A 111221-nucleotide genomic window follows, 5' to 3' on the forward strand; every position below is an offset into this window, starting at 1 on the left:
AGCTTTCGTCCTGGCAGAGGTCACCGCTCACCAGCAGCAGATCAGGGTGAAGGGTCAGGCCCTCCTCCAGGGCTTGATGCCAAAGCCGCAGAGCTGGCTTGCCGCGCACCAGCGCAGAAGCCCGGTTCACCAGATGGGGATCACTCAGCTGCAGCAGGCGCACAATGAAAGCCTGATCGGCACCATCATTGTCGCCTCCTCTCATTAGTGGTTACTGTTGAGAAGATCGACGGAAACCGATGTCAGCAGGATCGCCGTCGACGCGGGTGAAGGAGCCGTTGGAGCGTGGGCTTCACGAGGACGGTCGGCGTCTCACCCCACAGCGTCGGCGAGTGCTCAATCTGTTTGAGCGGATCGGTTCCGGCTCCCATCTCAGTGCGGAGGATGTGCATCAGCACTTGCTGGAAGCGGAAGCCAGAGTGTCCCTCGCCACGATTTACCGCACCCTCAGGCTTCTGGTGGAGATGGGATTTCTGCAGGAGCTGGAGCTCACGGAAGGTGGACGTCGCTTTGAGCTTTGCTCTGGTGACCATCGCGATCACCATCATCTGGTCTGCATCCGCTGCGGACGCACCGAGGAGTTTGAAAGCATCTCTGTGATTGAAGCTGGCCGCGAGGCAGCTCAAAGCCATGGCTTCGAGTTGATCGAATCGAGCCTCAATGTGCGTGCGATTTGCCCGGATTGTCGCTGACGGCCTTTCCATGGTTCAGGCAGGGCATCCAGTAGTCACCCATCCGATGGCTACCTGAACAGCCGAGTCTCAGGGCTTGCTGTTCGGCCTCTTCGCGGGTCGGATAGGCGAGCAGGGTGTCTGGTTCGCTGGCGGTGGCGGTTCCAGAAGGGCTGTGTTGATGCGAGGCGCCCTGATGGGCGTGATGGCTTCCTGTTCCGCCGCCCAGATGCACGAGGCCCATGCCCTGGGGCCCTGCGGTCCAGACCCCCATGGTGTTGACGCCTACCGCCAGAAGACCCATGCCCACCACCGCACAGTTGATGACTCCCATGGCCACGACACCGATGGAAACCACGCCCATGGGCACAACGCCAATGCAGATCACACCCATCGGCACGATGCCGATGGAGATGGTGCCGAGGGGGGCGACGCCGAAGGCAATCCGCTTCGGTTTACTGCCGCAATGGGCCGGAGCCTGATCTTGCATGCTCAAGTCTGGTGGTTGGTTCATGCTCTCAGCTCAGGGACCCGCCGCAACTGGAACCATGACCAGCGGTGCAGCCGAAGCAGTGATCCGCGACGTGAATCTCCATGCCGATCAGCTGATTGGTCTCATCCAATAAATCCTCCAGATGGCGGATCGGTCCCTTGATCGAAAGCCCGAGCTGCTGGTTGAAATCACAGTCGAAGAGTTCACCCGTCCAGTTGACGCTGATCAGTCCTCGGCACATCACGGCCTCGAGGTTCTCGCGGCGATGGGCGAGCTGAAGCGTCTTTTGGTAGGTCTCCAGCTCGCCGCGATGGGCGAGGTCGCGGGCGAATCGCTCGATCGGCATGTTGGTGATAGTGAGCAAGCGGTTGAAACGCAGGCCGTAGCTGTCTGAAAGGGCCCGCTGATAGTGCTCTTGCAGCTGCGCCTGGGGTGGTGGCAGCGCCGCTCCTGCCGGGTTGTAAACCAAATCCAAGGGCAAGGAGCCGTCAGGGTTCCCATAGCCGAGGGCATTCAGGCGCTGTAGAGCTTGGATGCTGCGCTCGAACACTCCGTCACCCCTCTGGCTGTCGACTCGCTCCGCCTCCGTACAAGGCAGCGAGGCCACAACATGCACGTTTTGAGCTGCCAGGAACTCCGCGAGATCCTCCTGACCATCCTCCTGAAGGATGGTCAGATTGCAGCGATCGATCACCGCAATTCCCAAGGATCGTGTCCGCTCCACCAGAGAGCGAAAGCGTGGATGGAGTTCGGGTGCCCCACCAGTGAGATCAAGAGTTTTGATTTGTAGCCGTTCCAGCAAGTTGGGGATGATCTCGATCAGATGATCCGCCATCATTTCGGTCCTCCAAGGACCGGCATTCACATGACAGTGGCTGCAGCTTTGGTTGCAGCGGTAGCCCAGGTTCACCTGCAACGTGTGCAGCTGGTTCCGATGCAGCGTGGGGAAGCTCGTGGTTCGGGTCGTCGAGGCCAGGGCGTGCAATCCAGTGGGGACCATTCTGGATTGTGAAGACTCCAGGGTGTGAATAACAGACAGACAGAGAGGCCCGACCATGGGGCCGAGCCTCAGGTTCAATGGCTGCTTTGGCAGTGGATCTTTGTGATCGCGAACCGAATAGATTGAACGTGCAGGCTCGATCGACTCTGCACAAAATGATTCAATTGTTGTGCGGAGTTGCTGGCGCAGGGCCCTGGGGCCATGACGTTTCAGCAATGAAATCTTTGCGACCCTGGGGCACCTGGCACGGCGCATAGGGAGATCACTAAACCCCTTTTTTGAAAAGGGCTTGACTGACCTTAAGACTTCAGAAATTCGAACGAGACTGTTGGAGCAGGGTCCGAAAACGTCAGCCAACTCCTTGTTGCTGGCGGGGTGGAGTGTCTTCCGACATGGAGCCTCCGAATCAGTGATCTAACTGTTGTTCAGGTTTTTAGGGGTTGCAAGCGCAGGTGGACCAATACGGTCAATTCTTGATGTTGCTTCAAGTCTCTTCATTGCCGTTACAGCGTGTGCTTGGCGTTTTGAAGCGCAGCCCCAGGCAGCTATGCCCCAGTTCATGGCGATGCCACAGCACCTGAACGGCGCGGGAGTCTCCGAAATGCCCCTGGGCATCTTCCAGGCTCAAGTGTCCCTGCTGGCTGGGCAGCGTGCCGATGTCTCCATCCAGGATCACGCAGGCGCCGTCCTCGCTCAGGGCGCTGAGCTCTCCCTGGATGCAATCCCAGCTGCGGGCCTGTGCACCGATCTCTAGACAGAGACAGGCATGCCTGGGGGTCAACAGGCGTTGAAGTGTGTCGGCCATTGCCCCACCTCTCGGCTGTCATCAGTCTCTGATCCGTGACAGCCACCGGAGCGTTTGTTTCGGTGAGGGTTTGGTGAATGTTGGCTGTCCATCCCTGCGATCCGGTCAGGATATGCCTCGAGATGTGGGCCATGCCGTGAGGGCCTTGCCACTGGTTGTGCTCGGTGCAATCTCCGGGTTGCTTGGCAGTGGATTCGCCCTGATCCGCCCTGATGTCCTTCTCCAGCCCCCTCAGGGTGAGATCGATCCGATTGCCTGGCTGGTTCCAGAGCAGCCCCCGCAGCCACCGCCCCTCGATCAGATCGCGAGCTATCAGCCTGATCAGGCGCTGCCGCTCGATCGAGCTGACGGCAGTGCTGTCACCGTGGGCTACAGCAGCATGATCCTTGATCCACGCTGGGTGGATCTTGAATTTTTCGGCGGCTGGCAGCGGGAGCTGGAGGCCAATGACGACGCTGCCGCCTTGCTGTTCTTCACGGGCCCCACCTTTGAGAAGGGGCACCCGAATGAGCCGCTTGGGATCGCCTTGCACGGTGACCTCAAGCTTCGCAATGGCCTCTGGCGCGCCGGAAACCGTGCCGCCGCCGCTGGCCGGGCCTACATGGCGGTTTCCGAATCAGGGGAGCTGGTGTTTGGCTACGGCGATCTCACCCCGGAACGCCAGGCGCGTTACCGCTGGTTCATCGGTGGCCTGCATGCCTTCGATCACACCGTCAGTCGTCCACCAGAGAGCTATCGCGGCGTGTACGGCGCCATGAAGCTCGCCGATGTGCGCATCGTCTACGGCTTGCGGGCCGATGGTCGGCTGGAGGTGATCGAAACCGCTGACGGCGTTCATTTCGATGATCTACGCCTACTGGTTAAGGCCCTGGGCTTCCAGGCGGCCTATCTGCCGGATCATGCCTCCAAGTCGCGCCTGATTGTTCCGGGTCGACGTCTCTGGAGCGAGGAGCAGGCGGTCTGGGTGAGCGGCGGGAAACCATCGATCACCGCTCTGCCCTTCATGTTGCGTGTCCTGCCTCGCTCCGGGCCTGCGTGAGTGCCTTGAACCAGGCCACATAAGCCTGCGGTCCATCGGGAATGCAGACATCCATGCGAAGGGGGTCTTCAGGATCACTGATTCCTTTTAGGGACCCATCAGCGAGGGATGGCCGGTCGACCTCGCCGCCGCTGCTGTCCACCAGGACCACCCGGTTGGCTTTGTCATAGCGGTCGCCGATCTCCTGGAGCAAGGTCAGAAAGCCCCTGTCGCTGCCGCCCCTCAGCCAACCGTTCCCGGAAGGACAGGGGGTTGAGGTGACCGTGTCTCCGACTCCCACCAGATGGGGCATTTGATCCGGGCTGATGCGCTCATGGCAGAGGCTCAACAGGGCTTCATGGTTGTGGGGGGCGGTGCGCACGTTGAAGTCATCGCCCAGGGGAGCGCTGCCGGTGCGGGCGGCGATGTGACGGTTAATCAGCACCAGCAGCCCCGCCTCTTTGATGGCTCCGCGCAGCATGAACTGGATGTCGGTGCTGCCCACATCGTTGGGTTCAGCCGGTTTCAATCGCTCTTGCCCCTGGGGATCTCGCCCCAGATTGGGGGCCACATGCAGGAAGAAGGAGTTACAGAGTCCCTGGTTGTCGGCTGCGGCCATCAGTGCATCCATCAGGGACGCGAGCATCGTCTGCAGCTCTCGCTGCCGGGTCACATCACCTGGAACTCTCGCGAACAGGCTGTTGAGGTTGATGGTCGGTGACACCTGAGTGTCGAGAATCGCCCGTTGGATCTCCTGCTTGAGCTCCCCAGCTGTCAGCTCCGGCATCAGTGCCGGCAGCCGCTCGGTCAGGAGCCTCTCCATGCGTTGCGGAACCTCCGCCAGAAACGCCATCTCTTCATCGCTGACCCCAGGGTGGCTGAGGCGGCCATAGCGGTCCTGTAGCTGCACACCTCCAGCTGCGAGGCCAGGGAGGTAGAGACCATCGCGCCCTGGCCGAACACGATCGCCGAGGGCCTGCTCCACCAGCCGGTTCACGCCACGACGTCCCTCATGTTCTCCATTGGTGAGCACAGCGAAACAGCCGTGCATCTGCGCCACACACTCCACGTAACCGCGATCCATCCTCCGGGTGAGTGGATCTTTCACGAGATCCATGCAGACGCCATCGAGGTCTTGCACGATCAGGAGGTCAGAGCTGGCGGCCAGCTCAGCGTTCAAGCAGTCAAGGCTGATTGATGTCATCGATTCAGCGCGCTCCCATGGCGATCTGATAAGCGGGGCGTTCGCGAACCCGCTCGATCATCGTCTGAATCACGGGGTATGGGCTCAGGTCAATGTCCGGGAAGAAGATCGGCAGATAAGCCAGGTAGGCCTGCACAGCACAGTCCGCTGCTCCCCAGCTCTGGCCCACCAGTGGATGGCCTGGGTCGAGTTGGCGGTTCAGCTCACCCATGAGGCGTGGGAACTCCCGCTCCCGGTTGCTGGGCACGAACAGGGCGATGGCCAGGGTTGCGTTAGCGAACAGCAGCCATTGGCTGGTGAGAGCCCGTTCTGCCGCGGAGTGAATGTCGCTGCTGTGCTGTTCTGCAAGATGCAGCAGGATCGCGCCGCTCTCAAACAGTTTCAGGGGCTGTCCATCTGGACCCTGGAGGCTGTCATCTTCCAGAGCAGGAAGCTTTCCGAACGGGTTGATCGTCAGAAAATCCGGCTGGCGGTGTTCTTGGGCCTGCAGGTCGAGCTCCACCAGGTTGTAGGGGATGCCCTTCTCCTCCATGTACCAGCGCGGCATGCTTGCTCTTGTCCTCTGTCCGCCATAAAGTGTGATGGTCATTGAGTTCTCAGGGATTCGTGAACAGCGCGTTTTCGGTTCGTCAAGCAAGCGTCAAGCGTTCGCTGGTGTGAATTCTGCCTAAAGGTTATGCCTGCTATTCACACTTCAATCCCAGTCGAGACAGGAATTAGCGTTTTTTGCTACGCCAAAGAGCGAGAAGGTTGGTTTGTACGTAAGTGGAACAAGTCTGAGCGTCGATACCGCATTAAGCGGATTGAAGGCGCAACAACACAGGAAGAAGCATTAGCAACGTTCTACAAAGCACTTGTTGCCTTCGAGCAAGCGCCACAACGCAATAACAGAAAGCGTTCTGAAGGAGCAACACTTGTTGAACTCGTCGAAGAATTTCGTATTTTTGAAGAGCAGCGTGTTTCTGCAGGATTAAAGGATTACAACGCATCTATTCGTCGTGTTCAGTCGATGAAGAAGATGCTTGAGTACTTTGAGGTGAAAGAAATCATCTACCCATCACAAATAGATGCAATAACTTTTGAGGATTATCCAGTCTTCAGAAAGTCAGCGATGAAGGCAACTCGTAAAACAGAGTTGAAGGATATTGGTGCATTCTGTCGTATGTTCCTAGTTCCTCGTGGTTATCTGACTAATGAGTTGGCAATGGGAAAAACCTTTCTACCTCGTATCAGAATTAACGATGATGAGTTAGATGCCAATCCTGCCATTACACCCAATGACTACAAGGTAATCAATACATACCTTCGTGGGGCATTCATTTCTGGTGCAACAACCTACAAAGGTGAGTACACAAGGAGGATGTTTTGTTGCTTCATCCATATCCTTAAGAACAGTGGTTGTCGTCCTTCTGAGTTGCTTGCAGTTCGTCGTAAGGACATTGAAATAACCAATCCACAACGCTTCAGTGAATCAAAGGAGAAATGGGAAGATGATTTCAAACTCAAACTCCATATCAGGAAATCAAAGACTGGTAAGAGACGTGATGTACTTTGTCGCAGTAATGCTGCATCTAACTTGCTTGAGTTTCTGAAGTTTCAAAAGAAGTGGATGAAGACTAATGGTTTCACATTCACTCCTAACGATGAGTCGTTGCTATTTGGAAAACCTGATGAACTCTTCGAGAAGACACTTGCCTATCGTCATCTTGATTCGTACTGGGAACAAGTGCGTATGGAACTCAAGGATAAACTAGAAGGTAATAGATTCAGTGAACGCAAATACACCATTTACTCATTGCGCTCAACCTTTATTGAAGACTGCATCACCGCTAATCTGGATGTTTATCTTGTCGCACGTTTGTGCGGTAACAGCGTTGATGTCATCCAGAAGTACTACGACAGACACGATGTTCTGAAACGTGCTGATGAAGTGCAGAAACTGCCAATTGGTAGAAAGAAACCTGCTAAACCAGAAACTGTGGATATAGATGCGCTCTAGAATCGCCTACATGGCGCTTGAAATATGCGACAGCATACTTACCCTATAAGCAATCCCAGAACCGCCTCCTTGCGCCTTCTGGATGTCTCTCACGCTCATTACGCATATGCCTACTAACAAGAACAAATTTAATACTTCTAAAAATACTAAAGATTGGTTTCCTTTTGCCAAGTATTTATTTATCACCGACAACCATCCGATACGACAATCTCAAGACAAATGCAGCAGTTCAATAGAAGCAATATTCAGTCAACAAGAACTAGAGCAAATCAATGGCATTACCAACTCGTTTCAATGTGACACAAGAGAAGCGATACGTATTGCCTTGTTTGAAGTCATTAAAGAAGCGCATACTGCATATGAAAAGACATACGAGAAAGCAAAATCTGGCAGTACTTACAAAGGACATGAAGGACGTAAAACTAAAAAGAGATTGACTCTGCCGTTAAGCGAGAAGCAAAATGCACTAGATACAGCGGCACAATTAAATATCTCAATCAAAGAGTTTCTTAGACTTGCTGTCATCTGGTTGGCAGATGGAATCAAAGAAGAGGCAATTACATCTCTTACTAACTCAAAGCGGATTGGTAAAGATGCTGTCGCCAAGCAATGGAGTAGGGAGAATAGGGATAAACCACCAAGTGAATCAGTCAAGAAACTGAAAGAATCGCAAAAAGATGCGGAAGCGTTATGGATGTATCAAGATGACTTGGAAAGAGTACATCAAAATCAAATATATCCAAGCACTGGCAATAATGCAGCTGATGAATTAGTACATCAAGAACTTGAGATCATGGACATAAAATGCAGTGCTGAAGGGGATTCTTGGTTTTTTGAGCATTTCGGTGATGGCAATGACGCTGATGGAATCGAAATACTTGTTCGAGACATGATGCGTAGTCTAGATGTTGACTACAAGACAGCAAGGTTGATGGTTCAAGATGAATTAGATGAGCAGGAAATGCTTATGAAAATGACTTCAAAGGAAAAACTTGAATTTCTAAAAAAGAGGAACGCCCCTAAGGCAGAAGATAAAGAAACTGCTGAAAGGCGCAGGCAAGCAATGTTGGAAGCAAGTCTTCGGTGGAAGGAGGAACATCCAACCACTTACTCCGACACTGATATTGATTATTGGAAGCGTGACTCCGAACAAACTAAGAGGATTAGGCAAGAGGAAGATTCAAAGGATGCTGAGGCATATAGGAATGATCCTTTGCTATGGGATGAAGAATCCGACAAGAGATGCTAACGACTGAAACTCGTTGCCATTACTAGATAATTAAGTTCACCCCCCTACCTGTTAAGGGATAACAAGCAAGTACATCCTTATGACTCAATTAGAACTGGCAAAAGAAACAGTCTGCTCTTCATTGATTAACTCTGTCGCTACGTGCGAAGAGATTATGCAGAAAACAGACGACACACAAGAACTACTCAAACTACGTAAGACACAAAAGAGTTACCTTTACAGACTTGAACTGCTGTGTCGGTAACACGAGTGAGCGTAGCGAGCGAGTGTTCCCAATAGACACAAACTTCTCCTAACTCATTCCTTACACATATACATAACGAACGAGCGAGGTGCGCAGCACCGAGTGAGTGAGTGTTCATACCTCTAATTATTAATACACATTCATGTCTAAAAATAAATACCAGCGTCGTAAAACGCTAAGCGAACCTACGTTCCCACTACCTAACAACATTGAACCTTTTCAAGGTGCAATCCAACAACCCACTAATCAATCAACAGACTTGGGTAGAGAGGATGCAAGACAACTAAGAGAAGCCAGTAATCCCAATACACGCTTCATCGACAAACCAAAGCCAACAACAAGCAAGCGTCAGCTGACTGATGCACTATCTCGCCAACAAGCTTTGATACGAGAGACACAACGTCAGGTGTTAGGTAGCAAAGCAGTTACACCATTGAAACCAGCGGGTAAATTCTTTGCTCCTACAGTTCCCTCAAATCCACTTGTCTTTAAAGGTGGAGCAGTACATTTTCAACCCACTGTCCGAGGAAGTATTATTACTACCTTTGCCGGTATTGCTTCAGAGCTGATTACTCAACCCGTTGCAGATGCAATTTCTAACTCCATCATTAATCCGCTGATTGGTAAGCTGACAGGTAAGGACATCCCACCTGTTGAGGAATTACGCCAGATCAATCAGTTTCGACAGGAGATTAGAGCGAAGGATGCAGAGCATAGTCGTCTTTATCAACAACGGCTTTCTGACGAGAGAATGTCTATTGAAGCTGGTGAAGCGCCAACTCCACCATCACTTCCTCTACCTACTCCAGAAAGCTCCAGAGAAGCTTCTAAGCCTTTCCCAAGGGTTTTGATGTCTCGTAGTGATTTGTCATCCTCTGACAACCATTTCAAAGTGGCTCCTAAACCACATTCAACATCTCCTAAAGATGACGAACGGAATCGTGAGTATCTAATACGTCGTGCTGCTCTTGGAGATAATCCAACTCAAGAAGAAATGGATGCAGTTAGAGACTATGGATTGGAACAGCATCGCAAGAACTTTCCTCGTCTCTATGCAGATCCTGCATAATCTGACGAGTTAGTTGACCTCAGTGAATTATTGATTAAGGTCATTATGCTTTCACTGTTCTTATGAATATTCAGATTCGTTCTCTTTGTCTTGCTGCGATTGCATGCACGGCATCATTTTCGCTTTTGCCTGCAAAAGCAGACTGGAACTTTTGGGCAGTAGACTATTCAGGTGATCCGACTATTGGCAATAGAATTTTTACGGTCGATTCAGAGACTGGATTGGCGACACTCCGAACAACGCGAGTATTCGCTAGTAATGGATGGCAGTCCCAGAATAGTTATGTAGACGAAAAGACGGGTGAACTTGTGATATACAATGCGGAAAATGGACTTGAAGCTTATGATCTGGCTACAAATTCTTGGTCCATTAAAGGTGCGGGTTGGACTGGCAACTACCAGAAGGTTTTTGAAAGACCACTAATTGTAGGCACGGATGAAGGAGGTTCCAGAATCGGTCTTGGTACAGCATCTATTATCGCCAACCCCAATGGAAAGGGAGTTTCTTCGGGTGATGGTCAAAAGCTGATAAGAGTTGAGCAGGATGGTGAGATTCATATTGGTGAAAATTCTCTTATCACCGTTGAGGAAAATGGAGTCCAAAAGCTTTATGCAAAAGATGCCAATGGCAATGCCATTCCGATCAACATTACTGAAGGGACAAAGCTTTTAATAGATGGTGTAGAAGTTACTCCTGGTGACAGTTCACAGGTAGAGGATAATCGTCAGAACATCTCCACCAACCAGAGGAACATCTCCACTAACCAGAGGAACATCTCCACTAACCAGAGGAACATCTCCACTAACCAGAGGAATATCGAAGCAAACCGTCAAAATATCAATGATCTTGGTTTTGGTGTCGCTGGTGCAACAGCACTTTCAACTGCGATGACAGCACTTCCGACTGTTGCAGATGACTCACCATTGTCTTGTGGAGTTGGAACTGGTGGATATAGCAGTCGTTATGCAATGAGTGTTGGTTGTGCTGTTAAGGCAAGTGAGCGACTTTCCTTTAATGCTGGCGGTTCTTATGTATTTGGTGGTGCTGCTGACTATGGGAATGGCTCTTTATCTAATGTGGCTGGTAGAGCAGGTTTTGTTTTCAAGTTAGGTGAGATCCAATCCTCATCTAAGGGAGATCTTCAAGCACGTGTTAAGGAATTGGAAAAAGCTAATCAAGCAATGCAAGAAGAGAACGCTGCAATCAAGGAGCAAAATGCTGCCATGCAATCTACTAATAAACAATTGATGGCTCGTCTCGAACGATTAGAAGCAATTGCCTCAGTCGTTTTCAATCAGAACTCTGTTGCGAGTAAATAATGATGCTCTTGGAGGCAATCCAACGCAAGAAGTAATGGATGCAGTTAGAGGCTATGGATTGGAGCTACACAGGCTCAACTTCCCTCACCTCTACAAAGCTTAAAAAATATCGCATAAATTTGTGAGTGCATTTACTATGCTTTGGTTGCTGATTTTTGCCCCCATACGGGTCTTCTAGGTTGGCAATCCTGTTTTTTGATAACAAGAAGTTGTTTTTCTTTGTTTTGGTTATGGATTGTTAGATGCTCTTGCTCTGAAATCTTTGACAAGCGCGCTGACAAGCAGAAAGCCTAGTCATAGTCTTCGTTCTCTGTGTTCAATAAAGACATAGATGTTTTGAAGACTGCTGGGTTTAGGTAATTGTTTGGGTGAATGGCAATCTGTTTCCGTTTGTCGTTCCTCAGTCAATAACGCTCACCAAAATGACTGACAAGCAAACTTGCTTGGACAAGCAAGAAACAAGCAGGGCTATCACCTCAAACCCATTGGTACTGCTATAATATTCATAACACCAGCGCGGCATCGAGGCGCGGGTGCGTTGACCGCCGTAAAGGGTGAGCGCCATGGAAACGCGTGTTTAGGGTGTCGGGGGATCATGGCCCCGAGGCCTCGCGCGCTGCCAGCAGCATGGATACGGCCCTGAAGAGCAACACCTTCTTTCCCCGCAGCCTCGATGCTGAGCCGATCAGGCGGCGCATCCTGGAGCTCGAGTCCGGCCGCGTCGGTTTCTACAGCGTGGGGCTGTATCCAGCCTCTCTCGCCTACAACTGCGCGATGCAGCAGGACGAGACCCCCAATCTCCTGCTGGCACCAAGGCCTGGCCGTGATCTGTTCGGGGCCTTCCCCCCAGCGGCCCTTGAGGGCATGGATCCCGCGCATGTCGACGCCGTCGAGCGCATGGCGAGCCATTTCAGCGAAGGTCAACGCCTGACCAACACCCTGGCCGACCTCCTTCAGCGCTGTGAACTGGTGGTGCTCAGCGCTAACAGCAACCATGTGGAGGAGGATCTGGCTGAAGCCTGTCGTCTGCGAGAGGAGCTGGGTCGGGAGCAGGTGGTGCTGGCCTGCCTAGCCGGCTCCTTCAGCCATGACCACATCGCCAATGAGTCCTATGTGCTTTGTGAGAAGGTTCCGAATCTCGCGTTCTTCTCTGGCTTTCATCGCCATGGGGCCCTGCGCAATCCCCTCGACAGCTTCACGGCGAACTTCTGCCATCCCAATGCACTCACGGCCCTTCTCGGTGCCCGCATGCTGGACCGGCTTTCACCCAATATTCAGGTCTCTCCAGGCGTCCACAACATCGAAGGCCAATACATCAAGGCGGCCAAGAACATGTCGTCGGTCTTCGCCGGTTTCGGTTACAGCTTTCACCAGGACAACCCCGGTGTTTTGCCGACGTTGCTGACCTTATTGCTCGATCAGTGCCTTGATCAGGCCGCCACCGTTTCGATAGCGCGCCGGGATCGCCAGCGGCTTTACAACCGTCAGCCCTTTCCTCTCACGGAACTCGGCTACGGCGTGCAACGGATCGAAGCGGCTCTGGTGCGCGGTGGTGATATGGAAAAGGTGCGCGATCACACCTTCGCCCAGCTCACGGCCATGGTGGCCGATGTGCGCGGCAGCATGATGCTTCCGGTCTCGGGAAAACCCACACGCAACTTTCAGGCCGGTCAGGTTCTGGCGGAAAGGATGCGCAGTGAACAGCGCTGTCCCGCCTCGATGGAAGAGCTGGAGGGGTGGTGCGAGCAGGCCGGTTTACGCAAGGGAGGGCTTGAGGGGCTCAAGGCTTTGCGTTTCTGGCCTCAGATCGCCCGCAAGTACGCCATTCCCGTGCATGACGCCTCGATGTTGAATTTGCTCTACATGGCGATCTACGGCAACAGCGCCACCAAGGAGGTGGCCTTCTCGGTGATGACCGACAGCCGCGAACTGTCGAACTACTGCCAGGAGTCCGTACGTCCAACCCATAGCCGTCGCTATGCGGAGGCCCTTCAGAACCTCGCGCAGCCCGAAGCCATGGATTTGATGGTGAATGCGGTGATTGCCGACAACGCCCGTCGCCTAATCCGCGACGACGCAGTTCTGGACGACCTGGAAGCCACTGGTGAACCCCCCGCCTACCTGAAGGCGATGAACGTGATCGAAAACGCTCTCTGATTGTTCAGCTGCTGGGCAGGAGCCGTTCAGTTGTCAGTCAGTTCCACCACCTCATCGGCGATGGGGCGATAGGCATCGGGGTCACAGCTCATCACGATGACTTGCAAGCCCCGCTCGACGGCCTCCCGCAGCATGGAGAGAACAGCCTGCAGGCGATTGGGGTCGCTGTTGGTGAAGGCGTCATCGAACAGCACCGGAAGGCAGCCGTCATGGCCATGACGCAACACATCGGCAATCGCCAACCGCATGGCGGCATTCAGCTGTTCTTTCATGCCGCCGCTGAGATCCTCAAAGGCAAAGGCAAGGCCGTCTCGCTCGAGCCCAAGGGCTTCGAGCCCCTGTTTCGGGTCGTAGCCAAGTTGAACGCCATCGGCTCCCCGCCTGCCCTCTGGAGGCTTCGTCTGTCTGAGCAGCGGGGTGAGGAAGTGGTTGATGCTCAGGCGTAAGGGTTCCGTGTAGCGGCTGGAGAGATCGCTTCGGGCCTGTTGGAACAAGCTCAGCAGGTGACGGTGGGCCTCCACGCGCTGGCGTTCCTGTTGCTCCCTAGCTGTGCACTGGTCGAGCCGGGTACGTGCTTCCTCCTCGGCGCCATAGGGATCCGCAAGGCTGAGGGCTTCGCAGCGCTCCTGAAGAGCACCTCGCTGGGCGCTCAGCTCCTGCAGGCGCTTGCGCAGCAGGCTGTCCTTGTACTCCAGTTCCTTTCCGTCTAAGCCTTCCTCTTGCTCGAGGGGGATGAGGCGCTTCCGCAGGGCCTGCTCTTGCTCACGCAGGGCTTCCAAGGCCGGATCCAGTGTCGCGAGTTCGCCACTCTGTTCCACCACTTCGGCGCGCTGCCGACGGCGTGCCTCGGATGCAGCATCCAGGCGCTCCCGGCGCAGCCGACGCTGTTGCAACTCCTGGTCGCTTCTTCGCAGTTCCTGTTCTTGCTGTCGGCTTTGCTCCCTTGCCAGTCGCAAACTGTCTTGCACCTTCCGGTAGGTGATTCGACATTGCTCCAATGCCTCGCGCAGTGCCGCTTGTGCGTGTGTTGGAGAGGTGGTGGATGCTGACGGCTCCTCCTCCTGCGATGCCATGGGTTCCTCGAGGGCTTCCAGACGGTCTCGCAGGGTGGCGATCGCCTCAGCTGGATCCTTCGCTCCTTGGCGTTGAAGCTGTTCCCCAAGGAACCGATACTCAGCCTCGAGTTTGGTGCGTCGACGCCATTGCTGCTCAGCCTCAGCCAGGCTGCTCACCCCCAGGGCTTCAAGCCTTTGTGCCTGTCGCCGTTCTAAGGCGGTCCGCTCCTCCACCAGGACCTTGAGATCGCTCCCTCCCCCGGGGATGACTTCCAGTTCCACCGCCTCGCCGACTTGGAGCGTGAAGGCTTCGCTCAACAGCCGCTCCTCTCCGGTTTCAAGGGGACTGCCATCGATGCGAATGCTCTCTTGCGCCCGCAGAAGTTTCACCCGGGTGGCCATCGTCTCCTGACGGATGCGGAGGTGTTCAAGTTGCTTCTCTTGCGCCTGCAGGGCCTTGAGTTGCTCTTCGCTCAGGCTGATGGTCTGCTTCAACTGCTCCTGCACGGCCTGGAGCTGGTTCTGGAGGGATGATCGCGTGCGTTGCTTGCTCTCCAACTCCTCCAATTGCGCCGTCAGGTCCTGCCGCTCCTCCCGGCGGCGCAACGACTGGCCACGTTGTTCAAGGCTCTGGCGTTGCAGCTCGAGCTTCTCGAGCTCCACTTGCGTCTGTTCGTGCTGTTGGTGTTTCTGCTTCAACGCTCTTTCCATGGGCTCCAGGCCTGCATCGAGCTGCTGGCGTTCCAGGGCTTGCTGTTGTTCCTCCGCATCGAATTGCATCAAGGCGGTGCGATTGCGTTCCAGCCGTTCCCGTTTCAAGGTCAGCGGTTCGATGGCCTGCTGCAGGGAGCGTCGCTGCTCGAGGCGCTCGCGGCTTCGCTGCAGAGCTGGGAGCTGTTCTCGTTCAATCGTCTTCATGTCTCCGACGATTCGATCCAGCTCCTCGCTGCTGTCTTCGAAGTTCTGTCGCTGACGCCGCGCCTCCTCCAGAGTGTTTCGCGCTGCGCTCAGGTCCTGCTGGCATTGCCAGAGCAGGCTGTTTTGGCGCACGCCTCGGGTGCTGAGGCTGCTTTGAACAAGAAGCTCCAGTTCGTCATGGATTCGTTGATCCAGCGGAGATTGCAGCGCTCCTTCTGCCCGTGCCTCCAGCTGTTCAATCAGGGCATCGAGCGCATAGTGCTCCGGGCCGCGGCCGAGCAGGTCTTGACCGGCGTCTCCCTGCATCACCCAGAGGTGGGCCCAGCGGCTCGGCAGGATCCGGTTGGCCTGGCGACTGCCGAGGATCTCCTCAACGCCGAGCAGCGTTGCCAGGGTCTCCTCTGCTTCGCTGCCCAACAGGGCTGGCTGACCATCGGCCCGCAGTCGCACGCTGCCACTGCTGCCACTGAAGCGTTTCTGAACAGTCCAGCTCTGACCTCTTGCCTCAAAGCCGACCTCCACTAAGGGATGGCCGGCGTGGAGACGAGAGCACAGGGTTTGTACCGCCGCTCCCGTCGCGCTAGCCCGCAGGAAAAGACCCCGGTGCATGGCGGTGACCAGGGAGCTCTTTCCACTCTCGTTGGCGCCGCTGATCAAGGTGAGACCTGGGGCAAAGCTGAGTTCCAGATGGCGATGACGGCGCACGCATTCCAGGCGGCAATGGGTCAAGCGCATGGGGCCTCCTTCTGAGCCCTTGGGTTCTCACCGCTCTCCCGTTCGCAGAGACGATGCAGTTCACACAGGGCTGTCTCCAGCAGCGTGACCTGCTCGGGATCGTTGCTTCGCTCCAGCTCCCCCAGTAACTGCAGCGCCACAGCACTGAGCAAGGGGCCGTCTCGGCGATCCGTCAGCTCACTCAACTCCTCTGCTTGCGGCCTTCGATGGATGCCTTCCCCGCGGAGACGAAGGTGCAGCAACGATGGCTCCAACTGCTCGAGGCGCTGCGCGAAGGCCTGATGGTCAGCGAGGCTCAGCTGACCATCGAGTTCGAGCCTGATCAGATCCTTGCCCACCCGGCGGCCCACTTGCTGATCCAGCCAGTGCTCCAGTCGCTCCAGGTCGGTGTTGGAGTTGAGCTGCATCTTGAGGCCATGCCATTGGATGCCGGCGGTTCCCAGAGTCGTGACCTGGGGCGGCCTCTGCCGCTTCAGGTCCACTTGCAAGATCTGTCCGCGTTGCTCAGCGCTCGAGCGTGAAAAGCGATCGGGTTCGGGGGTGCCGCTGTACCAGCAGCGCTCGCTCACCTGATGGAGAGCATGCCAATCGCCCAGGGCGATGTAGTCGACCTCCCGCTCAATCCCGGGCCCGAGCCGGAGACGGTTGCTCTCTGCCCTGCCGCCACCTCCGGCTTCAAGGTCGTCATCGCCACCGTTGAAGCCTTGCACTGAGCCATGGGCCAGAACCACACGACTGGAGTCCGAAGGAAGGCTGCTCCAGTCGAGGGCATCGAGCCATGCGGTGGGGCTTTCGCCTTCGTGCTGACGCAGCAGTGGACAGGGCAGGACCACCAGCTCCGGAAGCTTGATAGGGCGGCGCTCCAGCAGAAGCTGTAGCCCGGGGCAGCGTTGCTGCATCTCCCGTTGCACGTCAGTTCGGCGCCAAATGCCACCAGCTCCCCCATGGTCATGGTTGCCGGGAATCACCAGCACCGGGCAGGGGATGGAGGCCATCACCTCCAGCACCTCCATCACCGTGGCGGTGGGGACGGCAGCGGAATCGAAGAGATCTCCTGCCACCAGCAGTGCATCAGCGTTCTGCTTCTGGGCGTGCTCCGCGATCCGGCTGATCGCTTCGATCCGCGCCTGTTGCAATCGAATCCGCTTCTGTTGGTCTTCCACCCAGCGGAACGGCTTGCCGATCTGCCAGTCGGCTGTATGCAACAGACGGGGCAAGGCAAGCCGTGTGCGGACGTGGCCCCATGCTGCCTGAGGTTCTGACCACTCGCCCCTGGTGTGGCGATGGAATCGCGCCATTCTCCGGATTGAGACGCATGCGATCACCCATGGCTGAAGGGGCTCTTCATCACGAATCGTCCCTGCAGCAAATCGCCGGGCAGTTTCACCCACCTGAGCGGATCGCTGGGATTCAGTCGCTTGGCAGCGGCAATGTCAATGACACGTTTCTGGTTCGGCTGGATGGAGAGGGTGATCCTCCGGCTTTCGTGATGCAGCGCTTGAACACGACTGTGTTTGCCAGGCCGGAACTGGTGATGGGCAACTTGCTCACCCTGGGTCGTCATGTGCAGCGCCGTTTGGCGTCCCCACCACCCGAACTCGCAGGTCGGCGCTGGGAGGTGCCCCGCGTGCTCGCCGCCCGCGGGGAGGCGGGCCATTGGGTGGAACACGATGGCCAGTTCTGGCGATCGATCACCTACATCGGAGCTGCGACCACCACGGATGTGATCCGTGATGCCAGCCATGCCCGTGAGATCGGCTACGGCCTGGGGATGTTCCACCACCTGATTAGTGACCTACCAGCGGGGGAGCTGGCCGACACCCTCGAAGGGTTCCACGTTACGCCAGCGTACCTGTCTCGTTACGATGCCGTGCTGTCTTGCCGCTCGGTCGATGGAGCGTCCGAGCCCAGGTTGCAGCAGGCTCTCGAGCATGTGGAGCGCAGGCGTGTGGGGGTGGATGTGTTGGAGGCCGCCTGTGCTCGAGGCGAGCTTCAACGTCGTCCCATCCACGGTGATCCGAAGATCAACAACGTCATGATCGATGAGAGCAATGGCCAGGCCGTTGGCTTGATCGACCTCGATACGGTCAAGCCTGGCCTGATCCATTACGACATCGGTGACTGTCTGCGCTCCTGTTGCAATGCCGCCGGAGAGGAAACCCTCGACCTCGCCTCCGTGCACTTTGATCTCTCGCTGTGTCGTTCCATCCTCGATGGCTATCTCGCCATTGGTCGCTCTTTTTTGACGGATGCCGATCTGCGTTATCTCCCCGATTGCATCCGCCTGATTCCCTTCGAGCTGGGTCTCCGCTTCCTGACGGATCATCTCGAGGGCGACATTTATTTCCGTACGGAGCGGCCTGAGCACAACCTCGACCGCGCGCTTGTGCAGTTCGCCCTCACCGAGTCGATCGAAAGCCAGTGGGACGCGATCTCAGATCTGGTCCAGGCATCGATCAGCGCCTGTCCTGTCCGCTCCTGACATGGCCCGCCATTCCGTGATGGTGCGTCAGGTGTGCTCTTTGCATCCCTTTGCATCAGAACTGAGTCCGACCCTCTCCATCCGTGTCGAGTTTGTCTGGAGAGAGTCCGGCCAGCTTGAGCTCAGCTTTGGTCTTCGCCCGTTGCTGCCCAGTGGCGATCTGGAGGAGCTCTTGTTACCCCCGCTCCAACCGACCCCTCAACGTCTGGATGATCTCTGGCAGCACACTTGTTTTGAGGCCTTTCTCGGTTTACCCGGAAGCCCTTGCTACTGGGAGCTCAATGTCTCCCCCTCCGGCGACTGGAACCTTTATGCCTTTGACGCCTACCGGGTGCGACGGGAACCTGTTGATATGCCGTTGGCTGTCGAACAACCACCCTCGCTCATCCTCCAGCGCGGCCTCCGCGATCTTCGCGGCGATATCCAGCTTCCCCTGCACCCCTGGTGGCCTCCAGGAGTGCAGCCCGAGCTCGGTCTTGCCATGGTGGTGGAGGAACGGGATGGTCGCTTGAGCACCTGGGCCCTTCGCCATCCAGCGGAGCAGGCTGATTTCCACGACCGTCGCGCCTTTCTGTCGTTCTGATCGCTGCCTTCAACCGGATGGCCCGTGCCCGTTCACGTCGTTGGTGCTGGACCCTGCTGGCGGCGCTGCTGATACCGGCGGTCATCGTCAGTCAGCGCAGCGGAGGGGGGGAATCCCAGGCCTCAAGGGTCGCGCCTGCCTCCCTGCCGGTGCTTCCCACCCACCCCGCTCTTCCCCGCAGTGCGGACGGTCGCCACTATCCCTTGATCCCGCAGGATCCCAGCGCGCTGGCGACGTTGCTGGAGGCTCTTGAGGCTGCGATCCGGGCGCCGGCGACACCGGATTCAGCCCTGCCGCGACTCGCCCATCAGCAGCAGGTGATCTATCGGGTGCTCTCCCGCGATCCCGCAAGGGCTCGACAGGTCCGCCAAGCCCTGTCGCCCTCCTGGCATTGGTTGTTTGATCAGCACGTCGCGGCCCGCCGGGAATTTCTGGCCATGCATCGCGGGCCGGCTGGTTCGACGTTGCCCGCATGGCGCATCCAGGCACCGGCCCCGGCTGAGCGCCTGCTCGAGGCGTACCGCAGTGCTTCGGCCAAGACCGGGATTCCCTGGGAGGTTCTAGCGGCGGTGAATCTGGTCGAAACCGGTATGGGTCGGATCGATGGGGTGTCGGTCGCCAATGCCCAGGGACCTATGCAGTTTTTGCCCAGCACGTGGGCGGAGCCAGGCATCGGTCGTGGCGGCAACATTCGTGATCCCTGGGATGCGATCCATGCCGCTGCTCGCTACCTCGTGCGTCGGGGGGGACTCAGCGATATCCGCCGCGGGCTCTGGGGGTACAACAACAGCAATCACTACGGAGAGGCTGTTCTGCGCTACGCCGCGGTTTTGAAGGCTGATCCGGCTGCCTACCGGGGCCTGTACCACTGGGAGATTCACTACGCCTCGGCTGCAGGGGATCTCTGGTTGCCCGTGGGCTATGCCCAGGCAAAACCGATTCATGTTCGGGACTATTTGCGTCGCCAGCCCTTCAGCAGCCCACCAACTACGCTGCGACCAACTGAGAACAATCCTGCGCGTGGCCAAGGAACTGACGCATCGGGGCGATGAGCTCAAGTCGCTTGGCTGGTCTGCCGAGGACGTGGCCCGTTATGCCGAACTGTGGGAGTACCGCCAGCGCTGGGGGGCGATGAACCTCGAACGGGAGGACCGACTCTTCCTTCGCAAGGCAGAAGCTGCCCTCCCGGCCATCCTCAGCGGCAAGGCAGCTGCCCGCAAAGGGCTTCGTGACAAGGCCTATGTGCGTTGGCTTCAATTCCATCTCGATGCCATGCAGGCAGCAGAGGCAGCGTTCGGTTTGCCTGATGGTGCCCAGGGTGCCTGGCCGATGTTGCTCGAGGAGGAGCTGCGCCTACTCGACTACTACCAACCCGTTCTCGGCCTTCCCGACACCCTGAAAGCCAAGGGCTTCGATTCCGTTCGCGAGGAGCTGGCTGAGATGGCCACCGCTCTTGCCGCCTCATCAGGTGAGATGCGCCAGTACGACTTCATGGCCGCTCTTGAGGCCCTGAAGGCCAAGGAATCGACTCGCTTCCGACCTCTGCGTGACCTGGCAGGAGATCAGCCTTATCCCGTGCTCCACGCCGATGCGCTGGTCAGCTTCCGGGATCAGGTCCGTGCTCGACTCACGCCACTCCTGCGGGAGACCTTGCCGTCTTTGGCCAACAGCGAGAAACCTGAACCGCCTGCCGATTGGAGTCGGGACCCCGGTGCCGGAAGCTAGAACAGGGATTCATTGCTCGACTGGCCTTGGCTTCGCATCGCTTCGAGACCCTGCAGCTGCATGCCGGACAGGCTCCTGATCCGGCGACCAATGCCCGGGCGGTGCCGATTTACCAGACCAGCTCCTACGTGTTCAATGACGCTGAGCACGGTGCCAACCTGTTTGGACTGAAGGAGTTCGGAAACATCTACACCCGTCTGATGAATCCGACGACGGATGTGTTTGAGAAGCGGGTGGCTGCTCTCGAAGGAGGTGTAGCCGCCCTTGCCACAGCGTCTGGTCAGTCCGCTCAGTTCCTGGCGATCACCAACTGCATGCAGGCTGGTAACAATTTTGTCTCCACCTCGTTCCTCTACGGCGGCACCTACAACCAGTTCAAGGTGCAGTTCCCTCGCCTCGGCATTCAGGTCAAATTCGCGGAGGGTGACGACGTCGCCAGTTTTGCCGCCCAGATCGATGCCAACACCAAGGCGATCTATGTGGAGGCGATGGGGAATCCCCGCTTCAACATTCCTGATTTCGCCGGCTTGTCCGCCCTGGCAAAGGAGCGTGGCATTCCTCTGATTGTTGACAACACCCTGGGCGCCTGTGGTGCGTTGCTACGACCGATTGAACACGGTGCCGATGTGGTCGTGGAGAGCGCCACCAAGTGGATCGGTGGCCATGGCACCAGCCTCGGTGGTGTGATTGTGGATGCCGGCAGCTTTGACTGGGGCAACGGCCGTTTCCCGCTCATGAGTCAGCCCAGTGCCGCTTATCACGGACTTGTCCACTGGGATGCCTTCGGCTTCGGGAGCGAGATCTGCAAGATGCTGGGTGTTCCCGCTGACCGCAACATCGCCTTTGCCCTGCGGGCAAGGCTTGAAGGGTTGCGTGACTGGGGCCCGGCGGTGAGCCCCTTCAACAGCTTCTTGCTGTTACAAGGCCTCGAGACCTTGAGCCTGCGTGTCGAGCGTCATGCGGAGAATGCGATGGCCCTGGCGTCCTGGTTGCAGGACCATCCCAGGGTGGCATCCGTCAGCTATCCCGGACTGGTCGGCGATCCCTATCACGCCAGAGCGAAGCAGTACCTCACCGGCCGGGGGATGGGCTGCATGCTGATGTTCTCCCTGAAGGGTGGGTTTGATGATGCGGTTCGCTTCATCAATGGTCTTCAGCTCGCTAGCCATCTCGCCAATGTCGGTGATGCCAAAACCCTTGTCATTCATCCAGCTTCCACCACCCACCAGCAGCTTTCGGAGGAGGAGCAGGCCTCCGCAGGCGTGACCCCCACGATGGTTCGCGTTTCGGTGGGATTGGAGCACATCGATGACATCAAGGCCGATTTCGATCAGGCCCTGGCATTGCTTTCCTGATCTGCGACCTCAAGGCGTGACCCCATGGCACTGATTCTTCCGCGCAGCTATCACAAGATCGCCGCGGTCGAACGCAACGGCATTTCCTGGATCGAGCCCGAGCTTGCCGAGCGTCAGGACATCCGGCCCCTGAGGATCGGCATTCTCAACATCATGCCCCTGGGAAAGCAGTACGAATTCAACCTGCTCCATCCCCTCGGGCTATCCCCTCTGCAGATCGAACCGATCTGGATCCGACTCACCAGTCATTCCTATAAAACCTGGGACCATCACCACCTCGATCAGCTCTACGTGAGCTGGGAGGAGGCCACCGCTCAGGCGCCCCTCGATGGCCTGATCATCACCGGTGCTCCAGTGGAGCATCTTCCTTTCGAGCAGGTCACCTATTGGCCAGAACTTGTGGATCTGATCGAGGAAGCCCGTCGCAGTTGCGCCAGCACCCTTGGGCTTTGTTGGGCCGGATTTGCCTTGGCGTATCTGGCTGGAGTCGACAAGATGCCGTTTGAAAAGAAGCTGTTTGGGGTGTATCCCATGCGCAGCCTGGTGCCGGGCCATGCCCTGATGGGAACCCAGGATGATCGCTTCTTCTGCCCCCAGAGTCGCCATGCCGGACTGGCGGATTCGGCGATGGAGGCCGCTCAGCGTCAGGGAAGGCTGCGCTTGCTCGCCCATGGCGAAGACGTCGGCTACACCATCTTCGAGACCACCGATCAGCGTCAGCTGATGCACTTGGGGCATCCCGAATACAACACCTCCAGGATCCTGGGGGAGATGGAGAGAGACCGGGCTCGCGGTGATGTGCCGCCTCCCGAGAACTTTGATGCTGATCACCCCCAGACCCTCTGGCGCTCCCATCGCAATCTGCTGTTTCAGCAGTGGGTCTGGTTCTGTTATCAGCGCGTCAGTCTGGCGGGCTGATGGGCTGCGCTTTTTCGTTGTAGAACACCGTGCAGCGATAGCGATCGCTTTCGCGCACTTGGATGGTGGTGCATTGGGTGTCGGTCACAGTGCTGCCTTGCGGCACCTGTTGCTGAGCCCGTTCGGTGGCATCCTGGGCATCCCAGACCGACTCCGCGGTGATGCTTCCCGCCACGAGGGCTGAAGGGGCAAGAAGGAGAAGGAGCAGAACACCAGCGCTCTTGCCAATCACCTGGTTCATCACGGATGCGCTGGTCTCGATCGCACGCTCGCTGGAAGGGCCCCGATTGAGCTCCCGTTCGAGTGCTTCCACACGCTTTTCCCTGACGCAGTGGCGACATCCGCCTGTGGTTTGGAGATGTTTTTCAGGTGTGATGCAGATCTGCTGCACAGGGTGTTTGCGGCAGAGAATTTTGATCGGGCTTTTGTAGCTCCGGTAGTGAATACCCGAATAATCGAACCGGTCTCCGAAGCGCTGACGCGCCCGTTCAAGGAATTCCTCTTCGGAGATTCGTGCCGCCATTTCCGAAATTTATCGGCCATCGCGGGCTTTTTCTTGGCCAGCTTTATTGCTTGTTACTCAGATGCATCGCCTGCAACAGGCTCTCCAAGGAGCTTGGCTCTGAGCACCGGCAGCAGATTGGATGGCCGATCCCCCTCTCGGAAGACAACACTCTGCGCCTGTTCCTGTGAATCCAGAGGCTCGATCCACTGTTTCTGTCGCTCACGGACAGAGCAATCGGCCTCGGATGGGTCGCGACCAAGGGCCTGGCGCTGTTGGATCCGGGTCGACGCCGTGGCATCACTGCATTGGCAGTGCAGGATCACCGTGGCGCGGTCCATCCGTTTCGCCAAAAGGCGCATCCACTCCCTCTCCCTGCGTCGCAGGAAGGTGGCATCCACGATCACATCAAAACCACTGCTCAGTAGGGACTCCACTAGCTCTGGGAGCCTTTGCTCGAACAGCCATGCTGTGACCTCAGCGCTGTAGGGGTCAGGATCCGTGCGCCAGCCGACCTGCAAGGGCAGTCGCCCGAAGGCCCTGGCGCGTTCGAGATCCGAGCGAACCCGCAGGGCCGGCAGCGCTCCCACCAGGAAGCGGCTGAGGGTGGATTTGCCACTGCCGCTCAGCCCATGCATCAATACCAGCCCTCCCTTCGCTGGTTGTTCCATCTGGGCAGCCCGCTCGATGTAGTCGCTCACTCTTCCCATCAACGTTGCATTGGGTTGTTGGTCCTGGCGCACGGCAGTGACCTTCGCCCGCACCATGGCCCGGTAGGCGAAATACCAGCGCCAGAGGTCCATGGCTCTGTAGTCACCACTGCACTCCAGCCAGCGGTTGAGGAGGATGGCGCCGGCTCCCGATTGCTGCTGCACCTGGAGATCCATCACCAGAAAAGCGATCTCACTGATTGGGTCGATCCATCGCAGCCCTGGGTTGAAGTCAATGGCGTCAAAGACCTCGAGCTTGCCGTCGGCTCGGCGGTGGATATTGCCGCAATGCAGATCGCCATGGCACTCACGGATGGCTCCCGCTTCGAGCCGTTGTTGGAACCGTGGGGAGAGTCGTTTGCTCTCCTGCTCAGTCCAGGTGCGGTGCCTGGCGAGGGCGGCGTGGATCGGCCCCTTGGGTGTTCGTTGATCCAGCACCAGCAGATTGGTCTGGACTGGTTCGATCACTGCCGACGCTGTGCCGAGAGGGCCTGTCGAGACCGCACAGGCTGCCTGATGGTGGAACTGGGCGAGGCTGTCGGCCAGTTCCTCGAAGCAGCTGTCCGGTAATGGTTCGTTGAGGCAGTTGCTCAGCAGGGATCTGGAGGGGAATTGGTGCATGCGCACCGTCGCTTCCAGCAGGTCTTGTTGGTTCCGTCGTGCTTGGTCGGGGTCGCAGGCAAGGATCCGGGCCGACTCCGCTGGGCCGACCACGGAGTCCACGGCGGCGTAAAGATCTGGGGCTAGCCGCCGATTCAGGCGTAGCTCCTCTCGGCAGTAATGCAGGCGTTGCTCAAAGGTGGCGGCCTGCACAAAGCCGAGATCGATCGGCTTTTTGATTTTGTAGGCCCACATGCCAGTCAGCAGCACCCAGGAGATATGGGTCTCCACCAGCTGCACTGATTCCACCGGATGGGGGTAGGCCTCTGGACGCAATAGGGCCTTGATCAGAGGCGGCTGCCCATCTGGGGTTTGCGCATCGGTGGAGTCAGCCAGCATGGGGGCGTCCAGCGCCGATTCCATGATGCTCGAGCCTTGGCATCTGCACCGCCGTTGGATGGAGGCAGAGGCCTGCATGCACTGGATGGGTCGATTACAAGCGCAGTTGCTCTGGGAGCAGCCTGTGGTTCAGGTGTATGGGCGTCGCCATCCCGTGCCCCGGCTGACGGTGTTCCTGGCAGACCAGCAGGTCTCCTATCGCTACAGCGGAGTTCTCCATCGCGGTGGGGGCTGGCCCGATTGGTTTCAACCTTTGCTGGAGAAGGTCAATGCTGCCTGCGGCACTGTCTTTAACGGCTGTCTGCTCAATCTGTATCGCCATGGTGATGACCGCATGGGCTGGCACGCAGATGATGAGCCTGAGATCGATGGCACCCATCCGATCGCATCGCTCTCCTTCGGGGCATCCCGTACGTTTCAGTTTCGCCATCGCCTCTCCAAAGAGCGCCGTGACCTCGAACTTGCTGATGGCGATCTGCTGGTGATGGCCCCTGGCTGTCAGCAGCAGTGGTTGCATGCTGTGCCGGTGCGGCGGCGGGTGCAGGAGGTTCGGATCAATCTCACCTTCAGGGTGTTCCGAACCACTGCAGCAGCCACCACCAGAGAGGGACGCTGATCAGCGCCAGCAGAGTGCTGCGCAGCACCAGCAAGGCTGCGGTGTCGTGTTCACGCTGCACGGCCTCCGCCATCAGCAGCACGGAGATTGCCGTGGGGGCAGCTGCCTGCAACACCAGCGCATCCCGACTGCTGCTGGCCAAGGGCAACAGGCGTGTGACCAGAAGCATTAGCAGGGGATAGAACGCCAATTTGGCGATCAGCGAGGCGCCGAGACCTGCTCTGGAGGCAGTGGCCTCGCCCCTCGGTTCGATCGCTCCAAGGCGCATGCCCACGACGGCAAGGGCCAGCACAATCACCACCCTGGAGGGAAACCACAGCAGTGCAGCGATGTCCGCTCGCCAGGGGGTTAGCTGAACCATCAGAGCGCCCAGCAGCCCACGACTGGCAGGGCTTTCACTGATGTGGCGTAACAATGAGACCAGGGTTCCAGCCTGTCCCTGCCCCTGCCTCCTCGCCAGCCAGAGGGGACCCAGTCCCCACGCCAGCAAGGTGGCACCGAAGTCGTAGCCGATGCTCACTGGAAGGGCTTCCTCCGGAAGCAGGGCTAGGGCAACGGGAATCCCGAAATAGGCGGTGTTGCCGACGCAGCTGCCCAGTTGCAGGGTCGGTGTGCCAAGCCCCAGGGCCTGGCAGCGCTGCTGCTGCGTGATGGCGAGCATCAGCAGGATGCCGAAGACGGCGATCGCGGCGTATCCGAGCACAGCCCAGTTCAGTCCGCTGCGAAGCAGGAGTCCCATCAGACTGATCGGCACTCCGAAACGCACCAGTGGCAAGGCAAGGGGCCTTGTCCAGCTCGGGTGCCGACGACCGATCAGATAGCCGAGCCCCAGCGTGGGTACGAGTTCGGCGAAGAGGCGAAGCATCCGCGATCAGCCGAACAGGGGTGATTCGATCTTGACCCACGCCCCCTGTGACAGACTTCAGATTGTCTACAGGTTGACCGATGCGTGCTGCTGGCCCCGTCTGCTCGATCCCTCGCCACTGGGAGCGGTTGGCGCTCAGTCTCAGTGACCGACGGGATCAGTTGCTCGAGCGCTTGGCACAGCAAGTGGAGGCCCTTCCTGCTGACAATGAGAGTTGGCTGAGCACCGAACGGGAGCTGATGGCTGCTGAGAGCGCCCTGAGACGCTTGCAGGCCATTTAGTGCTGCATTTGGCTGAGGAAGCGGCGACTGCGTTCCTCGCGGGCATGGTTGAAAAAGGAGGACGCATCATTGAGTTCCACCACCCGCCCGCGGTCCATGAAGAGAACGCGGTCGGCCACTTCCCTGGCGAATCCGAGTTCGTGGGTGACCACCACCATGGTCATGCCCTCAGATGCCAGGGCTCGCATGGCATCCAGCACTTCCTTGACTCGCTCGGGATCCAGGGCGCTAGTGGGTTCATCGAATAGCATCACCTCCGGTTTCAGCGCCAGGGCACGGGCGATCGCCACCCGCTGCTGCTGACCGCCACTGAGCTGGGCAGGGAATTTGTCTGCCTGCTCCGCAATCCCCATCTGCGACAGCAGGCTTCTGGCCTGTTGTTCTGCTTCCGGCCTGGCAATTCCCTGAACCCGGATCGGTGCCAGGGTGATGTTGTCGAGGATCGTGAGATGGGGGAAGAGGTTGAATTGCTGAAACACCATGCCCACCCGCTTGCGGATCCTGCGGATCTGCCGCTCATCCCCCTCGGCATCCAGGGGGATTCCGAGCACGTTCAGAGTCCCCGAATCGATCGACTCGAGACCGTTGAAGGTGCGAATCAGGCTGCTCTTGCCGGATCCTGAAGGCCCCATCACCACGAGCACCTCGCTCAGCTTCACTTCCAGGGAGACGTGATCCAGAGCCAGGGGCCCGTTCCCATAGCGTTTGCAGAGGTCTCTGGCCTGGATGGCTGTGGTCATAGCTCTATCGACTGGTCTCAAGGCGGCTGGCGAGTAGGGCCATGGCGGTTCCGACCAGCCAGTACACCACGCCAAGCCAGAGGTAGACCTCGAGGTGACGACCAATGAAGTCGGGATTCGCGAGCAAACTGCGGCTGATCCCAAGGAGTTCCACCAATCCGAGTAAGGCCATGAGGCTGGTGTTCTGCAGCAGGCCGATGGCTTGGTTGGTCAGTGCCGGCAGCGAGATCCTCAGCGCCTGAGGGAGCACCACCCAGCGCAGGCTTTGGATCGTGGTGAGTCCAAGAGCGGCGGCGGCTTCTCGCTGGGTGCGGGGGATGGCCTGCAGGCCCCCGCGAATGTCTTCCGCCACGTAGGCGGCAGCAAAGAGTCCAAAAGCAACCACGGCCCGGAGCACGCGGTTGATCTCCAGATTCACCGGCAGAAACAGTGGGATCAGCAGTTGCCCAAAGAAGAGCACGGCGATCAGGGGGACGGCACGCATCAGGTCGACGTAGAGGCGACTGCTGTGATGCAGCACGGGCCAGGGGCTATTGCGTCCGAGCGCGAGCAGGATGCCTAGGGGCAGTGCCAGAAAGCCACTGGCTCCCGTCAGCAGCAGGGTCAGGGCCAGCCCTCCCCAAGCACGGGAGGGAACGGCGGGTAGGCCCATCCCCCCTCCGAGCAGGGTGATGCCGAAGGGAAGCATGGCCAGCCATAGCCAGGGGAGCAGCAGCCTGAATACACCCCTGCTCTGTGGGCTGCGTTTCACCGGCAGCACGAGCGTGCAGAGGGTCAGGAGCAGCAACAGCAGCAGCCATAGGATTGGTCTCCAGCGTTGGTCCGCTGGATAGGTGCCGCTGGCGAACAGAGGCAGGTTGCTGCTGACGACAGACCAATCCGCTGCTGCTAACACCCAAGCACCGGTGCTCCAGAGGATCCAGGCGATCAAGATCAGGATCGCCAGGGTGAGGAGCGCATCGAACGGATGGCGGCGCAGGTAGCGGATCAGGCGACCCGATCGCCCCATCAGGCTTGCTCGCTCGGTGGTGTGGGGGCTTGGAAGTGGTTCAGGGCCGAGAGGAACAGGCCAACGCCAAACAGGGTGCCGAGGGCCCAGAGGCTGTCAGAGGGCCACTCGAGCACAAGCAGCAGGCCAAGAATGGCTGTCACGACCCCGTCAAGCACAGTCAGCCCTGCCGCTGGCCCCGCTGTCGTGGCTCCGGCCGCCAATTCCATCACCCCTTCGACAAGAAGCAGCACGCCTACGAACAGCGTCAGGCTGATTTCACTATCGATCGGATCGATCAGGACCCAAAGGGCGGCGCCGCAGTACAGCAGCCCGGTGAGCACTCGGAACAGCCGAGCTTGGCCACCAGCTTCGCTCCCAAGCCGGAGGAATTGTCCAACCCCGGCGGCGAAAGCAATGCCGCCGAGCCCGATGGTGAGCAGCGTGCCGGAGGCGAAGGGCAGAAGCACGGCAGCAACCGCAGCGACGACCAGCAACACACCAGCGATGCGACGTTGGGACCCCATGACCGTCGAGGGAAGAACGCCGGAAGCTTAACGGTGGCGAAGCGGTTGCATCACAAGGCGATTGAGAAGTTGCATGCCGCCATTGATCAGAAGGTTGAGAAGCAGAAAGCTGAGCAAAAGGAGCAGGAACCCCTCGATTGCCCGTCCTGTCTGGGTGATGGACGTGTCACTCACGGCATAAAGATCGGCATAGCCAACGGCGATCGCCAGGGTGCTGTTCTTGGCCAAATTCAGATACTGGCTGCTTAGTCCTGGAAGGATGGCGGGCAGGGCCTGTGGCAGCACAATCCGTCTCAGGCCCATGCCTTCAGGCACGCCCAGACTGCGAAAAGCCTCCCATTGCCCACGGGGAACGGCATCGAGACCACCGCGCACCACTTCGGCGATGGATGCGCCGCTGAAGACGGCTAGCCCGACCAGTACCGCACAGAACTCCACACTGAGGGGGACTCCCAGCAGGCTGATTCCCTGGTTGGAGAGTCGAAACAGGAGTGGCAGAGGACTCATCGAGTCCGGATTGGAGGGGAGGGCAAGAAAAGCGACGAAATACCAGAACAGCAGCTGAAGAAGTAAGGGGATCTGCCGAATCAAGCCCACATACAGCGCTGCCAGACCCCTGAGCAGGTGGTTGGAGCTGCGCCTTGCCGTTCCAGCGCCCACGCCGATCAGGGTGGCAGCCACCAGACCTGCGCCAATCACCTTCAGGCTGTTCAGCCAGCCCATCAGTAGGGCCCAGGCATAACTGTCGGATGGGCTGAAGGGCAGGGGATGTTCGGCCAGAGCGAAGCCGGCTGGACGGGTGAGCCAGCTGAAGCTGAGCCCCAGGCCAGTGCGAATCAGGTTGACGGTGAGGTTGTTCACCAAAACGCCCAGCAGCGTGAGAGCTGCAAGCAGCACCACAGCCTGTAACCCCCAGTGGCGAGGCCGTTTCATTGGAAAGGGGGAGCGATCATCACGCCACCGTTTGCGGCAAGCCGATTGGGACCGCGGGGGATCGGTACCTGGCTGTTGTCTCCGAGATGGCGGCTGTAGATCTCGCCATAGTTGCCGGTGCGTTCGATCACCTTCACAACGAAATCATCGGGGAGTCCAAGTTTTTCGCCCAGGCCTCCGTCCACCCCGAGAAACCGACGTAGGCCGGTGAGCTCAGGTCTGCGTTTGGCCTCCTCGAGACGATTCAGCACATTCGCCTGGGTGAGGCCTAACTCTTCAGCTGTGATCAGCGCGTACACAACCCAGCGCATCGCATCGGCGAGCCGCTGGTCTCCGCCAACGGACGCTGGGGCCAGAGGCTCCTTGCTGAGCACATCGTCGAGGATGCGATGGCTTTGGGGATCGGCAAAGCCGGAGCGAGCAGCAGCGAGTTGGGATCGATCGGAGGTCATGGCGCTGCAGCGGTCCTGCAGGTATCCCGCCACGACTTGGTTCAGATCCTGGTATTTGATTGGCTTGTAGCTGAGTCCTCTTGCTTCGAAGGCGTCATTGAGGTTCTGTTCGGTTGTCGTACCCGAACCAACGCAGATCGCTTGGTTAGCGAGATCTTCGAGCCGATTGATGCCACTGCTCGCTTTCACCATCAGTCCTTGTCCATCGTGGAAAACCACCGGTGCAAAGCTCAGGCCATTACCTCCGGCAGCATCGCGGCTCAAGTTGAAGGTCGTGTTGCGTGAGAGCAGGTCGATTTCTCCGGTGCGCAGGGCCGTAAAGCGTTCGGGGGCGGTCAGAGGGCGAAACTCAACGCGTTGATCACCTGGTTCATTCGCTTCGCTAGGGATGAAGGCAGCGGCAAACGCGCGACATAGATCCACATCGAGGCCGGAATAGCTGCCATCGGCCTTCAGAAAGCTGAAGCCGGGGATCTTGCCGCTCACGCCGCAGCGCAGTGAGCCGCGCTGACGAATCAGATCGAGTCGGGAGGCCCCACCTTCGCCGAGGGTGGCACAGGCACTCACCGTCATCAACAAGGCGAGCAGGCCGATGCGCTTGCGAGTGGGCATGGCGCGTCAGGCTCAAGATCCGAAAAGTGTCTCAGATCGATTGGACTAGTGGTCAGCTCAGTCCAATCTCCCTAGCGTCAGAATTCGACCGCACACAACCGCGGATGGGGAATCGCCGTTGGTTGCTTGGTTTGTTCACAGCCGTACAGGTTGGCTCCTTCCCATTGCCGGTGCTGGCCTGGGACGAGGGTGCACGCGGCCTTTACAACAACAAGATGGCTCTCCTTCAGGTGCTGAAGGACGGAGCCGCGCAGCGTGCCGCCGACAGTGGTGACGTGGAAACCCTCTGTCTGTTGCTGAGCATCGGCAATGACGTGACCGAACGCTATCTCTCGCGCCAGCCCAAGGACGCCCAGATTCGTGATCGACTGAAGACGATGCGCAGAGACTTGGGACGCTGCCTCAGCTTGATGCAGCGATCCCGTTGAACGGATCCGGGCGCCACGATGGGTGCAGTTGAGAGACCGCCATGGATTCTGATCTCACCCTTCCGCTGTTGGGCGGTGGATTACTGATTTTGATGATCGTGGCGGGCACGGTTGTGGTGCTGCTCAGACCGTCGGATACCCCTGATCCCGACTGAAGCTTGGTTCAGCCGTGGGCGTTCTCCGCTTGGCTACCGATCCGTTCAAAGAGGTTGAGGCTCTCTTGATTGAGGCCTTCCACGCTCACCTCGGAACCTCCCTTCTCCAGCTTGCGGATGAGCTGATTGAGGGCGCTGACGCCCGTCTGATCCCAGATGTGTGCATCAGAGAGATCGATGCTGATCCTGGCGGGGTGGTCGTGAACATCGAAACCCTGCAGGAAATACACCTTGCTGACGAAGAAGAGCTGACCGCTCACCACGTAGCGCCGCTCCTCAGGGCTGATCTGCTCGGCTTCCACACGAATCACTTTCGCCACTTTGCGGCTGAACAGAATGGCGGCAAGAGCAACGCCGGCAATGACTCCCAGGGCGAGGTTATGGGGGGTGGTGAGCATGGTGACGGCGAAGGTCATCAGCATGACCGCGGTGTCGCTTTTGGGAATCCGCGGCAGCTGGCGGAGTCCGGCGATATCAGCGGTGCTCACAGCGATGCTGATCATCACCGCGACGAGGGCTGCCATCGGAATCTGTTCCAGCCAGGGGCGGCCCAGCAGGATCATGGCCATCAGGCTCACACCAGAAAACAGAGTCGAGAGTCGACCGCGCCCACCGTTTTCAATATTCATGACTGACTGGCCCACCAAGGCACAACCAGCCATCCCTCCGAAGAGTGAGGACACGATGTTGGCGATGCCTTGACCGCGCGCTTCTACGTTTTTGTTGGAGTTGGTGTCCGTGCGTTCGTCGAGGATGTCTTGAGTCAGGAAGGTTTCCATCAGACCCACCAGTGAGATCGCCAGCGCGGTCGGCAACACGAGTCCAAACGTTTCCATGCTGAAGGGGACGCGTCCATCCGCAAGTGCTCCGAACGGCTGCTGAAGGAAGGGAAGTCCCTCTGGCAACTTGCCGAGACTTTGCACGGTGGGGATGTTCAGCTTCAGGCCAACGCTGATGGCCGTGAGCGCCACGATGGCCACCAGCTGTGCCGGAATCACCTTGGTGAGACGGGGAAGTCCGTAGATGATGACGAGCCCCAGGACCACGAGTAACCAAATCAAGGGCAGTTGGCTTCCATGGGGAAGCAGGGAGCTGCTGTGCTCGACCAACTGGGTTTCGCCGTAGTGAAGACTGATCCCCAGCTGGGGTAGTTGGGCCTGAACGATCAGAAGGGCCAGGGCATTCACGAAACCGCTTAACACTCCCTGGGGCACGAAGCGCATCTGATCAGCGAGTCGCAGGTACCCCCAGAGGACCTGAAACACCCCTGTAAGCAGACCGGCCACCAGCAGGTAAGTCAGGCCAAGGCCCTCACCTCTGGCGTTGCCGCTGGCAACAAGCCCTGTCATCAACAGGGCTGTGGATCCTGTGGCTGAGGTGATCATCGCCGACCGCCCCCCCACGAGGGCGATCGTGATCGAGAGGCAGAAGGCACCGAAGAGGCCCACTTGGGGGTCCACACCTGCGATCCCTGAGAAGGCGATCGCCTCCGGGATCATCGCGAAGGCCACCACTAAGCCCGAGAGCAGTTCCGGACCCGGCTGACTGAACCACTGCCTCATGACGGGGTCGCATCTGGCGCTGACCGTATCTCACAACCGTGGCAGCAGGGTGAGGGGATCGACGTCTCTCTTGAGTTCACGCAGCTGGGGAAGCCAGTCTGCGAAGGCCGCTTCCAGTTCCCGTTCATGCCAGGGCAGATGGTCATGCAATTGGGCGAGATGGACCCCTGGGCAGAGAGGGAGGAGCTGGTCGCGAACGGCTTCAAGCCAGTGGAGACTCCTCTTGCGTGCCTCTGCATCACCAGGAGTCCAGGCGGCTGTGATCCAGGGTTTCCAGAGCGCTGTTCTGTGCACAAAGGAGCTGGCCTCTGGCCTGACCTGCGCGGTGCACCCTCCCAGTTGCTGACCGGCAAAGCTGCAGCGGTGATCCGGTCGGTTTCCCATGAGTGGGACCAGGGTTTGGATGAGCTCTTTGCTGGCGTCTCCCCAGGCAGGGCCTAATAGACCCAGAACCTCCTGATCCCTGGCGGTTGGGCGCTCCGCTGATTGGGCAAGCTGTCCCAAGGCCGGCAGGGCCGCAAGCCCTGCCAACTGGCTGGCTTGGAGCGTTTCTATTCCGCCGATCCTGTCGTTAAGCCATCCTTCCAGGCTCATGACAGCCGCTCGGTCTTGGCTTAAGGCCACCACCAGCACTTCAATCCTCTCCGCCCAGAACCAGTGCAGGGCAATGCCTTCGGGCCAGTGTTCAGCCTCCTGGATCAGGGTGATTAACTGCTGGGCGCTGACTACGCCTCTGCCGATCTGCAAGGGCTGCAGGGGGGTGGTCATCATCGAGATCGATGTGACGATCGCAAGGAAGGGGGCGGCTCCGAGCAGCGCTCGCCACTCCTTGGTCTGACCGTGTTTTGCTGCGCAGAGATCAAAGCGTTCGCCGCTCCCCCACACGCCGCTGATCGCTTGAATGCGATCGATGGCAAGACCTTGGCTGCGACTGAGAGGACTGATCCCCCCGGTGAGCCAATAGCCAGCACCGGGTAACCCCGATAGACCTGTGGGCAGTGAGCGCTTGTGAGCGTTCAGAACCGTTTGCACCTCGGCTGTGGTGAGACCGGTCTCCACTCGAACCGTGCCGCTGTTCTGATCCACGGCAATTCCTCTGAAATGCCTGCTGAGGTCAAGGGTCCAGTGGCCCGGAGCTGAGCAACGGCTTGAGGTTCCACCACTTCGCACCAACAACGGGCTTGGGCTCAAGCCCTGCTTTAGAAGGGTGGTGAGCTTCTCCGGTAAGGGCTGAAGAATGCGTTTGTTCGGCTCCTTGGTCATGACTAGCGATAGGGTCCGGACAGGTGTTTTGCCGTTGTGACCCCATCGTTATCCGAACTGAAAGCCCAGGGCTATGGGGTGCTGATTTGCGGCCATGGCAGTCGCAACCGCCTGGCGGTGGAGGAATTTGCCCAGCTTGCTGAAGGACTGAGACCCAGGCTGGCAGGCATTCCCGTCGAGCATGGCTATCTCGAATTCGCCAAACCGATCCTGCGCGATTCCCTTGATCGCTTGCGGGAGCAGGGTGTGCAACGGGTACTCGCCGTGCCGGCGATGCTCTTCGCTGCGGGCCATGCCAAGAACGACATTCCGTCGGTGCTGAACACCTACAGCGCTGAAACAGGCCTCCCGATCGATTACGGGCGAGAACTTGGGGTGGATCGGCTCATGATTGCAGCGGCTGGGGCCAGGATCCGTGAGGCCCTGGATCAGGCCAGCTCCCTGGCACTCTCCGACACCCTCTTGGTGGTGGTTGGCCGAGGCTCCTCCGATCCCGATGCCAACTCCAATGTGGCCAAGGTCACGCGCATGTTGGTGGAGGGTTTTGGCTTCGGCTGGGGTGAAACGGTCTACTCCGGCGTCACATTCCCCTTGGTGGAACCTGGTCTCCGACATGTGGTGCGACTCGGTTTCCGGCGGATCGTCGTCTTTCCTTATTTCCTGTTTTCAGGGGTGTTGGTGAGTCGCATTCGCCAGCACACGGATCTCGTGGCTGCGGACCATCCGGAGACGGAGTTCCTCTCCGCCTCTTATCTGGGGGACCATCCACTCGTGCTGGACACCTTCCTGGAGCGGGTCGCCGAGGTGCTCGGTGGCGAGGCTGTGATGAACTGCTCCCTGTGCAAATACCGCGCCCAGGTGCTTGGTTTTGAGGATGAGGTGGGGCTTGCTCAAGCGAGTCACCATCACCACGTGGAGGGGCTGACCGATGGCTGCGACCTCTGTGAGCGTGAGTGCACCGGTGCCTGTCAGCCCGACGGTGTGCCGCTTCCGCTGGGCATCTCAGCCAGCTCCCACGACCACAGCCATCAGCACGGCCATAGCCATGGGCATGAGACCAGCCATGACCACAGCCATGGCCATGACCACAGCCACGACCATGGTCATCACCCCTACCCCCACGCGGAGCACCCTCTTGGCCCCAAAACCCTGCGCTCCGGGGCAGCTAAATATGAAGCGAATGATGCGGAAACCTGAAGCAATCACCATCAAATGCGTCAGCTCAACCATCTCAGTCTCGAGTGGGTCCCGCGAGACTCTCGGGGATAAGGAGGGCTTATCTTTCCTCCTCGGGACTCCTTTTGGAGTCGTTTTCCACAGCTTTGATCCCGTTTTCCACTGATCCTCCTGGTTGTTCCCAGTCGCAACCTCGCCGTTGTGGGTTCTGGGTTTTGTGACCGGTGTTGCTTGACATTGCGTCGCCTCCGCCTAGGGCGGGGGCTTTTTGATTGGCAGGGCTCTAGGTGAACCCTGTTGCCGCAATGAGACTCGCTTGAGATTTGGCTGGGTTGTTAGGGAGTGTGATCTTTTGACTGGGTCCCCTGTTTTGTGGCTTCCTAGATGGGAAATCAAACCGACGCCAGAGGCGCTGCATGGATAGGAATCATCTGGAACGTTGTGTTGTGGAGGCAGGCGTTTCCGGAGAGGGCTCGGCCCCAGCGAGCTACGTCAGCATGGAGGCGGAAATTCCTGAAGTTCTCTACCGGGGGATGAAGGAGTTCATCGGAGCCCACCCCAATTGGGACCAATACAGGGTGATGAGCTCTGCTTTGGCTCATTTCCTCTTCCAGAACGGATGTGAGGACCGTGCTGTCGCAGAGCGGTACCTCGACGATCTGTTCAGTCGTTCCCAGGCCTGACGGCTGCGAGGCAGGCCCGTCTGGTAATCGCCAACATGGTCAGCGTTGGGCTCTGCCAGGCGGAGCTCGTCCAGCAGGCGCCATCCACCACCAGCACATTTGGGCATCGCCAGAGGCGGTTCCAGCGATCCACGACACCCCCCTCTTCTGTGGCGGCCATCGCTGCGCCTCCGACTTCGTGGATGTAGTACCCGGGTGGTGCAGCTCCGGCTCCAAGGGCCGCGGACCGGCGCAGCAGAGGCTCAATCAGTGGAGCCTTCACCAGGTCGGTGAGGGGCAGCATGCGTCCACCGGCAGCGCTGATCGCTTCTCCCATGCTGTGGTGCATGTGTTCAACCATGGCTTGTTCGTTCGCTCGCCAGTGGCAGTCGATCGTCACGGTTGGGGAACCCCAGCGGTCCGGGGGACCAGTGAGTGTGACTTGATTTCTTGGATCCGGTAGGACCTCTCCGTGGCCGATCAGGAAGCCCAGACGATGCCCTGGAATCCGCTTGAGCAGCGCTGGAGGATCGAATCGATTGATGGCACCCCAGAGTCCATAGCCTCTGAGCACCCTTTGGCCACCTCTCTGGGCTAACTCCTGTCCGAAGGGAATGAAAAAGCTGCCCGCGCCTGAAAGGGCCTCTGGGCTTCCCGACTTGCCCGGTCCACAGCTCGGCATGGCGAAGAATCGACAGGTGGAGACGTGGTCCATGAGGCGCTGGCCCAGCCGGCCAGATGGATCCACAAAACCATCGCTGCTCTGTTGCTCTTCCGACTGCAGCAGCAGACGAACGGTCTGAATCGTTGAGGCGCAGAGCACGATCAGCTTGGCTTCCAGCCTGAGGCGGGTGCCATCGCTCCGATTCACGCAGATCACTGCTTCGGCTCGGTCGCGACTGCGGTTGAGTTCGAGCCGTTCCACTCGCTCCCCGCAGAGCAGTTCGACCCGTCCGCTGGCTAGTGCCTCCTTGAGGCTGCTGCCAGGGCTGCTGGATCGAGGCCAGGCCCCATCCCGCTTGCGGTTATGGGGGCCGAAGCCGCGCGATGGCATCCACGGATAGCCAAGCTCTTTCTGCACGCAGGAGGCGAACTGCTGCTCCTCAGCGGTGGAGGGCAGGGGTTCGGTTGCCCAGCCATCGGGGACTTGGCTCAGGCCATTGCGGGCCCCGTGAACGCCCAGTCGTCGCTCGAGCTCGGTGTAGTGCTCGTCGAGATCCTCGTGCTGGATCGGCCAGTCGAGCCCCGCGCCATCCCGTTGGCTGGCCTTGAAATCAGCATTGGAGAGCCTCAGCGTGATCCCCCCCCACGTCAGGCTCCGCCCTCCTATCTGGTCACCTCGGGTCCAAAGAAACGGCCGATCGGGTGGATGGCTGTAAGGGTTTTCCTGTTCGTCGATGAATAGATCAGGGTTGTGTTTCCAGTAGCCCGGATGCTGGCTCTGGCGACGATGTCGACCGCTGCTCAGCCCGGCCAATCGGCGCAGCATGTTCTGTGGTTCTGCTCCCAGCGCCTGCTTGGCATCCAGTGAGGGCCCCGCCTCGATCACGAGAACTCGTAGGCCTGCTTCCGCAAGGGTGAGGGCCGCAACGCCGCCGGTGGCTCCAGAGCCAACCACGATTGCCTCCCAAGGGCGAAGCTCCACCTCAGATCTGGTTAATCCTTGCCTAGTTCTACTCTCCTGCCAAGGAATGCTCCTTTTGGCTGTCAATCCTTACAAGCGGAGTGTTGCGCTTCAGCAAGAGCGAAACCGTTGCTGACCAATAAAAAAGGGGCCCTGTTGGCCCCAGTGACCATCAATGTTCTTGATGGTTTTAATGATGTGGTGGCGGGGGGGAGATTTGAACTCCCGACCTTCGGGTTATGAGCCCGACGAGCTACCAGACTGCTCTACCCCGCGTCGACTTGTTCATCATACAACTTGGTGTTGAAGGACACTGGTACAGCAGGATCTCTTCAGCCTTCTTGAAAGCGCAGGGAACCCTCAACCTCGAGCTGAACCCCTGGGCTAATGATCAGGACCTGCTCCTCGAGCTCTTGAAGCCCCGTTGGTGTCAGCCAGTCCAGCTGCCTGAGCAAATGCAGTGCCACAGCCTGTTTGGCGCGACGGCTGCCGTCTTCAACCTTGATCGCCACTCCAAGCCCCTCACCAATCCGGCTAAGGCATTGAACGCCTTCTGCCCCTCCTTTGCTCAGCACCTGGCTGTGGGACCGGCGCATTAATTCGGTATCAAACCGACCTTCGCCTGCCACGAGGTCAGGATGGGCCAACATCGCCCTGGAAATCTGTTCGAGCTCCGTTCGGGTGGAGGCGCCGAGGTGGGCATAGAGCAAGGCCATCTGGGCTAGTTGCAGGCGCAGTGTTGGCGCTCCACAGTCGTCTCGTGCTGCCACCATCTCCGCCGAGGGCAGGCCCAGCAGTTCAGCCACCCGCCGATGGATCTCCACCTGGATCGGGTGGTCACCCTGGAGATAGCTCTCCGTTGGCCAGCCCATCTTCCGGCAGGTGGCGAGGAAGGCAGCGTGTTTACCGGAACAGTTGTGCTCTAGAGGGCTGCTTGCACCCTCCGGCACTGGACATTGCAGCTGGCTTGCATCCAGTTCCGCATTCCAAAGCAGTCGGAAGGCCTCCCGGGCATGGGTGGGAGTGCCGGCATGGGACGCGCAGCTGATCGCCAGACCCCGCTCCCCGCAGTTGAATTGTTCGGCTGCACCGCTGCTGAGCAGTGGCATGGCCTGAAAGGGTTTGAGCGCTGAACGAATAAAGGTCTCGTAATCAGCGCGACCTGCCCGCATCAGAATGCGGCCGCGATGGTCGCAGACCACAGCATGAACCCGATGGATCGACTCGAGGCTGCCGCCCCGTTTGAGGCGCACCTCAAGCGGGGATGGGCCACTGCTGGAGAGGCCGCCACTGCCAAATGCTGCGGGTAAGGCCATGGCCGACGGCACGGAATGCTTCAGAGAGCCTGGCAGAGACTGGCTCCAAAGAGCAGAAGCCCTGTGATCCAGGCCATGGAGCGGGCCAGGCGTCCGAGGATCGGTCGGACTTCGTGTCTGGCCATCAAGAGGTCACGCTCTCTCCAGGCCAGCGGCTTCTCCCAGACCTGACCGTCATACCAGCCAGACTCCTCATATTCGACCTGCTCAGCGAGCAAGCGTTTGTGCACGTAGCTCCAGCCAAGCCACTGGCGCATGAGCAGCAGCATTGGAAGCACGAGGGCAGCCACGCTGCCGGCGGCAATCAACCGTGGCAGATCATTCCTGAGCGTCCAGCTCCCACTGGCGACAAGGAGGGTGAATGGAACGCAGAGGAACCAGCTGATCAGCAGAGCACGGCCAAGTCCACGAGTTTCTTCGGTTGGCCAGGTGAAGAACCAAGACCTGGCGAGTTGCTGAAACTCCTCTTGGGGACGTTGTTCTGGAGGAACTGGACAGGCGCTGGTGCTGGCCATCGTTGGATTTCGGTAGGCCTGGATCGAAGGTCGAGGATCAGCTGCCCTGATCCGACCCAGACGCTACGAAGCTTCGCCGTTCGCCGTGACCCCAGAAGGCTTCGAGGTCGTAATAGCCCCGCTCTCCGGGTTGGAGGATGTGCACGATCAGCTCGCCGTAGTCGAGCAAGGCCCAGCGCCCCTCATTGATCCCCTCCTTGCGGAGGGGGAGGCGACCGGCCTCAAGCTCAAGGCGGTCTTCGACAGAACGAGCGATTGCTCGCACTTGCACATCGCTCTGCCCACCAGCGATCACCAGCCAGTCGGCCAAGCTCGAGACTTCATCCACCCGAATCATCTCGATGTCGGTGGCTTTGCGGTCATCACAGGCATCCGCCGCAAGTTCCGCCAGCTGGTGACTGTCTAAAGCCGCCACTGCGGAATTGGCTTCATCCATAAACGTTCTCGCTGCTAACAGATTGACGTGAACCCTGTTGCTGGGCCATTTCAGCCCTTGCCTTCCCTGCACTCTTGCGCAGAGCCTCAAGCCGATCTTCGTAGAAACTGCGCTTCTTCTTCTTGCGGGTCTGCTCGATCAGATCTTTCAGAGCTCCACCCAGGCTTTTGTAAGCATTTGGAACGCTGTATCCAAAACGGCAAGCAAGATCGATCGCCCGCTCGTCAGCGGCGATCGCATCGCGCAGACGCTTCTCAGCATTGTTCTTGAGGTACAGGCGGTAGCCGGCGAAGCCGGAGAGACCAAGGGCCATCAGCAAGAGAAGCCCGTCCTGAACCCACAACTCTCCAATGGCGCCCCCAAGGCCAATGGCGAGGGCCGCCATCTCCCAGCCATCCCTGGGAATCGTGTCGTTTTGTACACGACCGACTTCGTGCCAGAAGAGCAGGTTGCGGTGATCGAGAGCCAAGTTGTCCCAGGCTTCGAGATCCACCTGGATCTCCACCTCATCCCGGCCAATCTCTTCCAGCGTGATGAGTGGAGGTTCTACGGCTGCTGCCGCCTCCACGAACACCCAGCTCTGCATCTCCGGGGGCAGCAGCCCCTTCAGGCGCTGGAGCTCGCTCATGATCTCAATTCTGCTTCCAGATCCACTCACGCTAGCGACTTGACCCCTCAGTCAGGCCCCGCTGTGAAGTGGATCCCTCCGATGAGGGTCGACAGCATGGGAGGCTTAACAGGTTTGCCTATCTCCAGAGGCCCATGCCCCGGCGGTCTGATCTGCGTCGCATTCTGCTGCTGGGTTCAGGTCCGATCGTGATCGGTCAGGCCTGCGAGTTTGATTACTCCGGCACCCAGGCCTGCAAGGCCCTGCGGGCCGATGGATTTGAGGTTGTTCTGGTCAATTCCAACCCCGCCTCGATCATGACCGATCCGGACATGGCGGATCGGACCTATGTCGAGCCTCTGACGCCTGAGGTGGTGACGCGGGTGATCGAACGAGAGCGACCGGATGCCCTCTTGCCAACGATGGGCGGTCAGACCGCCCTCAACTTGGCTGTGGCCTTGGCTGAGAACGGAACCCTGGACCGTTTTGGGGTTGAACTGATCGGTGCAGATCTGCAGGCAATTCGCAAGGCCGAGGATCGTCAGCTCTTCAAGCAAGCCATGGAGCGGATCGGCGTGAAGGTCTGCCCCTCAGGCATCGCTTCAAGTCTCGAGGAAGCGGATGCTGTTGGCGCAGCAATCGGCAGTTATCCACGGATCATTCGACCAGCCTTCACTCTTGGGGGCAGTGGTGGCGGCATCGCCTACAACCCAGAGGAATACGCGGCGATTTGCAAAAGCGGCCTTGAGGCCAGCCCTGTGTCGCAAATTCTGATTGAGCAGTCTCTTCTCGGTTGGAAGGAATTTGAGCTCGAAGTCATGCGGGATCTGGCAGACAACGTTGTGATTGTCTGCAGCATCGAAAATCTGGATCCGATGGGTGTGCATACCGGTGACTCGATCACCGTGGCACCGGCTCAAACCCTGACCGATCGGGAGTATCAGCGGCTGAGGGATCAGTCGATCGCGATTATTCGAGAGATCGGTGTTGCCACCGGCGGCAGCAACATCCAATTCGCCATCAACCCCGCCGATGGCGACGTGGTGGTGATTGAAATGAATCCTCGCGTGAGCCGTTCTTCGGCTCTCGCCAGTAAAGCCACCGGGTTCCCGATCGCCAAGATCGCTGCTCGTTTGGCGGTGGGATACACCCTCGACGAAATCCTCAACGACATCACCGGTAAGACGCCGGCTTGTTTTGAGCCGACGATCGATTACGTCGTGACCAAAATCCCACGGTTTGCTTTTGAGAAATTCCGTGGTTCCCCTGCGGTGCTCACCACGGCGATGAAATCCGTGGGTGAAGCCATGGCCATCGGTCGCTGTTTCGAAGAATCGTTCCAGAAGGCGTTGCGATCTCTTGAAACGGGGCTTGCTGGTTGGGGCTGTGATCGTTCAGAGCCGTCCTTCACGTCCGCTGAACTGGAACGCAGCCTGCGCACACCTTCTCCAGATCGGATCTTGGCTGTGAGGTCAGCGATGGTTGCCGGTCGCTCGGATGAGGAGATCCATCAGCTCAGCAAAATCGATCCCTGGTTCCTGGCCAAGCTGCGCAGGTTGATCGAAGCCGAACAACGACTTCTTCAGGGCCGCAGCCTCGATCAGATCAGTGCAGAGTCGCTCTTGGAGCTCAAGCAGCTTGGCTATTCCGATCGTCAGATTGCTTTCGCTACCAGCACCAAAGAACTCGAGGTGCGAAGTCGGCGGGAATCCCTCGGGGTGATCCCTGTGTTCAAAACGGTGGACACCTGCGCGGCCGAATTTGCCTCCACGACTCCGTATCACTATTCGACCTATGAGCGGCCGGTCCAGAGGCTCTCAGCCGATGGCGCCCTTGAGCTTTTATCGCCGGCATCTGAGGTGCTGCCCGAGCAACGACGCAAGGTGATGATTCTTGGCGGTGGGCCCAATCGGATTGGGCAGGGAATTGAATTTGATTACTGCTGTTGCCATGCCTCCTTTGCAGCCCAGGAGCGTGGCTTTGCCACGGTGATGGTGAACAGCAATCCAGAGACGGTCTCCACGGATTACGACAGCAGTGATCGTCTCTATTTCGAACCGCTCACCCTCGAAGATGTGCTCAATGTCATTGAGGCAGAGCGGCCAGAAGGCGTGATTGTTCAGTTTGGTGGCCAGACCCCTCTCAAGCTGGCCCTGCCGTTGCTCGATTGGCTGGATAGTCCTCGGGGCAGAACGATCGGTACCCGGATTCTCGGCACCTCACCAGCCTCGATCGATCGAGCTGAAGACCGGGAACAGTTCGAGGCGATTTTGCGTGAGCTGGAGATCCGTCAACCTCGCAATGGCCTCGCCCGCAGTGAGGAAGAGGCACGTCGTGTCGCAGCGTCCGTTGGTTACCCCGTTGTGGTCCGCCCTTCTTATGTGCTGGGTGGGCGCGCGATGGAGGTTGTCTTTGATGAGTCGGAGCTCGATCGTTACATGGTTGAGGCCGTGCAGGTGGAGCCCGAGCACCCTGTACTCATCGATCAATACCTTGAAAACGCGATCGAGGTGGATGTTGATGCCCTCTGTGATTCCAGCGGACATGTTGTGATCGGAGGACTGATGGAGCACATCGAGCCGGCGGGAATTCACTCCGGTGATTCCGCCTGCTGCTTGCCCTCTGTGTCGCTCGGGGCTGAGGCTCTCACTGTCATTCGTCAATGGACCGAAGCGCTTGCTCTCGCCCTTCAAGTGCAGGGTCTGATCAATCTGCAGTTCGCCGTTCAGCGTGATGCCAACGGTGAGGAGGTGGTTTACATCATTGAGGCCAATCCAAGGGCATCGCGCACGGTGCCTTTTGTGGCCAAGGCCACTGGTCAGCCTCTGGCCAGGATCGCTACCCGCCTGATGACTGGAGAAACCCTCGCGGATGTTGGCTTAGTGGAGGAGCCCAAGCCACCTCTCCAAGCGGTGAAGGAGGCGGTACTGCCTTTCCGTCGTTTCCCTGGCGCCGATTCCCTTCTGGGTCCTGAGATGCGTTCCACCGGCGAGGTGATGGGCTCCGCTGGCGGCTTTGGGATGGCCTATGCCAAGGCGGAACTGGCTGCCGGTGATGGGCTCCCAACGGCCGGCACCGTGTTCCTCTCAACCCATGACCGGGATAAACAGGCCCTGGTTCCCGTCGCTGCACGATTAATTGAACTGGGCTTTCAGCTCACTGCAACGGCCGGCACCGCCAAGGTTCTGAGCGCCGCAGGCTTGCAGGTCACCCCTGTGCTGAAAGTGCATGAAGGTCGTCCCAACATCGAAGACCGGATTCGCTCCGCCGGGGTTCAGCTGGTGATTAACACCCCCATTGGTCGGCAGGCGGCCCATGACGACCGCTACATCCGTCGAGCAGCGCTCGATTACAGCGTGCCAACCGTCACCACCCTGGCCGGAGCGCGGGCAGCGGTGGAGGGGATCGCCGCCCTTCAGCAGCAACAGCTGGAGATTCATGCCCTTCAGGATGTGCATGCTGGCGCGACTGGCCGTTAGGGTCCAGTTCAGCGAAGACGTTCACCGTGACCATTGCCACCACATCCCTGCCGGCCCAGGGTTCTGACTGCCGCGACGCCTTCCGTGCTGCCTACGAGAATCGCTACACATGGGATCCAGGTTTCCCCGGTTACGAGGGGCGCTGTGTCTGGATCCAGGCAGAGCGCACGGTCGAGGGCTCCTTCAAGGTTGGTGCTGACTTAAAGGCCGCTGTTGAAGGGGTGGATGATCCTGAGGTGGCGAAGGCGATCAACTCCCAGCTCTGGGAGGTGGCGATTCATCGGGTGCGGCGCAGTTTTGATCAGGTGCATGGAGAGAACACCTTCACCGCGGGCGACAACAGTGCCGAAGGGCTGGAAGTGATCGTCGGTGGCAAGAACAGTGGAGATCGCTATCGCATTCGTGATCGCGTGGTGACCATGGTCCATCGCCACATTCATGGAACCGTGGTGACGATTCACACTGGCTCCATCACCGAAACCGGTTCTGGTTATCTCAGTCACACCTACACCAGTGCCTATGCCGATCCCGCCACCGGTGCACCGAGGGGAGGCCTGAGCCGTTTCACGGACACTTTTGCCACCCTTCCGGGTTCTGGACTCTGGGTTCTCCGGGAGCGGGTCGTAGCTGTGGAGGCCCATGGCGAGACTCCCGCCTCCGAACAGACCTTCCGCTTCCTGGATTGCCAGGTTCTTCAGGCAGCTTGATTGCTCTTCAGGATTTCTTCGCTTGAATCGACAGATCGTCTGATCGCAGCAGGACCTGTCGCAGCATGGAGTTTCTGAACACGCTGAACGGATGGGTCTGGGGGCCAATCACCCTTGGACTCATCGGGTTCACCGGCCTCTATCTGATGGTGGGGTTGCGGTTCATGCCCCTGCGCCGCATTGGCTTTGCTGTGCGGGCGATGGTTGATTCGATCCGACACACCGAGGGTGAAGGCGATGTGAGTGCGTTTCAGGGGCTGATGACGGCTCTGGCAGCCACAATCGGCACCGGAAATGTGGCTGGTGTTGCCACAGCCATTGGTGTCGGTGGTCCGGGTGCTGTGTTTTGGATGTGGCTTGTGGCCCTCCTGGGTACGGCCACGAAATACGGCGAGTCACTTTTGGCTGTGCATTTCAGGGAAACCGATGCGCTCGGAGAGCATGTCGGTGGGCCGATGTATGCGATCCGTCACGGGCTTGGGCGCCACTGGGGCTGGCTGGCCACCGCCTTCGCTGTCTTCGGAACCCTCGCCGGCTTCGGGATCGGTAATGGGGTGCAGGCCCATGAGCTGGCCAATGCTCTGGATGACTACGGCATCCCTGCCCTGGCCACCGGGGTGGTGATGGCCGTGATCACCTTCGCTGTGATCATTGGCGGCATCGAGCGCATTGGCCGGGTGGCCGCTGTGGTAGTGCCGTTCATGGCCGTGCTCTATGTGCTCGGTGCCCTGGTGATCTTGCTCGGCCATCTGGCGGAGATTCCCTCTGCTCTGGGGCTGATTCTTCGTGATGCCTTCACTGGCGAGGCTGCGGCTGGAGGTGTGGTCGGGGTGGTGATTCAAAAGGGCATCGCCCGAGGTGTTTTCTCCAACGAGGCGGGGTTGGGTACAGCTCCGATCGCCCAGGCCGCTGCTCGCCCAGGTGATCCGGTACTTCAGGGAGCGGTGGCGATGCTGGGCACGGTGATTGACACCTTGATCATCTGCACGATGACGGCTTTGGTCATCGTGATCAGTGGTGCCTATGGCGAAGGGTTGGCTGGAGTTGATATGACCAAGGCCGCCTTTGCCTGGGGGATCCCCGCTGGCGATCATCTCGTTGCAATCGCCACCATGCTGTTCACGGCCACGACGATCCTGGGTTGGGGGTATTACAGCGAACGCTGCTTGGAATTCTTAGTTGGCGTGGGTGCTCCCCTGCGGATCTTCCGCTTCGTTTGGGTTGCCGTTGTGGTGATTGGTGCCGTAGCCACCTTTGAGACCGTGTGGACCGTCGCCGACATCCTCAATGGTTTGATGGCCCTTCCCAATTTGGTGGCTTTGTTGCTGCTGTCGCCGGTGGTCTTCCGACTCACCGGCGAGTATCGATTCAGTTCTCGTCAGGAAGCGGAGTGACGCTCTTGAGTCGTTCATTCAGCTGCATGGCCATCGACTGACGACCCACGGCCAAGACCTTCAGGGTGTCTTCGTGCATGCGCAGCTGGGCATCGGCCACCTGCATGCCACGGACGAGTTCCTTGAGCTCATCGGGAAGGGCATTGAGGTCGTAGCGCTTGCCCTCAAAGGTGAGCACAGGGTTTTGATCGTTGATGTCAGTCATGGAGATTGTTTTTTTCGCACGGGACTGTACCACTTGTTGCGTTGTTGTTGTCAGGTTGGAGAGTTGCTTTCTCGCTTGCTTGCCTCTTGAAAAAGAGCATTTGGAGAGTACCAACGGTGCTTATTGCCGTGAGCTCCCAGCCGTCTTTGCCTAATTCATTAAGAAAGTTTTGAAGTTGAAGTGCAGGATGGTTGCTCGATGAGGTTTTAGGGGTCGGACTGTATTGGGCTGGGAACTCGCGTTGTATGAAGTCAGGGCTAAGTGATCTCTGGAATTTTTGACTCGCCGCTTCAGGATTTCCTGTTGCAGTTTTTTGGTTTTTTTCCTCGTTTACATTGAGATGAATGACGCGATATTCCCAGGGTCGTGTCGCTGCTGCTTCGCCTTTTACATGTTGATTTGGTTGTTCGTTTGGTGTGCTCATCGTATTGCTAGCTATTGAACGTTTTGTTTGGCCTCTGTTTCTATTATTGATGAGTCGCGGATGAATTGGCGTTCACAGAGCTCCCTGTAACGGCCACCCTTCTGCATCAGGGAGTCATGGCTTCCCTGTTCAGTGATCCGACCCCGTTCCAGCACGACGATTGAATCGGCCTCTTGCACGGTGGCCAGTCGGTGGGCGATCACCAGAACGGTGCGTCCGTTCATCGCTTGTTTCAGGCCCACCTGCACGGCAGCCTCGGCCTCGGCATCAAGGGCGCTAGTGGCTTCGTCCAACAGGAGGACGGCCGGATTGCCAAGAACGGCTCGAGCGATGGCCACCCGCTGCAGCTGGCCGCCGGAGATGTTGGTGCCTCGCTCCTCGAGTCGGGTGTTGTAGCCGTCAGGTAGCCGGATGATGAACTCGTGGGCATTGGCCAGGGTGGCGGCTTCGATCAGTTGCTCCTGGCTCGCCTCCCGGCCGAATCGGATCGCTTCGGCAATCGTTCCAGAGAAGACGCTGCTGCGCTGAGGAACCAAGGCCACCTGTTGACGCAGCTCCCTCGCCCGAACTCTGGATAAGTCCTTGCCATCAAGAAGCAGTTGCCCTTGTTGAGCTGTGTTGAAACGCAGCAGCAGTGAAAACAGCGTGCTCTTGCCTGCTCCGGAAGGGCCCACGAGTGCAACGATCTGTCCGGCCTCGATCCTGAGGCTCAGATCATCAAGAACTGGTTGACCAGGCGTGTAAGCAAAAGAGATCCGATCCAAGGTCAGCTGGCCGCTGGGGCGTCCGAGCTCAAGTGCGGGAGTTGGATCCGGCGCTTCGGATGGCTCTCGCTCGATGGCACGTAACCGACGCAACGACGCTTGACCCTGCTGAAATTCGTTGTAGTTCGTGGTCAGGTGGGCAATCGGATCAATCAGCACGATCAGCCCTGTGAGATAGCTGCTCAAGCCCTCACTGTTGAGATCTCCATTGCTGATCCTTGCTGCAGCAAGCACGAGCACTGTGGCGATGCCGAGGACTTCGATGATTCCGACAACGGGATGCTGAAGGGCCACCAAGCGGTATGTGGTGTAGCGGGCCCGGCGGTGCTGATCGATCTCCTGCTCGAACCGTGCCTGCAGCCAGGGTTCGGCTGCAAAGGCACGCACCAGTGGGAGTCCTTCGATCGCTTCTCCGAGCAGCCCTGCGAGCTCGCTGACTTTCTTCTGGCTTCGTTCAGTTGCAGCCATCACTCGCGCACCAAACAGGCTGATCAGCCAGGCGATCAATGGGGCAAGCAGCACGATGGCCATCGTGAGCTTCCAGTCAAGCCAGAGCATGTAGCCGAGCACGGCTACGAGCTGCAGGGCGCTGGGGATGGTGTCGTGGAGGGTCTTGTAGATGACCTCACTGACCCGATCAGCATCTTCGGTGAGTCGGTAGGTGAGATCCCCAGCGGAGAGTTTTTCGAGGGCACCCAGTTCCACCCGTTGCAGCCTCTGAAACAGGTCGCTGCGCAGAGACTGGCTCACCTGGAGGGCTGGTCCGGCCAGAAGAGAGTCCTGCAGAAACTGGGCCAGCTTTTGGACGAGGAAGACCACCAGCACCACGCCGAGCACGGGAAGCACCACGTCAAGCTGGCCCGAGCCAAGAGCGGGGATCAAGCGGCCCACCAGGTTCATCAGCAGGGGCCAGCTGCCGACGAACACCGCCATGCTCAGGAGCCCCAGGATCAGCCGGCGCAGGTGGGGCCGCAGCAGGGGGAGCAACCTGCGGAATCCGGCTTCAGAGGGTTTCAGCATCGCGCCACACTATCAATGGTGATCCGTTGCGTTCGATGTTGATGAGGCTGGATCAATTCCTCAAATGGCAGGGCTGGGTTGGGACTGGAGGTGAGGCCAAGCTGCGGATTCAGGCTGGTGATGTGTCGGTGAATGGCGCCATTGAGACCCGGCGCGGCCGTCAGCTGCAGCCTGGTGATCGCATCAGAATGGGCGCCGATGAGGCCACGATGGAACCCCAGCAGCAGGTCGGGCCGTAAGTTGTCTGCTGCTGAGCTGCAGAGGACGCAAGCGTGCGCAAACCGGTGATCGCTGGCAACTGGAAGATGCACATGACCTGTGCCCAGGCCAGGGACTGGATGGCAGCGTTTTTGCCTTTGATCAGTGACACCCCGGATGACCGCCATTTGGTGGTGGCGCCACCGTTCACAGCGATCTCCACGCTGTCAGACCTCAGCAGGGGCTCGAAGCTGGAACTCTCTAGTCAGAACGTTCACTGGGAGGGTGAAGGGGCTTTTACAGGTGAGATCTCACCCAGCATGCTTCAGGAGCATGGGGTGACCTATGCCATCGTCGGCCACAGCGAGCCACGCAAATACTTCAGCGAGAGCGATGAACAGATCAACCATCGCGCCCGCTCGGCCCAGTCCCATGGACTGATCCCCATCGTGTGTGTGGGTGAAAGTGACGAGCAACGCACTCGGGGCGAAGCCGAGCGTGTGATTCGCAGGCAGGTGGAGCAGGGGTTGGAGGGGCTGGATCCCGCAACGCTGGTTGTTGCTTACGAGCCGATCTGGGCCATTGGCACCGGCAAAACTTGTGAGGCCAGTGAGGCGAACCGAATCTGTGGCCTCATCAGAAGCTGGGTGGGATCCCCCGATCTGATCATTCAGTACGGCGGGTCTGTGAAGCCGGCGAACATCGATCAGCTGATGGCGATGAGCGATATCGACGGTGTGTTGGTGGGTGGTGCCTCCCTTGATCCTGAGAGCTTCGGCCGCATCGCTAATTACCAGACCACCTGAGTTGAGCATGCGCTGGCCTAATGGCTGGGGGCGGCGTCCCGCTGTGATGGGCGTGTTGAACATCACGCCCGATTCTTTTAGTGATGGAGGCCGTTATTTCGACCCCTCAGCGGCTCTCTCCCAGGGGCAAGCGATGGTCAAGGCAGGGGCTGATCTGTTGGACCTTGGTGCTCAGAGCACCCGTCCCGGAGCGGAAGAGGTTGGAGCCAGTGTCGAGATCGCAAGGCTGATCCCTGTGCTCAAAGCCCTGCGTGACCGCTGCCCTGAGCTGATCCTGTCGGTGGACACGTTCTTAGCGCCTGTAGCTGAGGCGGCCCTTGCCGCCGGTGCCGACTGGATCAATGACATCAGCGGTGGGCGCCGTGATCCCGGGATGTTGCCTCTGATCGCTTCCACCGGTCGCCCTTTTGTGTTGATGCATTCCCGCGGCGACAGCCAGACCATGGATGCGTTGACGGACTACGGAGTTGAGGGTGTGGTGCAGGGTGTGATCAGAGAGCTTCAGATTGATACGGAGCGGGCGCTTGCAGCAGGGGTGACACAGGATCAGTTGCTCTGGGATCCGGGCCTTGGCTTCGCAAAGACCACGGAGCAAAACCTTGAGCTCATCAGGCACCTAGAGCGACTCACTGACCAGGGGATCCCCGTCTTGCTCGGACCATCGCGCAAGCGATTCATCGGGGCTGTCCTTGACGAACCCAGGCCTAGAGCTCGCCTATGGGGTACGGCTGCAGTGTGTTCTCGGGCTGTGTCGGCCGGTGTGGCGGTGCTGAGGGTCCATGATGTTGGCCCGATCCGCCAAATTGCGGACATGTCCGCTGCCATCAGGCCGGTAAAGGAACACCATGTCACCACTCCTAACCCTTCTCTTTGATGGCGGCTGCCCGATCTGCGTGCGTGAAGTGAATTTTCTGCGACGACGCGATCGCAAAGAATTGATCCGTTTCGTGGCTATCGACAGTCCTGATTACGAGCCATCGCTGTGGGGTGGGATCACCTACCGCCAGGCGATGAGCAGGATTCATGCGATCGAAGCCGATGGAACGGTTCTGAAGGATGTGGCGGTGTTTCGCAGCGCCTACCGTTTGATCGGCCTTGGCTGGTTGTATGCCCCAACCAATTGGCCCGTGATAGGCCCAATCGTGGATGGAGTGTATGGGCTGTGGGCTTCCCAGCGACTGAAACTTACAGGCAGACCCGATCTCGACAACCTGTGTGGCTGCCGAGACCGGGAGTAGCGCCAGACCCCTTAAAGGGGGGACTCTTCACCTGAAGAAGGATCCGAGCAGGAGTGGATCAATCGCCGACGTTGACGCCTTCGATTCGATCTTCCACTTCCTGATAAAGCTCCTGAAGTTGCTGGATGTTTTCATCGGATGTTTCCCAATAACCACGCCCGTTCACTTCAAGCAGTGTTCCGACAATCCGACGGAAGCTGTGAGGATTCAGTTCCATAAGACGCTTTCGCATCTCAGGATCATTGATGAAAGTCTCGTTCGCTTCTTCATAAACGAAGTTGTCGACTTGGCCTGAAGTGGCACTCCAGCCGAGGGTGAAATTGAGGCGCTTGGCGACTTCTCTCACGCCTTCATAACCTGAATTAAGCATGCCCTCGTACCACTTGGGATTGAGAAGCTTCGTGCGTGAGTCCAAGCGGATGGTTTCACTGAGTGAGCGAACCTGGGCATTGGCTGTTGTGGTGTCAGCGATGTAGCTCGTGGGAGCCTTGCCGTCGTCCCGGAGACCCTTGATGAGATTGGTGGGGTCGCTGTCGAAATAGTGGCTGACATCCGTAAGGGAGATTTCAGCAGAATCAAGGTTCTGGAATGTCACATCAGCGGTCTTCATGACCGATTCAAAAACCTCGCGTTTTTGATTCATTTCACCGGGATTGTCGGCATTGAATGCGAAGGTCTTGCGGGAGAGATACATCTCTTGTAGTTCTCCCTCTTCTTCCCAGGTGCTGTTCTCAACAGCCAGGTTCACATTAGAGCTGTAGCTGCCGCTGGCATTGGAGAACACCCGGCAGGCTGCATCACGAAGGCTTGTGCCTTCCTTCTCAGCCTGCTCGAGAGCGTGTTTCCGAACAAAGTTGTGTTCGAGAGGCTCCTCTGCTTCTGCCGCCATCTTCACGCCCTGATCAATCAGTGCCATTTGGTTGATGAACAGGTCGCGGAAAACACCCGAGCAATTCACCACGACGTCAATACGAGGACGGCCCAGCTCCTCAAGGGGAATCAGTTCGAGCTTGTTCACCCGTCCAAGGGAATCGGGCACAGGACGAACACCAATAAACCAGAGAATTTGGGCCAGGGATTCGCCGTAAGTCTTGATGTTGTCAGTTCCCCAGAGCACGCAGGCAATCGTTTCAGGCCAGGCACCCTGTTCCTGTTTTTGACGTTCAATCAGCTTGTCGACAACGCCCTTGGCGGCTGCCACGGCAGCTCTGGTGGGGATCGCCTGGGGATCAAGGGCATGGATGTTTTTGCCGCTGGGCAACACACCGGGGTTGCGAATCGGATCGCCTCCAGGCCCTGGCAGGACGTATTCCCCATCCAGAGCTCGAAGCAAGCTCAGCATTTCCATGTCAGCGCAGACCTGTTCGAGACAGAACCGCAGGTAGGCAAACAGTTTGTCTAGCGCGACTGAATCAACGCTGGTGAAACCAGCACTGCAGCAGGCTCGTAGCCAAGGCGTTGGCAGCTTGAACCCGAAACGGGTCAAAAGATCCAGAAGCCAACCAAAATTGCCGCGCAGGTTCACGCGTCCATCCAGGCCGGTCAGGGACCGCACCATTGCACCAACCGCCGCTCGGGACGTCTCGGTAATGGTGCGGTTCAGCTCAACGTCAGCAAGGACGCCATCGTCGTTGCCTTTGTAGATGTCTTCAATTTTGCGACCGAGTGCTTCGGCGAGTAGGCCGGGAAGTGAGCGGATCTCTTCTTCTTCACGTTCAAGTGCAGCGATATTCACAAGTGTTGCTATCGCTTCTTCGGCCGTCGGTGGCTTGCCGATCGTGTGCAGTCCGCAGGGGAGCAGACGGCTTTCGATCTCCATCAGCTGCCGGTAGACCGCGCCGACTACGGCATCTCTGGCCTCCAGGTCAAGACCTGCCGCATCCTCTCCAGGAAGCTGCACGTCTTTGTCAAGATTGCACTGACGGGCGGTTTCAACGATTGCGTTGACGATCTGAACGCCACGGCCGCCTTCACGGAGCTGTTGGTAGGAGCCAACGAGTTCACCGAGCTCCTTGAGTCCCTTGTAGAGCCCAGCATTTTCAGCCGGTGGGGTGAGGTAGCTGATTGTGGAGGCGTACCCCCTGCGCTTGGCAATCGTTGCCTCCGAAGGATTGTTGGCTGCGTAGTAATAGAGATTGGGAAGTGCGCCAATCAGGGAATCCGGGTAGCAGCTTTCGCTCATACCCATCTGCTTTCCTGGCATGAACTCAAGGGAGCCATGGGTGCCGAAGTGGAGCACAGCATCGGCTTTCCACACCTTCTCCAGATAGGTGTAATAGGCGGCAAAGCCGTGATGAGGGCTTGCACTGCGGGAGTAAAGAAGCCGCATTGGATCACCTTCGTAGCCAAAGGTGGGCTGAACGCCGACGAACACGTTGCCGAAATGGCGGCCATAGATCAGAAGGTTCTGACCATCGCTGTTCAGGTTTCCGGGTGGCTTTCCCCAGTTCTCTTCCAGTCGCTCGGAGTAAGGGGTCAGACGCTCGTACTCCTCAACGCTCATCCTGTGGGCAATAGAGAGTTCAGGTGCACCCTGCAGGGCCTCGGGATCATTAATGACCGCCTCCATCAAGCTCTTCGAGTCACGGGGCAGGTTCTGCACGTCGTAACCCTTTGCCTTCATCTCCTCGAGAACCCTGTGGATCGAGCTGAAAACATCGAGATAGGCCGCCGTTCCGACGTTGCCTTTGTCGGGGGGGAAACTGAAGACCGTGATGGCGAGTTTTTTGTCCTTGCGTGGCTTGATCCGCAGGGATGACCAGCGGATCGCTCGCTCGGCGATGGCATCAACGCGATCCTGAAGGGTGTGCGCTTTACCGGTGGCATCGTCACGACCGGAGAGCACGATGGGTTCAATCGCTCCGTCGAGCTCGGGAATCGCGATCTGAAGGGCAACCTGCACGGGGTGGAGGCCGAGATCACTGTCTTCCCATTCCTGCGTTGTCTGGAACACCAGGGGGAGCGCCACCATGTAAGGGCGGTTCAACCGCTTGAGGGCATCAATGGCTTTCGGGTGATCCTGACGGGCAGGACCGCCGACGAGCGCAAAACCGGTGAGTGATACGACGCCGTCAACCAAAGGTTGATCGGGGTTCAAGGGGTCATAAAAGAAGGAGTTGACCGGCCTGGAAAAGTCGAGACCACCGCAGAAGATGGGAATCACCCTGGCTCCACGGAACTCCAACTCCTGAACGACAGCCACGTAGTGGGCATCGTCGCCGGTCACGATGTGGCTCCGCTGGAGCACCAGGCCAATCACAGGGCCCTGACGGGCAGCGTCGCTGAGATCGCTGCGGCTGCTGTTCCAGTTCAGATATTCCTTGAGGTCCTCGAACATCGAAGGAGCGAGGGGATGCCAGATGCCCAGGTCAGGGAACACCTCCGGTTCAGCGACCTCCAACTCCGGACGTTGCTCCCCTGTTGCCGGAGGGAAGACATATTTGTCAGCCAGCATCAACAGGAAGTTGCGCAGGTTGTCAGGTGTGCCACCCAACCAATACTGAAAGCTGAGCATGAAGCTGCGGGCGTCCTGCGCTTTCTCCACAGGCAGGTATTTGAGCACCGTCGGCAGGGTGTTCAGCAGCTTGAGCATGGCGTCTTGGAATCCAGCTCCGCCTGACTCCTTCCGCTTCTTCATGAAGCCTGCGATCGCGCTCTTGCTTTGGCCGAGCTGGGCCATGGAGAAGCTGCCGAGCTTGTTGAGACGCATCACCTCCGGCATGGAAGGGAAGACCACAGCGGCCTTGAGACGGTCTCGATGGGGAGCCACGGCGTCCACCACCTTTTGAGCCAAATCTTCGATGAAGATCAAAGAGGCGATGAACACATCGGCCTCGGCCACATCGGCCTGGAAATCGGCGTAGTTCTGCGGATCGCGCAGCTCTTCAATCAGGTACCCGCTCAGCTGGAGGCCCAGTGGACCGTTCTGGGCATTAAGGCTTTGGGCCGCCTGGGTGAGGGCGTTCTGGTACTGAGGCTCGAGCACCACGTACACCGCTTTCATCACCGCCTGGTGATTGTTGTTGTCAGCAGGAGCAATCCGGCGATCGCTGGAGCGGACCTGCGTGAACATCGGCGTGGTTTGAGCAATGTGAAGAAGCCTACGGGCGTTGGTGTCCCTGCTGCGAGGGTTGAAGCTCGGGTGTTACACAGACGCGCCGCCCCATAGGCTCTGGCCAGAGAACCCCCACGCCATGGCAACCCCGACAGCAAGCCCGATTCCTGTGGTGGTGGTGGGCGCCCTTGGGCGCATGGGTGCCGAGGTTGTGAAAGCGGTTCTGGCTTCAGACGATTGCCGGGTTGCTGGGGCTGTGGACACCACGCCCGGCAAGGAGGGGGTGGATCTCGGCAGCGAACTCGGGCTCGGGGCTCTGGATGTGGCCGTCACCTCAGATTTTGAGGGCTGTCTCTGCGCCGTTAGCCAGGAGGTGCGTCAGCTAGGCCAAGGCCAGGGCGCTGTGATGGTGGATTTCACCCACCCTTCGGTTGTTTACGAGCACACCAGGGCTGCGATCGCCTATGGAGTGCATCCTGTGATCGGAACAACCGGTCTCTCACCTGAGCAGTTGCAAGACCTCCAGGTTTTTTCGGAGAAAGCCTCGGTAGGCGGAGCGGTGATCCCCAATTTCTCGGTGGGCATGGTGCTCTTGCAACAGGCAGCTGCTGCAGCGGCTCGCTTTTATGACCATGCGGAACTCACGGAACTCCATCACAACCGCAAGGCGGATGCCCCTAGCGGCACGTGCATCAAAACCGCTGAGTTGATGGAGGAACTAGGAAAGAGTTTCAACCCTGAGGAGGTTGAGGAACACGAATCGCTTGCAGGAAGCAGGGGGGGGCGGCGTCCTAGTGGTCTGCGCCTTCATTCCCTGCGTCTTCCTGGGCTCGTTGCCCATCAGGAAGTCATGTTCGGAGCTCCTGGGGAGACCTATACGCTCTGCCACGACACCATTGACCGGTCTGCCTACATGCCAGGTGTTCTGCTCACTGTTCGCCGGGTGCGTCAGCTCAACGCCCTGGTCTATGGCCTAGAGCGCATTCTCTGATCAAGCCTCCGACAAGCAGCGAAGCGCACCATGCTGATCCCTCTTCGACCTGGCGAACTGCAACGGCTGATCCCGGCGATTGCCACCGGCAATCAGTTTTCTGCCGCTCTCGGGAATCCACGCAAGATTCTGCAGCGGGTGCTGATTTCCACCATCGGTGGCGTGATCACCCTGCTGATCAGCCAAAGTCTCTCGTTCAATCGTTGGGGATCCATTTGGCTGATCCTTGGCGTTGCACTTCTGCTCTACGTCCTCTGGGGACCCATTCTTGAGGCTGGTCAACGCAACGCCACACTGCGCCGTTATCCCGCGGCGGCCATTTTTGAGGGGCAAGTGGCGGAGGCCTACACCCGGGAAAGAGTGGAGAGCCAGCGGGAGCAAGCGGATCAGAACGGCCGCCTGGAGCTTGTCGAGCAACGACGAACCTGGATGGTTCTGGAACTTGCCGATGAGGACGGGTATCTGGGCCGGTTGAGCTTCCCAATGGAGAAAAAACACGGGGTGATTCGTGCCGGGCTGCCGCTGCGTTGCCTTGTGCTCAGCGATCGCAAAGACTTCTCCCGGGTTGCCGCCTTCAGTGATGCCTGGTTGCCCGGCCTGAAGCTCTGGGTCGGCGAGTACCCCTATCTTTTGCGGCCGGCTTTCGAGGAGCTTTGCCAGCGCCGCCTGGCGCGCGGTCGCAAAATTTCTTAATAAGGGGTTACAGTGCGTAAAGAAACAGGAGAAAGCATGGTTCAGTCCAATCCTTCCACCGCCCCTGCGATCCGTGGTGCCACCGTCACCACCGAAGACGGCGGTCGTCTGAATGCCTTTGCTACAGAGCCCCGCATGGAAGTTGTTGCTCCTGAGAGCGGTTGGGGCTTCCACGATCGTGCAGAAAAGCTGAACGGGCGGATGGCAATGCTTGGATTCATCGCTCTTCTGGCCACTGAGTTCGCCCTTGGCGGCGAAGCATTCACCCACGGTCTGCTTGGTCTCGGCTGATCCCCGCCGCGTTTCAATCGCTGGAGCCGGTCCGACCGGCTCCCTGCTTGCCCTGGGCTTGGCTCAGCTTGGCTTTCAGGTCATCCTTCAGGATCCTCTGCGCGTCGAGGACCTGATTTCTCGAAGTCGGGCCTACGCCCTGACCCACTCATCCCGTCGTTTGCTCAACGAGCTTGGGCTTTGGGACGCCCTTGGCAGCGATCTCATCCCGTTCCGTTCACTTGACCTTCAAGATCGTGAGCTGAAAGCACGGGTTGTCTTCACCCCGGATGACCTCGCCGGTGGGAATCGCTTGGTTCCGGCGATTGGCTGGATCCTCGATCACCGGCCTCTGATGGAGCTGCTCCTGGATCGATTGGCCTCCCATCCCTCCGTGCAGTTGCAGCTTGGCGCTGCGCCGGCTCCCCACACCCCACAGGGTCGCTTCGATCTCGCGATTGCTTGTGACGGTCCAGCGTCACCCCATCGCGGATTTTGGAAGCTGCCTTTCTGGTCTTGGACTTATCAACAGGGTTGTCTCACGTTCAAGGTGCGGCTGCGCAACCCTCAAGCCCAAACCGCATACGAGCTGTTCCGTTGTGAGGGGCCTTTTGCTGTTCTTCCCCTCGGTCAAAATGCGTTTCAAATCGTTTGGAGCGCTCCCCTTGAGTGCTGCCGTGAGCGTGCCGCACTCTCTCCTGACCACTTGCTCAAGGAGCTATTCGGAGTGCTTCCGGAGGGGCTGGAGCTGGAGGCTTTCCTCGACCAGCCCAGGGCTTTCCCCCTGCAGCTGAGCCTCGCCCCCCGCCTTGCACGGGGAGGACAGCTGTTGGTCGGGGAGTCGGGGCATCGCTGTCATCCCGTCGGAGGCCAGGGTCTCAATGTGTGTTGGCGTGATGTGGCGGAGTTGCTTCGACTCCTGAAGCATCCCGCTTCCAGCCGACTCAGTGGATCTGCCATCGGTCGCCGCTATGCCCGCAGACGCCTTCCTGATCTGATTCTCGTCGGCCTGGCTACGGATTTGTTGGTGCGTCTGTTTTCCAACCGCAACCCTCTGCTGTTGCTTCTGCGCCGTCTGGGGCTGTTCTCCATGGGGCGCTTCGGCGTGCTGCGACAGCTTTCGCTTGCTGCGATGACCGACGGACCGTTGGCATGGTGTCGCTGACATCCAGCCGCTGACATCCAGCCGCTGACGGTCAGACTGGATGCATGGTGTTCAGCAGCTCACCCCAACCCCGGCCCCCAGCGACGCTCCTGAAGTTTCTCCAGGAGAAGCTGGGCCTCAGCGACAATGCGCTCCAGCTTGGCCTTCGTCAGGCTGAGCTAGAGCAAGCTCCCCTGCCGATCGTTCTTTGGAGCTTCGGGCTTCTCAGCCTTGCTCAGTATCAGGACGTTCTTGATTGGCAGCAGAACGAGCAGAACTGATCAGCTGTAAACAACCAGCGATTCCACCGGGGTCTGCTCCGGAAGCCGCCGCCGACCTTCCAGGGCAGCCAGCTCAACAACAAACCCGCAACCAACTAATTGCCCGCCCGCTTGGGACACGAGCGAGGCGGTGGCGCTCGCGGTTCCACCGGTTGCCAGGAGGTCGTCAACAATCAGCACGCGAGCGCCATCGCGCAAGGCCTCGGCGTGCATTTCCAGTCGATCACTCCCGTATTCCAGGGAATAATCGATCGCGATCACCTCGCCCGGCAGCTTTCCAGGCTTACGCACGGGTACGAAGCCGATGCGTTGGTCGGTGGCCAGAGCAGTGCCAACAATGAATCCCCGGGATTCAATCCCCACGATGAGATCAGGCTGCACTTGTTCGCAGACCGTCCCGAGTCGACGCATGACCTCAGCCCATCCCTCGGGATCTCGAAGCAAGGGGCTGATGTCGCGGAACAGGATTCCCGGCTTGGGGAAATCGGGAATGTCCCGGATGTACTGGCGAAGATCCAAGGAAGGGTGACGCAGAGGCCTCAGCCCTGTCATCATCGCAGCCATGACCGACGCCACTGCTGAACTGGGCCGACGCGGATTCGAGCGTCTCGACCTGTTACTCCTCACTGTTGAAGCTCTCGATCTCAATGGAGGGGAGGCCATGGTCTGGGCGACCCAGCAACTCGGCTTTTCTGATCTGTTCCCCAATCGGGTGGAGCTGTGGAAGCGGCGCTGCCATAACCCCCTGAGGCGTTCCACCCGTCGAGGCTCCGTGACCTCGAAGGAAACGGATGCACTGATCCAGTTGCTCTGCGCCATGGCGGATCGCCTCTATCCCCTGCTGCATCAACTGCTCTCCCGTCAGGAGCCCGAGGAGCTCACGTCCCAGCGATGGGCGCTGCTCGATCAGCGACTGCGTGCTCTTGTCACCGAACGCATGAACCCTCGGCGCGGGGCTGTGCAACGACTTCTGGATCTCGAGCAATCCGCGCCACTGCAGCGTCAGCTGGTGCGTTCCCTGGCTCTCTGCTCTGGAGCCGGCGGTGTGGACCGAATGCGCGCCAGCCTTCTCGACCCCACCCCCTGAAGCCATGATCAAGCTCTCCTACCGCTACGACCAAACCGCCGCCCGTCTCGAGGTCGAGGGGCTTCCTGACTTCTCTGCTGATCAGGGCAACGGCGTGATCGGCATCCTCTCGGCCTGGCGATTGCAGGTCGTTGGAGCCCCTGAACTCCAGGGCAAGCGGGATCACCTTGAAGCCCTTCTTGCCGTGGTGCTGCCTTATGCACGCCATCAGCTCTCTGGAGTGGCGCGTCGTTTTGGTGCTGATGATGCCCCTGTGAGCATCGCTCCAGTGGAGGCAGGCCACGTGCTGGAGCTTCGAAGCAGTCAGCCTGGGGTCCAACCGCTCAGCATCCGATTGGATGACGCCGAGCTTGCTGATCTCGTGCGTTGTCTTGATGCCATGCGCCTGGATCCCCGCGTTCAGGTGCCCTGGCCACCGCTTCCGCAGCGGCCGTTGCAGCGCCGTGAACTTGCAGAACGGATCCCCCTGCATCGGCGTCTGGGTGCTCCTGTTCTTGGTGGATCCGCCCTTGTCGTGGCTGCCGTTCTGGCGATGTGGGTGCCAACTCAACCGCCATCCCAACCACCGAGCGCTGAGGAAGCGGTCCGAGGAGCGTTGACGAACTCTCCCTGAGCAAGAGAATTGAGTCTGAATGGCCTTGCAGCATGGGTGCCAGCTGGTCGGATCTGAGGCGTCGTGTGGCTCGCATCGGTGCAGCCCTTGATGTGGTTGTACGCAGCGATCCCGAGGTCTGCGGGTTGAGTGGTTCCGGTTATCACCTGACGCTTCACCACAGCGGCTATGGCGACTGCACAGTCGGTGATCTCACCTTGATCGATTGTCCTAACGAACTCGTTCTGTTGGAATTCGAGCGTTGGATGCGCGGTGCCGGTCACCCGCTGGTCTTATGAATCGGCCCAGGTTGCGTTCAATCACTGGAAAGCCAAAGCCGCGCAAGGTGTTCTCTTCGCGGCGGTCCAGGCCCAGCATTCCTGCCTGGCGCCAAGCCCTTGAAGGGGTTCTGCTTGTGATGCTCGGTGTGGGGTTGCTGGCCTTTCTCAGTTGGTTGCCCCAGAAGATTGATGCGCTGGTGGTGGTGAGTGAAGCCATTGCCGACCTGATTCGTGGACTGGCGCAATTGCTTGAGGCCCTGTTGGGGATCGCTGCTGTGATTCTTTTGGCCTTGCTCCTCGTCGCTGCGCTGGTGGCTCTGCTGGGTGGAGTCGTACGCCTGACTCGTGCCTGTTGGCGATCGTCTTCAAGTTCATCTGGCTCCGGTCGTGTCATGGCCCGCCCTGGCTCGGGACCCAGTCCCCGATCTCGCTCCGCTCAGCGATAAGGCCTTGGTGCCAGAGCTTTCTGAAGCGTCCAGAGCTCAGCCAGGGTCAAAGCTCCATCCTGGTTGAGATCAACGCTCTCGAAATTGCGCGCCAACCAGGGGAGTTGGCGTACTTCCCCTCGATCCAACCGGCCATCGCCATTGCGGTCTGCTTGCTGGAATCGTTTTTGTAGGCGAAAACCGCTTGGCTGGTTGGATGGAACGCGGAGGTCCTCGAGCAGCAGGAAGCCTCTGGAGTCCTGACGGAGCACCCGCTGCTCCAGATAGGGCTGTCCCTGGACCTCCGATCGATCCAGGCGACCGTCGCGATTGAGGTCCATCCGGACGAAGAGTGCTTCCATGCGCCGGCCATAGGCATTCACCTCATCAGGATTCGCCTGGGCTGCTCCGGCATGCATCACCAGCGCTGTCGTCGCTGCAGAGGCCAGAACCCTGACGATCGCTGTCGCTGACGGTTGCTTCATGAGCGCAGGCTATGAAGGAATGCAGTGTCGTTCATGTCTGTTCTGCAACCGTTGACGACTGAGCTGTGACAGGGTCCGATTGTTGCGGACAGATGGCGGCCTGATCCATACGATCAGATCCAACCTGCACGGCGCTTTTCATGACACGTACCTCGATGATCTGGGTCGTGGATGATGATCCGGAACTCCGTCAGATGGTGGGCACCTACCTAATTGATCAGGGTTACGACGTGCGCTGTCTCAGCGATGTGAAGCAGTTCGAGGCCCGGCTTGAATTTCAGCGTCCGGACCTTGTGGTTCTCGACCTGATGATGCCTGGGGATGATGGCCTAACGGCACTCCGGCGCTTGCGTGACGCTGATGATGATCTGCCGGTGGTGATGCTCACGGCCCGAGGGGAGGGGGTGGATCGGATCATCGGTCTCGAGCAGGGCGCCGATGACTACTTGGCCAAGCCTTTCCTCCCTAGGGAGCTGTCGGCCAGGATCGAAGCCGTGTTGCGTCGCCGGATGGCCATGCCTGCGGGAACCCCCTTGGCCGAGGGTGGGGCCGTGCGTTTTGGCGATAACGAACTCGACTTAGCTGCCCGCACTTTGGTGCGTGAGGGAACCCCCACCGTGATCACCAGCGGTGAATTCAGCCTGCTGGCGGCATTCGTGCAACATCCCCATCGCCCGCTCTCCCGCGACCGTCTGATCGAGCTGGCTCGTGGTCCTGGGTGTGAAACCGATACCCGCAGCATGGACGTGCAGGTCTCCAGGGTTCGCAAGTTGGTGGAACCGGATCCCAGCCGTCCGCGCTACATCCAAACGGTTTGGGGGTACGGCTACGTTTTTGTGCCGGATGGAACACCCAGATCACGATGAGGATTGGTGGTGGCTGGAGTCAGTCCGTCCGTTCGTTGCTGGGCTGGTCGGGCGTGGCCATCGGCTGCTGGGGGCTTTGCCTGTTGGCCTTGCAGGCACTCTTTGGTCGCCAGATCGAGGGTCTGCAAAGCGTGCAGCTGGGTCGGGAACTGGCCCTGAATGTGCGGCTCACCGAGCTAGCCCTTGAGCGCTACCCCCCTCATCTGGTGAGCGAACTGACCGGTTTGGATCTGGCCGTGCGCTTTCGCCCTCCTATGGAGGGTTCAGCGTCTCCTTTTCTGCAGCGCCAGGCCAAGGTCTTGCAGCATCAGCTCTGTCAGCGCCTTGCCCATTGCCCGATGGTGGAAGCATCGGGCCGCAGCCGGGTGGTGTGGATCGAGTTGATCTCTCCGTTGGAGCCTGTGTGGTTACGCGTCCCGTTGCGTTCGCCGATGGCCTGGCCGCCGGAGCCGACGTTGCTCGGTTCTTCACTGGTGGCGGCAGCGGTGATAACCGGGGCTCTGTTTTTGCTTTTGGAGGTGGAGCAACCGCTCCGTAGGCTTGAGAAGGTGCTCAGCCGCGTTGGTGAGGGAGAAGATCCTGAAGCGGTTCCAGCCCGCGGAGCCCCCGAGGTGAAGCGTCTGACCCATCGCTTTAACGCCATGGTGCAGCGCCTTGCGGCCACCCGACAGGAGAGGGCAACGATGCTTGCAGGCATTGCCCATGATCTACGTGCGCCAATCACCCGACTGCAGTTCCGGCTCTCGCTTCCCTCTCTCTCGGTTGCTGAACGCGATCGCTGTGCCAACGACCTTGAAGCGCTTGAGCGGATTACTGAACAGTTTCTGCTGTTTGCTGGGGGAGGCGATGGAGAGGAGGCGATTGAGCTGCCCCTGGATCAGCTCCTGGCCGAGGTGTCCAGCAGTCATTCTTCAGACCAATTGCATCTGGATCTGGAACCGATGCAAATCCTCGTTCGTCCAGTCGCGATCTCCCGCGCGGTGGCCAACCTCATCGACAATGCGTTCAGCCATGGCTCTCCACCGGTGCTGTTGCGGTTACGTCGTCGACTGGATGGATGCTCCATCGAAGTCTGGGATCAAGGCGATGGCATGCCAGCTGACCAGTGGGACCGAGCGTTGCAACCCTTTCAACGTTTGGATGAATCCAGAGGTCGGCAGGGACATTGCGGCCTTGGTCTGGCGATCGTGGCCCATGTGGCCCAGCTCCATGGCGGCACCCTTTCAAGGCTTCCCGCTGACATGAATGGGGAAGACTGCGACTCTGTGGGCGGTCGATTCGGGCTTCAGCTTTTGCTGCCCTTTCCACTGAAAGGTTGAGAAAAGCTTGACCCTGCACTTGCTGTCGACGCTCACGGTGCACCAATGGAGCAGGAGCTCTCCGCACCATGGGTCACAAGGACAAACACGACAAACATCACAAACAAGGCGATCACAAGGGGAAGAAGTCGAAACAACACCCCTCCGAAGCGAAGTTGCCGGACCCAGTGATTGCGGCTCTCGATGGCAGTGAACGCGACATCGACCATCCTTCCGAACTGCTGGATGACCTGCTTGAGGGACGAAACCACAACGGTGATCGCCTGAACAAGAAGCTTTACGAGGCCGAGCTGATCAGGTTGCAGACCGATTTGGTGCGTATGCAGTACTGGATCAAAGCCACCGGATACCGCATGATCGTGCTCTTCGAGGGGCGTGACGCAGCCGGGAAAGGCGGCACGATCAAACGGCTGACAGAACCGATGAACCCCAGGGGTTGTCGTGTGGTGGCCCTCGGCACTCCTTCGGATCAGCAGAAAACCCAGTGGTACTTCCAGCGCTATGTGGAGCACTTTCCCAGCGCCGGCGAGATCGTGGTGTTCGACCGCAGCTGGTACAACCGCGCCGGTGTGGAGCGGGTGATGGGCTTCTGCACTGATGAGCAGGTCGATCAATTCATGGAGGCCTGTCCGCAGTTCGAGCGGATGTTGGTACGCAGCGGCATTCTTCTACTGAAATATTGGTTTTCTGTCAGTGATAAAGAACAGGAAGCCCGCTTCCAGTCGCGTATCGATGATCCCACGCGTCGTTGGAAGCTGAGTCCGATGGATCTTGAGGCGCGCAACCGTTGGGTGGATTTCTCCCGGGCCAAGGACGCGATGTTCGCCCACACCAACATCCCGGAGGCCCCTTGGTTCACGGTGGAAGCCGATGACAAACGGCGGGCACGGCTGAATTGTCTCCGACATGTGCTCAGCAAGGTTCCCTGGGAGGACATGACTCCACCTGGCATTGATCTGCCGCCGCGGCCTGAGCAGGGCGACTACATCCGGCCGCCCATCAACGAACAGTTTTTCGTGCCGAATGCCTACCCCTACGCATGATCATGTTCTGTTGAGCTGATCAGCCGTGCAGCTGTGCGAACCAGAACCCGGCCAGCTGCCAGGAACTCCAAAGAAAGATCGCTAAAAACAGCCAGTTCAGCCAGGCAGGGCGTTGGTCGTTACTGAACACCAATCAGCATCGCGAAGGGAAACACCGGCACCGCCGGCACGCTTCAGATCATGCATCCCCTCCAGCTGTCTGTACACCGCCTTCAGTTGACGCTGGATGTGGTCGGTGTGGGGCATGGCGCTGAGGGTGCCTAGGGCTTCCTCGAGATGCTGTTTCGCATCGATGAGCAGGCGGCAGTCTGTGCTTCCGGGTTCGTAACTCATTGGAGGTATCCCACTTGAATCCATTCAGTCAGTGGTCTTGCGCCGCTGCTGTGTGCATGCACACCATCAGGGGGCGAGTTGTTCTTCGACTGGAGTGCGTTCGCGCAGATCCCATGGACGCGTAATGCCGTTCTGCACACTCCAGATGCCGACCCCTCTGGCCCTGGCCTCCGATTGCCAAGCTGCATAGGGGAGGTCATCGCAGCGGCCCAGAAAGCCGTCATAGGCAAAAACTTGCCCTTCGCGCAGCAGAGGTTCGACCAGATCCCTGTCCCCGCGTTTCAGGGTTCCCACCAAACGTCCGTGAACGTCGCGTGCCCTCAGCTGAAATTGCCACTGGCTGCCAATGGTGGCCTCTTTGGCCAACGCCTCTTTGGCGGCCTTCGCCCAAGGCTGTTGTTGGATACGTGGTGCCTGAATGCAGCTCAATCGCAGGGTGCGTCCCTGGCCATTGATCTCCACAAGCAGTTCCTGGCCGTTGTTCACGGCCAGGATTCCAATCGTTGTGCTCGGAGTGGTGACGGGAGCCCGAGTATCAGCCCAAACAGCCTGCGTAGTTTCCACCGCTAGGACGGACAGCAGTAGCGCTAGGGCTTGGCCTCGATTCACCTGTCTCTCGATCAACGCATGAACAGCATCTCTCGATAGGAGGGCAGAGGCCAGCGATCGTCATCACTGAGGCTTTCAAGGCTGTCGACTGCTTCGCGCAGTTGCAGCAAGCGGGGAAGGATGACAGCGGCGCAATGGTTCATCGATGCAGCTGTGTCGCCGTGATGCAGCTGTTGCAATTCACCTTCGAGGGCGTCGGTCTGTTCGTCCATGCGCTTCTGCAGAGCCGCCATCCTTTGGAGGTTGCGTCGGTCCGGTTGAAGGTCGAGGGAGAGCTGCTGCTGAAGGCTGCGTGCCATGCAGCTGATCTGCTTCTGGACCGCAGGACTGATCTGGGTTCGCACCATCGATAACGCCACCCGCGCTTCCACCTCAATCGCCAGCACATACTGTTCGCCGTAGACCTCGTAACGACTCTCCAGTTCAACAGGATTGATCACCCCCTGGCGTTGGAAGAGATCACGCACGTCGTCGCGACGCAGCACGGGAAGGGCCTCAGCGGTGTTCTTCAGGTTCTCTAGTCCGCGCTGTTCAGTTGCTTCCCGATGCCAGGCATCGGAGTAGCCGTCACCTCCGAAGATGGCGACCCCATGAAGATCCACCACTTGCTTCAGTACGCCTGCTGAGGCCTGCTCCAGGGTCTGGCCTGCTGCCATTTCCGACTCGAGTCGATCGCTGATCCACTCCAGGGAATCGGCCAGAACGGTGTTCATCGCCACAAGAGGTCCTGCCACCGATTGGCCGGAGCCCACGGCCCTGAATTCAAAGCGGTTTCCCGTAAAGGCGAAGGGGGAGGTGCGGTTGCGGTCACCAGCGTCCTTGGGAAATTCCGGGAGGGTATCGACGCCCAGCTGCATGAGGCCGCCGCTGCTGCTGGCGGTCACCTCTCCACGCTGAATCTGCTGGAACACCTGCTCCAGCTGTTGGCCGAGATACACCGAGATGATGGCTGGAGGGGCTTCGTTTGCTCCAAGTCGATGGTCATTACCGGCGGTAGCGACCACGGCTCTCAGTAAGGCTCCATAGCGGTGGACGCCACGGATCACTGCGGCGCAGAAGAGCAGGAACTGAAGATTGTCGTGGGGGGTATGGCCGGGATCGAGCAAGTTGCCCTGGGTGCTGTTGCCCACGGACCAGTTCACGTGCTTCCCAGAGCCGTTGATGCCGGCAAAGGGTTTTTCGTGCAGCAGGCAGGTGAAGCCATGCCGTTTTGCTGTGCTTTTCAGCACGGTCATGATCAACTGCTGGTGATCTGTGGCCACGTTCGCGGCCTCATGCACCGGTGCGATCTCGAATTGGCCTGGTGCCACTTCGTTGTGCCTGGTCTTGGCAGGGATCCCGAGACGGTAGAGCTGTTGTTCCACGTCCTGCATGAACACCTGCACCCGCTCAGGAATTGCCCCGAAGTAGTGATCATCGAACTGCTGACCTTTCGGTGACGCTGCACCGAACAGCGTGCGTCCTGCCAGCTGCAGATCAGGACGCAGGGTGGCGAACTGGCTGTCCACCAGGAAGTACTCCTGTTCAGCCCCGCAGGAGCTGTTCACGGGTGCCACGTCTTGATTGCCAAGCAGCCGGAGCAGGCGTTGGGCCTGCCGATTCATGGCGGCGTTCGAGCGCAGGAGTGGTGTCTTCTTGTCGAGCGCTTCCCCTGTCCAGCTCACAAACACTGTGGGGATGCAGAGGGTCACACCATTCGGTGTGCGCATCAAGTACGCCGGGCTGGTGATGTCCCAGGCCGTGTAGCCGCGAGCTTCGAAGGTGGAACGGATCCCTCCATTGGGGAAGGAGCTTCCGTCGGGCTCCCCCTGTACCAGAAGCTTGCCGGAAAACTCATGAATGGCTTCTCCGTCGCCCTGCGGACTGATGAAGCCGTCGTGCTTCTCGGCTGTGGAGTTGGTGAGGGGATAGAAAACGTGTGCGTAGTAATGGGCACCTCGGGCCAAAGCCCAGTCCTTCATGGCCTGAGCTACAACATCGGCCACATCCAGATCGAGCTTCCCTCCATCGCGGATCACGCGGCGTACGGCCTTGTAAGCCTCCTTGGGCAGGGCATTCTTCATGCGTTGCAGCGTGAAGACATCGCTTGCCCAGATTGATTCCAGCGGCGGTGTCGGCTCGCAGGGCATCGGTTCACGCTGCTGAATGGCCTGAAGGGCGGCCAGCCGGGCGGGATGGGGCATAGGGGCCAACGATCCGCCGAGGCGGGGACGACGATCAATCCTTCAAATTAAGCGGCCGCTTTCTCCACGGCAGCTGGAGCCGGTAAACGCAAGCTGCTCAGCCAAGAGAGGAGCACCAGCAACGAGGAGCACCAAAGGCAGGCCTGCATCCCTGAGGATGGCGTCCCGCCAATCAGAAACACAGCACCTGAAAGCAGGGTTCCCACGAGGCGGCCCGCTGCATTGGCCATGTAATAGAAGCCCACATTGAGGCTCACGCTCTCGGTATCGGTGTAGGCGAGCACCATGTAGGAGTGGATGGAGGAGTTCATCGCGAACACCACCCCGAAGGCTGCAAGTCCGCCGATGATGGCCGTGCTGACATCCACTTCTCTCCAGAGAGCCACAGCGATCAGGGCGGGAATGGCTGTGAGTACGCCACTCCAGAACTGGACGGCGCCGACCCCTGGGCTGCGGGTCTGACCCCAGAGACGCCGGAGGCCAGGCGCCGTGCCTTGCACGATTCCGTAGCCGATCACCCAAAGACCAAGGAAGCCACCGATTTCCCAGAATCCCCAGCCAAGGGATGCTTCGAGAAAGACAGGCAGGGCGACGACGAACCAGACGTCGCGGGCTCCGAATAAGAAGAATCGAGCCAGCGACAGGATGTTGATTCCCTCAGATTTTGAGAAAAGAGAGGAGAAGGCTGGCTTGGCCTTCATCTTGCCAATCTCTCCTGGTAACACCAAGGTCAGCAGGAACGCCAAGGCGAGCCCCGCTGCCATCAGGCCAACCGCGTTGTTGAACCCGAAGACAGTCAGCAGAACGCCGCCGAGAAAAAATCCCACCCCCTTGAGGGCATTTTTGGATCCCGTGAGGATGGCCACCCATTGGAAGAGTTGGTTCTCCCCTCGCTGCGCGTCATCAGGGGTTTCCGGCACCACGGTCTTGATGGCACTTTTGGCACTCATCTTGTTGAGATCCTTGGCGATACCGCTGATCGCCTGCGCCACCATCACGTAGCCCACGCTGAGCAGTTTGGGCCAGCTGGCAGACACAGGAACCAGCATCAACAGGGCAAGGATTTGTAGGAGTGTTCCTCCCCAGAGGGTGAGCCTCAGGCCGTAGCGCGCACCGATCCAGCCTCCATAGAGATTGGTTAGCACTCCGAAGAATTCATAGAAGAGGAAGAGAAAGGCAATCTCCAGCGTGGAGTAACCAAGGCCGTGGAAGTGGAACACCACAAGCATGCGTAGTGCGCCATCGGTGAGTGTGAAGGCCCAGTAGTTGGCCGTCACGATCCCGTATTGCTGCAGGGCTGAGAGCTTCATGGTTGATCAGTGCTGCTGCTCCATGGCCACCACATGGCAGACGAGGTCAGCCATACGGCTGCTGTAACCCCATTCGTTGTCATACCAGGCGAACACCTTGAGTTGGTTGCCGTCGACCACCATCGTTGAAGGTGCATCGATGATCGAACTGCGACTGTCGTTCGTGTAATCGCACGAGACGAGAGGGCGCTCCTCGTAGCCCAGAATTCCCCGAAGTGTTCCTTCCGCAGCATCCTTGAAGGCTGCATTGACTTCGTCAACGCTGACATCGCGTTTCAGTTCGAAGACGGCGTCGGTGAGGGAGCCATTGAGCAGGGGCACGCGAACCGCATGGCCATTGAGCTTGCCTTGCAGCTCAGGAAAGATCATGGCAATCGCCTTTGCCGATCCAGTGGTGGTTGGGATGAGCGATGTCAATCCGGAGCGGGCTCGACGCCAATCGCTTTTGAAGGCATCAATTGGCACCTGCGTGTTGGTGATGTCGTGGATCGTGGTGATCATTCCGTGCTCGATCCCGAACTGTTCATGCACAACTTTCACGACCGGGGCAAGGCAATTGGTGGTGCATGAGGCGGCGGTCACCAGTTTGTGGCGGGCCGGTTCGTAGAGGTGATGGTTGATCCCATAGACAACGTTCAGCGCCTCAGCTCCGGCGATGACTCCCTTGACGGGACAGGCCACCACAACGCGTTTGAGACCAAGAGTCTCGAAGTAGGGATTCAGGGTTTCGGGTGTTTTGATCTTGCCGCTGGCCTCCAGGACCATTTCCACCCCACGCTCCTGCCAGGGCACGGCCGTGATCTCTTTCTGCTGTGACCAGGTCAGTGTCTGGCCCTCAACGCTGAAACCGTCAGGTTCCGCCTTGATCCCCCGATCCCAGCGCCCATGGACCGAATCGAATTCGAGCAGATGCGCTGCGGTTGCCGCGTCACCGGCAGGGTCATTGATATGCACCAGTTCAATGCCCGGGCGACCCCACAGGGCACGGAAGACCAGACGTCCGATCCGTCCGAAGCCGTTGATTCCGATCCGCATGCTGGTTGAGCCGAGGGCAGTGTCGTCAGCTTAAATCAAAAAGAGTTGATGAATCAACCTTGATTGATTGGTCGCTGATGGGCCCCTCCTGTTCTGGTCTCGATAGGTTTGGACCACGATTGGTTCTCGGATATTGGCTGTGATGTCGCCTGCGCTGGAGCATCCTTCATCTTTGGGCTCCGATCAGGCCCGTGGTCTCCTCAAGGCCCTGGCTGATCCCCTGCGCTTGAAAATCATCGAGGCGCTTTCCGCCGGAGAGCGATGTGTGTGTGATCTCACCGCAGAACTTGCCCTCTCTCAGTCACGCCTCTCCTTCCATCTGAAGGTGCTCCGGGAGTGCGGCCTGCTTGAGGACCGTCAGGAGGGTCGCTGGGTGTATTACAGCCTCAGGCCAGACCGGATCAACGCCTTACGTGCCTGGCTCGCATTGCTGGAGCAGAACTGCCAAACACCTGCTCGCCAGTGCTGCGACTGAAGACGGCTGATGCAGGATTCGAGGCTTTATTTTCCGGCTACGGAGCGCAACAGCGAGCCGATTGCCAGCACCCTGGATGCATGGTTGCCGGCAGAGGGGGCTGTCCTCGAGCTGGCCAGCGGAAGTGGGGAGCATGCGGTCTGTTTTCAGACCCGCTTTCCTGGCCTTCGTTGGCAGGCGAGTGATCCCGACCCCCTGCATCTCGAGAGCATCAGGGCCTGGAGGGCCCATGCCGATCTCCAAGCCTCGATGCCGGAGCCGCTTCGACTCGATGTGCGCCAGTGGCCCTGGCCGCTTCCAGCGGACGTCGCACTGGATCTCCAGGCGGTGGTGGTGATCAACCTTTTGCACATTGCTCCCTGGGACTGTGCGATGGCGCTCCTGGCGGGCGCGTCTCGTTTGCTGCCGGTGGGAGGGTCGTTGATTGTTTATGGCCCCTTCCGCCGTCATGGCGCACACACCAGCGACAGCAACGCGGCCTTTGATCGGTCTCTGCGGGAGAGGAATCCACTCTGGGGAGTTCGTGATCTAGAAGCTGTGGAGCACCTCGCGGGCGACTCTGGTTTCGCCCTGGAGGAGGTGCGCTCCCTTCCTGCCAACAATCTTTGCCTGTTGCTGAGACTCTGAAGCTCGCTGTCGCAACAGGGTGTTTCGTTGGATCCCTTGCGTTGAGGCAGACGTGCCAGCTCTCGCTTTCTTGCGCCTTTGTTGGAACATTAATTCATGCTTGGGTCACCCTGGGGTGTCTTCGGGGTATCTCTCGAGTTGCTTCGGGGTTGCTTATGGGTTAATTTTGTCTCGTTGGCTCCCCTCGCATGAAGGCCGTCCCCCGGGAAAACCAGGTAAAGCTCACGGTCTCCGTGCCTCCCAGCCTCCATGTCTTGTTGCGCAGTTGGGCGCAATGCGAGGGCAGGGAACTCACCAGTGTCGTGCTGCAGTGCGTCGAGCTCTCGATCCGCCAGCTCAAAAGCAACGGAGCCATTCCCACTGGGGCGATTCGTAGTTACGAGTTGGCCTGCGAGGAGCGGCTTGCTGCAGGTGGGGGGATCAGCGCATGAACGCGAGTGCCCTATCAGTGATGGAGGAGGCTCTGCGCGCTCCTGTGATGGATGCGGTGATCGCTGTCACCGAGCGCTACCAATATCTCGAGGAGAACCGTGGTGCAAGGGTTTACACCGCCTATCGCGAAGTCGATCACGTGCTTCAGGTCGGTTTTTCGCTTGATTTCAATAGCCAGTTGCGGGCTGATCTCGAGGGACGTGGCTTTACGGTTCTCGCTGAGCGGGAGGGAACGCAGCGGGAGCATCGACTGCTGTTGCTCACCCTCGGGGAAATCGGATTCTGCTCCGCTTACAGCAAGGATTACTTCACCGCGTCCCGAGGGCTCATTCGTCATCTCCGCAATTTGGGCTGGCCTCTGGGGTCTTTGTCGTCATTGCTCAGAAGCCCCCGGTGTGACAAGGATTCGCCCGCGATCTGAACCCCTCTAGCCTTGGAGCGGTTGTGCTCCTGTGCTGTGCGTCATTGTTTCTTGCTTGCGCTGATGCTCTGCTTCAGCGCTCTTTCCGGTGCCGCCAAAGCTCAGGACAATGGCTTGAACTGCGAGGCCTTCAGCTCAGGGTTCACCACCCCTGAGGGGTGTCTGGATGGTAGTCAACCGAGCTCAGGACCCACGTCTGGAGATCAGTGGCAAGTGGATGATGATGCGGGGCTTTGGCCCGATGAGGGGTTTGACCCAGGTTTCCTTCTCTATTAATCAGGTGATCCCAAGCTTCATGCTGCTGGGATGAAACGGAGAGGGTGGGATTCGAACCCACGGAGGCTCGCACCTCGCTGGTTTTCAAGACCAGAGCCATAAACCACTCGACCACCTCTCCAGGTGCCTGCTCGCGCTCGCAAGCAGGCCATCATTTTAAGCGTCGGCCCCGAGGAGCTCAGTCCTTGGGCTTCGCCAGCGGCAGCAGGCATTTGTCGGAATCGCAGCCAGCCGGGCCAGCTTCAGTGAGCTCGCCACTGTCATAGCGCTGGAGAGCTTCAAAGAAGTCGCTGGAAACTCGACGCTCGATCACCTCGGCCTGCATCCGTTCGTAGGTCGCCGCATCGATCGGCTCGAAGGGCAATCGAGGGAAGGTGGCATTGGCATCGAAGCGGGCGAGCAGTGCCGCAGAGATGTAGCCATCTCCTGCTTGGATCGTTTGGTGGAGGGCGTCAGTGAGAGGTTCGATCTCATGCTCACGGAATTCGATCGTCGCCGAGGTGTTGTGGGCGGTGTAGTGGGTTTGCACCTGCATGTAGAAGTCAAACTGGGCCATCGCCGAAAAGGCGTTGATGTCAACGGCATCGGCTCCAGGCAGATTGGCCCAGCTCACTTCCGTAGGGATCTCCACCAGCCATTCGGTGCAACGTGGATCAAAGGGATCATCGAGAAGTCGACCTTGTTCGTCCTTGTCGGATTGAGATGGCACGACGGTGTAGCCGTAATCCATGCAAGCCATCGCCACAGGGTCGTTTTTCCGGAAGGTAATCCGGCGAATGAAACGTTGGGCTTTGGGTGGATGCCAGCCAGGTGCTGCCCCGGTGAGCAGGCTCTTGGTGCCTGCGGGTTGCACGGTGGTGCAACGGTTCGGCCGGCGTAGGCCATGACGGTCGCAGTAGTCCCACACCGTTTCGTTGACGATGGCTTTCCAGCGACTCAGGAATGTTGCTTCCTGGTGCTTGAAGGCTTTGCCTTCTTCGGTGTCGGGGCGACCAGCTTCCCACCAGGTCAGCCAGGGGGTGCCAAAGGCGTGAACGAAGAAATCAAATAGGCCAGTGAAGCTCACGCCGACAATTGGATCCCAGGCACGGCTCTGGCGATACCGCTCAACCTCGAAGCGATGGTTGAGCAGGCAGGCCACCGACAGGGCTGCGGCGCGGAACGCATCGCGCTGACCTTCGTCGTCGCTTGGATCGATCTGATTCAGATGGATTTCGGCGAGATTGCAATGGAAGTCGGCGCCAAGAATTTCACCACAAGGGTTGAGGCCGTAGCGACCCAGTCGATGCTCCAGTTCATCGGCCGCGATCGGACCATGGTTGAGGCTTAACCAGCGACCGGCTTCTTCGCGCCCTTGGTCGCAGTACACCTCGATGAATTCCTTGCGCAGTTCTGGCGTGCTCAGTAGGTCTGCATTGGATCGGGCAATCGCTTCAGGCGCGAATTGAATGGCTCCCTCACCACTGTGGAATTGCTTGGTCACAGCCTCCAGCAGCACCTCACGACTGGGACGGGTGTGATAAACGCGGGTGTGGTTGGCCATGCGCAGGGCATCACGCTCGGGGTCGATGCGCCAGTTGCCATCAGCGTCCTGTTGCCAAAGATTGTCTTTAGCGCCCGCGGCAGCAAGGTCGTTAGCCGCGAACTGACGCATGCCCGCGCTGCGACGGATGTTCCCAGCCACGATGGTCACCGCTGCCTCATCAATCAGCAGGCAACATTCCACTGACGTGAGTCTGCGACCGACGGCTTTGCCAAGCAGCCTGGCCACCCGTGCATAAAGGTCTTTGAGTTTGACGGGATTGGCCATCCCTCCAAACCCTTTCAGCGTTTCACCGACAGGACGAACATCGGAGAGATCAACGTCGACCTGAACTGTGCGACCAGCAAAGCGTTCATCACTGCTCAGTTCGAGCAAAAGCTGATAGCTATCCACCCAGCCTCGGCGGGTGTCACCCACCTTGATGGTGACGTGGTCGCCATTGATGGTGTGACTGGTGTGCTCCTGGCGCTCACCTGCGGGGGTCAGACCGATATCGCTGACCGAGAGCACCTCGATCGGATTGCGCACCACCGGCAGGCGATCAATCAGATGAGGCTCGATGATGGCGCCGGTTCCGCAGCCCATCATCGCCAGGTCCATCATCAGACCGAAGGCTTCCCAATCCACCAAATTGGTGGACGTGCAGTTGTAGGCGCCCGAGAAGTTTTCCGGTTGTTCGATCCATGGGGTCCCCCCGATCCACAGCCAGCGACCCGAGGGCAAAGCCTTCTTCTCGGCTTGCATGCGCGCCAGGAGCTCGACTTCCTCCTGGGTGAGATGACCAAGTTTTGCGAGCCCACCGAGGTTGCGTACCCCCACTTCACTCCAGCTCTCGCGACCAGCAGGCGTACGACGGCTGTAAGTCCGATAGAAGACAGGGTTGGCTGCCGGCGCTGTGGATGGGAAACCACCGCTGAGCTTGGTCACGACTTCGCCGATGGCGTCAGTGCTGTTGGAGCTTGTGGGATCCAGGCGACTGGGGGTGAGGGTCACAGGTATGGAACAGGCGTCCACGCACACTAACGCCACTGATGGGGGCAGCAAGTGGTGAAAGGCACCACAGGCGGTGCTGCTGCTCCGGTCGCTGTCGCTGCCTTCGCTGCTGCCGTTGTCGCTGTCAGCATGACGTCATCCGTGTTCGGAAGCTGCTGCTGCTGCGTATGCGTCTCAGGTTGTCTCGGCTCATGGCTGGAGCTCTCATCGGAGTTCTGCTTGTGAGCCTCCAGGCGCTCCTGCCTGTTCAGGCTGTGACCGCCCAACGGTCTGCTTTTCCTGCTGCGCAAGCAGCCAGCTCTCGAGGCCTGATCTCCATCCAGGATCAACCCTTCTATGGGGATCTGGAGCAGGCGGCCAGCTCCTGGTCGGATGTTGTGCTGGATCAGGTGGTGGGTGATAGCCCAAGGGCCACGTTGCTCAATTTTTATGCGGTGATGGCCGAGGTGGGGCATCGGGCTGACCGGCTCGGGCGGATCGATGCCCTGCGGGATCCGTCGGTGTCCCCTGCGCAACGCCAGGAGCAGATCGCTGATACCGAATTGCTGTTTCAGTTGGCGGTGAAGTCGCTTGATGCGAGCGCATTCCCCGAGAGTGTGCGAACCGATATGGCTGATGAGGCGGCGATTCAGTTAAAGCACGTTCTCGATTACGTCTTTACTCATAGCCAGAGATTGATTGATATCCCTGATGTTGAGGGTATGAAGCGTTTGAATGACAAACGCACCAATGCTGCTGAGTCTTGGCGCATCCCCGGAACAGCGATCTCTTTGACTTCTGAGCTGGATAATGATCCCGATCAACAGGACTTTTTCTTTTCTGAGGAGACGGTCGCTTCGATATCAGAAATGTATCAGGAGGTGAAGGGGTTTCCCGTTGTTGATCAGCCCTTTGCGACTCCATATTTTTATCAAGACTTTATCTACACGCCTGGTTACCTGGTGCCGCCAGACTGGTATCTCTCCTTGCCAAGAAGCGTTAGAGACCTGATTGAAGTTCCGATCAGTGATCAAACGTTGTTTCAGATCGTCTGCGCGTTGCTCGCCATTGTTCTCTACCTGGCAGTGCTGGGTTGGCTTGCACGTTTCATGCTCTTGACGTATCGGGATTCACTTGCTGATGAGACTCCGACGCAACTCTGGCATCGCGATGGTTTGGCCTGGAGGCGGGTATTGCTTGTGTTGCCGATCCTCCCTCTTACAAGATTCACGGAGGTGTTCATTGACGATGTTGTTAATTTCACAGGGCTTCCTCTTGTTGTTATCACCTATGCCCTTTATGTGATCTGGTACCTGAGTGCGGGTGTCTTTGTCTTCTTTGTGTTTGAGGCGCTTGGTCGTAGCAGTGCGGAATGGTTGGCCAGGATTCGTGGTCGCCGGTCGCAGTTACGGCTGCAAAGAATCAGCAATTTCGTGATGCCCCTTTGTCGGGCTCTCGGAGCTCTCGTTGCCATTGTGTTGATCTATCGATTAATGCTTCTCCTGGGACTCCCTGCCAGCACAGTTCTTGCATTCTCTGCAGTGCCAGGTCTGGCGATTGGTCTTGGCGCTTCCAAGTTGCTCAGTAATTTATTTGCTGGTCTTTCGATTCAAACTGATCGCCCCCTGCGGGTGGGTGAGTTCTGTCGAGTGGGGGAGAATCTTGGTTTCGTTTCTCGGATTGGATTACGTTCCCTAGAGCTGGAGACCCTGGAAAGTCGCGTCACGATTCCCAACTCAGTTGTGGATGAAGCGACGATCATCAACTTCTCTCGACGTGGCTTGCAAGGTGATCGCCCACCGATGCAGGGCCTTGAGGTGCGTCTTGACCTTCAAGGGGAGTGGTCTCCCTTCCAGCTGGAGGAGGTTTTACATCAGGCAAGGCGAACGCTGCGGAGTTGGAGTGTGCTCAAGGAACCGCTCATGAGCCTCGAGCGATCGCCGGACTCTTCACCACAGTTGGTGGTCTTCGCCATGGTGGAGCTCCATGGCTGGCCTGCTTATCTCGACATTCGTGAGCGGCTTCTGATTCATCTCGAGGAGGTGATGGAACGGGCTCAGTTGTCGGAAATTGCTCTAGGGATTGCCTACGGAACCCCTGCGGAACAACTGGACCGCCTGCCCTCGTTGGTGGCCAGCGTGGTGGCTGAGGATTCGCAGTTGCAGTTCAAGGCCTTTCGCCTGGAGCGCATTGCTGCCTTCAGCTACGACCACGTGCTCGAATTCAGCTCCAGTCATGAGGATCATGATCACTTCGAGGACAGCCTTCATGACCTCAATCGTCGGCTCATCAGCGCCCTTGAGGACGCGGGGGTTGAGATTCCCTTTCCTACCCAGACCCTGCAGGTGCACCGCTCGTGATGCAACGCACACCCGAGCCTCAATTGATGGAGGAATGCCAGCAGGTTGAGGCCTACGCCGCTGCTGATTTCAATCGCAGTGATCTTCAGGTGATTCGAGGGATTGAACGGCTTTGCCAGGCCCATCAGTGGCAGCCCCGGGATGGCGATTGTGTGCTCGACCTTGGCTGCGGTCCAGGCAACATTTCAGAGCGACTGGCCCGGCTCTGGCCCCAGTGTCATGTGATCGGCATCGATGGATCCGACCCGATGCTGGAGATTGCACTGCGACGCCAGGTCGCGGCAGGTGAGGGTGTTGCTTCAAGGCTGAGCTACGAGGCGCTTTGTATCGGTTCGTTGGCTCGCGGTGAGGTGAGGCCCAAAGCTCTCGAGGGCCGTTCAGGAGCAGCACTGATCGTGAGTAACAGCCTCTTGCATCACCTCCATGATCCCGGTCAGCTTTGGCGTCTGCATCAACGGCTCGCTCGGCCAGGTTGTCTTGTGTTGCATCGAGATTTGCGTCGGCCGCCAAGCCCTGAACGCGCTCTGGCCCTTCGTGAAAAGCATCTCGGCGCGGCCCCTTCGGTGCTTCGTCACGACTATCTGGCGTCACTTCACGCTGCCTTCACCCCTGGTGAAGTGTTGGAGCAGCTCCGTGCAGCAGAGCTTCAATGCTTAGAGGTGGTGGAGCTGGAGGATCGTTATCTCGAGATCCGTGGTGCCTTGCCTTCGATCGGTGCTGGTGTTGTCAGCGATGGACCCGTTAGCTGGCAGGCTGTCTCGAGAACGTCAGCGCCATGACACAGGTTCCCGCCACCGACTCCCAGGACGGCGCCAGCGAGGAGCTGGCTTTGGCGGTGGATCGCCGCCGCAACTTTGCGATCATTTCCCACCCTGACGCCGGCAAGACAACCCTCACAGAGAAGCTTCTACTTTACGGGGGTGCCATTCAGCAGGCTGGTGCTGTCAAAGCCAGGGGTGAGCAGCGAAAGGTCACCTCCGACTGGATGGAACTCGAGAAGCAGCGGGGGATTTCGATCACATCAACTGTTTTGCAGTTCGACTACGGCCCCAACACGATCAACCTGCTCGACACTCCCGGCCACCAGGATTTTTCAGAAGACACCTATCGGACCCTGGCCGCAGCAGACAACGCGGTGATGCTGGAGGACGCAGCCAAAGGGCTTGAACCTCAAACCCGCAAACTCTTTGAGGTCTGCCGCATGCGCCAGATCCCGATCTTCACGTTCATCAACAAGATGGATCGTCCTGGTCGGGAGCCCCTAGCCCTGCTCGATGAGATTGAGGCTGAGCTCGGTCTCACCCCTTGGGCGGTGAATTGGCCGATCGGCAGTGGTGAGCAGTTCCGCGGCGTGATCGACCGTCGCAGTAAGGAGGTGGTGCTGTTCAGTCGTGCTGAACGCGGTCGCCAGTCGGAAGAGCGTCATCTGCACCTGGATGATCCCGAGCTTCAGCAACTGGTGGAATCTGATCTGCTGGAGCAGGCCGTAGAGGAAATGGAATTGCTCGAGGCGGCCGGGGCCGATCTCGATTTTGAGCTGGTCCACGCAGGCGAACTCACGCCTGTGTTCTTCGGCTCAGCCATGACCAATTTCGGGGTCAGACCCTTTCTGGATGCCTTCCTTGAGATGGCTCAGAAGCCCACGGCACGGAGTGGGAGCGAGGGACTCGTTGATCCCCTCCGGCCTGAATTCAGTGGGTTCGTGTTCAAGCTGCAGGCCAACATGGACCCCCGTCATCGCGACCGTGTCGCTTTTGTGCGAGTTTGCAGCGGCCGTTTTGAGAAGGACATGACCGTGCGCCATGCACGGACGGGTAAGACGATTCGTCTGTCTCGCCCGCAGAAGTTGTTCGGTCAGGACCGTGAAGTTGTTGATGATGCCTACCCAGGCGATGTGATCGGCCTCAATAACCCAGGCATGTTTGCGATCGGTGACACGCTTTACACCGGTACCAAGGTGGAATTCGAGGGCATTCCCTGCTTCAGTCCGGAAATCTTCAGCTGGTTGCGGAACCCCAATCCTTCAGCATTCAAAAATTTCCGCAAGGGCGTCAATGAGCTCCGCGAGGAGGGGGCGGTGCAGATTCTCTATGACACCGATCAGAGCAAGCGCGACCCGATCCTGGCGGCCGTCGGTCAACTGCAGCTTGAGGTGGTGCAACACCGCCTTGAGAACGAGTACGGAGTGGAAACGCGTCTTGAACCCATGGGCTTTCAAGTGGCCCGCTGGGTGAGTGGAGGATGGCCGGCCCTTGAACGGGTTGGTCGCATCTTCAATTGCAAAACGGTGCAGGATGCCTGGTCAAGGCCAGTGCTGCTGTTCAAGAACACTTGGAATCTCAATCAGCTCCTTGAGGAGCATCCTGAGCTCGAACTCAGCGCTGTGGCTCCTGTGGTGAGTGGTGTGGAACCGATCAGCCTCTGAGTCGCTGCTCGCGACTGCTCAAAAGGCTCGCCAGAATCCATTCTTCCTCTAGTCCGCCACTGTGGACAGCATCTGGCTGCAACGCCCAGGCCCAGATGGGGGCGTTGATTATGTGTGCTTTCGTCGCCCGCAGCAGGGACGCGTCGAAATGCTGGAGGGACATCACCTGCCCCCCCAACTCCCCTTGCTCAAACGCCGAACCTGGATCGGGTCGGACCAATTGAGTGTGTGCCGGAAGGTCTTCGAACAGGACCATGGCTATCGCCACAGCCCGCCTTTGTTTTGATGTCCTCCTTCGTGAAAGCGTCGGCTTCGCTGCTGCCTCGATACGCTCATCGAAGCAATGTGCAAGCCCATGGCCTCCGGGATTGATTCCGGTTCCGATCCCGCCTCGCCGGACCCCTTCTCCCGGCTGAAGATCGCGAGGGACGCCGGTTTTGAAGCGGTGCAGCAGGCCAGGGAGCAAGCACTGGTTCAAGCCGGTGAGGATTTGCAGGAGCGAGCCAAGGTTGAAGCCGCTTACGACGCCGTGCTGATGGAACGCCTGCGCGAGCGCCAGTCCGGTCGTGTCAGTTCGGCGGCTGCGAGTGCCTCCCAGCGGGAACAACAACTCGAGACGGTCAGCAGCTCTGAGCCAAGAGGGCCAGGGCTCCTGCTGTCTCGCATTCGTCAGCTTTCGCTCCCCACCCCCGCTGCGGCTCCCCAGACCTGGTTGCCGACGCTCTCCCTGGTGGAAGGTCAGGGTTTGTGGGTTCGACTAGGTCTGGCGGGCGCGGGGCTGGTGCTGGTGCTGCTCAGTCCCACCAGTGTCGAGCTCGTCCTTGCCCTGGGCACGATCGGCATGTTTCTCAGCCAGATCCGCCGCGGCCGTCGTCCCTTGGCCTCGGTCGGCTGGAGTGTGTTGTTCCTAACGCTTGGTGTCCTTGCTGGCGGGCTAGTTGCGGCACTCCTCGCTGGTTCGGCCGCCTCCCTGCCCTTGAGTGTGGATCAATTGCAGTCGCTGCCCGCCCTCTTGGTGCTGGCACTCGGTGCCCTGTTGCTGGGCTAGGCCGTCAGCCGGTTGGTTGCAACTCAGCGATCAAGTCCTGCAACTCAGACGCATTGACCTGGTAGACCGCATTGCAGAAATGGCAGGTGAGTTCAGCGCCGCCGTCTTCCTGCAGCATGCTGCTAAGTTCATCGGCTCCAAGCATTTTCAGTGCTCCGAGGCTGCGGGGACGGCTGCAAGGACAGTGAAAGTGAATGGCTTGGCTTGGTTCGCCTGCAGGAATCGGTTGCGGATCTAGATCGGGGAAGACGTCATGCAGCAGATCTTCCAGGTTGTTGCGGCAGGCTGAGAGTCGATCGCTGAAGTCGCTGATCTCTCGGCAGCGTTCTTCTAGCAGTGCCACCAGAGCAGGTTCTTCAGCCGCCTTCGGCAAGACCTGGACGAGCAGCGCACCGCTGCACTGAAGCCCGTCACGGTTGATCCGTTCGCCAACAAATACAGCGGAGGGCGTTTGTTCGGAATGGAGCAAATAGGAGGCCACGTCTTCCCCGATCCCTCCTCTCACCAGTTCTACGGTGCTGCTGAAGGGCTCACCCTTGCCTTCGTCGCGCACCACATGCAAATAGCCAGTGCCTGCGGCTGCGGCGAAATCAAAGCTGTAATGCCCTTGCGCATCCGCAACAGGATCCAGCTCAAGAGTTGGCTCTCCCACGTATCCGCGCACAGTTCCGTCCCGACCGGCATCCACCATCAGGCCCTTGATGGGCCCATCGGAGCCCAGGCGCAGATTGACGCGTCCATGGGCCACTTTCATGGAACTGGCCAGTAACAATCCGGCCCCCATGGCCCGCCCCAGCATCACGGTGGTTAGGTAGGAGAGCCCATGGCGCTTGGCTGCTATTTGGGTGGTCTCGGTGGTGGTCACCGCCACCAGCCGAATGCCACCGCCAGCCGCAGTGGCCCGGACAAGGCGATCGCTCATGGCTAGGACTCGGCTGGGGCCAATGGTGACAGAGTGCGCAGCTTCCCTTCTTGCAGGCGGCAATGGGGACATTGCCAAGGGGCAAACAGAGCAGGCTCGTGGGTGACCACCACCATCACCCGTTCGCGGGAGAGCTCCAGCAGCAACTCGAGCACTTCTGTCCGTACCGACCAGTCCAGGCCCGCCGTTGGTTCGTCGAGCAGAAGCACCTCAGGCTGGCGTAGCAACTGCACAGCCAGCGCCAGACGTCTTTGTTGGCCTCCGCTAAGGCGCTCGGGTGCCTGTCGCCCATCAACCCCTCGGAGCCCCACCTGGTCGAGTACACGGTTCTGTTCGTCGCTGCTCAGGCGTCGATGGCCGAGTTTGAGCTCCTGGGAGACGTTGAGGCCAAGAAAATGCCTTTCGGGGAACTGGAACAACACTCCGGTGATCCATCGCCGTTGGCGAGCGGTCAGCGGCTCTCCCTGCCAGCAAATCGAACCCCGTTGCGGACGGCTCAGGCCGCTGATCACCTCCAGCAAGGTTGTTTTACCGCTCCCGCTTGCCCCTGAAATCAGCAGCGGTTGCCCTCGGCTCGCCTGCAGGTTGATCCCGCTCAGGATCGGCTTCTCTGCTGTGGCCGGCTGAACGTGCACGTCAATCAGTTCCAACATGAAGACGGGCGGCCTGTCCTGGATGTGATTCTCGCCACAGCTTGGTCGATCGCTTGCATGGCGGCGATGATGGTGTGATCACAGCACCGCCATGAACGTCCGATTCCGAGAGGTCGATCCCTTCAACTGTTGGCTGTGGTTGCGCTTCGCTGATGTGCCCAGTCAGGGGGAACGCAGTTACGTCGATGGGATTTTTGATAGTTGGTATGTGCTCGGAAGGCTGGGCGGTTTCAATGCCGAGACTCTTCAGGCGCATGAGGAGGGGGATGAGCTGAGCTGGATGGCCTACGACAACGATGAGGCGTCCTCCGCAATGCCGGCCCTGATGCACAACATGGGGCAGATGGAATATCACCAGGAATGGGCACGTTGCTGGGTGGATCTGGGGACGAGTGATGCGTTCGGCCTCGATGTGCTGATCAATGCTCTGCGGCAGCTCGACAGTGATGTGGTGCAACTGGAGGAGTTGCTGATTGGTGGTGAAAATGAGGATTGGCCGGTGGAAGAGCATCCCGATAGCGTCTTCCCTTCCTTCAACTGATCCATTGTCTTGGCGGAACTGCGTCGACTGCTGATCGCACCTGAACGGTTGATCCCCGATCGGGCGCTGCAGCTCAGCAGTTCCGAAGCGCACTATCTCCGTCGGGTGTTACGGCTCAGGCCCGGAGACCCCATTGCGTTGGTCGATGGACGGGGCTCCCTATGGCAAGCCTCACTCCTGGATGGTGAGCAGCTTCAACTCAGCAGCGGTCCCTCCCTGCAAATGTCGCCTCTTTCACCACGACTCGGACTCGCCGTGGTGGGCGTCCGTCGCGGCATGGATGACCTGATGCGGATGGCCACCGAGTTGGGAGTGGACCAGATCCAACCACTGCGCTCCCAGTGGCGCACGCTGCAGGCGGAGGATCGGCCGGACCGGTGGCAGGTGATTCTTCAGGAGGCGGTGGAGCAGAGCGAGCGACTTTGGAGCCCGAAGCTCGCCCCTTGTCTGGATGTGAAGGAGTGGTGGGCTGCTCAGGCACGGGGTTCGGCACTCGCGCTCCCAACAACCCGCCAGGACGGGCTCGTTGACTTACACGACTGGCTGCTTCAGCTGCCTGCTGCAAGCGATGCCGGGGCACCGCGTGAAGTCTGGGTGGCCATCGGCCCCGAGGCGGGTTGGAGCGCTGCTGAGGAGGAGGAGGCGACCAGACAGGGCTGGACCCCTGTCAGTATTGGCGACACGATTTTGAGAACCTCGACTGCTGCCATTGCGGCGGCCACTCTGATGACCGCCTGGCGTCGCCAGCCAAGTCCAGGCACGTAGGTCCTTAGCTCTTGAACAGCGAGGCAGCCATTGACTTGAAGCCGCGAAGGTTGGCTCCGGGGCGACGACGCTGGGGCCTGAGGCCATTGCCAGGCTGCAGAGCATCCGGGGCGTAAGTGGCCACGGTCATGGGCGGCCGGGCCGCAGCGGATGCTGCGAGTTCGGCAGCGATGGCTTCGGCGGTGGTGAGGGAGGGACCCTTGGACTCCGTGGAGTCAGTCGCCTCGGTTGGAGCGGGTGTTGCGGTGGCCTTGGCTTTGGCAACATCGGGTTTGCTTGGTTCCGCTTTGACGGGTGCAACCGTCACGGCTTTCACTGGCGCAACGGTGACCGACTGCTTGACGGCCTTCTGTTCCGAGTTGGCGTCCGCGCCCTCCAGATCAAGGAAAAAGCTTTTGTTGTTGAACACCATGCCAAGCAACGGACAGTGACGTGTGTCGATTATCCGTCGGCCGGTGGCCCTGACGGTCGATCCTTAGGGCAGTGCAACACAGATCGATGCCTCTGCCGAGTTCCGATGGCACCTCCTGGCTGCTGGCTCTGGTGATCAACGGGCTGTTGATCGCCATGGCCCAGCGCCTGCCCTTGCTCACTCGATCCGGATGGGTTCATGCCGCTGCCTTAGGAACAATTTTGTGGGGATGCCTGGGCTGGCGCGGTTGGCTTGCGGTTGTCGCCTATCTAGCCCTGGGTTCCCTGGTCACCAAACTTGGGTTCGCCCGCAAGCAGGCCGCCGGTCTTGCGGAGGCCCGTGGTGGTCGGAGGGGACCCGCCAATGTCTGGGGTTCGGCATCCACAGGCGCTCTGCTCGCCCTGATGGTTGGAGCCGGCGTGCAACCCTTTGGCCTTCTGCTGGTCGGGTTCTCGGCCAGTTTCTGTGCCAAGTTGGCGGACACCTTCGGCAGCGAAATCGGTAAACGCTGGGGGCGCACCACGGTGTTGATCACCACCTGGAGGTTGGTGCCCGCTGGTACGGAGGGGGCGATCAGCCTGGAAGGGACCGCTGCCAGCGTTGTAGGTAGCGCTCTGATGAGCCTGATTCTGTTGTTGCTGGGTTTGATCGATAGCTGGCCGCTCATGGTTTTGGTGAGCGGCATCGGTGTTCTCGCCACCCTGCTGGAAAGCGTGATGGGTGCGCTGTTTCAGCAGCGCCTGCCGTGGCTCAGCAATGAGCTGGTCAATGCCATTCAGACCGCTGTAGCCGCTTTGTTGGCGATCAGTGCGGCTTCCATGCTGTCGCTGGTGCCTTGAGCCATGGTCCTGAGCTGCTCGAGGGTCTTTTTCAGCATCCGAGACAGCATGGAGGGATGAACTCCTTCGCTCGCTGCCAGGGTCCTAAGGGGACGGCCCTCCAGGTAATAGGCGAGTAGCCAGCGGCGCTGGACTGGTGGGATGGTCTTCAGCGCCTCACCAAGCCAGTCCAACGCTGGGTCTGGTTGCTCCAAATCAATGGCTGCGAGTCGATCGAGCCTGCTGACGCGTTCAGATTCATCGTGATCGCAATTCTGAGCTGGACCATCGAGGCTGAGCACCGGTTGCTGCCAGGCCGCCTCAACGGCCTGGCGCCAGCGGTCCGGTGTCACGTTGAGGCGTCGGGCCAGCGTTTGGTCATCCAATAAGCAGCCATTGGTGTTCAGTGAGTCTTCCTGGATCCGTTGGCCCTTGGCATGGAGATCGCGGAGCCGCCAGGGGATGCGGAGTGTCGCCTGGCGATCGCGCCTGAAGTGCAGGACCTGACCGTGGGCGCGGCTCATGGCATAACTGCTGATCTTCAGCCCTCGGCTGCCGTCGAAACCATCGACAGCGGCGATCAGTCCAAGCGTTGCCTCCTGAAGTAACTCATCGCGTTCCCCGCCGCCGCGTCTCCATTGGTGGGCACTGGCGTGATGGGCCAGCCCCAGATGTTCCAGAACGGTGGCGTTGCGCCGGCCAATCGAAGCAGGCAATTGGCGCCTTAGCTCATGGCGTTGGCGACGGGCTAGTCGTAGGGCCTGGGCGGTTGCGTTGGTTGCAGAGTCTTGGTCGATGGTTGGCATGACGGTCGTCAGGGCTCCAGTGGGGGGCTGCTGACACCCTCATCGCCTTGCCAATGGGACACCTCATCCTTTGGGGTGATGTTTTTGCGCCCTGGATTGATGTCAGGCCAGGGTCGGTGTGAGTTGCCCCTGCTCGATCAGCCCCGCCCATCGCAGCAAAGCGGGCCAGTGTTTCACCCGCTGATGCAGCCAGTGATGCCCCTCAGCGTTCAGGTGGATGCCATCAGGTTCGATCCAGCGCAGCCAATCCGGCTCCGCAAGCATGGCCTGATGCAGAGCCAGGAAGGGCACGTCTGCCTCCAGGCAGGCCTCCTCCAGGGCCGCCTCATACAAGGCCACGCAGTCGTTGGCATACCAGAGACAGTCGGCGAACGGCATCACGCCCTCATCGACTGCGGTGAGTCCAAGAACGAGCACTTGGGTGCTGGATGCCATGCCATTGAGCAGTTGACCGCAGCCGAAGCGGAAGGCCTCAAGGGAGAGTTGGGGGCGTCCGTTGGCTCGGCCCACCCTGGCGGTGTCATTCAGGCCGACGGAGAGCAACAGTCCCTCGGGCTGTTGACGTCGGAGCTCGCCGCGGACAGCCCATTCCCGCTGCCAACGCTCCGCCACTTTCTCAAGACCATCACCGCGCACCCCTAGGGGATAGATCACCGGTGCGGATGGGGTTTGCATCCAGTCGCGACGGAGTCGCTCACACCAACCTCCCCCTTCCCGATCTCCCCAGCCGTAGACACCGCTATCGCCGATGACCGTCAATTGACGGGGTCGTTGCTCCATCCCTGCTGTGTCAGGCCCGATCAGCTTTGCAGCCAACGCTGCCGTTGGCGGTCGCTGAGGGCTTCTCCCGTCAGAGTGAGTAGGGAGAAGGCGCCGATCAGCAGCCACACCGCTGCCCAGTGGAAGGAACTCAGCGATTCAATGAGCGCCCAGCCGAGCCCTGTTCCGCCGACCAGCCCTACCACGATGGTTTCGCGCAGGATGACATCTGCGCGATAGGCGCCGTAGGCGAGATACGCGCGACTTTGCGGGGCTAGCTGGCCATAGAGCCAGCTGCTTGCGCTGTCTGCTCCTGCCACTGTCATGGCTTGATGGCGCCGTTGATCCTGTTGATCGAGCCCCTCCCGGAGCAAACGGCCAAGCACCCCAGCGTTTTGGAGGCCGAGCGCGAGAGCCGCCAGGGCAAGGCTGGGTTGGTTCGCCAGCAGCAGCATGAGCAGCGTCAGGGGAGGGGGAAGCAAGCGCAGGGCACTCCAGATCAAACTCTGAACTTGGGGTGCGGCGCCCCTGTTCCAAAGAAGTTCGACGAGAGCTGGCAGTCCGATGGCCAGTCCGGCGGCGAGCAGGGTGAGCCTGAGGGTATCGACGATCAAGCTTCCCCAGGCCAGCTCCGTGCTGGCTTGCAGAAGCTGGTCCCTATCGGGTAGTGGCGGCCATTGCCATGCGAGCGCAGCTCCATCGTCGGGAAAGAGTTGCTGCATCCACAGACCCCCGACGACTGCGCTGATCAGCAACAGGCCCAGAAGGAGCAGTTGACGACGTTCGGCTGCGCCGAACCTCTCCTTCGGTCGAGTCCGCCAGAACCGCAGTCCCTGTTCGAGAGCAACGCTGCAAACGATCAGCAGCCAAAGGCCACTCCAGAACTCATGGAAGCGAAGAGATTGAAGGCTGAGCTGGAGCTCTGTGCCAAGGCCCCCCAGGCCGAACACCCCGAGCAGCGTGGCACTGCGCAAGGCGCACTCCAGGCGGTAGCCGCCATAGCTCAGCAGGCTTGGTGTCATCGCGGGCGCGAGGGTCGTGATCATCGCGGCGTCCGCCTGAGCGCCGGTTTGGAGTTGGGCGATCAGTGAGCTGCGGTCGAGGCTGTCCAACTGGTCGCGCCAAACTCTTGCCACCAGGGCGCTGTAGGGAATCGCGATGGCGAGCACAGCCACCCATGGGTGGAGTCCGAAGATCTGCAGGAGCAGTAGACCCCAGATCAGTTCATGGATGGAGCGGGGCAGGGCGAGAGCACTGCGCAGGATCTGGGCGGGCCAGAGGGGGGCGCCACGACTCAGCCAGAACACATCAGCGCTGAGTAGAGCCAGTAGAGCTCCGCTGAGACCGCTAAGGCCCCAAGCTGCAAGCGCTGTGGCCAACGTCACCTGCAAGGCGCGAACCATCGCCTGCAGGACCACTGGATCCAGGCTTGGCTGCAAGGCTCCCAACAGGCAGTCCAGCCAAATCTGCAGTCCACCGCTGTGGATGGCCGGCAGCACCACGACCAGCACAGGAATCAGCGCGAGCGCAGGAAGCAGGCAGAGCAGCGGCGGCGCTGGACGCAATCGGATCATGAGCTGTAGAGGGCGTCCAGCTGGCCGGACTGCAAGTCCGATGGCCTGAGGTCGAGCACCAGTTGCCCCTTGCGTAGACCGATGACCCGATCGAAACGATGAATCAGATCGGGGCGATGAAGGCTGATCAGAACGGTTTCCGCGCTGGTTTGCCGTAGGAGCCGCGTCAGCAGTTCATCGATCAAGGCTGGGTCAAGGCTGGCCAAGGGTTCGTCGGCAAGCAGAACTTCAGGTTGTTGGCGCAGAAGTCGTGCGATCGCCACCCGTTGGCGTTGGCCGCCAGACAGTCGTGTGACAGGAGTCTGGAGAACGTCTGCCGGCAGGCCCGCTGCCTCCAGCACGCGTCGGCAGTGATTCGTTTCGAGGGGGATCAGAAGATTGAGCAGCGCCCAGCCCAAGGAGCGCTGTCCAAGGGCACCGGCGTTGATGTTCTGTTGGACATTCAGTTCTTCCACGAGACGCAGGTCCTGCCAGAGCGTTCCAATCGCTCGCCGCTGGCGTCGCCGCCGTGGTGGCAATCCTGTCCAGATCACCTGTCCTTCATCAGCGTTCAGGCTTCCATTGATGACTGCAATCAGTGTGCTTTTCCCCGAGCCGCTCGCTCCAAGTAGCGCGACCCGCTCGCCGGGCTGGAGGGAGAGAGAGACCCCCGTTAAGCGTGGCGCCTCTCTCCCGATGACACCGACGGAACGAAGTTCCAGAGTGATACTCACCGAATCTTGCCCAATTGACGGCCTACTTTTTCAATTGACTCGTACTGTGATTCCTTGGCTGGAATAAAGGAGTCTGCAGCGAATAGCTCGAGAACGGTTCGACCGTTTTCGCTCTTTTTATTGATGTTAAGCAGAGCTTTCTGTAGTCGGTTTGTGAAACCTTTCCCGAAGCGCTGATCCAGGCCAGGGCGCACCACCCAGTGGTAGTCAACGTAGGTAGGGGTCTTCCAGATCACTCGCACCTTCTTGGTGTCGACTCGACCTTCTTTTAAGGCGCTGTCCCAAACCTGCGAATTGAGGGCACCAGCCTGGTAGGCACCACTCTGGACAAGGGCAATGGTGGCATCGTGGCTTTTGCTAAATCCAGCCCGTCCGCCAGCAAACTGGCTAGGGCTGACCCCTGCTTGTTGCAGAAAGTACTGGGGCATCAGGCGCCCTGACGTGGAGCTTTCGGAGCCGAATGTGAAGCGTTTCCCACGTAATTCGGTGAGTTGCTTTTGGCTTTGAATTGGTTTGAGCCCGCTGGCCGTGTTGGCGATGAAGACGCTGCGGAACTTGGCATCGATATCCCGTTGCGCCAGCACGCGGGCACCTGGAGTCTGCAGACGTGCCTGTACGCCTGTTAGGCCTCCAAACCAGACCAGATCAAGGCTTCCGCTGCGAAACGCACTCACGGATGCGGGGTAGTTGCTCACCGGCACGTAGCGAACGGGGACTTTGAGCTCATTGCTCAATTGAGTGGCCAGAACGCTGTAGAGGCGATTCAGTTTTTCAGGGTTCTGATCGGGGATGGCCCCGATGCGCAGCAGCTGCTGCGCCATGGTCGGGAGGGCCGTCGTCATCAGGCCGATCAAAAGGCCTAGGACAACAACGGCCCTTCGTTCTCGTGCTGGCATGGGATCAGAGGAATCTGGGATGGGTGATTAGTCCCTCAGTCGATCCAGCAGTCGCTCGAGTCGCTGAAGGCCATCGCTGATCGTCTCATGCGAGACCGCGCAAGACAGGCGAATGCAGCGCCCATCACCAAAGGCCTCCCCGGGGATCAGGGCCAGCCCTTCCTCGTCTAAAGCCAATCGACAGAATTCCATGGAATCCACCACTCCCTCCGGAAGCTGGGGGAAGGCATAAAAAGCGCCGCGGGGCGCTACCAGGGTCAAACCCTCGATGGCCTGGAGCCCTGAGGAGAGCAATTGCCGCCGGCTGCTGTAGGTCGAGGCCATGGCTCGGACGCAGTCGCGGGATCCCTCCAGGGCCGCCAGGGCTCCTCGTTGCGCGAAGCTGCACACGTTGCTTGTGCTCTGACTCTGAAGTGCCGCCGCGGCTTTGATCACGTCGCTGCGACCAGCGAGGTATCCCAGCCGCCAGCCGGTCATGGCCCATCCTTTGGCAAAGCCGTTGACGATGAACGTGCGCTCGGCAAGATCCGGGGCCACCGCAGCAAGGCTGTGATGGCTCTCGCCGTCCTCGAGCAGCGCTTCATAAATTTCGTCACTCATCACCAGTAGGTCGGGATGGCGGCGGAGTAACTCGGCCAGGGCTTCCAGTTCCGTTCGCTCCATCACGCGTCCCGTTGGATTGCCCGGGGTGTTGAGCACCAGAAGGCGACTGCGCGGTGTAATCGCCGCCTCCAATGCCTGAAGGTCCAGGCGAAAACCGCTTTTGGCACTGGAACGAACAATCCGTGGTTCGGCCCCTGCTAGGCGAGCGATTTCCGGGTAGCTCAGCCAGTAGGGCCCCGGGATCAGGACCTGATCCCCAGGGTTGAGCAGCACCTGGAACAGGTTGTAGATCGCTTGTTTTCCTCCGTTGGTGACCAGCACATTGGCGGGCTCACTGGGTACCCCGTTTTCGTTGCTGAGTTTTTGAGCGATGGCCTCCCGAAGTAGGGGATCCCCCGCTGCTGGTCCATAGCGGGTCAAGCCGTCCTTCAGCGCTTGGATCGCAGCCTCAACGATGAAGGTGGGCGTGTCGAAATCAGGCTCGCCAGCGCTGAGACTGCAGATGTCCCGGCCCGCTTCCTGCAGTTCTTTGGCCCTGGCACTGATCGCCAGTGTCAGCGAGGGTTGCAGGGCTACGGCCCGTTGAGACAAAACTGACGGGCGTGACATCAACGCGGCACTCCCCCACCGGGTGCGCTGGAAAAATCCATCCTGCCTGATCTGGTGTTCCAGACAACCTTTTTTTATGACGTCAGGTTCAGCGAGCTCTCATCCATCGCTCAGTTGGGTTCTGGCTGCCAAAGAGCCGAAGGCCCTCGCGGCGTTTTATGCCTCCCTGTTTCAGACCGCCTATCGCCCCGGTCTTGCTGCCACCCATTGGTTGGTGGATCTGCCCGATGGAGGGCTGCTTCAGATCTATCGACCCTCTAGACAACGATCGAGCCCGGTCCCTGGTCAGGCGTTGGCTCCCTGTCTTCAGCGCACTGAGGTGAGCCCTCATAAGGCTTTTGCTGCCCTACAGCGATGGATTGCTGACGCCTGTCAGCTCGGTGCATCCATCCGAGAGGACCCTCGTCTGGAATCCTTCGGGGCGGAATGCTGGCTGGAGGATCCTGAAGGCCATGGGGTGTTGTTGCTCGTGCGTACCCCATGAGTCGCTGCGGTCCATAGGATCACGTCGGCAGCAGGGTGTGCGTTGGCCTGGGGATCCGCAAAAGCCATCGATCGGATCGAATTGGCTGCCGCAGCCCTTGCCCATGCCTGCAGCTCTTGCACGGCTTGTGAGCTCTCCGGTAGCCGCAACAGGGTGGTGGTCAGTCGTGGCGCATCCACGGCCTCATTGATGTTGATCGGTGAAGCTCCTGGAGCAACGGAGGATCAGCAAGGACGCCCCTTTGTTGGACGTGCTGGACGATTGCTCGATCAGCTCCTCATCGAAGCTGGCTTGGATCCAGAGCGGGATCTCTATGTGTGCAATGCGCTCAAATGTCGGCCGCCAGGTAACCGCAAGCCAAAGCGTGGCGAACTCGAGGCCTGTCGACCTTGGCTTGAGCAACAGATCACTCTGGTGAATCCCTCCGTGGTCTGCCTGTTGGGGGCCACTGCTCTTGCAGCGGTCCTCGACCTGCGCGATCCGATGAGTGGGCTGAGGGGGCGATGGATTGAACGGGATGGTCGGCGATGGATGCCTCTGTTTCATCCCTCCTATCTCCTGCGCAATCCCTCCCGTGATCCTGGAGGGCCATTCGCGCTCACGCTGTCCGATCTGCGTCAGGTCAGGGCTCGGCTGTGTCAGGGTGATGCCGCTTCCGGCGCTCCGCTCCCTTGACCGCCACGACCGTGACTCCCATCAACGACCAATCACGTCGTTACGACACTCAGATTCATCGGCGGGTGACACGCACCGTCATGGTGGGTGATGTGCCGATTGGCAGCGACCACCCTGTCGTGGTGCAGTCGATGATCAATGAGGACACCCTCGACATCGAGGCAGCTGTGGCCGGCATCCGACGCCTGGCAGACGCGGGATGCGAGATCGTGCGTGTGACCACCCCGTCCATGGCCCATGCCAAGGCCATGGCTGAAATCCGTGCTGCACTGCGTCGTCAGGGCTGCACCGTTCCGTTGGTGGCTGATGTTCACCACAACGGCATTCGGATCGCCCTTGAGGTGGTCAAGCATGTGGATAAGGTTCGCATTAATCCAGGCCTGTTTGTTTTCGATAAGCCCGACCCCAGTCGGCAGGAATTCACTCAGGAAGAGTTTGAGGCGATTGGTGAACGGATCAAGGACTCCTTCGCTCCGCTTGTTGAAGCTCTGAAGGCCGAGAACAAGGCGCTGCGTATTGGAGTGAACCATGGCTCACTCGCTGAGAGGATGCTCTTCACCTATGGCGATACACCGAGGGGGATGGTGGAGTCGGCGATGGAATTTGTGCGCCTCTGTGATGCGCTTGATTTTCACAACATCGTGATTTCCATGAAGGCTTCGCGGGCGCCTGTGATGCTTGCTGCCTATCGACTGATGGCCGATACCCTCGATGCCGAAGGCTTCAACTATCCCCTTCATCTGGGAGTGACCGAAGCCGGCGATGGCGACTACGGGCGTGTCAAGAGCACAGCAGGAATCGCCACGCTGCTGGCGGAGGGCCTAGGCGACACGATCCGTGTGTCGCTCACTGAGGCGCCTGAGAAGGAGATCCCTGTGTGCTTCTCGATCCTTCAGGCCCTTGGTTTGCGCAAGACCATGGTCGAGTACGTGGCCTGCCCGAGCTGCGGTCGCACTTTGTTTAATCTTGAAGAGGTTCTCCATCAGGTTCGGTCGGCGACCTCCCATCTCACGGGATTGGATATCGCTGTGATGGGCTGCATTGTCAACGGACCTGGTGAGATGGCCGATGCTGACTACGGTTATGTGGGTAAGACCCCTGGAGTGATCTCCCTGTATCGAGGACGCGAGGAGATCCGCAAGGTGCCGGAATCCGAAGGGGTGGAGGCACTGATTCAGTTGATCAAAGATGATGGCCGGTGGGTGGAACCGGCCTGAAGTCGTTAGGGTGAAGGATCAGTCCTGACGGGACATCATGCCCTCATTGCCCAAGCCTCCATCAGCTCCTTCGCGGCGTAGCACCTGGCTGGTTTTGCTTGGCGCTGGGGGCTTGTCTGCTGCTGTGGCGATGGCAGCACCTGGGTTGGGTCTCCCCAGCAGTGGCTCCTCTTCGATCACCGATAGCCCCAAGGAAGTGATCGATCAGGTTTGGCAGATCGTTTATCGCGATTACCTTGACTCCACGGGCAAATACGATTCAGAACGTTGGCAGTCTCTGCGGCGTGAGCTGCTCGCCAAGCCCTATGCGGGCACGGCTGAATCGTATGAGGCGATTCGGGGCATGTTGGCAAGCCTTGATGATCCCTACACGCGCTTCCTTGATCCGAAAGAATTCAAGGAGATGCAGATCGATACCTCTGGTGAATTGACTGGTGTAGGTATTCAGATCTCCCTGGATAAAGAATCAAAAGAGATCGTCGTTGTCTCACCGATCGAAGGGACTCCGGCTTCGAAGGCAGGGGTGCAGCCCAAGGACGTGATCGTTTCCATCGATGGCAAATCCACCAAGGGGATGACCACCGAAGACGCGGTGAAGCTCATCCGCGGTAAGGAGGGCAGCGAGGTTGTGCTGGGTTTACGTCGTAAGGGCCAGGTGGTGCAGGTGCCGCTGGTACGCGCTCGAATTGAGATCCACTCAGTCAACAGTCAGCTCAACACTGCTCCCAACGGCAAAAAGATCGGTTACATCCGCCTGAAACAGTTCAATGCCAATGCCGCCAAGGAGATGCGGGCTGCTATCCGCAAACTCGAAGCGGAGGGTGCTGAGGGATACGTGCTGGATCTGCGCAGCAACCCCGGTGGGCTTCTCGAGGCCAGCGTCGACATCGCCCGTCAGTGGATCGATGAAGGCACGATCGTGAGTACGAAGACGCGAGAAGGCATTCAGGACGTGCGCCGCGCGACCGGCAGTGCTCTGACCCAACGTCCGGTGGTTGTGATTGTGAATGAGGGTTCCGCCAGCGCTAGCGAAATTCTCTCCGGCGCCCTTCAAGACAATCAGCGGGCTCAGTTGGTCGGCAACAAGACGTTCGGCAAAGGTCTCGTTCAATCCGTTCGCGGATTGGCCGATGGGTCGGGGATGACAGTCACCATTGCTAAATACCTAACCCCGAAGGGGACTGACATTCACAAAAATGGGATCAAACCCGATGTGTCGGTGCAGATGAGCGAAGAGGAGATCAAATCCCTCAAGCTCGAGGATCTCGGTACCGCCAAGGACAGCCAGTACCGCGTTGCTGAGACAACGCTCATCAAAGCTCTGGCTAGTCCGAACAACGGCCGGGCCTACAAACCCAATTCCGCCAATCTCAAATCCGCGCTGCCTGTGCGGCCTGCTCAACCTTAGAGCGACAGCCTGACATTGCTGCCATCACTAGGGTGCTGGCAGTTACCCACCAGGGCCTATCAGGCAACCGGTTGCATCAAGCCACCACCGGGATTGGAATCGTCGTCGTCGTTCTGGGTGTCGTTCTGCCAGAGGGCATAGACGCCGAGAGCAGCAGCGCCAATGAGGCTTCCGAAGAGGCCCATGGATCCTGCATTGCTGATCGGATCGATGAACTCGCCCACGACAACCCCTCGAATTCCTCTGACTGTAACGAAGAATTGCGCAATGTGTCGGGCTCTTCTCATTTTTAAGGGCCTTGGCGCTCCAGGCGGACGCAGGACGCGTCAGACCGAGAGCACCGCCTCATTACGCGCCCTCTCTTGAGCCTCACGCTGCTCAGCGTTGAGGCCCTCAGCATCGGGGATCTGAGCAGCCATTTGCTCGAGCCAGCCTTTGAGCTCTTCGAGTTGCTTCTCCATCGGCAAGACACCCAGGCCACGGGCGAGCACCTTGGCGGTGGTCCCACTGCCGGCCTGGTAGACCAACCGACCATGAAGATGCTGGGGCAAGCCTTGGCGGAGCAGGCGGAAGGCGGGTTCCTCCATTGGTGTTTCCAAAGCGATATTTGGCTTCTCCGGCCGAATGCGCGAGAACCCGCAGCGCTTGGCCAGTAATTTCAGCTCCATCAGTTGCAGGAGTGACTGAACCGGCCCAGGGAGGGCGCCGTAGCGATCGGCCCATCCGGCGGCCAACTCCACAAGGCTTGCGGAGTTGGCGCATTCGGCGGCCGCTCGGTACGCCCCCATCTTCTCGTCGGCATCGGTGATCCAGTCGGCCGGGATGAAGGCGGTCACCTGTAGGTCCACCTGGGTGTCGTCCACAGCAGGAATGTCCTGGCCTTGAATCTCCGCCAATGATTCCTGCAACATCTCCATGTAGAGATCGAAGCCGATTGCTTCCATTTGGCCGCTCTGCTCCACGCCGAGCAAATTGCCCACTCCTCTGATTTCCATATCGCGCATGGCCAGTTGATAGCCACTGCCAAGTTGAGCAAACTCCTGAATCGCCCGTAAGCGTTGGCGTGCTGCATCGCTGAGGGATGCATCGCCGGGATAGAAAAGCCAGGCGTGGGCCTGAATGCCGCTGCGCCCCACTCGACCACGGAGCTGATAAAGCTGAGCCAGGCCGAAACGATGGGCGTCCTCGATCAGGATGGTGTTGACCCGAGGAATATCAAGGCCGCTCTCCACGATCGTGGTGCAAAGCATCACGTCGGCTTCGCCACCGTTGAAGGCCACCATGGCGCTCTCCAGTTCGCCTTCGGCCATCTGACCATGGGCCACCAGCAGCTTCAGGCCAGGGAGCATCTGGCGCAGCTGCCCGGCCACCTCGTCGATCCCCTCCACGCGCGGCACCACGTAGAACACCTGACCACCCCGATCCAGCTCCTGGCGGATCGCACTGCGTACTGCCTCCTCATCGAGGGCCGCCAGGTGCGTCTTGATCGGGCGTCGTAGCGGGGGCGGAGTGGTAATCAGGCTCATTTCCCGAACACCGGAGAGGCTCATGTACAGCGTTCGTGGAATCGGGGTCGCCGACAGGGTGAGGACATCGACGTCCTTGCGTAGCGCTTTGATTTTTTCCTTCTGGTTGACTCCGAACCGCTGTTCCTCGTCCACGACCAGCAGGCCGAGTTTGTCGAATGCTGTGCTCTTGCTGAGCAATTGATGGGTGCCGACCACGGCGTCGATCGTGCCCTTCTGAAGGCCTTCGAGGATGGCTTTGCGCTCTCCAGCGGTTCGGAACCGGTTGAGAAGAGCCACCTTGATTGGATAGGGCGCGAACCGTTCCGACAAGGTGCGCCAGTGCTGCTGCGCCAGCACGGTGGTGGGCGCCAGCATCGCCACCTGCTTGCCTGCAGTGATGGCTTTGAAAATGGCCCGTATTGCTACCTCGGTCTTCCCGAAGCCCACATCCCCGCACACCAACCGATCCATCGGTTGTGGTTTCTCCATGTCGCGCTTCACATCAGCTGTGGCCTTGAGCTGATCAGGAGTGGGCTCGTAGGGGAAGGAGTCCTCGAGCTCCTCTTGCCAGGGGCCATCACCAGGGAAGGCGAATCCAGGAGCTTGATGGCGTTCCGCGTAGAGCTTCACAAGATCGAGCGCCACTTTGCGAACGGCCTTGCTGGCGCGCTCCTTGGCCTTCACCCACGCAGAACCGCCCATCTTGCTGAGCTGCGGCGGCGCGTCACTGTTGGCGCGATAACGGCCAAGACTGCCTAGCTGGTCGGCAGCCACCCGCAGGATTCCATCGGCGTACTGCACCACGAGGTAGTCACGCACCTCGCCGCTGATCGCAAGTTTCTCAAGCTTCTGGAAACGACCGATGCCGTGGTTTCGATGCACCACGAAGTCGCCGGGACGCATCTTGTTGGGATCCACGGTGCGACTGGCGGCCTTGCGGCGGCGACGCACATAGCCATTGCTGCCAAGGTTGTGCTGGCCGAAGAACTCCCGGTCGGTGATCAAGACCACCCGCCATGCGGGCAGTTGCAGTCCTTCGAGGTCCGCGGTGCCCTTGGTCTTGAGGGCGACTGGTGTCCCCTGTTCGATCAGGCGTTCGATCGCTGGTGCATCCGCCGCGTTGGGCACGAAGCGGCTGATGCAGTCGTGCTCCTCCAGCAAAGCGACGGCACGGCTCGGTTGTGCTGAGAGCAGCCAGATGGCCTGCTTCTCGGCCTGGTACGTCTTCAGAAGTTCGCCGAGTTTGCCGAATTGGTTCGGGTAGGCCGGCACCGGACGGCTTGTCAGATCAAAGGCATTGGCGTGGTCGTCTTGCTCTTGAAGTTCCGCCAGGTCGAAACCGTTGAAGCCCTCAGCCAATTCAAGCGCTGCTTCGATCGATCGGTGCAGGGCGGGGACCGCGGGTTGGAGCTCGGCGTAGTGCTCTTCGACATGCTCGAGCCACTGTTGGCCATGGGCACGCCCGTGGCGGCGTTCATCAATGGCGATGCAGCAGCCCTTTGGTAGGTAATCGAGCAGCGATGCCGGTTCGTTCCAGGCCAGCCCCATCAGTCGGCGCATCCCTTCTGGGGTTCCGCCTTCGAGTAATTCGTTGAGCCCCTGCTCGCTCAGCAACGCATCCAACCCGTCGGGCACCTGCTCGCGCAACTGTTCGGCGATCAGTGGGCTGAAGCCCGTGGGGGTGAGGCGCAGGCAGTCGATTGCATCCAGCGAGCGCTGACTAGCTGGGTCGAATTCCCGCAGCTTGTCGAGTTCGTCACCGAAGAACTCGAGGCGCACAGGAAGTTCGCTGCTGACAGGGAAGATGTCGACAATGTCGCCCCTTCGGCTCCAGGTTCCTTCCTGATCGATGCTGGAGACACGCTCGTAACCCAGCTGGCTCAAGCAGGTGGCTAGCTCTTCAAGATCAACCGTGTCGCCTTTGCGCAGGTTCCGGCAGCGGGCGGCTAGGGCCTCAGGAGGCGGGAGGTGGGGCTGAAGGCAGCGTTCGGTGGCAACGATCGCCAGATCTTTGCGTGTTTCAGCGCTTTGCAGCTCGCTGAGCACCTGAAGCTGCCCCCAGGTGATTTCAGTGGTGGGATCGAAAGGCTCATAGGGAGATCCTTCGCTGGTTGGATACAGCTGGGTGCTGTCCCAGCCCATGAGTTCCAGCAACGCCGTCCAGCGCCCCGCTTCCTCCAGGGTGGGGACCACCACCAGCAGTGGCTGGTCGCCTCGTTTCGCAAGAGCCGTTGTGACCAGAGCGCGGGCGGCACGGTTGCCACCGCGCAACAGCAATCGATCGTCCCGCCCGCATCGCTCCAGCAATTCACCGGTTAGCCCTGAGCTCTGCAGTAGACGCACCAGGGAGCTGAGGGGCATGGCGAGGCGTCAATCGGCAACGCATGATTGTCGCAATCGGCTGCCTGCGGCCGTGAACACGAGTGATACGGAGAGCTTTGATGCCCCGCTTCCGTTGCCCAGAATGCTGTTGCGGGCCGGCCATTGTCCTTCGCCCTCCCCGGGGAGCGACTCCGATCTGTTCCCGTTGCGGCACGGTGCTGGAGCGGCAGCCGGTGGTGCGGCCGATTCCACTGCTGGTGCTTCTTGCGGTGGGGTCGGCCCTGGTGGCCCTGTCGATTCCAGGCCTGTTCAGCCCTCCTCCACCGCCTCGGATACCGGCACCCGTTCGCTCGGTTTGAGATGAAGCAACTGCTCTTCAAGCAGCATGTTGAACTGCAACAGCTGCTCATCACTGAGCTGCTGTCTGGAGCTGGCCTGGAGCTGCCCTTGGAGGAATTCACGAGCCTGCTGAGGGCTCCAACTCAGTGTGGCGAGCATGGCGTCCCCCTGCTGGATCAGATCACTCCGGCGCAGGGGCACGGGTGCTTGGTCGCCGCTGATTCCTGGTTCAAGGCTCCGTAGGCGGTTCAGGAAGGCCACCAGGTCGCTGTAGCGGGTGAGCCGATGGCGGCTGCCATGGCCGAAAGCACGTTCGAGATAGCGGCGTTCCTGTTCACGATCCCAGCCGATGCGTTGCAGCTCAAGGTCGATCGCCGTCAGTTCATCGCTCCAGTCATCCGGATCGGTGGGGGCTTCGCTGGGTGGAGTCTGTTGCGGTTCAACGTCGCGCTGTCTCTCTTCAGCCGTTGACGCCGCCGTTGAATCGGGTGTGGTCTCTTGTTCTGGAGACGACTGAACGGTTGGTGTTGCCTTGACGGGTGCCGGGGCACTGGTTCGCTGGGGCCTCAGGCGTGCCTGGAGCCGTTGCAGGGCACGGTCCTCCGCCTCCTCGGCCGTCCTGCCTTCGCCTAAGGCGCTGGCGTGCAGCCCCTCTGCTCCGAGCCATTCCACCTCCACCACGCAGCGGCTGGTGTCGATGTGGCAAAGACGGGCCCGGGTGTTCATCCCACTGCATGGCGCTGCCCATTTCTAGGCTGATCCCTATGGATTCAGCAGCACTGCACTCGCTCACCCCCTGGTTGGATGGGGTCGATCGCTGGGGCGAACTCTTACCGCTCTTGCCGGTGCTGGTGTCGCTTGAGTTGATTCTCTCGGCAGACAACGCCATTGCTTTAGCCGCGATTGCAAGGCAGCAACGGGATCCACTGCGCGAGGGGAGGGCCCTCAACCTCGGCATCGCGATCGCCTTCCTGCTGCGCATCGCCCTGATCCTGATGGCCGGTTGGGTGCTTCGCTTTCAACCCCTGCAGTGGCTGGCCGGTGGCTATCTCCTCTGGTTGTTCTTCAGCCATCTGTTCTCTCGTTCCCAGGCGTCTTCCAACGCCACTGGAGAGCTCGAAAACTCGGATTCCACCCCCTTTCTGCGCACGGTGATGGCCCTTGCCTTGACGGACCTTGCCTTTTCCATCGACAGCGTCGCCGCAGCGGTGGCGATTAGTGATCAGTTACTCCTTGTGATCTGTGGTGCACTGATTGGTGTCATCGCTCTTCGTTTTACGGCCGGTTTGTTTGTGCGCTGGTTAGAGCTCTATCCACGCCTCGAAACCGCCGGTTACAGCGCTGTGGGCTTTGTCGGCCTCAAACTGATCGTGGCCCTGATTCTTCCTGGTCTGGTGGTCCCGGAATGGTTCACGCTGGTGACCGTTGCTGTTCTGGTGCTCTGGGGTTTCTCCTCTCGTTCTCTCCCTTTGCTGGAGGAGCCTTGAATCGATGCTTGTGGAATTGAGGCAGGCCGGCTCCGAACAGCCGATCGATCGCATTGAGCTTGAAGACCCGCCTCATCCAGGGCGTTGGTTTCTCCACGGCGAGCGAAGCTTCTTGGTGCTTCAGCGCCGTCACCGCTACACGCTGCGCTCCGGTCGCTATCAGCTTTCCAGCCTGGTGCTCCTGGTGACGGCTCAGCATCGCCCCCACGATGCTCGGCCTTGGCGTCATGGCTGGGTGATCGGGGATCCCTCCTGTGCCCTCAATGCCCTCAGTCCTTTGATCCGTTGTGCTGTCTTACCGGAGGGTCCCTGCGAGCAGTGTCTGCATCGTGTGGAGCGCTGATCCGCGGTGGTGTTGTCCTCCAATCAAATCTCAACCCGCCGAGATGGGCACTGGTTCGAGGCACGACTGGTGTCAGGTCATGGCGTGGCGTCTGGACGTTCCGCTGATTCGCCCTATCCGATGGGGACGATTGCGATGCAGCAACCCCTATTCGCGTCCTTGGGACTCGATCTCTCCGACTGTTGGCCTGGCACTCTGAATCTTTGTTTTCAACCGTTGGAAATCGGTTTGGAGGCTCCAGATCACACGTTTGTGAATCTCCATTGGACCGATCGACATCCCCCCGAGACGTTTTCCTTCTGGCGAATCGCGCTGCGATCGGATCGAGGGCAAGAGTGTCCCGCTTGGATCTACAGACCCCATCCCGAGACCAAGCAACGTCACTGGCAGCCACCCACGCTGGTGGAAGTTCTGGCACCGCCCATTGACCATCTCTCCCCAGGAGATTCCCTTTGGCTTCATGATCCGCAGGATCGGCTGGTTTTGATCGATGGGGTGCGTCTTCGGGCGCGGCTTCTGGAAGCTTTGAAGTTTCGTGTGTTGGCAGCCGAAGAACGCTTTTTCGAAGCCGATTCAACGGTTCAACGACGGCGTTGGTTGGCGACAGTCCACCCAGAAGCTCTGGCGCTCAGTGATGCTGATCTCGAGCGGGTCTGGTACCAGGCCCGCAGTCTTTATGGATCGCATTGAGGGTGCTGCAAGCTCCTAGGGTGACGGATCTGAGGGATTCGACCATCACGGCAGCTACCACACCTGAAAGCCAGACCGCTACCGCCTTTGAAGCATTGGGTCTGAGCCAACCCCTGCTTCGAGCTCTCAAGGAGAAGGGGTACACGACACCATCGCCGGTGCAAGCCCAGGCGATTCCTGCGGTGATCGGTGGTCGAGATGTGATGGCGGCAGCGCAAACAGGCACCGGTAAGACCGCGGGCTTCACCTTGCCCGTGCTTGAACGCCTCAGTCATGGAGCTCGGGCCGGCCGTCGTCAGATCCGCGCTCTCGTGCTGACCCCCACCCGCGAACTGGCCGCCCAGGTCCTCGAGAACGTTCGTCTTTACAGCCGCCACTTGCCCTTACGCAGTGATGTGGTGTTCGGGGGGGTGAAGATCAATCCTCAGATTCAGCGCCTGGCCCAGGGTGTTGATGTGCTGATTGCCACGCCAGGTCGCCTGCTCGACCTTCATCAGCAGGGGGCTGTTCGGTTCGACCAGGTGGAATGTCTCGTGCTTGATGAAGCCGATCGCATGCTCGACATGGGCTTCATTCACGACATCCGGCGGGTGATTTCGAAGCTTCCTGAGCGCCGTCAGACCTTGTTGTTCTCGGCGACCTTCAGTCCTCCGATCCGCAAACTCGCTACGGGTCTGCTTCACCAGCCGGTTCAGATACAGGTCACGCCCGCCAATCAGACGGCTTGTTCCGTAGAGCAGGTGGTGCATCCCTGTGACATGGGCCGCAAGGCTGAATTGCTGAGTCATCTGATTCAGACCAATGACTGGCAGCAAGTGCTGGTGTTTTCACGCACCAAACACGGTGCAAACCGGGTGGCTGAACGACTCAGTCATGAGGGGCTCATGGCAGCGGCGATTCACGGCAACAAGAGCCAGGGTGCCCGTACCCGAGCCCTGCAGGGCTTCAAGGACGGCACGGTGCGTGTCCTGGTGGCTACCGATATCGCCGCCAGGGGCATTGATATTCAGCAACTCCCCCATGTGGTGAATCTCGACCTTCCGAATGTGGCTGAGGATTACGTGCATCGGATCGGCCGCACGGGCCGGGCTGGTGAAAGTGGCCATGCAATCTCCTTGGTTTCTGCTGAAGAGGCCCTTTTGCTGAAGGCGATCGAACGCTTGACCGGCGAGTCCCTCTCCAGGGTCGAGGTGCCTGGCTTCGAGCCCACCGTGCTGAGTGCTCCCCCGTTGGACCTCAGTGGAGGTCGAGGCCGTCGGCCCAGGTCATCGATGTCCAATGGCCGGGCCTCTCGGGGGCCTCGAGCTGGAACAGGAGGCCGCGCCCGTCGGGCATGAGAGGCACGTATACGTTGCTGAATCGTAACGAAACCGTGTTGTTAAGTCGGTCCGTCTCCCAGCTTTTGTCCGGCTGATGCCTGCAGTTGTTGCAGCAAGGCCTGGCCGCTGCTCCGGCCCTTTCCTTCCAGTTGGGCTTCTCGAACCAGCAGCGGGCAGCCGCTGCTGCTGACAACAAGACCAAGATCGGGACAACAGGCCAGCACCGTGCCGGGCTCCTGCTCTCCTGTGGGCCAACGACCCACCAGGGCCCGGGCTTGATCCGACAACTGGTCTTTGAGGCGATCGATCAGCGGTTCTGTGGACAGCAGTTTCAGTCGCTGGCCCTGCCAGCGGGTCACGGCGTTGGGATAAAGCCCCATCACGCGCCTATGGATGGCTAGGGCTGATGTTGTCCAGTCGATCTGTGCATCCTCTTTGTTGAGCATGCGTGCGTAGGTCATGCCCATCTCGCCCTGGTCCTGAACTCCAAGCCGTAGCCATCGCTCTGATTCGCTGCCTGGGCCAGCGGCCTCAATCTTGGGTAAGGCTTCCACAATCAGCTCCGCCGTCAGTCGGCTGAGCCGATCAGCCAGTTGCTCGGCATTGTCCAGAATTCCAATGGCACAGCGTCGCTCTAGCAGCACAGGGCCTGTGTCCAGTCCTTCTTCCATGGCCATCACACCCACGCCCGTTTCCAGATCGCCCTCAATCAGGCTCCACTGAATTGGTCCTGCCCCACGCCAGCGGGGCAGGAGGGAACCATGGCCGTTCCAGCAGCCCAGGGGCGGCTGCTGCAGGATCGCAGGAGGAAGAATCTGACCGAAAGCCACCACCACATAGACATCAGCACCGAGCGCTGCCAGCTGCTGCTGGCATTCCAGGTCGTTGCGGATGCGTTCCGGCGTGTACACCGGCAGCTCCAGCGCCTGGGCCCTTGCCTTCACCGGTGAAGGCATCAGCTGTTTGCCACGACCACGACGACGATCCGGTTGGCTCACGACGCCAACGACGGTGTGACCTGCATCCACCAGCGCATCAAGGGTGGGCACGGCGTAGTTCGGCGTGCCCCAGTAGAGGATCTTCACCGCTTGAGTCCCCTTAAGCCTCGCCGGTGATGGCCAGTCCGTCGACCCAAACATGGGGGCAGACACCCTGGTGGGTCACGATCGCTTCCTCCAGATGCACGATGCCCTTCAGCACGTCTCTGAAGTCTCCGGCGACGGTGGCCGCCTCGACGGAGATGCGTTCTCCCCCTCGAACGAGCCAACCGTCGAAGGGCAGTGAGAACGCTCCCTGACTGGCCTTGACCCCAGCGTGGAGAGCACTGAGGCTTTCGATTAAGACGAAGGTCTCGTTGCTCTGGGCGTGATGCAGATGCGTGGTTCCACTGCTGGTGCCCTCACTGGTCCCCACCTCAAACCAGTCCGGGCCAACCGAGACCTTGGCACCCAACCCGGCATGGCCAGTCGGCTCAACGCCGAAATGACGCGCCGTTGCCTCGGAATGCAGGAAATTCACCAGTGCACCGTCCTGAATCAGGCAGAGCTTGCGTGTGGGTGTTCCCTCCCCATCGAAAGGGGCTGCTCCGATGTGATCGGGATGCAGCCCGTTGTCATGAAGGGTGAAAAAAGGAACGGCGACTTGATCCCCGATTGAGTTCTCACGGCTCAGGCTCACACCATCAAGCACTGCGCGGGCATTCACCATGCTGCTGAAGGCTCCGAGCAGGTCCAGAAATGCCTCCGGTGTGAAGCACACCAGATAGCGACCCGTGTCGATCGGTTGGTAACCGAGATGGCTGATGGTGCGTTCTGCGGCTTCGTTGATACAGCCCTGCACATCCAGCTGATCACTACCGAGCGCCAGTCGGACAGCTCCGCCGCTACGGGGCTTGCGGCCGGTTTCCTCCGCCCTTGCATAGAGGTAAAGACTCGCCTGGCTCCGCTGCATCTGCCGCAGGGCACCATCGCTGTTCAGATAGATCCGCTCACTGCAGCCCTCGCTGAGTCCGTTGTAAGGAACGGTCTCAATGGCTGCGTGGCGTTCAAGTAACTGATGCTCAGCGTCCTTGAGCGTGTTCAGAAGGGTCTGAATCCCTTGGGCTGGTTGCAAGGGGCGGTGGAGCTCCGGCGTTGGCGCTTTGGCCAGGGGTGAAAACGCTGGGATGTCCTCACTGTTGCCGTAGTCACTGGCTCGGCGTGCTCCCTGGAGTGCCCGCTCCAGTCCAGAGGCAGAGAGGTCGGTGCTGCTGGTAATGCCCACCAGCCCCTTGTCGTTCCAGACGCGCACGGTGATCGAGCTGCGTTGGGACGCCTTCATCTGTTTGGCTTCTCCGCGATCCACCTGAACCGAAGCGCTGGTGCTCCGGCTTGCCCCGAGGTCCCACTGGCGGATTCCCTCTCGCTGGGCAAAGGACTGAAGGTGTTCGCGCAGGGCGGCGGTATCGATGGCGTTGCTCATGATCAGCGGCCTCCCACGGTGATCGAATCCACCTTGATGTGTGGCTGCCCCACCGTGACAAAAACGCTTCCGCTCACTGAGCCGCAGAAGCCAGCAGCCAGATCCAGGTCGTCTGCACACATGGAGATCCTTGGCATCACCTCTTTCGCTTCACCGATCAAGGTGGCCCCCTTCACAGGCCTGCCAAGGGTTCCGTTTTCGATCAGGTAGCCCTCCTCCACTGAGAAGTTGAATTGACCGGTGGGGCCGACACTCCCGCCTCCCATGGATTTGCAATAAAGGCCTTTGTCGGTTGAGCTGATCAGATCTTGCGGGCTGTGCGGGCCTGCCGCGATGTAGGTGTTGCGCATGCGACTGGCGGCTGCAAAACCGTGGTTCTGGCGTCGTCCGCTACCGGTGCGGGGATGACCAGTTCGCAATTCTCCGGCGCGATCACTAAGGAACCTTTGCAGCACACCGTTCTCGATCAGAACCGTGCGCTGAGATTCCATCCCTTCATCGTCCATCGCAATGGAGCCAAAGGCGCCCTGGCTCAGGCCTTCATCAATGGCGGTAACAGCCGGATGGGCGATGGTTTCCCCGATTCGGTCCGCGAACGGTGTGGTTCCTCTCTCCACCTGGGTGGTCTCCAGTAAGTGGCCGCAGGCTTCATGGAAGATCACCCCACCGAAACGGTTGGCGAGCACCACGGGCATTTGTCCGCCATCCACGTAGTCGGCTCGCAGCATGGTTGAAGCGCTCTGGCAGACATCAGCTGCTGATGCCTCAAGATCCCAGCTCTGGAGATCATCGGGACGATCGGTTGATCCGTAGCGGCGTCCGATGCTGGCGCGGTGATCACCGTCAGCCGCCAACACACTGAGGCCAGAGGATTGATGAAGACGAATATCTCTGGCGAACGTTCCATCACTGGCTGCCACGAGCACCTCCTGCCAGTCACGGGCGTAACTGCCGCGGCGGACCTCGAGGTGCTGGCCAAGGCGCTGCAGAACAGCCGTGCCTTCGAGGAGCCTTTGTGTACAGAGATCAAGGTCTGGTGCGCGTCCTAACCAATCGGTCTTGCCGACGGAGAAATCGCGGAACTCTCCGAGACCGTTGAAGTTGGAGAGGTGGGCTCCCGATGCTGAGCTGAGATCCAATCCGAGCATGGCCAGCGCCTGCTCGAGTGCCTGGAGGAGACCTGACTCACTGAGGTCATTGGTGCTGACGAACCCATCGCGGTCTCCGCGAAACACGCGCAGACCGGCACCCATCGAGAAGGCAGGGCTCACGCTGGTGATTCGATCCTGTTCCGCAAGCAGGTTGAGGTGGTCGGTGGTTTCGAGAAACACCTCCACGAGGTCAGCTCCCGCTCGCCGGCCAAGACCGAGGAGTTGTTCCAGCTTGTCTCGCCAGGGAGTCAGTGTGGGGTCCAAGCCAGTTGCCTGAACATGAGCGGGATGGGAAGCGACCAAGCCCCTCGTCTGCATCAGCTTTCAATTATGGGGAAGCGGAAAGGTCGTGGTGACCCCGCTTCCCCTAGAACGCCGACTGATCTCAGCGAACGGCCGGCTGGAGCGCCTCGCTGCGCACGGGTTTCATCAGGAAGAGCGTGGCCATCTCGAGACCGTTGCCCACCCAGTAAGGAAGCTTGCGGAGCAGCTTGATCGGGGCTGGAGCTTGACTCTCGTCGGCAGCGCTCAGGGCAGCGTTGTTTTGCACCAATCGCTCCAGGCCTTCCCAGAAGCGGGGATTCTTGACATCAAGGACCACTGGGAACACCCGCGCCGAAGTCTCATTGGTCTTGTCAATCACCACCCGGTCGTAGTCGCGCGCATCAAGACCAAGGGCCTCATAAAACTCCTTACGGGCAACGTCGCGCACGTACATCGTCGCGAAGACGGCCAGCAGGAAGAAGCGGCACCACAGCCTGGCGGTCAAGCCACGCACGGTGTCGGGCTGGGCCTTCATCAGGGCGTCGAAGAAATCGCCATGACGGTTTTCGTCCTGGCACCAATTCTCGAAGAAGTTGAAGATCGGGAAAATCTTGCTGTCTGGATTCTGTTCCAGGTGACGGAAGATCGTGATGTAACGCCAGTAGCCAATCTTCTCGGACAGATAAGTGGCGTAAAAGATGAACTTCGGTTTGAAGAACGTGTATTTCTTGTTGGCAGTCAGGAAGCCGAGGTCGAGCTGTAAGCCGAAATCGCTCATCGACTTGTTCAAGAAGCCAGCATGGCGGGCTTCGTCGCGGGCCATGTGCGCGAAGCACTCGGCGAGCAATGGGTTGCGGTTCTTGATTCGACGGCTGAGTTCCTTGTAGAGCAGGAATCCAGAAAATTCAGAGGTGCAGCTCTGCTCCAGAAACTCAACGAAGACTTCGCGAGTTTGTGGATCGAGTTTGTCGGCTGCGCCGTCAAATTCGCCATTGCGAACGAAATGATGGCGGTTGTAATCCTTGCGGAATTCCTCGCAGATCGCCTCGAGCTCCGCCTCGTTAGGGCGGAGGTCCATGGCGGCCATGGCCTCGAAATCCGTGGTGTAAAAGCGTGGCGTGAGGATCGTGTCCTTCACGGGGTCCTTCACGGCAACGGACGAGCCGGCGTTGGCCGCAGCTTCCGTTACGGCGGTGGGAGGCACCATCGGATCTCAGTCTTGGTGAGATCCATCGTAGGTGCCGCCGCCCTGCCTCCGATGGTTGATGTAACGCCTCAGTTGCCTCCCAGCCACTTCTGTCCGTTGAGGCGTTGCAGAAGGCGTGAGAGCAGCAGCGGGAGGCTCATGCGCTTTTCATCAATCAGAAACGACTCCAGGAGGCTGGGTTCGGTGCCCGGGTCCGCCAGGGCAATGGTTTTGCCGGCATTGATCGAATCGTCGTTAAAGCAGAGCCAGAAGCGCCGCCCCGGCGGCAGGCTCCCCGTCACCATCCAACAGTCACCACCCACAACAGGCCGTTCACCCTGGACGAGTTCCAGGCTTTCGGGCGTGATGCCATGGCTCTGGAGGCCCTTCAGCAAGCCCGGGATCAAATCGTCCTGAATGAAGCTCGTGAAGGGCTTGTCTTCCAGCTTCGGGGGTTTGACCGGCTTGTCCTTTTTGGCGGCAGCGGACTGATCCGCCTGAGCCGGACTGGTTCCGTCAGCTTGGTTCTCCAGGGCTTTGTCTGCCTGAGGTGTTTCGCTCACGGGTCCGTTATCGCTGGCGGAACTGTAATCAGTGCAAGGCGGCCCTCACCAGTCATCGTTGACCTGGCTCGACCAGTCGTCGTGTCCCGTACCCATGGAGCTGGCCGTTGTTGCGGCTGCTTTTGCAGCAGTGGTCGCAGCAACCGGTGCAGCCGTTGGTCCACGCTGCTCCCCTCGTTTGATCACCCGATAGGGCACGGCAACGGTGGGTGCTGGGTCGCGCACATCCCGTTCAGGCCAGACCTGAGGGGAGTCATTGGATGGGTTGGGCTCACGGGACCTGTGCTCGGCATCGACGTCGCCGGAACCACGACGATTTGGCTCTGGCCAGGGAGCCCAGGGTTCTCTTGAAAACGGTTCTCGACGCACATGGCGTTGCAGGGGCCTCTGCTGAGTGCTGAGCAATAAGGCGCCAGCGCCGCTCACGAGGGCTCCCCCCGCCGCCGCGATTGCGATCCAGGCGCCCAGGGGCAGCACCGGCGATCGCCAGGTCAGGAAGCGTAGGGAGCTGCTTTGGCGCCCGTTCAGGCTGGCAACAAGTGCCAGTGCCACCAACGGGGTCAGAGACGGAACTAGGAGCAGTCTCTGCAGTGGTGTCATCGCTGATCCCCTGTCCAGCGCTGGATTGGTGCGAGATCTTCATCCAATCCGTCAAAGAGGCGAACGACCAGAAAATCGACCATGTCGTCGAGGGTTCTTGGCTGGGTGTACCAGGCGGGGATCGGAGGGGCAATCCGCGCACCAGCTTCCGCAAGGTTGGTGAGGTTGCGCAGATGAATCAGATTCCATGGCATCTCCCTTGGCGCAATCACGAGGGGACGGCCTTCCTTCAAGTGCACATCGGCGCAGCGCTCGACCAGGTCCGTGGCCACACCCGCGGCAATGCGCCCGACGGTGCCCATGCTGCAGGGCACGATCACCATGCCCCGTGTGCGGTAGCTGCCGCTAGCGATGTTCGCTGCCTGGTCATTGAATCGGTGGCATTGGAGGGCCCCGGTCTGGCAGTCAAGACGATCGCGCCAGAACTGTTGTTGCTGTTCGGGATCGAGTGGGACGCTTTCACCCCGCTCCGCTTTCCACACCTCATGGGCACCGCGACTGAGAACGAGATGAACGCTTCGCCCCCGTTGAAGCAACAGTTGCAGCGCCCTTTCTGCAAGCGGTTGGGCTGATGCCCCTGTCACCGCGAGCACGTAGGGGTGATCAGCGCTTTGCAGGGTGCTCGAGGCTGAGGTGGCTGGCATGCTCGCTGTCCTCAGTGCTCATTCACTAAGACGGGAATCGACGCTTCCTGCCCGGATCCAGGGGCTGTGGAGACGACCTCCGCCGCGTCATCGGCACTCGCCACGACCTCGAGATCAATCTGGTTGCGCAGCACATCCACTTTCATAATTTTCACTGTCACGGCATCCCCGAGTTGATAGCGACGCCGATTGCGACGACCGACGAGTCGGTTCTGCCTGGAGCGGTACTCGTACCAGTCATCGTTGAGTGAACTGACGTGGACCAGTCCTTCGATCATCGAGGGTGGCAGCTCCACAAAGAATCCGTAGCTCTGCACGCCGCTGATCACTCCGGGCTGCTCCTGGCCCACCATCGGTTCACAGTGCCGCGCCTGCATCATCGCGACGACATCCCGGCGCAATTCAGCCACCTGACGACGCCTGGCATTCAACTTTTGCAGCAGTCGCTGGGGCGCTAATTCAGAAATTTTTTGGCTCTGAGATTGGCTGAAGAGTGGCCACTCGATCCTGCTACCGCAGCCGCGTTCACCAAGGACAACCTTGTCCTTCTGTCGGACACTCGGCCGGTCCTTGCCCTCCAGAAGCACCGCTGAAAGCAACTGCTGATTGATGAGATCAGCGGCGTGCAAGGTGGGGCAGCACCAGGGTGCCGTTCGTCTGGGTGAAGGGCTGGACATGGCTGTCTCAGCACTGGCGGTCACCTCACTGTCGTCATTGGCTCCTTCCCCAGGTTCTGCTGTGGCGTCGATCTCGAGGAGCGGTGCGGGAAGAGCCTGGCAGAGCTGACGGTCGAGCACACGTCGCTGGGGGCTGGATGCAATGGCCTGGGCCAGCTCCACGGGAGATGGTGTTCCGTCTTCCTCCAGTTCCAGAGGAAGTTCCAGGGCCACGGCCGCTTTGGCAACGTCCGTGAGTGCTGAGGCCTCCGCTTCCGGGGCCAACAGTTCAAGCGCCTTGACCTGGAGATCCTGGCTGTGCTGTGACCAGGTGCGATCGGCGGCCATGACGAGTACGGCCAGAATCGACTGCGGATCTTGTTCGTTCAGAGGGCTGATCCATTGCTGACGATCTGCGTCGGGCCATGAGCGGCCAAGGTCTCCCAGGCTTTCAAGCTCAGGTGCCGCGAGGTCCAGCTCCAGCACTCCACTGCGGATGGCTTCGGCCTGCAGGCTGCGAGCGCAGAACAGGAGTGTTTCCAGCTGACCGATCTGGTCTTTGATCGGTTTGAGGACTGCTGGCACGGTTCTGGCCTTTGGCTTTCGGGCGCCTAGAGCCTCGAGATGCGCTGGGGTGATCTCGGCGACGGGTCGGATCCGGGTGAGGCAGAACAGCCAGTCACGCACATCACCCTCAGCATTGATGTCGAGCCGGAGAGTGATGGCATCCTGCTCTTCTCCGACGGTGAAACGGCAGGCCTCGTCGAGGGGCCCGTTGAGCAGAGGTTGCCAAACCTCACCAAGGCAGAGGGCTTCCCCCCGCTCCTTGATCCAGGCATCAAGAGCCTGTCCTGGTGCGAGACGTTCAGCCACGGTGGGCGCATGGACCCACAGGCGGCTTCCTCCCTCGTGGGGCTCGACGTGAACCGCAGGGAGTGCCGGGGCCCCTTCGCCGCTCCAGCTCCGCAGAAGAAGACTGGGTTGATCGCAGAGCTGTTGGCGTTTTTTGGCGTTGGGAGTCTTGAGACTGGATCGAGGTGCTTCCGGTCTC

The 111221-nt window shown here is 59.4% G+C and carries 111 protein-coding genes, 2 tRNA genes and 1 pseudogene (2 of these 114 running past the window's edge); 56 read left to right on the plus strand and 58 right to left on the minus strand.

The genetic code is table 11. From position 1 onward, the window contains the following. A protein-coding gene (locus tag CWE17_RS11275; RefSeq protein ID WP_131457509.1) for a metallophosphoesterase crosses the window boundary here: on the minus strand, nucleotides 1-163 show its beginning. 596 nt of this gene lie to the left of the window's left edge; the window shows 163 of its 759 coding nt (coding positions 1-163); it begins with the start codon at nucleotides 161-163; its stop codon lies beyond the left edge, outside the window. A 76-nt stretch (nucleotides 164-239) separates the two neighbouring features. Here CWE17_RS11275 and CWE17_RS11280 point away from each other — a divergent pair, with 76 nt between their 5' ends. Further along, nucleotides 240-692, plus strand: a complete 453-nt coding sequence (locus CWE17_RS11280; RefSeq protein WP_131457270.1) for a Fur family transcriptional regulator — start codon at nucleotides 240-242, stop codon at nucleotides 690-692. On the opposite strand, the gene CWE17_RS11285 is transcribed toward CWE17_RS11280, so the two are convergent. From CWE17_RS11285 to CWE17_RS11295, 3 genes are all read right to left on the minus strand, one after another. Beyond that, nucleotides 658-1161, minus strand: coding sequence for a hypothetical protein (locus tag CWE17_RS11285; protein ID WP_131457511.1), 504 nt, complete (start codon nucleotides 1159-1161; stop codon nucleotides 658-660). The genes CWE17_RS11280 and CWE17_RS11285 overlap by 35 nt on opposite strands. Before the next feature lie 28 nt (nucleotides 1162-1189). Further along, on the minus strand, nucleotides 1190-2164 hold the full coding sequence (gene arsS, locus CWE17_RS11290) for an arsenosugar biosynthesis radical SAM (seleno)protein ArsS (protein ID WP_131457272.1): 975 nt from the start codon (nucleotides 2162-2164) through the stop codon (nucleotides 1190-1192). Nucleotides 2165-2648: 484 nt separating this feature from the next. Continuing rightward, entirely contained in the window at nucleotides 2649-2969 is a 321-nt protein-coding gene (locus CWE17_RS11295) for a hypothetical protein (protein WP_131457274.1), read from the minus strand. On the opposite strand from CWE17_RS11295, the gene CWE17_RS11300 reads away from it, so the two are divergent. Further along, nucleotides 2959-4008: a hypothetical protein gene (locus CWE17_RS11300; protein WP_240789391.1), complete on the plus strand. Its 1050-nt coding sequence runs from the start codon at nucleotides 2959-2961 to the stop codon at nucleotides 4006-4008. The two genes, CWE17_RS11295 and CWE17_RS11300, sit on opposite strands and share 11 nt — an antisense overlap. On the opposite strand, the gene stpA is transcribed toward CWE17_RS11300, so the two are convergent. Both stpA and CWE17_RS11310 read right to left on the minus strand, forming a co-directional pair. Next, complete coding sequence (gene stpA / locus CWE17_RS11305) at nucleotides 3971-5191, minus strand: glucosylglycerol 3-phosphatase (RefSeq protein ID WP_131457276.1); 1221 nt, start codon at nucleotides 5189-5191, stop codon at nucleotides 3971-3973. The two genes, CWE17_RS11300 and stpA, sit on opposite strands and share 38 nt — an antisense overlap. Nucleotides 5192-5195: 4 nt before the next feature. After that, on the minus strand, nucleotides 5196-5780 hold the full coding sequence (locus tag CWE17_RS11310) for a glutathione S-transferase family protein (RefSeq protein WP_131457278.1): 585 nt from the start codon (nucleotides 5778-5780) through the stop codon (nucleotides 5196-5198). An 87-nt stretch (nucleotides 5781-5867) separates the two neighbouring features. Between CWE17_RS11310 and CWE17_RS11315 the strand changes: the two genes are divergently transcribed. The 4 genes from CWE17_RS11315 (at nucleotide 5868) to CWE17_RS11330 (ending at nucleotide 11071) form a co-directional block, all read left to right on the plus strand. Next, complete coding sequence (locus CWE17_RS11315) at nucleotides 5868-7190, plus strand: site-specific integrase (protein ID WP_131457280.1); 1323 nt, start codon at nucleotides 5868-5870, stop codon at nucleotides 7188-7190. Nucleotides 7191-7272: 82 nt separating this feature from the next. Then, complete coding sequence (locus tag CWE17_RS11320) at nucleotides 7273-8439, plus strand: hypothetical protein (protein WP_131457282.1); 1167 nt, start codon at nucleotides 7273-7275, stop codon at nucleotides 8437-8439. A 386-nt stretch (nucleotides 8440-8825) separates the two neighbouring features. Continuing rightward, nucleotides 8826-9752, plus strand: a complete 927-nt coding sequence (locus tag CWE17_RS11325) for a hypothetical protein (RefSeq protein WP_131457284.1) — start codon at nucleotides 8826-8828, stop codon at nucleotides 9750-9752. 62 nt (nucleotides 9753-9814) lie between these two features. Then, a complete protein-coding gene (locus tag CWE17_RS11330) occupies nucleotides 9815-11071 on the plus strand; it encodes a YadA-like family protein (RefSeq protein ID WP_131457285.1) in 1257 nt (418 codons plus the stop codon). A gap of 400 nt (nucleotides 11072-11471) precedes the next feature. On the opposite strand, the gene CWE17_RS12090 is transcribed toward CWE17_RS11330, so the two are convergent. After that, a complete protein-coding gene (locus tag CWE17_RS12090) occupies nucleotides 11472-11636 on the minus strand; it encodes a hypothetical protein (protein WP_161971434.1) in 165 nt (54 codons plus the stop codon). A 62-nt stretch (nucleotides 11637-11698) separates the two neighbouring features. Here CWE17_RS12090 and CWE17_RS11335 point away from each other — a divergent pair, with 62 nt between their 5' ends. Further along, the gene (locus CWE17_RS11335) at nucleotides 11699-13228 is read left to right on the plus strand and encodes a hypothetical protein (RefSeq protein WP_131457287.1); all 1530 of its coding nucleotides are present in this window, start codon (nucleotides 11699-11701) and stop codon (nucleotides 13226-13228) included. Nucleotides 13229-13254: 26 nt separating this feature from the next. On the opposite strand, the gene CWE17_RS11340 is transcribed toward CWE17_RS11335, so the two are convergent. Beyond that, complete coding sequence (locus CWE17_RS11340; RefSeq protein ID WP_131457289.1) at nucleotides 13255-15936, minus strand: AAA family ATPase; 2682 nt, start codon at nucleotides 15934-15936, stop codon at nucleotides 13255-13257. Beyond that, nucleotides 15927-17153: a metallophosphoesterase gene (locus CWE17_RS11345; protein ID WP_131457291.1), complete on the minus strand. Its 1227-nt coding sequence runs from the start codon at nucleotides 17151-17153 to the stop codon at nucleotides 15927-15929. Before CWE17_RS11345 ends, CWE17_RS11340 begins: the two co-directional genes overlap by 10 nt. A 110-nt stretch (nucleotides 17154-17263) precedes the next feature. On the opposite strand from CWE17_RS11345, the gene CWE17_RS11350 reads away from it, so the two are divergent. Genes CWE17_RS11350 through CWE17_RS11375 form a run of 6 tightly spaced genes read left to right on the plus strand, consistent with a single transcriptional unit; the run spans nucleotide 17264 to nucleotide 22999 of the window. Further along, nucleotides 17264-18418, plus strand: coding sequence for a phosphotransferase enzyme family protein (locus CWE17_RS11350; protein ID WP_131457515.1), 1155 nt, complete (start codon nucleotides 17264-17266; stop codon nucleotides 18416-18418). 1 nt (nucleotide 18419) lies between these two features. Next, a complete protein-coding gene (locus CWE17_RS11355; protein ID WP_131457293.1) occupies nucleotides 18420-19001 on the plus strand; it encodes a DOMON-like domain-containing protein in 582 nt (193 codons plus the stop codon). 17 nt (nucleotides 19002-19018) lie between these two features. After that, a complete protein-coding gene (locus CWE17_RS11360) occupies nucleotides 19019-20053 on the plus strand; it encodes a transglycosylase SLT domain-containing protein (protein WP_131457295.1) in 1035 nt (344 codons plus the stop codon). Continuing rightward, nucleotides 20022-20726, plus strand: coding sequence for a hypothetical protein (locus CWE17_RS11365; protein WP_131457297.1), 705 nt, complete (start codon nucleotides 20022-20024; stop codon nucleotides 20724-20726). Before CWE17_RS11360 ends, CWE17_RS11365 begins: the two co-directional genes overlap by 32 nt. A 26-nt stretch (nucleotides 20727-20752) precedes the next feature. Further along, the gene (locus CWE17_RS11370; RefSeq protein WP_131457517.1) at nucleotides 20753-22081 is read left to right on the plus strand and encodes an O-acetylhomoserine aminocarboxypropyltransferase/cysteine synthase family protein; all 1329 of its coding nucleotides are present in this window, start codon (nucleotides 20753-20755) and stop codon (nucleotides 22079-22081) included. Between the two features lie 24 nt (nucleotides 22082-22105). Next, on the plus strand, nucleotides 22106-22999 hold the full coding sequence (locus CWE17_RS11375) for a homoserine O-succinyltransferase (RefSeq protein ID WP_131457299.1): 894 nt from the start codon (nucleotides 22106-22108) through the stop codon (nucleotides 22997-22999). Nucleotides 23000-23258: 259 nt separating this feature from the next. Here the strand turns inward: CWE17_RS11375 and CWE17_RS11380 are convergent. Continuing rightward, nucleotides 23259-23522 (minus strand): annotated as a pseudogene (locus CWE17_RS11380) (hypothetical protein); the annotation flags it as partial. Between the two features lie 53 nt (nucleotides 23523-23575). Beyond that, nucleotides 23576-25210, minus strand: a complete 1635-nt coding sequence (locus CWE17_RS11385) for a bifunctional aminoglycoside phosphotransferase/ATP-binding protein (protein ID WP_131457301.1) — start codon at nucleotides 25208-25210, stop codon at nucleotides 23576-23578. On the opposite strand from CWE17_RS11385, the gene CWE17_RS11390 reads away from it, so the two are divergent. Next, nucleotides 25209-25826: an alpha-ketoglutarate-dependent dioxygenase AlkB gene (locus CWE17_RS11390; RefSeq protein ID WP_370318306.1), complete on the plus strand. Its 618-nt coding sequence runs from the start codon at nucleotides 25209-25211 to the stop codon at nucleotides 25824-25826. The two genes, CWE17_RS11385 and CWE17_RS11390, sit on opposite strands and share 2 nt — an antisense overlap. Here CWE17_RS11390 and CWE17_RS11395 read toward each other — a convergent pair. Then, entirely contained in the window at nucleotides 25777-26691 is a 915-nt protein-coding gene (locus CWE17_RS11395; protein WP_131457303.1) for an AEC family transporter, read from the minus strand. The two genes, CWE17_RS11390 and CWE17_RS11395, sit on opposite strands and share 50 nt — an antisense overlap. Before the next feature lie 80 nt (nucleotides 26692-26771). On the opposite strand from CWE17_RS11395, the gene CWE17_RS11400 reads away from it, so the two are divergent. Continuing rightward, a complete protein-coding gene (locus tag CWE17_RS11400) occupies nucleotides 26772-26972 on the plus strand; it encodes a hypothetical protein (RefSeq protein ID WP_131457305.1) in 201 nt (66 codons plus the stop codon). Here the strand turns inward: CWE17_RS11400 and CWE17_RS11405 are convergent. From CWE17_RS11405 to CWE17_RS11425, 5 genes are read right to left on the minus strand one after another with little or no spacing between them, the layout of a single operon-like run. Further along, entirely contained in the window at nucleotides 26969-27712 is a 744-nt protein-coding gene (locus CWE17_RS11405; RefSeq protein WP_131457307.1) for an amino acid ABC transporter ATP-binding protein, read from the minus strand. The two genes, CWE17_RS11400 and CWE17_RS11405, sit on opposite strands and share 4 nt — an antisense overlap. Nucleotides 27713-27716: 4 nt before the next feature. Next, complete coding sequence (locus CWE17_RS11410) at nucleotides 27717-28721, minus strand: amino acid ABC transporter permease (RefSeq protein ID WP_131457308.1); 1005 nt, start codon at nucleotides 28719-28721, stop codon at nucleotides 27717-27719. After that, nucleotides 28721-29227 carry an HdeD family acid-resistance protein gene (locus tag CWE17_RS11415; protein WP_131457310.1) on the minus strand — a complete coding sequence of 169 codons (507 nt, stop codon included), beginning with the start codon at nucleotides 29225-29227 and terminating at the stop codon, nucleotides 28721-28723. Before CWE17_RS11415 ends, CWE17_RS11410 begins: the two co-directional genes overlap by 1 nt. Nucleotides 29228-29254: 27 nt before the next feature. Further along, nucleotides 29255-30160 carry an ABC transporter permease subunit gene (locus tag CWE17_RS11420; RefSeq protein WP_131457311.1) on the minus strand — a complete coding sequence of 302 codons (906 nt, stop codon included), beginning with the start codon at nucleotides 30158-30160 and terminating at the stop codon, nucleotides 29255-29257. After that, nucleotides 30157-31224, minus strand: a complete 1068-nt coding sequence (locus tag CWE17_RS11425) for an amino acid ABC transporter substrate-binding protein (protein ID WP_131457314.1) — start codon at nucleotides 31222-31224, stop codon at nucleotides 30157-30159. The genes CWE17_RS11420 and CWE17_RS11425 overlap by 4 nt, the downstream gene beginning before the upstream one ends. Nucleotides 31225-31328: 104 nt before the next feature. Between CWE17_RS11425 and CWE17_RS11430 the strand changes: the two genes are divergently transcribed. Beyond that, on the plus strand, nucleotides 31329-31652 hold the full coding sequence (locus CWE17_RS11430; protein WP_240789392.1) for a hypothetical protein: 324 nt from the start codon (nucleotides 31329-31331) through the stop codon (nucleotides 31650-31652). 163 nt (nucleotides 31653-31815) lie between these two features. On the opposite strand, the gene CWE17_RS11435 is transcribed toward CWE17_RS11430, so the two are convergent. Together CWE17_RS11435 and CWE17_RS11440 are read right to left on the minus strand one after the other, a co-directional pair. After that, entirely contained in the window at nucleotides 31816-33369 is a 1554-nt protein-coding gene (locus tag CWE17_RS11435; protein ID WP_131457316.1) for a SulP family inorganic anion transporter, read from the minus strand. Between the two features lie 30 nt (nucleotides 33370-33399). Then, nucleotides 33400-34632, minus strand: coding sequence for an FAD-binding oxidoreductase (locus CWE17_RS11440; protein WP_131457318.1), 1233 nt, complete (start codon nucleotides 34630-34632; stop codon nucleotides 33400-33402). Between the two features lie 36 nt (nucleotides 34633-34668). On the opposite strand from CWE17_RS11440, the gene CWE17_RS11445 reads away from it, so the two are divergent. Continuing rightward, nucleotides 34669-35829 carry a sirohydrochlorin chelatase gene (locus tag CWE17_RS11445; protein WP_131457320.1) on the plus strand — a complete coding sequence of 387 codons (1161 nt, stop codon included), beginning with the start codon at nucleotides 34669-34671 and terminating at the stop codon, nucleotides 35827-35829. Nucleotides 35830-36224: 395 nt separating this feature from the next. After that, the gene (locus CWE17_RS11450) at nucleotides 36225-36491 is read left to right on the plus strand and encodes a DUF2811 domain-containing protein (protein WP_131457322.1); all 267 of its coding nucleotides are present in this window, start codon (nucleotides 36225-36227) and stop codon (nucleotides 36489-36491) included. Here CWE17_RS11450 and CWE17_RS11455 read toward each other — a convergent pair. The 6 genes from CWE17_RS11455 to CWE17_RS11480 all read right to left on the minus strand — a co-directional run bounded on the left by CWE17_RS11455 (nucleotide 36472) and on the right by CWE17_RS11480 (nucleotide 40989). Continuing rightward, nucleotides 36472-38115, minus strand: a complete 1644-nt coding sequence (locus CWE17_RS11455; RefSeq protein WP_131457324.1) for a GMC oxidoreductase — start codon at nucleotides 38113-38115, stop codon at nucleotides 36472-36474. The two genes, CWE17_RS11450 and CWE17_RS11455, sit on opposite strands and share 20 nt — an antisense overlap. Before the next feature lie 178 nt (nucleotides 38116-38293). Next, nucleotides 38294-38370: transfer RNA gene (locus CWE17_RS11460), tRNA-Met, on the minus strand. A 56-nt stretch (nucleotides 38371-38426) separates the two neighbouring features. Further along, on the minus strand, nucleotides 38427-39410 hold the full coding sequence (locus tag CWE17_RS11465; RefSeq protein ID WP_131457326.1) for an asparaginase: 984 nt from the start codon (nucleotides 39408-39410) through the stop codon (nucleotides 38427-38429). A gap of 20 nt (nucleotides 39411-39430) precedes the next feature. Then, entirely contained in the window at nucleotides 39431-39925 is a 495-nt protein-coding gene (locus CWE17_RS11470) for a CGLD27 family protein (protein WP_131457328.1), read from the minus strand. A 37-nt stretch (nucleotides 39926-39962) separates the two neighbouring features. Beyond that, complete coding sequence (gene rsfS, locus CWE17_RS11475) at nucleotides 39963-40361, minus strand: ribosome silencing factor (protein ID WP_131457330.1); 399 nt, start codon at nucleotides 40359-40361, stop codon at nucleotides 39963-39965. Further along, nucleotides 40354-40989 (minus strand): DUF3318 domain-containing protein, encoded by a 636-nt coding sequence (locus tag CWE17_RS11480; RefSeq protein WP_131457332.1) that lies wholly within the window; start codon nucleotides 40987-40989, stop codon nucleotides 40354-40356. Before CWE17_RS11480 ends, rsfS begins: the two co-directional genes overlap by 8 nt. A 134-nt stretch (nucleotides 40990-41123) precedes the next feature. Here CWE17_RS11480 and carB point away from each other — a divergent pair, with 134 nt between their 5' ends. The 3 genes from carB (at nucleotide 41124) to CWE17_RS11495 (ending at nucleotide 46548) form a co-directional block, all read left to right on the plus strand. Beyond that, the gene (gene carB / locus CWE17_RS11485; protein ID WP_131457334.1) at nucleotides 41124-44447 is read left to right on the plus strand and encodes a carbamoyl-phosphate synthase large subunit; all 3324 of its coding nucleotides are present in this window, start codon (nucleotides 41124-41126) and stop codon (nucleotides 44445-44447) included. Between the two features lie 26 nt (nucleotides 44448-44473). Continuing rightward, entirely contained in the window at nucleotides 44474-45154 is a 681-nt protein-coding gene (locus CWE17_RS11490; RefSeq protein ID WP_131457336.1) for a DUF3386 domain-containing protein, read from the plus strand. Between the two features lie 65 nt (nucleotides 45155-45219). Continuing rightward, nucleotides 45220-46548: a sodium:alanine symporter family protein gene (locus tag CWE17_RS11495; protein WP_131457338.1), complete on the plus strand. Its 1329-nt coding sequence runs from the start codon at nucleotides 45220-45222 to the stop codon at nucleotides 46546-46548. Here the strand turns inward: CWE17_RS11495 and CWE17_RS11500 are convergent. The 3 genes from CWE17_RS11500 to CWE17_RS11510 are packed head-to-tail and all read right to left on the minus strand — an operon-like array spanning nucleotide 46523 to nucleotide 48961. Beyond that, a complete protein-coding gene (locus CWE17_RS11500; RefSeq protein WP_131457340.1) occupies nucleotides 46523-46753 on the minus strand; it encodes a DUF6447 family protein in 231 nt (76 codons plus the stop codon). The two genes, CWE17_RS11495 and CWE17_RS11500, sit on opposite strands and share 26 nt — an antisense overlap. After that, on the minus strand, nucleotides 46746-47177 hold the full coding sequence (locus tag CWE17_RS12315; protein ID WP_206338380.1) for a hypothetical protein: 432 nt from the start codon (nucleotides 47175-47177) through the stop codon (nucleotides 46746-46748). Before CWE17_RS12315 ends, CWE17_RS11500 begins: the two co-directional genes overlap by 8 nt. An 11-nt stretch (nucleotides 47178-47188) precedes the next feature. Continuing rightward, a complete protein-coding gene (locus CWE17_RS11510) occupies nucleotides 47189-48961 on the minus strand; it encodes an ABC transporter ATP-binding protein (protein ID WP_131457342.1) in 1773 nt (590 codons plus the stop codon). A gap of 41 nt (nucleotides 48962-49002) precedes the next feature. On the opposite strand from CWE17_RS11510, the gene CWE17_RS11515 reads away from it, so the two are divergent. Genes CWE17_RS11515 through CWE17_RS11530 form a run of 4 tightly spaced genes read left to right on the plus strand, consistent with a single transcriptional unit; the run spans nucleotide 49003 to nucleotide 51203 of the window. Continuing rightward, the gene (locus tag CWE17_RS11515) at nucleotides 49003-49200 is read left to right on the plus strand and encodes an RNA-binding S4 domain-containing protein (RefSeq protein ID WP_131457523.1); all 198 of its coding nucleotides are present in this window, start codon (nucleotides 49003-49005) and stop codon (nucleotides 49198-49200) included. 33 nt (nucleotides 49201-49233) lie between these two features. Beyond that, nucleotides 49234-49965 carry a triose-phosphate isomerase gene (gene tpiA / locus CWE17_RS11520; RefSeq protein ID WP_131457344.1) on the plus strand — a complete coding sequence of 244 codons (732 nt, stop codon included), beginning with the start codon at nucleotides 49234-49236 and terminating at the stop codon, nucleotides 49963-49965. Nucleotides 49966-49972: 7 nt separating this feature from the next. Next, nucleotides 49973-50839, plus strand: coding sequence for a dihydropteroate synthase (gene folP, locus CWE17_RS11525; RefSeq protein ID WP_131457345.1), 867 nt, complete (start codon nucleotides 49973-49975; stop codon nucleotides 50837-50839). Beyond that, on the plus strand, nucleotides 50811-51203 hold the full coding sequence (locus CWE17_RS11530; protein WP_131457347.1) for a thiol-disulfide oxidoreductase DCC family protein: 393 nt from the start codon (nucleotides 50811-50813) through the stop codon (nucleotides 51201-51203). Before folP ends, CWE17_RS11530 begins: the two co-directional genes overlap by 29 nt. A gap of 58 nt (nucleotides 51204-51261) precedes the next feature. Here the strand turns inward: CWE17_RS11530 and CWE17_RS11535 are convergent, their stop codons facing one another. Then, on the minus strand, nucleotides 51262-55275 hold the full coding sequence (locus CWE17_RS11535; RefSeq protein ID WP_131457349.1) for a magnesium chelatase subunit H: 4014 nt from the start codon (nucleotides 55273-55275) through the stop codon (nucleotides 51262-51264). A 121-nt stretch (nucleotides 55276-55396) separates the two neighbouring features. Between CWE17_RS11535 and dapB the strand changes: the two genes are divergently transcribed. From dapB to CWE17_RS11560, 5 genes are read left to right on the plus strand one after another with little or no spacing between them, the layout of a single operon-like run. Beyond that, entirely contained in the window at nucleotides 55397-56248 is an 852-nt protein-coding gene (gene dapB / locus CWE17_RS11540) for a 4-hydroxy-tetrahydrodipicolinate reductase (RefSeq protein WP_131457350.1), read from the plus strand. 30 nt (nucleotides 56249-56278) lie between these two features. Continuing rightward, nucleotides 56279-56941, plus strand: a complete 663-nt coding sequence (locus tag CWE17_RS11545; protein WP_131457352.1) for a hypothetical protein — start codon at nucleotides 56279-56281, stop codon at nucleotides 56939-56941. 36 nt (nucleotides 56942-56977) lie between these two features. Continuing rightward, nucleotides 56978-57232, plus strand: coding sequence for a high light inducible protein (locus tag CWE17_RS11550; RefSeq protein WP_131457354.1), 255 nt, complete (start codon nucleotides 56978-56980; stop codon nucleotides 57230-57232). Further along, entirely contained in the window at nucleotides 57219-58376 is a 1158-nt protein-coding gene (locus CWE17_RS11555; RefSeq protein ID WP_131457356.1) for an FAD-dependent monooxygenase, read from the plus strand. Before CWE17_RS11550 ends, CWE17_RS11555 begins: the two co-directional genes overlap by 14 nt. 44 nt (nucleotides 58377-58420) lie before the next feature. Beyond that, nucleotides 58421-58636 (plus strand): DUF2949 domain-containing protein, encoded by a 216-nt coding sequence (locus CWE17_RS11560; protein WP_131457358.1) that lies wholly within the window; start codon nucleotides 58421-58423, stop codon nucleotides 58634-58636. Here CWE17_RS11560 and CWE17_RS11565 read toward each other — a convergent pair whose 3' ends face one another. Then, a complete protein-coding gene (locus CWE17_RS11565; RefSeq protein WP_131457360.1) occupies nucleotides 58637-59200 on the minus strand; it encodes an adenine phosphoribosyltransferase in 564 nt (187 codons plus the stop codon). Here CWE17_RS11565 and CWE17_RS11570 point away from each other — a divergent pair. The 4 genes from CWE17_RS11570 to CWE17_RS11585 are packed head-to-tail and all read left to right on the plus strand — an operon-like array spanning nucleotide 59199 to nucleotide 61042. Continuing rightward, nucleotides 59199-59723 carry a DUF3038 domain-containing protein gene (locus CWE17_RS11570; protein ID WP_131457362.1) on the plus strand — a complete coding sequence of 175 codons (525 nt, stop codon included), beginning with the start codon at nucleotides 59199-59201 and terminating at the stop codon, nucleotides 59721-59723. The two genes, CWE17_RS11565 and CWE17_RS11570, sit on opposite strands and share 2 nt — an antisense overlap. A 4-nt stretch (nucleotides 59724-59727) precedes the next feature. Next, nucleotides 59728-60336: a DUF4335 domain-containing protein gene (locus CWE17_RS11575; protein ID WP_131457364.1), complete on the plus strand. Its 609-nt coding sequence runs from the start codon at nucleotides 59728-59730 to the stop codon at nucleotides 60334-60336. A 32-nt stretch (nucleotides 60337-60368) separates the two neighbouring features. Beyond that, the gene (locus CWE17_RS11580; protein WP_131457366.1) at nucleotides 60369-60614 is read left to right on the plus strand and encodes a hypothetical protein; all 246 of its coding nucleotides are present in this window, start codon (nucleotides 60369-60371) and stop codon (nucleotides 60612-60614) included. Nucleotides 60615-60661: 47 nt separating this feature from the next. Next, nucleotides 60662-61042 (plus strand): hypothetical protein, encoded by a 381-nt coding sequence (locus CWE17_RS11585; protein WP_206338381.1) that lies wholly within the window; start codon nucleotides 60662-60664, stop codon nucleotides 61040-61042. Here CWE17_RS11585 and CWE17_RS11590 read toward each other — a convergent pair. Then, on the minus strand, nucleotides 61033-61506 hold the full coding sequence (locus CWE17_RS11590; protein ID WP_240789393.1) for an EF-hand domain-containing protein: 474 nt from the start codon (nucleotides 61504-61506) through the stop codon (nucleotides 61033-61035). The genes CWE17_RS11585 and CWE17_RS11590 overlap by 10 nt on opposite strands. A 140-nt stretch (nucleotides 61507-61646) precedes the next feature. Here CWE17_RS11590 and CWE17_RS11595 point away from each other — a divergent pair, with 140 nt between their 5' ends. From CWE17_RS11595 to ppk2, 3 genes are all read left to right on the plus strand, one after another. After that, nucleotides 61647-62372, plus strand: coding sequence for a response regulator (locus CWE17_RS11595; RefSeq protein ID WP_185189519.1), 726 nt, complete (start codon nucleotides 61647-61649; stop codon nucleotides 62370-62372). Further along, nucleotides 62369-63691: an ATP-binding protein gene (locus CWE17_RS11600; RefSeq protein WP_131457368.1), complete on the plus strand. Its 1323-nt coding sequence runs from the start codon at nucleotides 62369-62371 to the stop codon at nucleotides 63689-63691. Before CWE17_RS11595 ends, CWE17_RS11600 begins: the two co-directional genes overlap by 4 nt. 68 nt (nucleotides 63692-63759) lie before the next feature. After that, a complete protein-coding gene (gene ppk2 / locus CWE17_RS11605; protein WP_206338382.1) occupies nucleotides 63760-64734 on the plus strand; it encodes a polyphosphate kinase 2 in 975 nt (324 codons plus the stop codon). A 96-nt stretch (nucleotides 64735-64830) separates the two neighbouring features. On the opposite strand, the gene CWE17_RS11610 is transcribed toward ppk2, so the two are convergent. The 5 genes from CWE17_RS11610 to CWE17_RS11630 all read right to left on the minus strand — a co-directional run bounded on the left by CWE17_RS11610 (nucleotide 64831) and on the right by CWE17_RS11630 (nucleotide 70204). Beyond that, a complete protein-coding gene (locus CWE17_RS11610; RefSeq protein WP_131457370.1) occupies nucleotides 64831-65067 on the minus strand; it encodes a hypothetical protein in 237 nt (78 codons plus the stop codon). A gap of 66 nt (nucleotides 65068-65133) precedes the next feature. Then, nucleotides 65134-65676, minus strand: a complete 543-nt coding sequence (locus tag CWE17_RS11615) for a thermonuclease family protein (protein WP_240789394.1) — start codon at nucleotides 65674-65676, stop codon at nucleotides 65134-65136. An 11-nt stretch (nucleotides 65677-65687) separates the two neighbouring features. After that, on the minus strand, nucleotides 65688-67859 hold the full coding sequence (locus tag CWE17_RS11620; protein WP_131457372.1) for a glutamine synthetase III: 2172 nt from the start codon (nucleotides 67857-67859) through the stop codon (nucleotides 65688-65690). Between the two features lie 47 nt (nucleotides 67860-67906). Further along, nucleotides 67907-69169, minus strand: coding sequence for an organoarsenical effux MFS transporter ArsJ (gene arsJ / locus CWE17_RS11625; RefSeq protein WP_131457374.1), 1263 nt, complete (start codon nucleotides 69167-69169; stop codon nucleotides 67907-67909). Between the two features lie 6 nt (nucleotides 69170-69175). Continuing rightward, on the minus strand, nucleotides 69176-70204 hold the full coding sequence (locus tag CWE17_RS11630; RefSeq protein ID WP_131457376.1) for an ArsJ-associated glyceraldehyde-3-phosphate dehydrogenase: 1029 nt from the start codon (nucleotides 70202-70204) through the stop codon (nucleotides 69176-69178). A gap of 142 nt (nucleotides 70205-70346) precedes the next feature. Here CWE17_RS11630 and CWE17_RS11635 point away from each other — a divergent pair, with 142 nt between their 5' ends. The 4 genes from CWE17_RS11635 (at nucleotide 70347) to CWE17_RS11650 (ending at nucleotide 72159) form a co-directional block, all read left to right on the plus strand. Then, nucleotides 70347-70679, plus strand: a complete 333-nt coding sequence (locus CWE17_RS11635; protein WP_131457378.1) for a helix-turn-helix transcriptional regulator — start codon at nucleotides 70347-70349, stop codon at nucleotides 70677-70679. A gap of 9 nt (nucleotides 70680-70688) precedes the next feature. Continuing rightward, nucleotides 70689-71306: a DUF938 domain-containing protein gene (locus tag CWE17_RS11640; protein WP_131457380.1), complete on the plus strand. Its 618-nt coding sequence runs from the start codon at nucleotides 70689-70691 to the stop codon at nucleotides 71304-71306. A 188-nt stretch (nucleotides 71307-71494) separates the two neighbouring features. Further along, nucleotides 71495-71737 (plus strand): hypothetical protein, encoded by a 243-nt coding sequence (locus CWE17_RS11645; protein WP_131457382.1) that lies wholly within the window; start codon nucleotides 71495-71497, stop codon nucleotides 71735-71737. Then, nucleotides 71734-72159: a hypothetical protein gene (locus tag CWE17_RS11650; RefSeq protein ID WP_131457384.1), complete on the plus strand. Its 426-nt coding sequence runs from the start codon at nucleotides 71734-71736 to the stop codon at nucleotides 72157-72159. Before CWE17_RS11645 ends, CWE17_RS11650 begins: the two co-directional genes overlap by 4 nt. Before the next feature lie 312 nt (nucleotides 72160-72471). Here the strand turns inward: CWE17_RS11650 and CWE17_RS11660 are convergent. Together CWE17_RS11660 and nrdJ are read right to left on the minus strand one after the other, a co-directional pair. Beyond that, nucleotides 72472-72556, minus strand: a tRNA-Ser gene (locus CWE17_RS11660). 57 nt (nucleotides 72557-72613) lie between these two features. Continuing rightward, nucleotides 72614-74971 carry a ribonucleoside-triphosphate reductase, adenosylcobalamin-dependent gene (gene nrdJ, locus CWE17_RS11665; RefSeq protein ID WP_131457535.1) on the minus strand — a complete coding sequence of 786 codons (2358 nt, stop codon included), beginning with the start codon at nucleotides 74969-74971 and terminating at the stop codon, nucleotides 72614-72616. 191 nt (nucleotides 74972-75162) lie between these two features. Here nrdJ and CWE17_RS11670 point away from each other — a divergent pair, with 191 nt between their 5' ends. The 4 genes from CWE17_RS11670 to CWE17_RS11690 all read left to right on the plus strand — a co-directional run bounded on the left by CWE17_RS11670 (nucleotide 75163) and on the right by CWE17_RS11690 (nucleotide 80783). Then, a complete protein-coding gene (locus tag CWE17_RS11670) occupies nucleotides 75163-77310 on the plus strand; it encodes a mechanosensitive ion channel family protein (RefSeq protein ID WP_240789395.1) in 2148 nt (715 codons plus the stop codon). Beyond that, nucleotides 77310-78089: a class I SAM-dependent methyltransferase gene (locus CWE17_RS11675; protein WP_131457388.1), complete on the plus strand. Its 780-nt coding sequence runs from the start codon at nucleotides 77310-77312 to the stop codon at nucleotides 78087-78089. Before CWE17_RS11670 ends, CWE17_RS11675 begins: the two co-directional genes overlap by 1 nt. Then, entirely contained in the window at nucleotides 78086-79735 is a 1650-nt protein-coding gene (locus tag CWE17_RS11680) for a peptide chain release factor 3 (protein ID WP_131457390.1), read from the plus strand. Before CWE17_RS11675 ends, CWE17_RS11680 begins: the two co-directional genes overlap by 4 nt. Before the next feature lie 355 nt (nucleotides 79736-80090). Further along, a complete protein-coding gene (locus CWE17_RS11690; protein ID WP_131457393.1) occupies nucleotides 80091-80783 on the plus strand; it encodes a CPP1-like family protein in 693 nt (230 codons plus the stop codon). Between the two features lie 4 nt (nucleotides 80784-80787). On the opposite strand, the gene hslO is transcribed toward CWE17_RS11690, so the two are convergent. Together hslO and CWE17_RS11700 are read right to left on the minus strand one after the other, a co-directional pair. Continuing rightward, complete coding sequence (gene hslO / locus CWE17_RS11695) at nucleotides 80788-81705, minus strand: Hsp33 family molecular chaperone HslO (RefSeq protein WP_131457395.1); 918 nt, start codon at nucleotides 81703-81705, stop codon at nucleotides 80788-80790. A 2-nt stretch (nucleotides 81706-81707) separates the two neighbouring features. After that, the gene (locus CWE17_RS11700) at nucleotides 81708-82358 is read right to left on the minus strand and encodes an ABC transporter ATP-binding protein (protein WP_131457397.1); all 651 of its coding nucleotides are present in this window, start codon (nucleotides 82356-82358) and stop codon (nucleotides 81708-81710) included. Nucleotides 82359-82449: 91 nt separating this feature from the next. On the opposite strand from CWE17_RS11700, the gene CWE17_RS11705 reads away from it, so the two are divergent. Together CWE17_RS11705 and CWE17_RS11710 are read left to right on the plus strand one after the other, a co-directional pair. Further along, a complete protein-coding gene (locus tag CWE17_RS11705) occupies nucleotides 82450-82899 on the plus strand; it encodes a DUF3531 family protein (RefSeq protein WP_131457399.1) in 450 nt (149 codons plus the stop codon). Nucleotides 82900-82908: 9 nt separating this feature from the next. Beyond that, a complete protein-coding gene (locus CWE17_RS11710) occupies nucleotides 82909-83664 on the plus strand; it encodes a 16S rRNA (uracil(1498)-N(3))-methyltransferase (protein WP_131457401.1) in 756 nt (251 codons plus the stop codon). 4 nt (nucleotides 83665-83668) lie between these two features. On the opposite strand, the gene CWE17_RS11715 is transcribed toward CWE17_RS11710, so the two are convergent. Continuing rightward, entirely contained in the window at nucleotides 83669-84076 is a 408-nt protein-coding gene (locus CWE17_RS11715; RefSeq protein ID WP_131457403.1) for a hypothetical protein, read from the minus strand. A gap of 86 nt (nucleotides 84077-84162) precedes the next feature. On the opposite strand from CWE17_RS11715, the gene CWE17_RS11720 reads away from it, so the two are divergent. After that, complete coding sequence (locus CWE17_RS11720) at nucleotides 84163-84915, plus strand: DUF92 domain-containing protein (protein ID WP_131457405.1); 753 nt, start codon at nucleotides 84163-84165, stop codon at nucleotides 84913-84915. Here the strand turns inward: CWE17_RS11720 and CWE17_RS11725 are convergent. From CWE17_RS11725 to CWE17_RS11750, 6 genes are all read right to left on the minus strand, one after another. Then, nucleotides 84852-85700, minus strand: a complete 849-nt coding sequence (locus CWE17_RS11725; RefSeq protein ID WP_131457407.1) for a sigma-70 family RNA polymerase sigma factor — start codon at nucleotides 85698-85700, stop codon at nucleotides 84852-84854. The two genes, CWE17_RS11720 and CWE17_RS11725, sit on opposite strands and share 64 nt — an antisense overlap. A gap of 102 nt (nucleotides 85701-85802) precedes the next feature. Then, a complete protein-coding gene (locus CWE17_RS11730) occupies nucleotides 85803-86480 on the minus strand; it encodes a GDSL-type esterase/lipase family protein (protein WP_131457409.1) in 678 nt (225 codons plus the stop codon). 20 nt (nucleotides 86481-86500) lie between these two features. Then, a complete protein-coding gene (locus CWE17_RS11735; protein ID WP_131457411.1) occupies nucleotides 86501-88033 on the minus strand; it encodes a phosphonate ABC transporter in 1533 nt (510 codons plus the stop codon). Further along, on the minus strand, nucleotides 88030-88746 hold the full coding sequence (locus CWE17_RS11740; protein WP_131457413.1) for a phosphonate ABC transporter ATP-binding protein: 717 nt from the start codon (nucleotides 88744-88746) through the stop codon (nucleotides 88030-88032). The genes CWE17_RS11735 and CWE17_RS11740 overlap by 4 nt, the downstream gene beginning before the upstream one ends. Then, nucleotides 88743-89642: a putative selenate ABC transporter substrate-binding protein gene (locus CWE17_RS11745; protein ID WP_131457415.1), complete on the minus strand. Its 900-nt coding sequence runs from the start codon at nucleotides 89640-89642 to the stop codon at nucleotides 88743-88745. Before CWE17_RS11745 ends, CWE17_RS11740 begins: the two co-directional genes overlap by 4 nt. A gap of 27 nt (nucleotides 89643-89669) precedes the next feature. Next, on the minus strand, nucleotides 89670-90854 hold the full coding sequence (locus CWE17_RS11750) for a pyridoxal phosphate-dependent aminotransferase (RefSeq protein ID WP_131457417.1): 1185 nt from the start codon (nucleotides 90852-90854) through the stop codon (nucleotides 89670-89672). Nucleotides 90855-90930: 76 nt separating this feature from the next. Here CWE17_RS11750 and CWE17_RS11755 point away from each other — a divergent pair, with 76 nt between their 5' ends. The 4 genes from CWE17_RS11755 to CWE17_RS11770 all read left to right on the plus strand — a co-directional run bounded on the left by CWE17_RS11755 (nucleotide 90931) and on the right by CWE17_RS11770 (nucleotide 94638). Further along, nucleotides 90931-91338 (plus strand): VOC family protein, encoded by a 408-nt coding sequence (locus CWE17_RS11755; RefSeq protein ID WP_131457419.1) that lies wholly within the window; start codon nucleotides 90931-90933, stop codon nucleotides 91336-91338. A gap of 75 nt (nucleotides 91339-91413) precedes the next feature. Further along, nucleotides 91414-92013, plus strand: coding sequence for a uracil-DNA glycosylase (locus CWE17_RS11760; protein WP_370318311.1), 600 nt, complete (start codon nucleotides 91414-91416; stop codon nucleotides 92011-92013). 20 nt (nucleotides 92014-92033) lie between these two features. Beyond that, nucleotides 92034-93230 carry a (E)-4-hydroxy-3-methylbut-2-enyl-diphosphate synthase gene (gene ispG, locus CWE17_RS11765; protein WP_131457539.1) on the plus strand — a complete coding sequence of 399 codons (1197 nt, stop codon included), beginning with the start codon at nucleotides 92034-92036 and terminating at the stop codon, nucleotides 93228-93230. A gap of 37 nt (nucleotides 93231-93267) precedes the next feature. Further along, nucleotides 93268-94638, plus strand: a complete 1371-nt coding sequence (locus CWE17_RS11770) for a S41 family peptidase (protein ID WP_131457421.1) — start codon at nucleotides 93268-93270, stop codon at nucleotides 94636-94638. Between the two features lie 59 nt (nucleotides 94639-94697). Here CWE17_RS11770 and CWE17_RS12290 read toward each other — a convergent pair whose 3' ends face one another. The 3 genes from CWE17_RS12290 to CWE17_RS11785 all read right to left on the minus strand — a co-directional run bounded on the left by CWE17_RS12290 (nucleotide 94698) and on the right by CWE17_RS11785 (nucleotide 99533). Continuing rightward, a complete protein-coding gene (locus tag CWE17_RS12290; RefSeq protein ID WP_164498766.1) occupies nucleotides 94698-94862 on the minus strand; it encodes a hypothetical protein in 165 nt (54 codons plus the stop codon). Between the two features lie 102 nt (nucleotides 94863-94964). Beyond that, nucleotides 94965-98507, minus strand: coding sequence for a transcription-repair coupling factor (mfd, locus tag CWE17_RS11775; protein WP_131457423.1), 3543 nt, complete (start codon nucleotides 98505-98507; stop codon nucleotides 94965-94967). A gap of 270 nt (nucleotides 98508-98777) precedes the next feature. Continuing rightward, on the minus strand, nucleotides 98778-99533 hold the full coding sequence (locus CWE17_RS11785; protein ID WP_131457426.1) for a hypothetical protein: 756 nt from the start codon (nucleotides 99531-99533) through the stop codon (nucleotides 98778-98780). Nucleotides 99534-99571: 38 nt separating this feature from the next. On the opposite strand from CWE17_RS11785, the gene CWE17_RS11790 reads away from it, so the two are divergent. The 4 genes from CWE17_RS11790 (at nucleotide 99572) to CWE17_RS11805 (ending at nucleotide 102664) form a co-directional block, all read left to right on the plus strand. Next, on the plus strand, nucleotides 99572-100294 hold the full coding sequence (locus CWE17_RS11790) for a DUF475 domain-containing protein (RefSeq protein ID WP_131457428.1): 723 nt from the start codon (nucleotides 99572-99574) through the stop codon (nucleotides 100292-100294). Between the two features lie 4 nt (nucleotides 100295-100298). Then, complete coding sequence (locus tag CWE17_RS11795) at nucleotides 100299-100637, plus strand: DUF6464 family protein (RefSeq protein WP_131457430.1); 339 nt, start codon at nucleotides 100299-100301, stop codon at nucleotides 100635-100637. A 6-nt stretch (nucleotides 100638-100643) separates the two neighbouring features. Then, a complete protein-coding gene (locus CWE17_RS11800) occupies nucleotides 100644-101327 on the plus strand; it encodes a hypothetical protein (protein WP_240789396.1) in 684 nt (227 codons plus the stop codon). A gap of 113 nt (nucleotides 101328-101440) precedes the next feature. Beyond that, nucleotides 101441-102664: a DEAD/DEAH box helicase gene (locus CWE17_RS11805; RefSeq protein ID WP_131457543.1), complete on the plus strand. Its 1224-nt coding sequence runs from the start codon at nucleotides 101441-101443 to the stop codon at nucleotides 102662-102664. 41 nt (nucleotides 102665-102705) lie between these two features. On the opposite strand, the gene fmt is transcribed toward CWE17_RS11805, so the two are convergent. The 8 genes from fmt to CWE17_RS11845 form a co-directional block, all read right to left on the minus strand. Beyond that, complete coding sequence (gene fmt / locus CWE17_RS11810; RefSeq protein WP_131457544.1) at nucleotides 102706-103731, minus strand: methionyl-tRNA formyltransferase; 1026 nt, start codon at nucleotides 103729-103731, stop codon at nucleotides 102706-102708. A 13-nt stretch (nucleotides 103732-103744) separates the two neighbouring features. Beyond that, complete coding sequence (locus tag CWE17_RS11815) at nucleotides 103745-105106, minus strand: TldD/PmbA family protein (RefSeq protein ID WP_131457431.1); 1362 nt, start codon at nucleotides 105104-105106, stop codon at nucleotides 103745-103747. Between the two features lie 2 nt (nucleotides 105107-105108). Beyond that, nucleotides 105109-106575, minus strand: a complete 1467-nt coding sequence (locus CWE17_RS11820) for a TldD/PmbA family protein (RefSeq protein ID WP_131457433.1) — start codon at nucleotides 106573-106575, stop codon at nucleotides 105109-105111. Nucleotides 106576-106642: 67 nt separating this feature from the next. Beyond that, nucleotides 106643-107728 (minus strand): magnesium-protoporphyrin IX monomethyl ester (oxidative) cyclase, encoded by a 1086-nt coding sequence (gene acsF / locus CWE17_RS11825; protein ID WP_131457435.1) that lies wholly within the window; start codon nucleotides 107726-107728, stop codon nucleotides 106643-106645. Between the two features lie 68 nt (nucleotides 107729-107796). Beyond that, complete coding sequence (locus tag CWE17_RS11830; protein WP_370318307.1) at nucleotides 107797-108270, minus strand: DUF2996 domain-containing protein; 474 nt, start codon at nucleotides 108268-108270, stop codon at nucleotides 107797-107799. Between the two features lie 45 nt (nucleotides 108271-108315). After that, nucleotides 108316-108822, minus strand: a complete 507-nt coding sequence (locus CWE17_RS11835) for a hypothetical protein (protein ID WP_131457437.1) — start codon at nucleotides 108820-108822, stop codon at nucleotides 108316-108318. Between the two features lie 44 nt (nucleotides 108823-108866). Then, nucleotides 108867-109514: a flavin prenyltransferase UbiX gene (locus tag CWE17_RS11840; RefSeq protein ID WP_131457439.1), complete on the minus strand. Its 648-nt coding sequence runs from the start codon at nucleotides 109512-109514 to the stop codon at nucleotides 108867-108869. An 11-nt stretch (nucleotides 109515-109525) separates the two neighbouring features. Then, nucleotides 109526-111221, minus strand: partial view of an RNB domain-containing ribonuclease gene (locus CWE17_RS11845; RefSeq protein ID WP_131457441.1) — the 3' portion only. 647 nt of this gene lie beyond the right edge of the window; only the last 1696 of its 2343 coding nucleotides appear in the window; its start codon lies beyond the right edge, outside the window; the stop codon is at nucleotides 109526-109528.

The sequence above is a fragment of the Synechococcus sp. BS56D genome (genome assembly GCF_004332405.1).
Taxonomy (GTDB): domain Bacteria; phylum Cyanobacteriota; class Cyanobacteriia; order PCC-6307; family Cyanobiaceae; genus Synechococcus_C.

Coding starts and splice junctions, on each gene's coding strand:
- CWE17_RS11280 (WP_131457270.1), top strand. CDS start 240: ATGTCAGCAGGATCGCCGTCGACGCGGGTGAAGGAGCCGTTGGAGCGT.
- CWE17_RS11285 (WP_131457511.1), bottom strand. CDS start 1,161: ATGCAAGATCAGGCTCCGGCCCATTGCGGCAGTAAACCGAAGCGGATT.
- arsS (WP_131457272.1), bottom strand. CDS start 2,164: ATGGTCCCCACTGGATTGCACGCCCTGGCCTCGACGACCCGAACCACG.
- CWE17_RS11295 (WP_131457274.1), bottom strand. CDS start 2,969: ATGGCCGACACACTTCAACGCCTGTTGACCCCCAGGCATGCCTGTCTC.
- stpA (WP_131457276.1), bottom strand. CDS start 5,191: ATGACATCAATCAGCCTTGACTGCTTGAACGCTGAGCTGGCCGCCAGC.
- CWE17_RS11310 (WP_131457278.1), bottom strand. CDS start 5,780: ATGACCATCACACTTTATGGCGGACAGAGGACAAGAGCAAGCATGCCG.
- CWE17_RS11315 (WP_131457280.1), top strand. CDS start 5,868: ATGCCTGCTATTCACACTTCAATCCCAGTCGAGACAGGAATTAGCGTT.
- CWE17_RS11320 (WP_131457282.1), top strand. CDS start 7,273: ATGTCTCTCACGCTCATTACGCATATGCCTACTAACAAGAACAAATTT.
- CWE17_RS11325 (WP_131457284.1), top strand. CDS start 8,826: ATGTCTAAAAATAAATACCAGCGTCGTAAAACGCTAAGCGAACCTACG.
- CWE17_RS11330 (WP_131457285.1), top strand. CDS start 9,815: ATGAATATTCAGATTCGTTCTCTTTGTCTTGCTGCGATTGCATGCACG.
- CWE17_RS12090 (WP_161971434.1), bottom strand. CDS start 11,636: ATGGCGCTCACCCTTTACGGCGGTCAACGCACCCGCGCCTCGATGCCG.
- CWE17_RS11335 (WP_131457287.1), top strand. CDS start 11,699: ATGGATACGGCCCTGAAGAGCAACACCTTCTTTCCCCGCAGCCTCGAT.
- CWE17_RS11340 (WP_131457289.1), bottom strand. CDS start 15,936: ATGCGCTTGACCCATTGCCGCCTGGAATGCGTGCGCCGTCATCGCCAT.
- CWE17_RS11350 (WP_131457515.1), top strand. CDS start 17,264: ATGGCTGAAGGGGCTCTTCATCACGAATCGTCCCTGCAGCAAATCGCC.
- CWE17_RS11355 (WP_131457293.1), top strand. CDS start 18,420: ATGGCCCGCCATTCCGTGATGGTGCGTCAGGTGTGCTCTTTGCATCCC.
- CWE17_RS11360 (WP_131457295.1), top strand. CDS start 19,019: ATGGCCCGTGCCCGTTCACGTCGTTGGTGCTGGACCCTGCTGGCGGCG.
- CWE17_RS11375 (WP_131457299.1), top strand. CDS start 22,106: ATGGCACTGATTCTTCCGCGCAGCTATCACAAGATCGCCGCGGTCGAA.
- CWE17_RS11390 (WP_370318306.1), top strand. CDS start 25,209: ATGGGGGCGTCCAGCGCCGATTCCATGATGCTCGAGCCTTGGCATCTG.
- CWE17_RS11385 (WP_131457301.1), bottom strand. CDS start 25,210: ATGCTGGCTGACTCCACCGATGCGCAAACCCCAGATGGGCAGCCGCCT.
- CWE17_RS11395 (WP_131457303.1), bottom strand. CDS start 26,691: ATGCTTCGCCTCTTCGCCGAACTCGTACCCACGCTGGGGCTCGGCTAT.
- CWE17_RS11400 (WP_131457305.1), top strand. CDS start 26,772: ATGCGTGCTGCTGGCCCCGTCTGCTCGATCCCTCGCCACTGGGAGCGG.
- CWE17_RS11405 (WP_131457307.1), bottom strand. CDS start 27,712: ATGACCACAGCCATCCAGGCCAGAGACCTCTGCAAACGCTATGGGAAC.
- CWE17_RS11410 (WP_131457308.1), bottom strand. CDS start 28,721: ATGGGGCGATCGGGTCGCCTGATCCGCTACCTGCGCCGCCATCCGTTC.
- CWE17_RS11415 (WP_131457310.1), bottom strand. CDS start 29,227: ATGGGGTCCCAACGTCGCATCGCTGGTGTGTTGCTGGTCGTCGCTGCG.
- CWE17_RS11420 (WP_131457311.1), bottom strand. CDS start 30,160: ATGAAACGGCCTCGCCACTGGGGGTTACAGGCTGTGGTGCTGCTTGCA.
- CWE17_RS11425 (WP_131457314.1), bottom strand. CDS start 31,224: ATGCCCACTCGCAAGCGCATCGGCCTGCTCGCCTTGTTGATGACGGTG.
- CWE17_RS11430 (WP_240789392.1), top strand. CDS start 31,329: ATGGGGAATCGCCGTTGGTTGCTTGGTTTGTTCACAGCCGTACAGGTT.
- CWE17_RS11435 (WP_131457316.1), bottom strand. CDS start 33,369: ATGAGGCAGTGGTTCAGTCAGCCGGGTCCGGAACTGCTCTCGGGCTTA.
- CWE17_RS11440 (WP_131457318.1), bottom strand. CDS start 34,632: ATGACCAAGGAGCCGAACAAACGCATTCTTCAGCCCTTACCGGAGAAG.
- CWE17_RS11450 (WP_131457322.1), top strand. CDS start 36,225: ATGGATAGGAATCATCTGGAACGTTGTGTTGTGGAGGCAGGCGTTTCC.
- CWE17_RS11465 (WP_131457326.1), bottom strand. CDS start 39,410: ATGGCCTTACCCGCAGCATTTGGCAGTGGCGGCCTCTCCAGCAGTGGC.
- CWE17_RS11470 (WP_131457328.1), bottom strand. CDS start 39,925: ATGGCCAGCACCAGCGCCTGTCCAGTTCCTCCAGAACAACGTCCCCAA.
- rsfS (WP_131457330.1), bottom strand. CDS start 40,361: ATGGATGAAGCCAATTCCGCAGTGGCGGCTTTAGACAGTCACCAGCTG.
- CWE17_RS11480 (WP_131457332.1), bottom strand. CDS start 40,989: ATGAGCGAGCTCCAGCGCCTGAAGGGGCTGCTGCCCCCGGAGATGCAG.
- carB (WP_131457334.1), top strand. CDS start 41,124: ATGCCCCGGCGGTCTGATCTGCGTCGCATTCTGCTGCTGGGTTCAGGT.
- CWE17_RS11495 (WP_131457338.1), top strand. CDS start 45,220: ATGGAGTTTCTGAACACGCTGAACGGATGGGTCTGGGGGCCAATCACC.
- CWE17_RS11500 (WP_131457340.1), bottom strand. CDS start 46,753: ATGACTGACATCAACGATCAAAACCCTGTGCTCACCTTTGAGGGCAAG.
- CWE17_RS12315 (WP_206338380.1), bottom strand. CDS start 47,177: ATGAGCACACCAAACGAACAACCAAATCAACATGTAAAAGGCGAAGCA.
- CWE17_RS11510 (WP_131457342.1), bottom strand. CDS start 48,961: ATGCTGAAACCCTCTGAAGCCGGATTCCGCAGGTTGCTCCCCCTGCTG.
- CWE17_RS11515 (WP_131457523.1), top strand. CDS start 49,003: ATGAGGCTGGATCAATTCCTCAAATGGCAGGGCTGGGTTGGGACTGGA.
- folP (WP_131457345.1), top strand. CDS start 49,973: ATGCGCTGGCCTAATGGCTGGGGGCGGCGTCCCGCTGTGATGGGCGTG.
- CWE17_RS11530 (WP_131457347.1), top strand. CDS start 50,811: ATGTCACCACTCCTAACCCTTCTCTTTGATGGCGGCTGCCCGATCTGC.
- CWE17_RS11535 (WP_131457349.1), bottom strand. CDS start 55,275: ATGTTCACGCAGGTCCGCTCCAGCGATCGCCGGATTGCTCCTGCTGAC.
- dapB (WP_131457350.1), top strand. CDS start 55,397: ATGGCAACCCCGACAGCAAGCCCGATTCCTGTGGTGGTGGTGGGCGCC.
- CWE17_RS11545 (WP_131457352.1), top strand. CDS start 56,279: ATGCTGATCCCTCTTCGACCTGGCGAACTGCAACGGCTGATCCCGGCG.
- CWE17_RS11550 (WP_131457354.1), top strand. CDS start 56,978: ATGGTTCAGTCCAATCCTTCCACCGCCCCTGCGATCCGTGGTGCCACC.
- CWE17_RS11560 (WP_131457358.1), top strand. CDS start 58,421: ATGGTGTTCAGCAGCTCACCCCAACCCCGGCCCCCAGCGACGCTCCTG.
- CWE17_RS11570 (WP_131457362.1), top strand. CDS start 59,199: ATGACCGACGCCACTGCTGAACTGGGCCGACGCGGATTCGAGCGTCTC.
- CWE17_RS11565 (WP_131457360.1), bottom strand. CDS start 59,200: ATGGCTGCGATGATGACAGGGCTGAGGCCTCTGCGTCACCCTTCCTTG.
- CWE17_RS11575 (WP_131457364.1), top strand. CDS start 59,728: ATGATCAAGCTCTCCTACCGCTACGACCAAACCGCCGCCCGTCTCGAG.
- CWE17_RS11580 (WP_131457366.1), top strand. CDS start 60,369: ATGGGTGCCAGCTGGTCGGATCTGAGGCGTCGTGTGGCTCGCATCGGT.
- CWE17_RS11590 (WP_240789393.1), bottom strand. CDS start 61,506: ATGAAGCAACCGTCAGCGACAGCGATCGTCAGGGTTCTGGCCTCTGCA.
- CWE17_RS11595 (WP_185189519.1), top strand. CDS start 61,647: ATGACACGTACCTCGATGATCTGGGTCGTGGATGATGATCCGGAACTC.
- CWE17_RS11600 (WP_131457368.1), top strand. CDS start 62,369: ATGAGGATTGGTGGTGGCTGGAGTCAGTCCGTCCGTTCGTTGCTGGGC.
- ppk2 (WP_206338382.1), top strand. CDS start 63,760: ATGGGTCACAAGGACAAACACGACAAACATCACAAACAAGGCGATCAC.
- CWE17_RS11610 (WP_131457370.1), bottom strand. CDS start 65,067: ATGAGTTACGAACCCGGAAGCACAGACTGCCGCCTGCTCATCGATGCG.
- CWE17_RS11620 (WP_131457372.1), bottom strand. CDS start 67,859: ATGCCCCATCCCGCCCGGCTGGCCGCCCTTCAGGCCATTCAGCAGCGT.
- arsJ (WP_131457374.1), bottom strand. CDS start 69,169: ATGAAGCTCTCAGCCCTGCAGCAATACGGGATCGTGACGGCCAACTAC.
- CWE17_RS11630 (WP_131457376.1), bottom strand. CDS start 70,204: ATGCGGATCGGAATCAACGGCTTCGGACGGATCGGACGTCTGGTCTTC.
- CWE17_RS11635 (WP_131457378.1), top strand. CDS start 70,347: ATGTCGCCTGCGCTGGAGCATCCTTCATCTTTGGGCTCCGATCAGGCC.
- CWE17_RS11640 (WP_131457380.1), top strand. CDS start 70,689: ATGCAGGATTCGAGGCTTTATTTTCCGGCTACGGAGCGCAACAGCGAG.
- CWE17_RS11645 (WP_131457382.1), top strand. CDS start 71,495: ATGAAGGCCGTCCCCCGGGAAAACCAGGTAAAGCTCACGGTCTCCGTG.
- CWE17_RS11650 (WP_131457384.1), top strand. CDS start 71,734: ATGAACGCGAGTGCCCTATCAGTGATGGAGGAGGCTCTGCGCGCTCCT.
- CWE17_RS11670 (WP_240789395.1), top strand. CDS start 75,163: ATGGCTGGAGCTCTCATCGGAGTTCTGCTTGTGAGCCTCCAGGCGCTC.
- CWE17_RS11675 (WP_131457388.1), top strand. CDS start 77,310: ATGCAACGCACACCCGAGCCTCAATTGATGGAGGAATGCCAGCAGGTT.
- CWE17_RS11680 (WP_131457390.1), top strand. CDS start 78,086: ATGACACAGGTTCCCGCCACCGACTCCCAGGACGGCGCCAGCGAGGAG.
- CWE17_RS11690 (WP_131457393.1), top strand. CDS start 80,091: ATGGCCTCCGGGATTGATTCCGGTTCCGATCCCGCCTCGCCGGACCCC.
- hslO (WP_131457395.1), bottom strand. CDS start 81,705: ATGAGCGATCGCCTTGTCCGGGCCACTGCGGCTGGCGGTGGCATTCGG.
- CWE17_RS11700 (WP_131457397.1), bottom strand. CDS start 82,358: ATGTTGGAACTGATTGACGTGCACGTTCAGCCGGCCACAGCAGAGAAG.
- CWE17_RS11705 (WP_131457399.1), top strand. CDS start 82,450: ATGAACGTCCGATTCCGAGAGGTCGATCCCTTCAACTGTTGGCTGTGG.
- CWE17_RS11715 (WP_131457403.1), bottom strand. CDS start 84,076: ATGGTGTTCAACAACAAAAGCTTTTTCCTTGATCTGGAGGGCGCGGAC.
- CWE17_RS11720 (WP_131457405.1), top strand. CDS start 84,163: ATGCCTCTGCCGAGTTCCGATGGCACCTCCTGGCTGCTGGCTCTGGTG.
- CWE17_RS11725 (WP_131457407.1), bottom strand. CDS start 85,700: ATGCCAACCATCGACCAAGACTCTGCAACCAACGCAACCGCCCAGGCC.
- CWE17_RS11730 (WP_131457409.1), bottom strand. CDS start 86,480: ATGGAGCAACGACCCCGTCAATTGACGGTCATCGGCGATAGCGGTGTC.
- CWE17_RS11735 (WP_131457411.1), bottom strand. CDS start 88,033: ATGATCCGATTGCGTCCAGCGCCGCCGCTGCTCTGCCTGCTTCCTGCG.
- CWE17_RS11745 (WP_131457415.1), bottom strand. CDS start 89,642: ATGCCAGCACGAGAACGAAGGGCCGTTGTTGTCCTAGGCCTTTTGATC.
- CWE17_RS11750 (WP_131457417.1), bottom strand. CDS start 90,854: ATGTCACGCCCGTCAGTTTTGTCTCAACGGGCCGTAGCCCTGCAACCC.
- CWE17_RS11755 (WP_131457419.1), top strand. CDS start 90,931: ATGACGTCAGGTTCAGCGAGCTCTCATCCATCGCTCAGTTGGGTTCTG.
- CWE17_RS11770 (WP_131457421.1), top strand. CDS start 93,268: ATGCCCTCATTGCCCAAGCCTCCATCAGCTCCTTCGCGGCGTAGCACC.
- mfd (WP_131457423.1), bottom strand. CDS start 98,507: ATGCCCCTCAGCTCCCTGGTGCGTCTACTGCAGAGCTCAGGGCTAACC.
- CWE17_RS11785 (WP_131457426.1), bottom strand. CDS start 99,533: ATGAACACCCGGGCCCGTCTTTGCCACATCGACACCAGCCGCTGCGTG.
- CWE17_RS11790 (WP_131457428.1), top strand. CDS start 99,572: ATGGATTCAGCAGCACTGCACTCGCTCACCCCCTGGTTGGATGGGGTC.
- CWE17_RS11795 (WP_131457430.1), top strand. CDS start 100,299: ATGCTTGTGGAATTGAGGCAGGCCGGCTCCGAACAGCCGATCGATCGC.
- CWE17_RS11815 (WP_131457431.1), bottom strand. CDS start 105,106: ATGAGCAACGCCATCGATACCGCCGCCCTGCGCGAACACCTTCAGTCC.
- CWE17_RS11820 (WP_131457433.1), bottom strand. CDS start 106,575: ATGCAGACGAGGGGCTTGGTCGCTTCCCATCCCGCTCATGTTCAGGCA.
- acsF (WP_131457435.1), bottom strand. CDS start 107,728: ATGGTGCCTCCCACCGCCGTAACGGAAGCTGCGGCCAACGCCGGCTCG.
- CWE17_RS11840 (WP_131457439.1), bottom strand. CDS start 109,514: ATGCCAGCCACCTCAGCCTCGAGCACCCTGCAAAGCGCTGATCACCCC.